Annotated in this window: 112 protein-coding genes and 2 tRNA genes (1 of these 114 running past the window's edge); 64 read left to right on the top strand and 50 right to left on the bottom strand. The window is 54.9% G+C overall.

What is annotated here, in order from left to right:
• Positions 1-507 carry the 5' end (the start) of a BaiN/RdsA family NAD(P)/FAD-dependent oxidoreductase gene (locus H1D41_RS02795; RefSeq protein WP_228847482.1) on the bottom strand. 675 nt of this gene lie to the left of the window's left edge, so only the first 507 of its 1,182 coding nucleotides appear in the window; its start codon is at positions 505-507; its stop codon lies off the left edge, out of view.
• Positions 508-713: 206 nt separating this feature from the next.
• Between H1D41_RS02795 and H1D41_RS02790 the strand changes: the two genes are divergently transcribed.
• The 15 genes from H1D41_RS02790 (at position 714) to recN (ending at position 17,346) form a co-directional block, all read left to right on the top strand.
• Positions 714-1,910 carry a peptidoglycan glycosyltransferase FtsW gene (locus H1D41_RS02790; protein WP_228847481.1) on the top strand — a complete coding sequence of 399 codons (1,197 nt, stop codon included), beginning with the start codon at positions 714-716 and terminating at the stop codon, positions 1,908-1,910.
• A gap of 4 nt (positions 1,911-1,914) precedes the next feature.
• Positions 1,915-3,021, top strand: a complete 1,107-nt coding sequence (locus H1D41_RS02785) for a UDP-N-acetylglucosamine--N-acetylmuramyl-(pentapeptide) pyrophosphoryl-undecaprenol N-acetylglucosamine transferase (RefSeq protein WP_228847480.1) — start codon at positions 1,915-1,917, stop codon at positions 3,019-3,021.
• Positions 3,022-3,033: 12 nt separating this feature from the next.
• Positions 3,034-4,440 carry a UDP-N-acetylmuramate--L-alanine ligase gene (gene murC, locus H1D41_RS02780; protein WP_228847479.1) on the top strand — a complete coding sequence of 469 codons (1,407 nt, stop codon included), beginning with the start codon at positions 3,034-3,036 and terminating at the stop codon, positions 4,438-4,440.
• A 21-nt stretch (positions 4,441-4,461) separates the two neighbouring features.
• The gene (locus tag H1D41_RS02775) at positions 4,462-4,752 is read left to right on the top strand and encodes a hypothetical protein (RefSeq protein ID WP_228847478.1); all 291 of its coding nucleotides are present in this window, start codon (positions 4,462-4,464) and stop codon (positions 4,750-4,752) included.
• Positions 4,749-5,021 (top strand): DUF2484 family protein, encoded by a 273-nt coding sequence (locus H1D41_RS02770; protein WP_228847477.1) that lies wholly within the window; start codon positions 4,749-4,751, stop codon positions 5,019-5,021. Before H1D41_RS02775 ends, H1D41_RS02770 begins: the two co-directional genes overlap by 4 nt.
• Positions 5,021-5,275: a DUF2484 family protein gene (locus H1D41_RS02765; protein ID WP_107495563.1), complete on the top strand. Its 255-nt coding sequence runs from the start codon at positions 5,021-5,023 to the stop codon at positions 5,273-5,275. The genes H1D41_RS02770 and H1D41_RS02765 overlap by 1 nt, the downstream gene beginning before the upstream one ends.
• A 298-nt stretch (positions 5,276-5,573) precedes the next feature.
• Positions 5,574-7,115, top strand: coding sequence for a hypothetical protein (locus H1D41_RS02760; RefSeq protein WP_228847476.1), 1,542 nt, complete (start codon positions 5,574-5,576; stop codon positions 7,113-7,115).
• Positions 7,116-7,122: 7 nt separating this feature from the next.
• The gene (murB, locus tag H1D41_RS02755; RefSeq protein ID WP_228847475.1) at positions 7,123-8,055 is read left to right on the top strand and encodes a UDP-N-acetylmuramate dehydrogenase; all 933 of its coding nucleotides are present in this window, start codon (positions 7,123-7,125) and stop codon (positions 8,053-8,055) included.
• A gap of 128 nt (positions 8,056-8,183) precedes the next feature.
• Positions 8,184-9,116 (top strand): D-alanine--D-alanine ligase, encoded by a 933-nt coding sequence (locus H1D41_RS02750; RefSeq protein ID WP_228847474.1) that lies wholly within the window; start codon positions 8,184-8,186, stop codon positions 9,114-9,116.
• On the top strand, positions 9,113-10,168 hold the full coding sequence (locus H1D41_RS02745; protein WP_228847473.1) for a cell division protein FtsQ/DivIB: 1,056 nt from the start codon (positions 9,113-9,115) through the stop codon (positions 10,166-10,168). The genes H1D41_RS02750 and H1D41_RS02745 overlap by 4 nt, the downstream gene beginning before the upstream one ends.
• Before the next feature lie 56 nt (positions 10,169-10,224).
• The gene (gene ftsA / locus H1D41_RS02740; protein ID WP_228847472.1) at positions 10,225-11,559 is read left to right on the top strand and encodes a cell division protein FtsA; all 1,335 of its coding nucleotides are present in this window, start codon (positions 10,225-10,227) and stop codon (positions 11,557-11,559) included.
• A gap of 211 nt (positions 11,560-11,770) precedes the next feature.
• Positions 11,771-13,414 (top strand): cell division protein FtsZ, encoded by a 1,644-nt coding sequence (gene ftsZ / locus H1D41_RS02735; protein ID WP_228847471.1) that lies wholly within the window; start codon positions 11,771-11,773, stop codon positions 13,412-13,414.
• Positions 13,415-13,643: 229 nt separating this feature from the next.
• The gene (gene lpxC, locus H1D41_RS02730; protein ID WP_228847470.1) at positions 13,644-14,579 is read left to right on the top strand and encodes a UDP-3-O-acyl-N-acetylglucosamine deacetylase; all 936 of its coding nucleotides are present in this window, start codon (positions 13,644-13,646) and stop codon (positions 14,577-14,579) included.
• Positions 14,580-14,775: 196 nt separating this feature from the next.
• Positions 14,776-15,657 (top strand): outer membrane protein assembly factor BamD, encoded by an 882-nt coding sequence (locus H1D41_RS02725; protein ID WP_228847469.1) that lies wholly within the window; start codon positions 14,776-14,778, stop codon positions 15,655-15,657.
• Between the two features lie 24 nt (positions 15,658-15,681).
• A complete protein-coding gene (recN, locus tag H1D41_RS02720; protein WP_228847468.1) occupies positions 15,682-17,346 on the top strand; it encodes a DNA repair protein RecN in 1,665 nt (554 codons plus the stop codon).
• Positions 17,347-17,348: 2 nt separating this feature from the next.
• Here the strand turns inward: recN and H1D41_RS02715 are convergent, their stop codons facing one another.
• On the bottom strand, positions 17,349-18,185 hold the full coding sequence (locus H1D41_RS02715) for a DUF817 domain-containing protein (RefSeq protein WP_228847467.1): 837 nt from the start codon (positions 18,183-18,185) through the stop codon (positions 17,349-17,351).
• 119 nt (positions 18,186-18,304) lie between these two features.
• Between H1D41_RS02715 and H1D41_RS02710 the strand changes: the two genes are divergently transcribed.
• From H1D41_RS02710 to H1D41_RS02700, 3 genes are all read left to right on the top strand, one after another.
• Complete coding sequence (locus tag H1D41_RS02710; protein WP_228847466.1) at positions 18,305-18,892, top strand: TetR/AcrR family transcriptional regulator; 588 nt, start codon at positions 18,305-18,307, stop codon at positions 18,890-18,892.
• A gap of 92 nt (positions 18,893-18,984) precedes the next feature.
• On the top strand, positions 18,985-19,659 hold the full coding sequence (locus H1D41_RS02705) for a PspA/IM30 family protein (protein WP_228847465.1): 675 nt from the start codon (positions 18,985-18,987) through the stop codon (positions 19,657-19,659).
• Between the two features lie 68 nt (positions 19,660-19,727).
• Entirely contained in the window at positions 19,728-20,015 is a 288-nt protein-coding gene (locus H1D41_RS02700) for a hypothetical protein (RefSeq protein WP_107495509.1), read from the top strand.
• A 117-nt stretch (positions 20,016-20,132) separates the two neighbouring features.
• On the opposite strand, the gene H1D41_RS02695 is transcribed toward H1D41_RS02700, so the two are convergent.
• Both H1D41_RS02695 and glyA read right to left on the bottom strand, forming a co-directional pair.
• A complete protein-coding gene (locus tag H1D41_RS02695) occupies positions 20,133-20,663 on the bottom strand; it encodes an RNA 2'-phosphotransferase (RefSeq protein ID WP_228847464.1) in 531 nt (176 codons plus the stop codon).
• Positions 20,664-20,767: 104 nt separating this feature from the next.
• Positions 20,768-22,063 (bottom strand): serine hydroxymethyltransferase, encoded by a 1,296-nt coding sequence (gene glyA, locus H1D41_RS02690; protein ID WP_228847463.1) that lies wholly within the window; start codon positions 22,061-22,063, stop codon positions 20,768-20,770.
• 383 nt (positions 22,064-22,446) lie between these two features.
• Between glyA and H1D41_RS02685 the strand changes: the two genes are divergently transcribed.
• Entirely contained in the window at positions 22,447-23,247 is an 801-nt protein-coding gene (locus tag H1D41_RS02685) for an NAD kinase (RefSeq protein ID WP_324250256.1), read from the top strand.
• Between the two features lie 25 nt (positions 23,248-23,272).
• Here the strand turns inward: H1D41_RS02685 and H1D41_RS02680 are convergent, their stop codons facing one another.
• The 3 genes from H1D41_RS02680 to H1D41_RS02670 all read right to left on the bottom strand — a co-directional run bounded on the left by H1D41_RS02680 (position 23,273) and on the right by H1D41_RS02670 (position 29,720).
• Entirely contained in the window at positions 23,273-24,706 is a 1,434-nt protein-coding gene (locus H1D41_RS02680; protein WP_228847461.1) for a sigma-54-dependent transcriptional regulator, read from the bottom strand.
• Positions 24,707-25,378: 672 nt separating this feature from the next.
• Entirely contained in the window at positions 25,379-27,271 is a 1,893-nt protein-coding gene (prpE, locus tag H1D41_RS02675) for a propionate-CoA ligase PrpE (RefSeq protein WP_228847460.1), read from the bottom strand.
• A 169-nt stretch (positions 27,272-27,440) separates the two neighbouring features.
• The gene (locus H1D41_RS02670) at positions 27,441-29,720 is read right to left on the bottom strand and encodes an NADP-dependent malic enzyme (RefSeq protein WP_228847459.1); all 2,280 of its coding nucleotides are present in this window, start codon (positions 29,718-29,720) and stop codon (positions 27,441-27,443) included.
• Positions 29,721-29,884: 164 nt separating this feature from the next.
• Here H1D41_RS02670 and H1D41_RS02665 point away from each other — a divergent pair, with 164 nt between their 5' ends.
• From H1D41_RS02665 to upp, 6 genes are read left to right on the top strand one after another with little or no spacing between them, the layout of a single operon-like run.
• Positions 29,885-30,994, top strand: a complete 1,110-nt coding sequence (locus tag H1D41_RS02665) for a cupin domain-containing protein (RefSeq protein WP_228847458.1) — start codon at positions 29,885-29,887, stop codon at positions 30,992-30,994.
• A gap of 57 nt (positions 30,995-31,051) precedes the next feature.
• A complete protein-coding gene (locus tag H1D41_RS02660; protein ID WP_394355378.1) occupies positions 31,052-31,456 on the top strand; it encodes a cytidine deaminase in 405 nt (134 codons plus the stop codon).
• Positions 31,457-31,458: 2 nt separating this feature from the next.
• A complete protein-coding gene (locus tag H1D41_RS02655; RefSeq protein WP_228847456.1) occupies positions 31,459-32,751 on the top strand; it encodes a thymidine phosphorylase in 1,293 nt (430 codons plus the stop codon).
• Positions 32,748-33,974 (top strand): phosphopentomutase, encoded by a 1,227-nt coding sequence (locus tag H1D41_RS02650; RefSeq protein ID WP_228847455.1) that lies wholly within the window; start codon positions 32,748-32,750, stop codon positions 33,972-33,974. The genes H1D41_RS02655 and H1D41_RS02650 overlap by 4 nt, the downstream gene beginning before the upstream one ends.
• Positions 33,975-33,980: 6 nt before the next feature.
• A complete protein-coding gene (locus H1D41_RS02645) occupies positions 33,981-34,958 on the top strand; it encodes an adenosine deaminase (RefSeq protein ID WP_228847454.1) in 978 nt (325 codons plus the stop codon).
• 14 nt (positions 34,959-34,972) lie between these two features.
• Complete coding sequence (upp, locus tag H1D41_RS02640) at positions 34,973-35,605, top strand: uracil phosphoribosyltransferase (RefSeq protein WP_228847453.1); 633 nt, start codon at positions 34,973-34,975, stop codon at positions 35,603-35,605.
• A gap of 142 nt (positions 35,606-35,747) precedes the next feature.
• Here the strand turns inward: upp and H1D41_RS02635 are convergent, their stop codons facing one another.
• Positions 35,748-36,356, bottom strand: coding sequence for a type VI secretion system-associated protein TagO (locus tag H1D41_RS02635; RefSeq protein ID WP_228847452.1), 609 nt, complete (start codon positions 36,354-36,356; stop codon positions 35,748-35,750).
• 240 nt (positions 36,357-36,596) lie between these two features.
• On the opposite strand from H1D41_RS02635, the gene H1D41_RS02630 reads away from it, so the two are divergent.
• Complete coding sequence (locus H1D41_RS02630; protein ID WP_228847451.1) at positions 36,597-37,094, top strand: hypothetical protein; 498 nt, start codon at positions 36,597-36,599, stop codon at positions 37,092-37,094.
• 69 nt (positions 37,095-37,163) lie between these two features.
• Here H1D41_RS02630 and H1D41_RS02625 read toward each other — a convergent pair whose 3' ends face one another.
• The 4 genes from H1D41_RS02625 to H1D41_RS02610 form a co-directional block, all read right to left on the bottom strand.
• Entirely contained in the window at positions 37,164-38,207 is a 1,044-nt protein-coding gene (locus tag H1D41_RS02625; protein WP_228847450.1) for a hypothetical protein, read from the bottom strand.
• 113 nt (positions 38,208-38,320) lie between these two features.
• Positions 38,321-40,558 carry a transporter gene (locus tag H1D41_RS02620; protein WP_228847449.1) on the bottom strand — a complete coding sequence of 746 codons (2,238 nt, stop codon included), beginning with the start codon at positions 40,556-40,558 and terminating at the stop codon, positions 38,321-38,323.
• Positions 40,559-40,735: 177 nt separating this feature from the next.
• Entirely contained in the window at positions 40,736-41,518 is a 783-nt protein-coding gene (locus H1D41_RS02615) for a hypothetical protein (RefSeq protein ID WP_228847448.1), read from the bottom strand.
• A 469-nt stretch (positions 41,519-41,987) separates the two neighbouring features.
• Positions 41,988-43,619 (bottom strand): AMP-binding protein, encoded by a 1,632-nt coding sequence (locus H1D41_RS02610; RefSeq protein WP_228847764.1) that lies wholly within the window; start codon positions 43,617-43,619, stop codon positions 41,988-41,990.
• A gap of 157 nt (positions 43,620-43,776) precedes the next feature.
• Here H1D41_RS02610 and H1D41_RS02605 point away from each other — a divergent pair, with 157 nt between their 5' ends.
• Together H1D41_RS02605 and H1D41_RS02600 are read left to right on the top strand one after the other, a co-directional pair.
• Entirely contained in the window at positions 43,777-44,754 is a 978-nt protein-coding gene (locus tag H1D41_RS02605) for a DMT family transporter (RefSeq protein ID WP_228847447.1), read from the top strand.
• Between the two features lie 284 nt (positions 44,755-45,038).
• Positions 45,039-45,671 (top strand): Hint domain-containing protein, encoded by a 633-nt coding sequence (locus tag H1D41_RS02600; protein WP_228847446.1) that lies wholly within the window; start codon positions 45,039-45,041, stop codon positions 45,669-45,671.
• A 60-nt stretch (positions 45,672-45,731) separates the two neighbouring features.
• Here the strand turns inward: H1D41_RS02600 and H1D41_RS02595 are convergent, their stop codons facing one another.
• From H1D41_RS02595 to H1D41_RS02565, 7 genes are all read right to left on the bottom strand, one after another.
• On the bottom strand, positions 45,732-47,921 hold the full coding sequence (locus H1D41_RS02595; protein ID WP_228847445.1) for a 3-hydroxyacyl-CoA dehydrogenase NAD-binding domain-containing protein: 2,190 nt from the start codon (positions 47,919-47,921) through the stop codon (positions 45,732-45,734).
• Complete coding sequence (locus H1D41_RS02590) at positions 47,914-48,450, bottom strand: NADAR family protein (RefSeq protein ID WP_228847444.1); 537 nt, start codon at positions 48,448-48,450, stop codon at positions 47,914-47,916. Before H1D41_RS02590 ends, H1D41_RS02595 begins: the two co-directional genes overlap by 8 nt.
• Positions 48,450-49,661, bottom strand: a complete 1,212-nt coding sequence (locus H1D41_RS02585) for an acetyl-CoA C-acetyltransferase (protein ID WP_228847443.1) — start codon at positions 49,659-49,661, stop codon at positions 48,450-48,452. Before H1D41_RS02585 ends, H1D41_RS02590 begins: the two co-directional genes overlap by 1 nt.
• Before the next feature lie 15 nt (positions 49,662-49,676).
• Positions 49,677-50,312 carry a glutathione S-transferase family protein gene (locus tag H1D41_RS02580; RefSeq protein ID WP_228847442.1) on the bottom strand — a complete coding sequence of 212 codons (636 nt, stop codon included), beginning with the start codon at positions 50,310-50,312 and terminating at the stop codon, positions 49,677-49,679.
• A gap of 300 nt (positions 50,313-50,612) precedes the next feature.
• Positions 50,613-52,391 (bottom strand): acyl-CoA dehydrogenase, encoded by a 1,779-nt coding sequence (locus H1D41_RS02575; RefSeq protein WP_228847441.1) that lies wholly within the window; start codon positions 52,389-52,391, stop codon positions 50,613-50,615.
• Between the two features lie 14 nt (positions 52,392-52,405).
• Entirely contained in the window at positions 52,406-52,768 is a 363-nt protein-coding gene (locus H1D41_RS02570) for a MerR family transcriptional regulator (RefSeq protein WP_107495568.1), read from the bottom strand.
• Between the two features lie 237 nt (positions 52,769-53,005).
• Positions 53,006-53,395: a MerR family transcriptional regulator gene (locus H1D41_RS02565; protein ID WP_228847440.1), complete on the bottom strand. Its 390-nt coding sequence runs from the start codon at positions 53,393-53,395 to the stop codon at positions 53,006-53,008.
• A gap of 190 nt (positions 53,396-53,585) precedes the next feature.
• On the opposite strand from H1D41_RS02565, the gene H1D41_RS02560 reads away from it, so the two are divergent.
• From H1D41_RS02560 to H1D41_RS02550, 3 genes are read left to right on the top strand one after another with little or no spacing between them, the layout of a single operon-like run.
• Positions 53,586-54,068, top strand: a complete 483-nt coding sequence (locus H1D41_RS02560) for a PaaI family thioesterase (protein WP_228847439.1) — start codon at positions 53,586-53,588, stop codon at positions 54,066-54,068.
• A complete protein-coding gene (locus tag H1D41_RS02555) occupies positions 54,065-54,553 on the top strand; it encodes a PaaI family thioesterase (RefSeq protein WP_107495532.1) in 489 nt (162 codons plus the stop codon). Before H1D41_RS02560 ends, H1D41_RS02555 begins: the two co-directional genes overlap by 4 nt.
• Positions 54,554-54,557: 4 nt before the next feature.
• The gene (locus H1D41_RS02550) at positions 54,558-55,898 is read left to right on the top strand and encodes an MATE family efflux transporter (protein WP_228847438.1); all 1,341 of its coding nucleotides are present in this window, start codon (positions 54,558-54,560) and stop codon (positions 55,896-55,898) included.
• Between the two features lie 15 nt (positions 55,899-55,913).
• Here H1D41_RS02550 and arsC read toward each other — a convergent pair whose 3' ends face one another.
• The 3 genes from arsC to H1D41_RS02535 are packed head-to-tail and all read right to left on the bottom strand — an operon-like array spanning position 55,914 to position 57,663.
• A complete protein-coding gene (arsC, locus tag H1D41_RS02545; protein WP_228847437.1) occupies positions 55,914-56,261 on the bottom strand; it encodes an arsenate reductase (glutaredoxin) in 348 nt (115 codons plus the stop codon).
• Positions 56,252-57,328, bottom strand: coding sequence for a quinone-dependent dihydroorotate dehydrogenase (locus H1D41_RS02540; protein WP_228847436.1), 1,077 nt, complete (start codon positions 57,326-57,328; stop codon positions 56,252-56,254). The genes arsC and H1D41_RS02540 overlap by 10 nt, the downstream gene beginning before the upstream one ends.
• Positions 57,325-57,663: a DUF952 domain-containing protein gene (locus H1D41_RS02535; RefSeq protein WP_228847763.1), complete on the bottom strand. Its 339-nt coding sequence runs from the start codon at positions 57,661-57,663 to the stop codon at positions 57,325-57,327. Before H1D41_RS02535 ends, H1D41_RS02540 begins: the two co-directional genes overlap by 4 nt.
• Before the next feature lie 192 nt (positions 57,664-57,855).
• Between H1D41_RS02535 and H1D41_RS02530 the strand changes: the two genes are divergently transcribed.
• From H1D41_RS02530 to H1D41_RS02520, 3 genes are all read left to right on the top strand, one after another.
• Positions 57,856-59,430 carry a bifunctional metallophosphatase/5'-nucleotidase gene (locus tag H1D41_RS02530; RefSeq protein ID WP_228847435.1) on the top strand — a complete coding sequence of 525 codons (1,575 nt, stop codon included), beginning with the start codon at positions 57,856-57,858 and terminating at the stop codon, positions 59,428-59,430.
• An 88-nt stretch (positions 59,431-59,518) separates the two neighbouring features.
• Positions 59,519-60,178: an SOS response-associated peptidase gene (locus H1D41_RS02525; RefSeq protein ID WP_228847762.1), complete on the top strand. Its 660-nt coding sequence runs from the start codon at positions 59,519-59,521 to the stop codon at positions 60,176-60,178.
• Between the two features lie 104 nt (positions 60,179-60,282).
• Positions 60,283-60,356, top strand: a tRNA-Gly gene (locus H1D41_RS02520).
• Positions 60,357-60,663: 307 nt separating this feature from the next.
• Here the strand turns inward: H1D41_RS02520 and H1D41_RS02515 are convergent.
• Positions 60,664-60,870: a cold-shock protein gene (locus tag H1D41_RS02515; protein ID WP_228847434.1), complete on the bottom strand. Its 207-nt coding sequence runs from the start codon at positions 60,868-60,870 to the stop codon at positions 60,664-60,666.
• A 614-nt stretch (positions 60,871-61,484) separates the two neighbouring features.
• Here H1D41_RS02515 and H1D41_RS02510 point away from each other — a divergent pair.
• Together H1D41_RS02510 and H1D41_RS02505 are read left to right on the top strand one after the other, a co-directional pair.
• Positions 61,485-61,571: transfer RNA gene (locus H1D41_RS02510), tRNA-Leu, on the top strand.
• A gap of 88 nt (positions 61,572-61,659) precedes the next feature.
• Positions 61,660-62,739 carry a dipeptidase gene (locus tag H1D41_RS02505; RefSeq protein ID WP_228847433.1) on the top strand — a complete coding sequence of 360 codons (1,080 nt, stop codon included), beginning with the start codon at positions 61,660-61,662 and terminating at the stop codon, positions 62,737-62,739.
• A 6-nt stretch (positions 62,740-62,745) separates the two neighbouring features.
• On the opposite strand, the gene H1D41_RS02500 is transcribed toward H1D41_RS02505, so the two are convergent.
• From H1D41_RS02500 to parE, 4 genes are all read right to left on the bottom strand, one after another.
• A complete protein-coding gene (locus tag H1D41_RS02500) occupies positions 62,746-63,588 on the bottom strand; it encodes a hypothetical protein (RefSeq protein ID WP_228847432.1) in 843 nt (280 codons plus the stop codon).
• Between the two features lie 77 nt (positions 63,589-63,665).
• Positions 63,666-64,115 carry a DMT family transporter gene (locus H1D41_RS02495; protein ID WP_228847431.1) on the bottom strand — a complete coding sequence of 150 codons (450 nt, stop codon included), beginning with the start codon at positions 64,113-64,115 and terminating at the stop codon, positions 63,666-63,668.
• Positions 64,116-64,507: 392 nt separating this feature from the next.
• Positions 64,508-65,356 (bottom strand): TIR domain-containing protein, encoded by an 849-nt coding sequence (locus tag H1D41_RS02490; RefSeq protein WP_228847430.1) that lies wholly within the window; start codon positions 65,354-65,356, stop codon positions 64,508-64,510.
• 25 nt (positions 65,357-65,381) lie between these two features.
• The gene (parE, locus tag H1D41_RS02485) at positions 65,382-67,343 is read right to left on the bottom strand and encodes a DNA topoisomerase IV subunit B (RefSeq protein WP_228847429.1); all 1,962 of its coding nucleotides are present in this window, start codon (positions 67,341-67,343) and stop codon (positions 65,382-65,384) included.
• 146 nt (positions 67,344-67,489) lie between these two features.
• Here parE and H1D41_RS02480 point away from each other — a divergent pair, with 146 nt between their 5' ends.
• From H1D41_RS02480 to H1D41_RS02465, 4 genes are all read left to right on the top strand, one after another.
• Positions 67,490-68,941, top strand: coding sequence for a pyridoxal phosphate-dependent decarboxylase family protein (locus H1D41_RS02480; protein WP_228847428.1), 1,452 nt, complete (start codon positions 67,490-67,492; stop codon positions 68,939-68,941).
• Positions 68,942-69,024: 83 nt separating this feature from the next.
• Positions 69,025-70,275: a threonine ammonia-lyase IlvA gene (gene ilvA, locus H1D41_RS02475; protein ID WP_228847427.1), complete on the top strand. Its 1,251-nt coding sequence runs from the start codon at positions 69,025-69,027 to the stop codon at positions 70,273-70,275.
• A gap of 67 nt (positions 70,276-70,342) precedes the next feature.
• Positions 70,343-70,951, top strand: a complete 609-nt coding sequence (locus tag H1D41_RS02470) for a carboxymuconolactone decarboxylase family protein (RefSeq protein ID WP_228847426.1) — start codon at positions 70,343-70,345, stop codon at positions 70,949-70,951.
• 352 nt (positions 70,952-71,303) lie between these two features.
• A complete protein-coding gene (locus H1D41_RS02465) occupies positions 71,304-71,627 on the top strand; it encodes a hypothetical protein (RefSeq protein WP_228847425.1) in 324 nt (107 codons plus the stop codon).
• A gap of 106 nt (positions 71,628-71,733) precedes the next feature.
• Here the strand turns inward: H1D41_RS02465 and H1D41_RS02460 are convergent, their stop codons facing one another.
• A complete protein-coding gene (locus tag H1D41_RS02460) occupies positions 71,734-72,915 on the bottom strand; it encodes a winged helix-turn-helix domain-containing protein (RefSeq protein ID WP_228847424.1) in 1,182 nt (393 codons plus the stop codon).
• 203 nt (positions 72,916-73,118) lie between these two features.
• On the opposite strand from H1D41_RS02460, the gene ppk2 reads away from it, so the two are divergent.
• The 3 genes from ppk2 to H1D41_RS02445 all read left to right on the top strand — a co-directional run bounded on the left by ppk2 (position 73,119) and on the right by H1D41_RS02445 (position 76,815).
• Positions 73,119-74,066, top strand: coding sequence for a polyphosphate kinase 2 (ppk2, locus tag H1D41_RS02455; protein ID WP_228847423.1), 948 nt, complete (start codon positions 73,119-73,121; stop codon positions 74,064-74,066).
• 132 nt (positions 74,067-74,198) lie between these two features.
• Positions 74,199-75,344 (top strand): amidohydrolase, encoded by a 1,146-nt coding sequence (locus tag H1D41_RS02450; RefSeq protein WP_228847422.1) that lies wholly within the window; start codon positions 74,199-74,201, stop codon positions 75,342-75,344.
• Positions 75,345-75,438: 94 nt separating this feature from the next.
• On the top strand, positions 75,439-76,815 hold the full coding sequence (locus tag H1D41_RS02445; protein ID WP_228847421.1) for an MATE family efflux transporter: 1,377 nt from the start codon (positions 75,439-75,441) through the stop codon (positions 76,813-76,815).
• Between the two features lie 53 nt (positions 76,816-76,868).
• Here H1D41_RS02445 and H1D41_RS02440 read toward each other — a convergent pair whose 3' ends face one another.
• Positions 76,869-77,279: a hypothetical protein gene (locus H1D41_RS02440; RefSeq protein WP_228847420.1), complete on the bottom strand. Its 411-nt coding sequence runs from the start codon at positions 77,277-77,279 to the stop codon at positions 76,869-76,871.
• Positions 77,280-77,304: 25 nt separating this feature from the next.
• Entirely contained in the window at positions 77,305-78,507 is a 1,203-nt protein-coding gene (locus tag H1D41_RS02435) for a pyridoxal phosphate-dependent aminotransferase (RefSeq protein ID WP_228847419.1), read from the bottom strand.
• 82 nt (positions 78,508-78,589) lie between these two features.
• Here H1D41_RS02435 and H1D41_RS02430 point away from each other — a divergent pair, with 82 nt between their 5' ends.
• The 5 genes from H1D41_RS02430 to H1D41_RS02410 all read left to right on the top strand — a co-directional run bounded on the left by H1D41_RS02430 (position 78,590) and on the right by H1D41_RS02410 (position 81,047).
• Positions 78,590-78,982: a helix-turn-helix domain-containing protein gene (locus H1D41_RS02430; RefSeq protein ID WP_107495676.1), complete on the top strand. Its 393-nt coding sequence runs from the start codon at positions 78,590-78,592 to the stop codon at positions 78,980-78,982.
• A gap of 1 nt (position 78,983) precedes the next feature.
• The gene (locus H1D41_RS02425; RefSeq protein WP_228847418.1) at positions 78,984-79,247 is read left to right on the top strand and encodes an FAD assembly factor SdhE; all 264 of its coding nucleotides are present in this window, start codon (positions 78,984-78,986) and stop codon (positions 79,245-79,247) included.
• A gap of 51 nt (positions 79,248-79,298) precedes the next feature.
• On the top strand, positions 79,299-79,652 hold the full coding sequence (locus tag H1D41_RS02420; RefSeq protein ID WP_228847417.1) for a copper resistance CopC family protein: 354 nt from the start codon (positions 79,299-79,301) through the stop codon (positions 79,650-79,652).
• A complete protein-coding gene (locus H1D41_RS02415) occupies positions 79,649-80,446 on the top strand; it encodes a CopD family protein (RefSeq protein WP_228847416.1) in 798 nt (265 codons plus the stop codon). The genes H1D41_RS02420 and H1D41_RS02415 overlap by 4 nt, the downstream gene beginning before the upstream one ends.
• A 148-nt stretch (positions 80,447-80,594) precedes the next feature.
• On the top strand, positions 80,595-81,047 hold the full coding sequence (locus tag H1D41_RS02410; RefSeq protein WP_228847415.1) for a MarR family winged helix-turn-helix transcriptional regulator: 453 nt from the start codon (positions 80,595-80,597) through the stop codon (positions 81,045-81,047).
• A gap of 37 nt (positions 81,048-81,084) precedes the next feature.
• Here H1D41_RS02410 and H1D41_RS02405 read toward each other — a convergent pair whose 3' ends face one another.
• On the bottom strand, positions 81,085-81,513 hold the full coding sequence (locus tag H1D41_RS02405) for a VOC family protein (protein WP_228847414.1): 429 nt from the start codon (positions 81,511-81,513) through the stop codon (positions 81,085-81,087).
• 114 nt (positions 81,514-81,627) lie between these two features.
• Here H1D41_RS02405 and H1D41_RS02400 point away from each other — a divergent pair, with 114 nt between their 5' ends.
• Together H1D41_RS02400 and H1D41_RS02395 are read left to right on the top strand one after the other, a co-directional pair.
• Positions 81,628-82,461, top strand: coding sequence for a thymidylate synthase (locus tag H1D41_RS02400; RefSeq protein WP_228847413.1), 834 nt, complete (start codon positions 81,628-81,630; stop codon positions 82,459-82,461).
• A complete protein-coding gene (locus H1D41_RS02395; RefSeq protein WP_228847412.1) occupies positions 82,462-82,944 on the top strand; it encodes a dihydrofolate reductase in 483 nt (160 codons plus the stop codon).
• Positions 82,945-83,003: 59 nt separating this feature from the next.
• Here H1D41_RS02395 and H1D41_RS02390 read toward each other — a convergent pair whose 3' ends face one another.
• Positions 83,004-83,213: a cold-shock protein gene (locus H1D41_RS02390; protein ID WP_107495684.1), complete on the bottom strand. Its 210-nt coding sequence runs from the start codon at positions 83,211-83,213 to the stop codon at positions 83,004-83,006.
• 222 nt (positions 83,214-83,435) lie between these two features.
• Between H1D41_RS02390 and H1D41_RS02385 the strand changes: the two genes are divergently transcribed.
• Positions 83,436-83,765 carry an arsenate reductase family protein gene (locus H1D41_RS02385; protein ID WP_267473576.1) on the top strand — a complete coding sequence of 110 codons (330 nt, stop codon included), beginning with the start codon at positions 83,436-83,438 and terminating at the stop codon, positions 83,763-83,765.
• A gap of 34 nt (positions 83,766-83,799) precedes the next feature.
• Here the strand turns inward: H1D41_RS02385 and H1D41_RS02380 are convergent, their stop codons facing one another.
• The 5 genes from H1D41_RS02380 to thrS all read right to left on the bottom strand — a co-directional run bounded on the left by H1D41_RS02380 (position 83,800) and on the right by thrS (position 88,614).
• Positions 83,800-84,360 (bottom strand): DoxX family membrane protein, encoded by a 561-nt coding sequence (locus H1D41_RS02380; protein ID WP_228847411.1) that lies wholly within the window; start codon positions 84,358-84,360, stop codon positions 83,800-83,802.
• Positions 84,361-84,364: 4 nt separating this feature from the next.
• Positions 84,365-85,120, bottom strand: coding sequence for an HvfC/BufC N-terminal domain-containing protein (locus H1D41_RS02375; RefSeq protein ID WP_228847410.1), 756 nt, complete (start codon positions 85,118-85,120; stop codon positions 84,365-84,367).
• Entirely contained in the window at positions 85,117-85,989 is an 873-nt protein-coding gene (bufB, locus tag H1D41_RS02370; RefSeq protein WP_228847409.1) for an MNIO family bufferin maturase, read from the bottom strand. Before bufB ends, H1D41_RS02375 begins: the two co-directional genes overlap by 4 nt.
• A 141-nt stretch (positions 85,990-86,130) precedes the next feature.
• Positions 86,131-86,439 (bottom strand): BufA1 family periplasmic bufferin-type metallophore, encoded by a 309-nt coding sequence (locus tag H1D41_RS02365; protein ID WP_228847408.1) that lies wholly within the window; start codon positions 86,437-86,439, stop codon positions 86,131-86,133.
• 225 nt (positions 86,440-86,664) lie between these two features.
• Positions 86,665-88,614 (bottom strand): threonine--tRNA ligase, encoded by a 1,950-nt coding sequence (gene thrS, locus H1D41_RS02360; RefSeq protein WP_228847407.1) that lies wholly within the window; start codon positions 88,612-88,614, stop codon positions 86,665-86,667.
• A gap of 253 nt (positions 88,615-88,867) precedes the next feature.
• Between thrS and H1D41_RS02355 the strand changes: the two genes are divergently transcribed.
• From H1D41_RS02355 to H1D41_RS02330, 7 genes are all read left to right on the top strand, one after another.
• Positions 88,868-90,442 carry a Hint domain-containing protein gene (locus H1D41_RS02355; protein WP_228847406.1) on the top strand — a complete coding sequence of 525 codons (1,575 nt, stop codon included), beginning with the start codon at positions 88,868-88,870 and terminating at the stop codon, positions 90,440-90,442.
• A gap of 59 nt (positions 90,443-90,501) precedes the next feature.
• Entirely contained in the window at positions 90,502-90,774 is a 273-nt protein-coding gene (locus H1D41_RS18385; RefSeq protein WP_324250253.1) for a hypothetical protein, read from the top strand.
• Positions 90,775-90,785: 11 nt separating this feature from the next.
• Positions 90,786-91,169, top strand: coding sequence for a hypothetical protein (locus H1D41_RS18380; RefSeq protein WP_324250252.1), 384 nt, complete (start codon positions 90,786-90,788; stop codon positions 91,167-91,169).
• 36 nt (positions 91,170-91,205) lie between these two features.
• Entirely contained in the window at positions 91,206-91,955 is a 750-nt protein-coding gene (locus H1D41_RS02345) for an alpha/beta fold hydrolase (RefSeq protein WP_228847405.1), read from the top strand.
• On the top strand, positions 91,948-92,940 hold the full coding sequence (locus H1D41_RS02340; protein WP_228847404.1) for an alpha/beta hydrolase: 993 nt from the start codon (positions 91,948-91,950) through the stop codon (positions 92,938-92,940). The genes H1D41_RS02345 and H1D41_RS02340 overlap by 8 nt, the downstream gene beginning before the upstream one ends.
• 37 nt (positions 92,941-92,977) lie before the next feature.
• The gene (locus H1D41_RS02335; RefSeq protein ID WP_228847403.1) at positions 92,978-93,409 is read left to right on the top strand and encodes a VOC family protein; all 432 of its coding nucleotides are present in this window, start codon (positions 92,978-92,980) and stop codon (positions 93,407-93,409) included.
• Positions 93,410-93,539: 130 nt separating this feature from the next.
• Positions 93,540-94,250 carry an alpha/beta fold hydrolase gene (locus H1D41_RS02330; protein ID WP_228847402.1) on the top strand — a complete coding sequence of 237 codons (711 nt, stop codon included), beginning with the start codon at positions 93,540-93,542 and terminating at the stop codon, positions 94,248-94,250.
• Here the strand turns inward: H1D41_RS02330 and phaZ are convergent, their stop codons facing one another.
• Complete coding sequence (gene phaZ, locus H1D41_RS02325) at positions 94,251-95,540, bottom strand: polyhydroxyalkanoate depolymerase (protein ID WP_228847401.1); 1,290 nt, start codon at positions 95,538-95,540, stop codon at positions 94,251-94,253. It lies immediately after the preceding gene.
• A gap of 135 nt (positions 95,541-95,675) precedes the next feature.
• On the opposite strand from phaZ, the gene H1D41_RS02320 reads away from it, so the two are divergent.
• The 4 genes from H1D41_RS02320 to H1D41_RS02305 all read left to right on the top strand — a co-directional run bounded on the left by H1D41_RS02320 (position 95,676) and on the right by H1D41_RS02305 (position 99,758).
• Positions 95,676-97,481 (top strand): PHA/PHB synthase family protein, encoded by a 1,806-nt coding sequence (locus tag H1D41_RS02320; protein WP_228847400.1) that lies wholly within the window; start codon positions 95,676-95,678, stop codon positions 97,479-97,481.
• 144 nt (positions 97,482-97,625) lie between these two features.
• Positions 97,626-98,066, top strand: coding sequence for a phasin, PhaP (locus H1D41_RS02315; RefSeq protein ID WP_228847399.1), 441 nt, complete (start codon positions 97,626-97,628; stop codon positions 98,064-98,066).
• A 156-nt stretch (positions 98,067-98,222) separates the two neighbouring features.
• The gene (phaR, locus tag H1D41_RS02310) at positions 98,223-98,765 is read left to right on the top strand and encodes a polyhydroxyalkanoate synthesis repressor PhaR (RefSeq protein WP_228847398.1); all 543 of its coding nucleotides are present in this window, start codon (positions 98,223-98,225) and stop codon (positions 98,763-98,765) included.
• A gap of 18 nt (positions 98,766-98,783) precedes the next feature.
• Entirely contained in the window at positions 98,784-99,758 is a 975-nt protein-coding gene (locus tag H1D41_RS02305; RefSeq protein ID WP_228847397.1) for a LysR family transcriptional regulator, read from the top strand.
• 140 nt (positions 99,759-99,898) lie between these two features.
• On the opposite strand, the gene H1D41_RS02300 is transcribed toward H1D41_RS02305, so the two are convergent.
• The 11 genes from H1D41_RS02300 to H1D41_RS02250 all read right to left on the bottom strand — a co-directional run bounded on the left by H1D41_RS02300 (position 99,899) and on the right by H1D41_RS02250 (position 108,852).
• Positions 99,899-101,101 (bottom strand): DegT/DnrJ/EryC1/StrS family aminotransferase, encoded by a 1,203-nt coding sequence (locus H1D41_RS02300; protein ID WP_228847396.1) that lies wholly within the window; start codon positions 101,099-101,101, stop codon positions 99,899-99,901.
• A 150-nt stretch (positions 101,102-101,251) separates the two neighbouring features.
• Entirely contained in the window at positions 101,252-102,091 is an 840-nt protein-coding gene (locus H1D41_RS02295) for an ABC transporter permease (RefSeq protein WP_228847395.1), read from the bottom strand.
• Entirely contained in the window at positions 102,088-102,969 is an 882-nt protein-coding gene (locus H1D41_RS02290; protein ID WP_228847394.1) for an ABC transporter permease, read from the bottom strand. The genes H1D41_RS02295 and H1D41_RS02290 overlap by 4 nt, the downstream gene beginning before the upstream one ends.
• Positions 102,970-103,048: 79 nt before the next feature.
• Positions 103,049-103,771, bottom strand: coding sequence for a transporter substrate-binding domain-containing protein (locus H1D41_RS02285; RefSeq protein ID WP_228847393.1), 723 nt, complete (start codon positions 103,769-103,771; stop codon positions 103,049-103,051).
• Positions 103,772-103,803: 32 nt separating this feature from the next.
• Positions 103,804-104,616, bottom strand: coding sequence for an ABC transporter ATP-binding protein (locus H1D41_RS02280; protein WP_324250251.1), 813 nt, complete (start codon positions 104,614-104,616; stop codon positions 103,804-103,806).
• A gap of 149 nt (positions 104,617-104,765) precedes the next feature.
• Positions 104,766-105,209 (bottom strand): tellurite resistance TerB family protein, encoded by a 444-nt coding sequence (locus H1D41_RS02275; protein ID WP_228847392.1) that lies wholly within the window; start codon positions 105,207-105,209, stop codon positions 104,766-104,768.
• Positions 105,210-105,265: 56 nt separating this feature from the next.
• Positions 105,266-105,583 carry an ArsR/SmtB family transcription factor gene (locus H1D41_RS02270; RefSeq protein WP_228847391.1) on the bottom strand — a complete coding sequence of 106 codons (318 nt, stop codon included), beginning with the start codon at positions 105,581-105,583 and terminating at the stop codon, positions 105,266-105,268.
• Positions 105,584-105,804: 221 nt separating this feature from the next.
• Entirely contained in the window at positions 105,805-106,098 is a 294-nt protein-coding gene (locus H1D41_RS02265) for a DUF1330 domain-containing protein (protein ID WP_228847390.1), read from the bottom strand.
• Between the two features lie 47 nt (positions 106,099-106,145).
• A complete protein-coding gene (locus H1D41_RS02260) occupies positions 106,146-107,789 on the bottom strand; it encodes a CTP synthase (RefSeq protein WP_228847389.1) in 1,644 nt (547 codons plus the stop codon).
• Between the two features lie 248 nt (positions 107,790-108,037).
• A complete protein-coding gene (secG, locus tag H1D41_RS02255; protein ID WP_107495186.1) occupies positions 108,038-108,439 on the bottom strand; it encodes a preprotein translocase subunit SecG in 402 nt (133 codons plus the stop codon).
• 116 nt (positions 108,440-108,555) lie between these two features.
• Positions 108,556-108,852, bottom strand: a complete 297-nt coding sequence (locus H1D41_RS02250; RefSeq protein ID WP_228847388.1) for a hypothetical protein — start codon at positions 108,850-108,852, stop codon at positions 108,556-108,558.
• A gap of 155 nt (positions 108,853-109,007) precedes the next feature.
• Here H1D41_RS02250 and H1D41_RS02245 point away from each other — a divergent pair, with 155 nt between their 5' ends.
• Together H1D41_RS02245 and H1D41_RS02240 are read left to right on the top strand one after the other, a co-directional pair.
• Entirely contained in the window at positions 109,008-110,303 is a 1,296-nt protein-coding gene (locus H1D41_RS02245) for an adenylosuccinate synthase (RefSeq protein WP_107495188.1), read from the top strand.
• Between the two features lie 11 nt (positions 110,304-110,314).
• Positions 110,315-110,557, top strand: coding sequence for a DUF2842 domain-containing protein (locus H1D41_RS02240; protein ID WP_107495189.1), 243 nt, complete (start codon positions 110,315-110,317; stop codon positions 110,555-110,557).
• Between the two features lie 71 nt (positions 110,558-110,628).
• Here H1D41_RS02240 and H1D41_RS02235 read toward each other — a convergent pair.
• A partial coding sequence (locus H1D41_RS02235) for a hypothetical protein (protein ID WP_228847387.1) occupies positions 110,629-112,697 on the bottom strand: 2,069 nt, incomplete at its 5' end.

Genomic DNA, 112,697 nt, shown 5'->3' with positions numbered 1-112,697 from the left:
GGTTGCACCCATCTTCGGAATGGATTTCCCACCACAGGCGACCACAAGCTTCGCACAGGTCAGAACCCGCCCGTTTGCCGTCACACGAAACCCGTCACGGGCCTTCTCAATCCGGCTGATTTCGGACTTCAGGGAAAGTTCAGCGCCACCGGTCTCCATCTCAGTCAACAACATCGCAATGATGTCTTTCGCGGAATTGTCACAGAACAGCTGCCCCAGGGTTTTCTCATGCCACTGAATTCCGTGACGATCGACCATCTCGACAAAATCCCAGGGGCCAAAGCGCGACAGGGCGGATTTGCAGAAATGCGGGTTTTGCGAGAGGAAATTTTCAGGCCCCGCATACATATTTGTAAAGTTGCAGCGCCCGCCGCCGGAAATGCGGATTTTGTCGCCCGCGGCCTTCGCATGATCCACGACCAACACCCGCGCGCCACGCTGTCCGGCCACCGCAGCAGCCATCATACCGGCGGCACCCGCGCCTATGATAATTACGTCATAATCCATGCCCTCTCTGATCATGGGCGGCGGAATTGTGCAAGGGGGCAGGCGCGGGCTGGTCAGAAGGACATAAACGCGCTAGAATAAAAGTCAGACCCGGAAAACCGGGCAGGACTGAGCAGTCATTCACAAGAAAAACACCGGTTTTCAATCGGTGAATAAGGTGTAAGGCCCTGATTTTGGGCGTGTTCTGAGGCAAAAAGGCAGTTTCCATGACAGAGATGGTGTATGGTTCCGTTCCCGTAACCCGAGGTGAGCCGGTCTTGCCGCGCTGGTGGCGCACGATTGATAAATGGACACTGGCAAGCGTTCTGATCCTGTTCGGGATCGGAATTTTCCTGGGTCTTGCGGCTTCTCCACCGCTTGCAGCGAAAAACGGATTTGCGGCTTTTCACTATGTCGAACGGCAGGCGATCTTTGGTGGTATGGCTCTGACAGTGATGTTGCTGACATCCATGATGTCGCCATCGCTTGTGCGCCGTCTGGGCGTTCTTGGCTTTATCTGCGCCTTTATTGCACTCGCACTGTTGCCGGTTCTGGGCACGGATTTCGGCAAAGGAGCGACCCGTTGGTATTCCCTTGGTTTTGCCTCTGTGCAGCCTTCTGAATTCCTGAAACCGGGCTTTGTAATTATCGCAGCCTGGCTGATGGCCGCCAGCCAGGAAATCAACGGACCGCCCGGCAAAACCATGTCATTTTTCCTGACGGTGGTGATCTGCATGTTCCTTGCGATGCAGCCGGACTTTGGCCAGGCCTGCCTTGTGCTGTTCGGCTGGGGCGTGATGTATTTTGTCGCCGGTGCGCCCTTCATGCTGCTGGCCGTTATGGCCGGGTTTGTGATTGTCGCTGGCGTTGTTGCCTACAACAGTTCCGAACACTTCGCCCGCCGGATTGATGGTTTCATGAGCGCGGATGTCGACCCCACAACACAGATGGGTTACGCAACCGATGCGATCCGCGAAGGCGGGCTGTTTGGCGTGGGTCTTGGCGAAGGTCAGGTCAAATGGTGGCTGCCGGATGCGCATACCGATTTCATTATCGCAGTTGCTGCGGAAGAATATGGCCTGGTGCTGGTTGTGATTATCATCGCGCTTTTTGCGCTGATCACTCTGCGGTCCCTCGTGCGTCTGGTGCGTGAACGTGATCTTTTCATCCGCCTCGCGGGCACTGGTCTGGCCTGTATGTTTGGCGTACAGGCCTTCGTGAATATGGGCGTTGCCGCGCGTATCCTGCCGGCCAAAGGCATGACCCTGCCATTCGTCAGCTATGGGGGTTCTTCCCTGATCGCAGGCGGCATTGCCCTTGGCATGCTTCTGGCCTTCACCCGCGAACGTCCGCAGGGCGCGCTGGGGGATCACTTCCGCCGTGCAGGCCATTTCAGCACCCATCCGGTGCACAACCGAGGCTGATAGAATGAACAAAGCACCCTTAATGATTATCGCTGCCGGTGGCACCGGCGGCCATATGTTCCCGGCCCAGGCCCTGGCAGAAGCGATGCTGCGCAAGGGCTGGCGGGTGAAGCTGTCCACGGATGCGCGTGGTGCGCGCTATACCGGTGGCTTTCCTCATGTGGTTGAGATTGAGGAAATCTCATCCGCCACTTTTGCACGCGGCGGTAAGCTCGCGAAACTGGCGGTGCCATTTAAGATTCTTGGTGGAATTCTGTCGATGACCCGGCGCATGATGCGCGATAAACCTGATGTAGTTGTCGGGTTTGGTGGCTATCCTGCGATCCCTGCGGTGTCCGCCGCCTGGCTTTTGCGCCGTCCGCGCATGATCCATGAACAGAACGGCGTGCTGGGCCGCGTGAATAAGATCTTTGCGAAACGCGTCGATCAGGTTGCCTGCGGCACCTGGCCCACCGATCTGCCTGCCGGTGTTGAAGGCGTGCATACGGGTAACCCTGTGCGGGGCGCTGTATTGGAAAAAGCCGGTGCGCCTTATATCCCGCCAGGTGACTACCCGATGGATATTCTGGTGATTGGCGGATCGCAAGGCGCACGCATTCTGTCGGATGTTGTGCCAGAGGCGATTGCCAGCCTGCCGGATCATATCCGTCAGCATGTGAATGTCTCACATCAGGCGAGGGGCGAAGATGAAGAACGTGTGCGCGCCTATTACGATCAGGCGGGTATCCGCGCCGACGTGCAGCCTTTCTTTGAAGATGTGCCGCGCCGCATGGGCGAAGCACAGCTGGTAATCAGCCGTTCCGGTGCGTCCAGCGTTGCAGATATCAGCGTGATTGGCCGCCCATCAATCCTCATCCCTTTTGCCGCGGCAACCGGCGATCATCAGGCCGCGAATGCCCGTGGCCTTGTGGATGCGGACGCCGCCGTGCTGATCCCGGAATCCCTGCTTGATTCCACGACCCTCAGCGGGCATATCACGGCAATTCTGGAAAACCCCGATGCCGCTATTCATATGGCACATTCCGCATTGGATCAGGGCCGCCCGGATGCCACAGAGGCGCTTGTCGCGCTTGTTGATCAGTTAATCGCCATGTCAGGCGCAGATAGTTAAGAAAGAAGTCATATGAACGCCGCAGCCACCAAGCTCCCCACTGAAATTGGCCCAATCCATTTTGCCGGTATCGGGGGCATTGGGATGTCGGGCATCGCCGAGGTGCTGCTGGAACATGGCTATACGGTGCAGGGGTCTGACCTGAAGGCGTCAAAGATCACCGCCCGTCTGGAACGTCTTGGCGCAACAGTCTTTGTTGGCCAGAAGGCGGAAAACCTGGATGGCGCTGCGGTTGTGGTGATCTCATCCGCGATCAAACCGGGCAACCCGGAACTGGACGAAGCCCGCCGCCGTGGCCTGCCTGTTGTGCGCCGGGCCGAAATGTTGGCGGAACTGATGCGCCTGCGGTCCAACATTGCAGTTGCAGGCACACATGGCAAAACCACGACCACCACAATGGTTGCGGAACTGCTGGTCAACGGCGGGATTGACCCGACCGTGATCAACGGCGGGATCATTCATGCCTACGGTTCAAATGCGCGTATGGGCAAGGGCGACTGGATGGTGGTTGAGGCCGATGAGAGTGATGGCACTTTCAACCGTCTGCCGGCGACCATCGCGATCATCACCAATATCGACCCGGAACATATGGAACATTGGGGCGACTTTGACACCCTGCGTCAGGGCTTCCGTGATTTTGTGGAAAACATCCCGTTTTATGGTATCGCGGTCTGCTGCACGGATCATCCCGAGGTTCAGTCCCTTGTCGGTAAGATCACAGATCGCCGCGTGGTCAGCTTTGGTTTCAACCCGCAGGCCGATGTGCGTGCAGTGAACCTTGTCTGGAAAGCCGGTGTTGCGCATTTTGATATTGAGCTGAACGCAGAGGGCACCGTGATCGAAGGTTGCACCCTTCCGATGCCCGGTGATCACAATGTGTCTAACGCACTGTCGGCTGTCGCGGTGTCCCGTCACCTTGGTATGAAACGCGATGAGATCCGTCAGGCGCTTGCGGAATTTGGCGGGGTGAACCGCCGCTTTACCCGTGTGGGTGACATTGATGGCGTGACCGTGATTGATGACTATGGCCACCATCCGGTTGAAATTAACGCGGTTCTGAAAGCGGCCCGCAATGCGGTGTCTGAAGGCGGGCGTGTTCTGGCTGTGCATCAGCCGCACCGCTATTCCCGTTTGCATGACCTGTTTGAAGATTTCTGCACCTGTTTCAACGATGCAGACATTGTGGGCATCACCAATATCTTTGCCGCGGGCGAGGAACCAATTGAAGGCGCGTCCCGCGAAGATCTGGTTGCTGGTCTGACGACCCATGGTCATAAAAATGCCCATGTGGTGGAAGATGAAGCAGGCCTGCTGGACTTCCTGCGCACCCATGGCAAACCGGGCGATATGCTGGTCTGCCTTGGCGCGGGCACGATTTCAACCTGGACCAACGCCCTGCCTGAGAAAGCGAAGGCATAAGACCACAGAGGAGCGCAGAACATGGGAATTGTGATCTATATGCTGGCAGGGATTGCCGGCATCGCAGTTTTCTATCTGCTTGCGCGGGGGTATTCCCTGCGCGTCGCTCTGATCACGTTTGCGATCACCAATCTGGCTGTGATCGCGTTTGCCGGAATGATGGCTGTCACGGAGGATACGGGTTACATCTCACCGGAAGGGCTGTTCATCGTTCTGATGATACTGTTTGGCGGGCCACTGTTTCTGTCCGGAGCGACAGGAATTTTACTGGCCTGGTGGGCCAATCGCAAAGAAGGGAAGTCCCGGACATGAGCCTCTCTCTGATGCTGGCCTGTTTCTGGGCGATTGCGGCAACGATCACGGCACTTTTGCCGATGCGCCTGCAGTTCCCGCCCGGGCTGACGCTTTTGGTGCTGGCACCATTTCTGATCGGCTTTATTGGGTATGAACATGGCGCGCTCCTTGCGCTTGTGGGATGTGCAGGCTTTGTTTCGATGTTCCGTCGTCCGCTGATTTTCTATTTCCGCAAGTGGACAGGGCGCGATGTACAGCGCAGCCTCGGGCCGGAGGATCGCGCATGATCAATCTGTCCCTCGCGCTGGCTTGTGTCTGGATGATTGCCGCCAATCTGCTGGCTATGCTGCCCTCAAAAGACAATTACTGGACCCGCGCCTATTGGCTGATGGGGGTCGGTGTGCCGCTGTTGGGGTTCATCTGCTGGCAAAACGGCCCCTGGCTGACGCTGCTTGTCATGGCGGCGGGCCTGTCGATGCTGCGTTGGCCGGTGGTATATCTGATGCGCTGGCTGCGCCGCAGTTTGCGCGGGCAGGGCTAAGACCGTAATTCTTTCTGGTGTCGCAATGCTGTGGGTGGTTTCTGCAACCGGCCCAGGCTGATCCGCAACCGGCGCAATGCCCGGTGCGATGGTCAGCAAAGCAACCACCCCCGCCCACTGATAGGCCCTGCCGTGGGATGCAGGCAGATACGCGGCACTCAGCAGGGCAGAGGCGGGAATGACAAACAGAAATACGGATAACATAGCCCTTTTGTGAGCCAAAAAGATTACGATTCCCTTAGCGGTTTTTACCTTCGCACGGGTTGCCCTGTCAGGCGTGTTTGTTCAGAGTGCGGATATGATTCAAGCAAAAGATATTAAAGACGCAGATGACCTGAAGGTCTGGCTGGATCAGTTCCCAACTGAGATACAGGAAGAACAAGATCACCTGCGCAGCATTTCCGTACAGATCGCCCACCGCGCCGCCGCGCGGGTGTTACCGCTAGAGATGAATTTTCACTCTACAGCCCGAAAATTTGACAGCATAGCGTTATCGATCTTGAGGTGCTCTTTGATTTCCGGAGCAGTTCGCAATGTGGTGGAGGGGGAAGTCACGTCTGCCGCGACTGCTGCCGTCGCTGTCGTTCGATCTGATATATTTTCGGATGTAGCTTCTTTTGCCGCACTGTCTGTTGTTCGTACAACCGGGGTTGGTGCCTCAGAGGCCGCGTTGGCCGCAGCACGTTTCTCGACCCGTAACTATGACAAGGCTAGCAATGAAGCCATGTTCGCAGATTTTCGTGACGTCGATATCGCTGCTCGCATTGCTTATATTGCCGACGCTGAAATTTTGGATGAAGGTGGCGACTTAACGCGTGTTCCGCTCTGGCATAATAAACGAAACCCTGTGTCGGAGGACTGGTTGACGTTTCGCAACTCTCTGCATAATCCCGCCCGCACAGATGAAACCGCCCGTGGTGTTGATCCAGAGGGCTGGGATTTCTGGATTGATTTTTACGAGGGTCAACTGTCTGGCCACCCTCTTCCCCTTGACCTGATCAAAGAGATCGCGATCAGCAAGGATGTTGACTGGGAAAGTGATGCTAAGATCATTAACCGGGCGATCTACAACATCCGTCAGCGATACGCGCAGGAACGTACGTTTAACGCGGAACATATTGCGCAGAACCCTGAGAGCGGGAAGCTAAACGTCATTCCCGATCACTTTCTACCTGACCTGCGTTTGTCGGATATTCAGGCAAAAATGTTGGAGGCTGCGGAAGCTTTTGATGGGGAGAGCGGGGCGAATGGGCCATATTGCGCTTTAACCGCTGAAGTGGATCTGATCCGCCGGGCAGCGGCCAGGAAAGACCCGCGCCCGATCGGCCTATATGATGCCTGTCGCCGGGCAGCTAAGCGCGCCATGGGGAAAGCTGCGCGCGGGGAATGTCCGCAGGATGATCTGGTTGAGGATTTCGCAGAACAGCTGACAGAAACGGCCTTTGATATTTCCGGCTTTGATGAAGATGTGCGCAGCGTCGTCGCCCATCGTGCAGCGCTGAAGCTGGAAGAGCGTGCGCAGGCGGATCCGGCACTGGCAGCAGAGGTTTTGCCCGGGGCCGCAGTTGAGGTTGAGGCGATTTCAGAAGGTGACCTGCAGGCGGAATTTGTAGAGGACGCGCAAATCGCTTCTGATCCACAGGCTGATGCACAGGCCCGGGGGAACGCGTTGTATCGTCTTGCCAGCCGGATTTTCCGTATCTCGAAATGGGTGGCTTTGGCCGGGGCAGGGGGCATTGCGATCTTATCACAAGTGCCTGGCGCTTTGCGGGCAATTGAGCTAATGGTCGCATCACCCGCGTTTAGGGCGGGGATGCGTTATCTTTTGTCCTTCTTCTGAGGCCCCCATGACCCTGATTTCTGATCTTCCTGATGTGCGCGGTGCGTTGACTGAGAGCCGTGATCTGGCCTCATTGACCTGGATGCGCGTGGGCGGGCCTGCGGATGTTTTGTTTCAGCCCGCGGATCAGGATGATCTTGCGCAGTTCCTGAAGGCCTTGCCTGGGGATGTTCCTGTGTTTCCTATGGGTGTCGGGTCAAACCTGATTGTGCGCGATGGGGGGATTGCCGGGGTTGTGATCCGTCTGGGGCGTGGTTTTAACGGCATTGCTTTTGACGGCGACACTGTGGTTGCCGGGGCGGCGGCGCTGGATGCCCATGTGGCGCGGAAGGCGGCGGATCAGGGGCTTGATCTGACGTTCCTGCGCACGATCCCCGGATCCATTGGTGGCGCAGTGCGAATGAATGCGGGCTGCTATGGGCAGTATCTTGCCGATGTGTTTGCAGGTGCGACTGTGGTGACGCGGGACGGTGAGGTGAAAACTGTCACCGCTGCGGATCTGCAATTCGCCTATCGTCAGACGGAACTGCCCGAGGGCTGGGTTCTGACGGAGGTGCGTCTGAAAGCTTCCGCCGGTGATGCGGGTGCGCTGCACCAGCGGATGGAAGAGCAACTGGCAAGGCGCGATGACACACAGCCGACAAAGGACCGCACGGCAGGGTCAACGTTCCGCAATCCGGCTGGCTTCAGTTCCACCGGCAAGGCCGATGATACCCATGAGCTGAAAGCCTGGAAGGTGATTGAAGACGCAGGCATGCGCGGCGCACGTCTGGGCGGGGCTGAAATGAATGAAAAGCACCCGAATTTCCTGACCAATCGCGATAGCGCCACGGCGGCCGAGCTGGAAGGTCTTGGGGAAGAGGTGCGGAAAAAGGTTTACGAAACCAGCGGTATCACGTTACAATGGGAAATCATGCGCGTAGGGCGGTCACAGGCATAACGGCCACCCTGCAGTGTCACCCGGAAAACCGGGGGCATGTGATCTGAAATATCGGATCAGAGGCGCGAAAATTATAAGCAGGTAAAAATCTGCGGCAGACCATTTGGTCAAAGTGGTAAGGGGCGTTTATGTCGGGCAAGACAGGTCTCCGGGTTGTTGTATTGATGGGTGGCCCTTCGGCTGAACGCGAAGTGTCCCTGTCCTCTGGTCGTGAATGCGCGGCTGCACTCCGGGGTGAAGGATTTGATGTTATTGAACTGGATCCGGGTGCGGAAACCGGGCAGGGGGCTGAACTTGTTGCCCGCCTGACGGAGGCTGCGCCGGATGTGGTCTTTAATGCGCTTCACGGACAATATGGTGAAGATGGTTTGATCCAGGGGCTTCTGGACTGGTTGGGGCTGAAATACACCCATTCCGGCGTGCTGGCCTCTGCGATTGCCATGGATAAAGAACGTTCCAAAGCTGTGTTCCGTGTTGCTGGTCTGCCGGTTGTCGACAGCATTGTTGCCGATGCGGATGACGTGCGTGCCCGCCATGTGATGCCCGCGCCCTATGTGGTGAAGCCTGTGAATGAAGGGTCTTCCGTTGGCATTTACATCGTCAGTGAAGGTGCAAATCAGCCGCCGCAGCTTTCCGAAGATATGCCTGCAAAAGTGATGGTTGAAACCTTCGCACCCGGGCGAGAGCTGACCTGCACGATATTGGGGTCTGAAAACCCGCGTGCGCTGGGAGTGACCGATATTATCACTGATGGCTGGTATGACTATGCGGCGAAATATGAAGTGGGCGGATCACGTCATGTGATCCCTGCGGATGTGCCCGCAGAGATTTATAAAGCCTGTCAGGATTATGCTTTGCGTGCGCATGCGGCGCTGGGGTGTACCGGGGTCAGCCGAACCGATTTTCGCTGGGACGAAACCCGTGGTCTTGATGGTCTGATCATTCTGGAAACCAACAATCAGCCGGGCATGACGCCAACGTCGCTGTCGCCTGAACAGGCGGCCCATGAGGGCATGGATTTCGGTGCCTTCTGTCGTTTCCTTGTGGAGGATGCGCTGTGACGGATTATCGCGTGGAGCCACCGGTTTTTGACCCTTCCCTGCACGGGAAGACGCAACCGCACCAGCCGGAGCGCCCGCTGACCCAGGAAGAAGTCGAAGCTGAAAGCCAGGCACGCATTCAGGCAAGGATTCAAGCCCGTATTCAGGCGCATATTGATACCCATGGCAGTTTGCAGCCCGCACCTGAACCCAGGCAATATGAACGCCGGGCAGATCCGGCACCAAGCCGTATGGCCTATCGCATGCAACGCCTGTCCCTGACGCCGCTTTTTCGCGGTTTTATGCGTTTTGGGGTGCCTGCACTGGCGGCACTTGGGGTTGTTGGCTTTCTGATGAACAACGCGGCTTCGCGTGAAATGATCACGACGCAGGTGAATACGCTGCGCAAAGCCTTTGAGGAACGCCCCGAATTCATGGTGAAGGCCATGGCGATTGACGGGGCGTCTGAAAAGGTTGCGGCTGACATCCGTGTGATCCTGCCAATCGAATTTCCGCTGACCAGCTTTGATCTGGATCTGGAAGAGATGCGCAGGCAGATCGGGGAACTTGATCCCGTTGCCACCGCAAGCCTGCGGGTGCGCGAAGGTGGTATTCTGCAGATTGATGTAACCGAACGTGTTCCGGCGGTCGTCTGGCGCGGGCCGGAAGGTGTGTTCCTGCTGGATGAAACCGGGCATCGCGTGCGCAGCCTTCTGGCGCGGGCTGAACGTCCGGATCTGCCGCTGATCACCGGGGCAGGGGCGGAACTGGCCGTGGAAGAAGCGCGCCGCCTGATGGCTGTGGCGCAACCGCTTGAAAACCGTCTGCGCGGGCTTGTGCGCGTTGGGTCGCGTCGCTGGGATCTGGTGTTTGACCGCAATCAGCGGGTGATGTTGCCAGCGGAAGATCCGGTTTCTGCAATGCGCCGTGTGTTGGCGCTGAACAATGCGCAGGATCTGATGGAACGGGATGTGACCGTGATTGATATGCGCCTGCCTGGCCGCCCGACTTTGCGTCTGGCGCAAGAGGCAAGTGAAGGATTGCAGCGTATTCGGGCGCTGGGAAATGAATAGAATATGATGCCGGGACGTGAGGGATATGTTTTGGCGACAGGAGCAGAGGATTGGCTATGAGCGATCTTTATGAGACCCAACGGGCAATGCGCAATGTGCGCAAAGCGGCGATGCAACGCGGTGTGATTGCTGTGCTTGATGTAGGTACCTCTAAGGTGGCCTGCCTTGTCCTGCGCTTTGATGGCAGTGTTCAGGGATACGATCCGGATGGGGTCGGCTCGCTGGCGGGGCAAAGCGGATTTCGTGTGATTGGCGCAGCCACAACCCGTTCACGCGGTGTGCGCTTTGGTGAAATTGATGCGATCCATGAAACAGAACGTGCCATTCGCACAGCGCTTCAGTCTGCCCAGAAGATGGCCGATGTGCGTGTTGACCATGTGATCGTCAGCTTTTCCGGAGCCAATCCGCGCAGCTATGGTCTGGCGGGGGAGGTTGAGCTTGAAAGCGGCCCGGTGAGTGAAGGCGATATTGCCCGCGTGATGTCCGGGGCTGATGTGCCGGATTACGGGGCGGGGCGTGAGGTGCTGCATGCGCAACCTGTGAATTTCGCGGTAGATCATCGTTCGGGTTACGCTGACCCGCGCGGCCAGATTGGCAATCGCCTGGCGGCGGATCTGCATATGCTGACGGTGGATGCCCATGTGATCCAGAATATTCTGTATTGCGTAAAACGCTGTGACCTTGAACTGGCTGGTGTGGCGTCTTCTGCTTATGTGTCTGGCGTGTCATCCCTTGTGGAAGATGAACAGGAACTGGGTGCAGCGACCGTGGATCTTGGCGGCGGCTCTACCGGGATTTCGGTCTTTATTAAGAAACATATGATCTACGCAGATGCGGTGCGTCTTGGTGGGGACCATGTGACAAGTGACATTTCCGTCGGGCTTCAGGTGCCCTGGCAGGCGGCGGAACGCATAAAGACCCTGCATGGCGGTGTTGTGGCGACCGGTATGGATGACCGGGATATGATTGAAACCGGTGGTGACACCGGTGACTGGGAGCATGACCGGCGTCAGGTGTCCCGGGCTGAACTGATTGGGATCATGCGGCCGCGGGTCGAAGAGATCCTGGAAGAAGTCCGTGCGCGGCTGGATGCGGCCGGGTTTGACAGCCTTCCGGGGCAGAAGATCGTGTTGACAGGTGCCGGCAGTCAGATCCCGGGGCTGGATGGTCTTGCAAGTCGGATTTTGGGGCAGCAGGTGCGAATGGGGCGGCCTATGCGCGTGCCTGGCCTGCCGCAATCGGCAACCGGCCCGGGTTTCTCTTCTGTTGTCGGACTGTCGCTGTTTGCGGCAAATCCGCAGGATGAATACTGGGATTTTGACATTCCGACAGCGACTTACCCTGCGCGATCTCTGCGTCGGGCTGTGCGCTGGTTCAAAGATAACTGGTAAAAACAGCGCGTTAAGGGCCAGGATTTGGTGATTCTGGCAAATTCCCGCGCATTGCGGCGAAAATTTTGCAATATTTTGTTGTTTGCCTGCTTTTTTTAGGTGACGTTGCGCGATCGTCACGGTAGAATCAGACAAACAAAGATTATTCGGTCGGGCAAATCAGTGGGACAACTGAGCCGGATCTGATGGTAACAAACAGGCGGACAGTATCATGGCATTAAACTTCACGAGTTCCGAGCAAGAGGATCTGACACCCCGTATCACCGTATTCGGTGTGGGTGGCGCAGGCGGCAATGCCGTCAACAACATGATTGAAAAAGAACTGGATGGCGTGGAGTTTGTTGTAGCAAACACCGACGCGCAGGCACTGCAGAGCTCCCGCTCGCAGGCGCGCATTCAGATGGGTGTGAAAGTGACCGAAGGTCTGGGTGCCGGTGCGCGCCCTTCCGTTGGTGCTGCAGCCGCTGAAGAAACCATCGAGAGCATCGTAGATCACCTGGCCGGCGCGCATATGTGCTTTATCACGGCTGGTATGGGCGGTGGCACCGGGACAGGTGCGGCCCCGATTATTGCACAGGCGGCCCGTGAACTGGGTGTTCTGACTGTTGGCGTTGTGACGAAACCTTTCCAGTTTGAGGGCGCAAAACGTATGCGTCAGGCGGAAGAGGGTGTCGAAGCGCTTCAGAAAGTTGTTGATACGCTGATCATCATTCCGAACCAGAACCTGTTCCGTCTGGCCAATGAAAAAACCACCTTCACCGAAGCTTTCTCTCTGGCAGATGATGTTCTGTATCAGGGTGTTAAAGGTGTGACTGACCTGATGGTTCGTCCTGGCCTGATCAACCTCGACTTTGCTGATGTTCGTGCCGTCATGGACGAAATGGGCAAAGCGATGATGGGCACCGGCGAAGCCGAAGGTGAAGATCGTGCGATCCAGGCGGCTGAAAAGGCCATTGCCAACCCGCTGCTGGATGAGATTTCCCTGCGCGGTGCGAACGGCGTTCTGATCAACATCACCGGTGGTTATGACCTGACCCTGTTTGAACTGGACGAAGCTGCAAACCGTATCCGTGAAGAAGTAGATCCGGATGCGAACATCATCGTTGGTTCTACCCTGGATACGTCTCTTGATGGCATGATGCGCGTGTCCGTTGTGGCAACTGGTATCGACGCCACTGAAAAAGCTGAATCTGATTTCCCAGTGCCACGTCGTCGCCTGTCAGAGCCGCTGACACAGGAAACTTCTGTTGAGGTGACTGTTTCTGAAAAGGTTCGGGAAGACGTTGTCGCAGAAGCAGCACCTGCTGCCCCGACAGCTTCCACGCCTGAACCATCCCTGTTTAGCGAAATCGACGCAACTGTTGCAGCTGTGCAGGCAACGAAAGAAGACGATGACGCTTTGCCACCGCCAGCTTATCAACCTGCTGCGCGTGTGGATGTGGCACCGATTGAACAGCCTGCCGCAGAATTTGTAGCACCGCGCGCGCCTGCGCCGGGCACGCCGTCTCCGGAAGCTCTGGCACGTCTGCAGGCCGCCGTTAAAAATGCACCTGCACCAGAGGCCGCACCTGCGCCTCGCCCTGTTGCTGTTGCAGCACCGCGCCCTGTGCCGGTTCAACCTGCGCCACAGCCAATGGCTGAGGAAAAACAGCGCTTCGGAATCGGATCTCTGATCAACCGTATGACCGGTGGTGGTGAAGAAGAAGCTGCGCCAAAACCAGTAATGCGTGCGCCAGCTGCCAGCCCACAGCCACGTCTTGCGGCCCAGGATTTCAATGCTGAGCCTGCGGAAGACAGCGATATGGAACAGGAACGCATCGAAATTCCGGCATTCCTGCGTCGCCAGGCGAATTAATTCCGGGCCTGTTATTGCAGGATGAAAGATTTGGAAAGGCTCGCTTTGGCGGGCCTTTTTGTTTTTATACAAAGGTTTAACTGGTGGGTGATGCACGGTGTGGCAAAGATCTGCCTATGCTGAAACCAGATGTTTCAGTTGGTTACAAAGATTGAATTGTCTCTTTTTCGCCTGGTCCTTAGGTGTCTTACTGCGGATAGATGACGTCCGCGTGACACCGAGGCCGACCTTGCAGACCACAGTTAAAAATACCGTTAGCTTTACAGGCCGGGGCCTGCATTCCGGGAAACCGGCGACACTGACTGTGCGCCCGGCCTCTGCTGAATATGGCATCTGGTTCACCCGAACGGATCTGAGCGGCAATACAATGGTTCCGGCGCGCTGGGATTCTGTGATTGAAGGCGCAGCGCTGTGTACCCGTCTGCGTAACGCTGCCGGTGTTGAAGTATCTACCGTAGAACATATTATGGCGGCGCTTGCCGGTTGTGGCATTCACAATGCGCTGGTCGAAGTCGATGGGCCGGAAGTGCCGATTCTTGATGGAAGTTCGCATCCGTTTGTCGAAGGTCTGATGCGTGTTGGCACCCGCGTGCTGGATGCGCCTGTACGGGCCTTTGAGGTTCTGAAAACCGTTGAAGTACGCGAAGGGGAGGCAGTGGCCCGCCTTGAACCTTCCGACAATCTTTACATCGATTTCCAGATTGATTTTGCGGATGAAGCCATTGGCCGTCAGAGCAAAACCCTGAATATGGCGAATGGCAATTTTGTGCGTGAGCTGTGTGACAGCCGCACCTTCTGCCGTCAGCGCGATGTTGATGTCATGCGGGCCCAGGGGCTGGCACTGGGGGGTACCATGGAAAATGCCGTGGTGGTTGAGGGCGATAAAGTTCTTTCTCCCGGAGGTTTGCGTCACGACGACGAAGCGGTGCGCCATAAAATGCTGGATGCTCTGGGTGATCTGGCGCTTGCTGCTGCGCCGGTTCTCGGGCGTTACACAGGCTATCGTTCCGGCCATGCTTTGACAAACAAACTGCTGCGCGCGCTGTTTGCCGATCCTGATGCGTTCCGTATGATCACCTGTAGTTCTGCAACTGCGGCCCGTCTGCCAGGTGCTGGCCTTCACAAAGGCGATTTGCCACAGCTTATGGCGTTTGAAGCGGCCTGATCCCTGAACAAGTACAAGCGGCAGAAATACGATTTTCCTGCCGCTTTTTTATGTGCATCCCGATATCCTGGCGAATGTCAGCCAGCGCGGAGGTAAATCTGCGCAAAAGCCGTTTTGCAGCAGATTTTTCTGTGCTAGACCAGACGGGAACAAACCGGAATATACCGGGTAGAGTCCAATTCAGGTAGGCCTGCAGATGAAACCATTGTTGAAAACCGTTAGCCTGATTGCAGTTGTCAGCGTGCTTTCTGCCTGTGGCGCCCGCGATGACGGCCAGCCGCGTCAGGGTTTTCTGGCCGGGTTCTTTAGCAATAAGAACCAGGAAGTTCCGCTGGAAAGCTATACGGCCGAAGAGATTTTCCAGCAGGCGGAGCATGCCCTGGAAAACCGGCGTAAGCCAGATGAAGCGATCCGCCTGTTTGGTGAGATCGAACGCCTTTACCCTTACTCTGAATTCGCCAAGCGTGCGCTGATCATGCAGGCGTTTGCCAATCATGGCGCCAAAGACTTTGAGAACAGCCGCGCAGCTGCCCAGCGGTATATTGATTTCTATCCTGCGGATGAAGATGCAGCTTATGCGCAATATCTGCTGGCCCTGTCTTATTACGATCAGATTGACGAAATCGGTCGTGACCAGGGGCTGACATTCCAGGCGCTTCAGGCGCTGCGGACCGTGATTGAACGCTATCCTGACAGCGAATATGCGCGTTCGGCAATTCTGAAATTTGATCTGGCCTTTGACCACCTTGGTGCAAAGGAAATGGAAATCGGGCGTTACTATCTGTCCCGTGGACATTATGCGGCGGCCATCAACCGGTTCCGCGTGGTGGTGGAACAGTTCCAGACCACAAGCCACACGGCTGAAGCTTTGCACCGTCTGGTTGAGGCCTATATGGCACTGGGTCTGACCGATGAAGCGCAGACTGCTGCGGCGATCCTGGGTCATAACTTCCAGTCGTCTGAATTCTATCAGGACAGTTTTCACCTGCTGACCGGGGAAGGCCTGGCGCCGAACCCACGTGGCAATGGCTGGCTTGCGCAGATCTATCGTCAGACCATCCGGGGCCAGTGGCTCTGATCTGGTAATCACGCGGGGGGTGTGATGCTTCGGACTGTTGAAATCCGGAATATGTTGATTATTGACCGGCTGGAACTTGCGTTTCAGCCCGGGTTGAACGTGCTGACCGGGGAAACCGGGGCGGGGAAATCTATTCTGCTGGACAGCCTTGGGTTTGTTCTGGGCTGGCGCGGACGGGCTGAACTGGTGCGCCAGGGTGCGGATCAGGGCGAAGTAACCGCTGTGTTTGACCTGACATCAGATCACCCGGCCCATGCGATTCTGGCGGAAGCGGGCCTGCCCGATGAAGGCGGCGAGCTGATCCTGCGGCGCATCAACACCCGCGATGGGCGAAAGACGGCCTGGGTCAATGACCGGCGTGCCTCTGGCGAAGTATTGCGTCAACTGTCTGAAACCTTGCTGGAACTGCACGGGCAGCATGATGATCGCGGGCTGCTGAACGCGCGTGGGCATCAGAAGCTTTTGGATCTTTACGGCGGTTTTGAAAACGGCCTGCTTGCGAAAACCCGTAAGACCTGGCGCAATCTGCGGGCGGCGGATCAGGCGCTTGAGGTGGCGAAAGCACGGCTGGCGGAACTGCGTGATGAGGAAGATTTCCTGCGTCATTCTGTGGCAGAACTGGATGCCCTGGCACCAGAGCCGGGCGAAGAAGGCCAGTTGGATGCTGCACGCCGCCGGATGCAGGCGGCAGAGAAAGTGCGCGCGGATGTGGCGCGGGCCTATGGTGCGATTTCCGGGGACGGGGCAGAGGGGCTTTTGTCTGATGCGCTGCGCTGGCTGGAAGAAGCGGACGGTCCGGCTGAGGGCCTGTTTGGAGACGCGATCACAGCCTTGTCGCGGGCGATGAACGAATTGGGTGAAGCAGAAAACCTTGTGTCGCGCGGTATGGACACGCTGGAATTTAATCCGGCGGAACTGGAAGACTGTGAAGAGCGTCTTTTTGCGATCCGGGGGCTTGCCCGCAAACATGCGGTTCTGCCGGATGAACTGGCAGGTTTTGCCGATGGTCTGCGCGACCGTCTGGCCGCTTTGACCGGGGGTGAGGCGGATCTGGCCGATCTTGAAGTCGCTGCGAAAGAGGCGCGTGAGATGTATGAGGCCGCAGCGCAGAAACTGCGTGATGCGCGTATCAAAGCCGCTGCAAAGCTGGACAAAGCCATGGCGGCGGAACTTGCGCCCCTTAAAATGGAACGTGCCGTGTTCCGTACAGAGGTTTCTGAGGCTGACGAAGGCCCGGACGGCATTGATCAGGTCAGCTTTACTGTGGCGACAAACCCGGGTGCACCTTCGGGGCCACTGAACAAGATCGCATCCGGTGGGGAATTGTCTCGTTTCCTGCTGGCGCTGAAAGTATGCCTGACGGGTGATGATGCGCAGCTGACAATGATCTTTGATGAAATTGACCGTGGTGTTGGCGGTGCGACAGCGGATGCTGTCGGGCGTCGCCTGAAGGCGCTTGCAGATGGTGGCCAGGTTCTGGTCGTAACCCATTCGCCGCAGGTCGCAGCACTTGGCGGGCATCACTGGCGGGTTGAGAAACATTCCGGCAACTCCGAAACCATCAGCCGGGTTGTGCCGTTGGATGACGTGGAACGCGTGGATGAAATCGGCCGGATGCTGTCTGGTGACACGATTTCAGATGCGGCCCGTGCAGCGGCGGCGGAGTTGCTGGAACTGGCTGCGCGCTGAGATTACCTTTGCGGCGGATGAAGTGCGCTACGGGTGACGAGGGTGACAGTGGCAAAGCTGACATACAGCAGCAGATACCAGGACCCCATTTTCGCAAAACTGACGGCCTGACCATCGGCTTGTCCGGCATAAATCCAGGTTTTTGTCAGGGTGCCGATGTTTTCCGCCAGCCAGAGAAAGAAGCTTGAGAAAAAAGCGGCCACGGGCAGCGGCATCCACCAGTAACGCGACTGCGTGCCCATGCGAAACCAGATGCGGGTGCGGCCATAGAGCAGGAGTGTTGCGGCAAACAGGGCCAGGCGAATGTCAGGCAGAAAGTGATGTGCGAAGAAGTTTACATAGATCAACACTGCCAGCAGGATATGCCAGTGAAAGGCCGGGAAGGGATCAAAGCGCATCTGAAACACCCGGATCACCCGCGCCATGTAGGACCCGACAGCGGCATACATGAAGCCTGAAAACAGAGGTACCTGCATGATTTTCAACACGCCATCGCCGGGATAGGCCCAGGACCCCGCGTATATTTTGAAAATCTCCATCGCGGTTCCCGTCAGGTGAAACAGCAGGATCACGCGGGCTTCTTCCCAGGTTTCCAGTTTGAAATACAGGAATGCGATTTGTGTGCTGACGGCGAAGATCACCAGGAAATCATAGCGGGCCAGGGGCCAGTCTGATTGCCAGATTGCGCGGGTTGCGATGATCGCCAGTAGGATCAGTATACCAAACAGCGCCGACCAGCCCTGTTTCAGCACAAACATCACAAATTCCGCCGTCAGGGGTGACAGGCGGCTGCGGATCATATCGCCAAGGCGGCGTTCTTGCTGACGGGTATTCTGCATGGGTGAACTCTCATTAACTATTTCTCTGATGTACCTGTGGTGTGGCGAGCTGTCGAGATACCCTTGCCCTGATCCCGGATTGCGCCTATTCGTGAACGCAGTTCAGAGATGGAGTTCCCATGAGTGGAAAAGTCGCCGCCCGTAAAGAAGCCCTGCGTGAAAAGCTTGTGGATCTGGCCGAAGCACAGATCGCTAAGGGCGGGCTGCGATCCGTGAAGGCACGCGATCTTGCGAAAGACGCCGGCTGCGCGCTTGGCGCGATCTACAACGCATTTGAGGACTTGCAGGCGCTGTATATGGCGGTGAATGGGCGAACTTTTCGGCGCCTGGGGATAATGGCGGCGCAATCGGTTGAAGATGTGCAGGCTGGCCCAAATGAGCGGTTGATCATTATGTCTGAGGCCTATCTGGGTTTCGCGGCAGAGAACACGAATCTCTGGCGGGCGATGTTTGATCTGGAAATGTCGACGGATGATGAGGTGCCAGACTGGTATCTGGTTGCGCTTGCCGGGTTGTTTGAGAATATTTCGGGCCCACTAAGCGAGATCTACCCCGATATGGATGCAGAATCACTGGACCTGATGACCAGATCTTTGTTCTCATCCGTGCATGGAATTGTGCTTTTGGGGTTGGAAAAGCGCATTTCAGGGGTGCCGCCTGAAAAGATAAAAATAATGATATCAATGCTCTTACGCCAAATCAGTTAATTTTTTGAACGGCGTTCAAAATAATCATTGAACATCGTTCATCGATTGGCTAAAACATTTCCATGAACGACGTTCAGAAAATGGAGAAGGCAATGTTTGGAACTTTCAAAACACTTATTATCGGGGCGAATGCCCGAGCAGAAGAAAACTTGCGGGACCAGTATTCAATTGAACTGATTGACCAGAAGATCCGCGAAGCGCAGGCCAGCCTGAAAGCGGCAAAACTTACCCTGGCCAGTCTGATGCAGCGTCAGCGGTCAGAGGATCGCCAGATTGAAACGCTGGAAGGGCGCATCACTGATCTGACGGGGCGGGCGAAAGAAGCTTTGACAGACGATCGTGAAGATCTGGTCCAGGAAGCGGCTCGCGCCATTGCAGAAATGGAAAACGAACTGACCGTGCGCCGTGAAACTGGAAATCGTCTGGAAGGTCGTGTGATGCAGCTTCGCCAGTCAGTTGAGGCCGCGAACCGTCGGATCGTTGATCTGAAACAGGGCGCAATTTCCGCCCGGGCGATTAAGCGCGAACAGGGCATTCAGAAACGCCTGAACAAGACCCTTGGCGGTGGCAACGCGATTGACGAAGCAGAAGAACTGATCGCCAATGTGATCAACAAAGATGACCCGTTTGAACAAAGCGAAATCCTTCGGGAGATCGATACAGGCCTTGGCCACTATAATGTGGCAGATCGCCTTGGTGATGCCGGCTTTGGCCATAAAACCCGATCCACTGCAGACGATGTTTTGAAACGCCTGCAAGCGAAGTAATCAACTGAAATACAACTGAATTAACTTAACTGGCCTTCGGGCCAAGCCAGAAGACATGGAGAAAACCAATGAACAACGAACGCAACGATACTCACCTGATTATGATGCTGAACATTGCTGGCGTGGTTGCCGCTTACGGGTTGCTGGCGCTGTCGCTGTACCACTCAACTGAGGTGCCGCTGTCGACCAAAGGCTACTGGGGCATGGGAATTGTTCTGCTGACCCTGAGCCTGGTGAATGTGGTGAAATATCGCTTTGACACACGTTCCAGCGAAGATCGCATTCGTCGCATTGAAGACGCCCGTAATGAAAAATTGCTGGAAGAAGCAATCCTGGATCCGGCCAAAGACATCTGATCTCCATAGGATGGCCCCGCGCATAAACGGGGATGGTCGGTGGGGGAGCAGAGCCAGAAAAGCGCGCGGCGCTGCTTCCCCCAACAGAAACGCCCGGGTTCCTTCCCCCGGGCGTTTTTATTTGAGGTAGCCTACGGGCACATGGTCCGTGAGCCAGACACCGTTGTCAGAGCAGATGAAGGTAAACCCGTCCCGGTGCATCTGGCCGCTGGAAACGTGAAAAACATGTGGTTTGCCATGACGACTGCCTACCGTGCGGGCTGTGTTTTCATCCGGTGACAGATGTACATGCTGGCGTGATCCCGGGATCAGACCTTTGGCCTGGATACTGTCAACAAACCGTGTGGCGGTGCCGTGAAACAGGGTTTCGGGTGGGGTCATGGGCATCAGGCCCAGATCCACCGGGAAGGAATGTCCCTGATTGGCACGGATGCGTTGGCCATCCTCTGAGAGGGCAAAGCGTTGTTTGTCACTTGTGGCGACCACCTCAGCGATCAATTCCTTTGTCATGGGAATGTCAGCTCCGGCGATCAGGGTGTCAACAGTCACCCAACCTCCTCTATCTGGGATGACATTTGCTGCTTCTGGATTGTGGCGCAGAACAAGCGAGAGAAATTTACTGGCGGTTTTAATGTCTTTTTCAGTCATGGGAACCGCATAAAAGAAAAGCCCCCGGCTTTGCAACCAGGGGCTTTGTGACTGGCCCGGAAACTTTCAAAGTTTCCGGGCCGTTTTCCTTCAAAGAAAACGGATCAGAGGTTTGGATACAGCGGGAAGCGGGCACAGAGGGCTGCGACTTTGCCGCGCACGGCATCTTCCACAGCTGCATTGCCGTCTTCGCCGTTTGCGGCCAGGCCATCCACAACTTCCACGATCAGATCAGCGATCTCGCGGAATTCAGCTTCACCAAAGCCACGGGTTGTGCCCGCAGGGGTACCAAGGCGAATGCCGGAGGTCACGGTTGGCTTTTCAGGGTCAAACGGGATGCCGTTTTTGTTGGTAGTGATATGGGCACGGCCAAGGGCCTTGTCGGTGATGTTGCCGGTTACGCCTTTTGGACGCAGATCCACCAGCATCACGTGGGTGTCAGTGCCGCCGGTGACGATATCCAGACCACCTTTGATCAACTGATCCGCAAGCGCCACAGCGTTTGCACGAACCTGCTTCTGGTACTCTTTGAATTCCGGCTTCAGTGCTTCGCCGAAAGCTGCCGCTTTACCCGCGATGACATGCATCAGAGGGCCACCCTGAATGCCTGGGAAGATCGCAGAGTTGATCTTTTTCGCAAGCGCTTCATCATTGGTGACGATCATGCCGCCGCGTGGGCCACGCAGAGTTTTGTGGGTGGTGGTTGTTGCAACATGGGCGTGTGGGAACGGGGAGGGGTGCTCGCCCGCTGCAATCAGACCCGCGATGTGGGCCATGTCGACCATGAAGAATGCGCCAACGGAATCAGCGATTTCACGGAATTTCGCGAAATCAATGACGCGCGGGATGGCGGAACCACCGGCGATGATCAGCTTTGGCTGGTGTTCTGTCGCCAGCGCCTGGATCTGATCGTAATCAATCAGGTTGTCGCTTTCACGTACACCGTAATGCACTGCGTTGAACCATTTGCCGGACTGGTTTGGTTTCGCACCATGGGTCAGGTGACCACCGGAAGAAAGATCCATACCCAGGATGGTGTCGCCTGGCTGGATCAGCGCCTGAAACACACCCTGGTTTGCTTGTGAGCCGGAGTTTGGCTGAACGTTGGCGAATTCACAGCCAAACAGTTGTTTCGCACGATCAATTGCCAGGTTCTCAGCAACGTCCACATACTGGCAACCGCCATAGTAACGACGGCCCGGGTAACCTTCGGCGTATTTGTTTGTCAGAACGGAACCCTGTGCTTCCATCACGGCGGCGGAAACGATGTTCTCGGATGCGATCAGTTCGATCTCGTCGCGCTGACGGCCGAGTTCGCTGGTGATGGAGGCATGAAGCTCCGGATCGCGTGTTGCGAGGGATTCGGTGAAGAAGGCTTTCGTAGTGCTTTCACTGGTCATGGCGCATTTTCCTGTCTGAACGCGATGGGATTTTGGAAGTTTATTAACGGCTCAGGCGGGAAAGCAGAAGCGGATAATGCGACGCAGCGCCCGCATTCTGCGCCACTGGAGCAGGAAAATGTCGAATTATGCGCCCGGAAGCCCTTATTTTACGGTACACAATTGTACGCAAATGTAGATTGCTCAACTTTCAGGCAGTAACGCAGGCTGTGGCCAGCCCTGGCGCTGAGGTCAGCAATTTCTAACAGGTCAGTCTGGTCAAATTGCGCAACGTCACAGGTGGCAGGCCGGACATAGTTGCAGAGTGCCAGGCCCAGGGGCGCAGAAAATGGATTGCCCCATGGCTCTTGCCTTCCGGCGTTTTGCAGGCAAATGTGGTGTTGATTTCTCTCACTGTCCCGCAACAGGTCCATATCATGAGTAAAGTTCTGAAAATTGCATTCACGGCCAGTGAAAGTGAAAAAGCCCGGGCTGGCCGATCCCGGCTGGTTGCACGTTATGGAGAATGTGATCTGGCTGATGCGGATGTGATTGTTGCCCTGGGCGGTGACGGTTTTATGCTGCAGACCCTGCATGAAACCCGTGATCTTGAAGTGCCGGTTTATGGTATGAACCGGGGCACGGTTGGTTTTCTTATGAATGAATACAATGAAAGCGGGCTTGTAGGGCGGTTAATGGCGGCTGAAGAGGCTGTGATCAATCCGTTGCAGATGCATGCACAATGCGTAGATGGCACACATCATTCAGCGCTTGCGATTAACGAAGTCTCGCTTTTGCGTGCAGGACCGCAGGCGGCAAAACTTCAGATCTCTGTCGATGATCGTGTGCGGATGGAAGAACTTGTCTGTGACGGTGCGCTATTGTCTACGCCTGCTGGTTCAACGGCCTATAACAATTCTGCCCATGGCCCGATTTTGCCGATCGGGGCCGAGGTTCTGGCCCTAACCGCAGTTGCGGCGTTCCGGCCACGACGTTGGCGGGGGGCATTGCTTCCGAAAAATGCGAAGGTGCGTTTTGACGTGCTGGAAGCTGCGAAGCGCCCCGTGATGGTGGATGCCGACAGCCGGTCTGTTTCCAATGTGGCTTTTGTTGAGATTGCCAGCCAGCCGGCGATAAATCACCGACTGCTGTTTGATCCGGGGCGTGGTCTTGAAGAGCGCCTTTTACAGGAACAATTCATCTGACTTCGGCAGGTTGCCGGCCTTCGGTTCAGCTTTTCTCGCGGTTGCGATTCTGTTTATCGGCCTGCTTCCAGCCAGAGATCTTACGGTACAGCGTAGAAGGTGACACCGCGAGAACCCGTGCAGCAACAGGAATGGAACCTGAATTCCTGGCAATGGTTTCTTCGACAATAATGCGTTCGATCTCATCAAGTGATTTGCCGATCAGATCGTCCAATGCTGGCCCGGCTTGTTCTGGTTCCGCCCGGGGCGTGGGGGGGGCTGAGGGCAGCTGAACGGGCTGCAGTGAACGCTGTCCCGCGCGCTGGAAATCATGTGGCAGCATATCCATCGTGACAGTGCTGTCGTTGTTGAGAACCACAATATTGCGCATGACATTCAGAAGTTGACGGACATTTCCTGGCCAATGATGTTCATTGAAGAAAGCATCTACCTCGTCAGAAAAATCTTCAAAAAGTCTGTTTTCTTCGGCCGAGAACCTTTGTAGCGCGTTTTTGGCGATTTCCATGATGTCATCTCCGCGTTCCCGCAGCGGGGGAAGATGCAGGGGCACAACATGAAGGCGATAGTACAGATCTTCACGGAATTTCCCCAGACGCATCTGTTCCAGAGGGTCAAGGTTTGTTGCACAGACAATACGTACATTCACCTTGACCGGGCGCACAGATCCGACCGGTTGGATCATTGATGTTTGCAGGAAGCGCAGCAATTTCGTTTGCAGCTCCATGCTCATTTCGCAGATTTCATCAAAAAACAACGTGCCACCGTCTGCCATTGCAGCTGCACCCGGTTTGTCTGAAATCGCGCCGGTAAATGCGCCGCGCAGGTGACCGAAGATTTCGCTTTCCAGCAAATCATTCGGAATTGCCCCACAATTCAGGGGAATGAACGGCCCTTCTGAACGATTTGAAAGATCATGCAGCGCCTGGGCACAAATTTCTTTTCCGGTACCGCTTTCACCAGTGATAAACACGGTTGCCATGGATCCTGCCACGGTGCGGATGTTGTCATAAACCTTTTCCATCACAGCCGATGACCCGATGAAACCCATCGTCTTTAAAGGGGGTATGGCGGCGAGTGACTGTATGGGTGTATTGCTTTCGCTGCGGCTGGCATTGCGTATCGCAGCGAGAAAACGCTGTTCATTGAAAGGTTTGAGAAGAAATTCATGCGCGCCAGCACGCATTGCATCTACGGCACGATCAATTGAACCGGTGGCTGTGATAACGATGACGCGGGTGTCAGGGGAAATGGTCAGAATTTCCTGCAACACTTCAAGATCGTCACGATCAGGCAGCACAAGATCAAGTAAAACAACCTGAGGGCGAAGTTCCTGAAAGGCGATCAGCCCTTCCGCACCGCTGCGGCAAATGCGTATGCGATATCCAGCCTCATTCAGTGAGCTCTGGTAAGTGGGTGGAAGTGAGGATGTGCCGTCAATCAGAAGCAATTGCGTGGTCATTGGTAGCTAACCTTTGTCTGATTATACGCCGGACCACGGAGCAGAATCAGAGCTGTAAGTTGTTTCATATTTACCCTGGTACCGATAACCTGGTGAAAGGCTGGCTTGGCAGTTTCTGACAATGAGGGGTTATTTCCCCTTCCCGACAAGGGGGAAAAAGTCAGAAGATATCTCAGGTTAAACTGAAATATCATCCCCTGGCGGGGCGGGCTGACGGTTTGCCGCGATAAAACTGAGGGATGGTACCTGAGAGTAGAGAAAACGACTTGCAGCGGGCCGTAAAGGATTTCACCTGGTGAGTGACAGTTCTGATGATGCCTGACACCAACACGACAGGCGCAATAATACAAAAAACCGTTCAGAATAAGTGACAGCTGTAGAATGAGGGACATGAGATAAGAACGAAATATTCGTTTCAGATTGTCCCAATGGAACAGAAGCATGGATAGCGCAACGCTTCCATCAGCCAGGGATTCAGGCAAAAATTGCATCGCTTTTTCACCCTTTCGAAATGGCGAAAAAGCCACTCTGATAAATATCAGAGGGTATAAAATACACCATACCAGTTAACTCACTCTAACACACAGTCACCTCACCAGGAGGAACCCCCTAAATCTGACGTGTTTTCACTTCAAATTCAAGGGGGATAGGACGTAATGGTTAACTGAGTGGTCAGCTTTTCGGATAGCCCAGCGTTTGCAGGGCTTCTTTGATTTCGTCCAGGATCATCGGATCATCAATGGTGGCCGGCATTTTGAACTCTTCACCATCAGCGATCTTCACCATGGTTGCGCGCAGTATTTTCCCTGAACGTGTTTTGGGCAGGCGATCCACGACGCAGGCCAGCTTAAAGGCGGCCACGGGGCCGATCTTTTCGCGTACCATTTTCACGACTTCTTTCGCGATGTCGGCGTGATCCCGATCCGTACCCGCGTTGAGGCAAAGGAAGCCCATAGGTGCCTGGCCTTTCAATGGATCCGCGACACCAATCACCGCGCATTCGGCAACATCGGGGTGAGCTGCCAGAACCTCTTCCATCGCGCCCGTTGACAGGCGGTGGCCCGCGACGTTGATCACGTCATCGGTGCGCGCCATGATGTAAAGATAGCCATCCTCATCAATCATGCCCGCATCACCGGTTTCATAATATCCCGGAAAGGTATTGAGATAGCTGGATTTATAGCGATCTTCGGCGTTCCACAGGGTTGGGAATGTGCCGGGCGGCAGGGGCAGAGGCGTGACAATTGCACCCAGTTCGCCGGGGGGCAGTTCATTACCCTCATCATCGAGGATCTTCATCTCATAGCCGGGCAGTGGTACGGAAGGCGATCCCAGTTTGACGTCCAGCAGTTCAATCCCCACAGGGTTACAGACGCCGGGATAGCCCAGCTCTGTCTGCCACCAGTGGTCGATGATCGGTTTTTGCAGTTGATCCTGCGCCCAGACGATGGTGTCAGGGTCAGCGCGTTCACCGGCCAGGAAAACCTGTTCCAGGCAGCTGAGATCGTATTTTTTCACATATTCACCGGTGGGGTCTTCGCGTTTGACAGCACGGAAGGCCGTGGGGGCGGTGAAGAACGTCTTAACCTTATGTTCCTCAATCACGCGCCAGAAGGTGCCCGCATCCGGGGTGCCAACGGGTTTGCCCTCAAAGACAATCGTGGTGTTGCCGTGGATCAGCGGACCGTAACAGATGTAGGAATGCCCCACGACCCAGCCGACGTCTGATGCGGCCCAGAAGACATCACCGGGGTTGACGTTATAGATGTTCTTCATGGTCCAGTTCAGGGCCACCAGATGGCCTGCGGTATGACGCACAACGCCTTTTGGCTGGCCGGTGGTGCCAGACGTATACAGGATATAAGCGGGATGGTTGCCCTCAACAGGCAGGCAATCGGCAGGCTCAACGCCATATTGGAAGCCGTGCCAGTTCACATCGCGGCCTTCAATCAGTTCAGCCACTTCCTGTTCACGCTGGAAGATCACGCAGAAATCGGGCTTGTGGGTCGCCAGTTCAATCGCGCCGTCCAGTAGCGGCTTGTAATGTACGGTGCGGTTTGGTTCCAGACCACAAGAGGCCGCGATGATGGCCTTGGGCGTACAGTCATCAATGCGCACGGCCAGCTCATTCGCCGCAAAACCACCAAAAACAACAGAATGCACGGCACCAATACGGGCACAGGCCAGCATGGCTTCAAGCGCCTCGGGGATCATCGGCATATATATGATAACGCGGTCGCCCTTTTCCACGCCTTTTGCACGCAAAGCACCGGCAAGGGATGCTACGCGGTTGCGCAGTTCCACATAGGAAATTTCGCGTTTCGTATGGGTGATCGGGCTGTCATAGATGATCGCGGTCTGCTCGCCCCGGCCGTTTTCAACGTGGCGATCCACGGCGTTCCAGCAGGTGTTTACCTTGGCATCTGCATACCATTCGTAAAGCGGCGCATTTTCGTCGGACAAAGCTTTGGACGGTTTCTGGTCCCATTCGATCGCCTCGGCAGCTTCCATCCAGAATGCCTCCGGATCTGCTTTCCAGGCGTCATATGTTTCACGATATGTCATGCGTCGTCCTCCCTGACTGCGTTATCCCTCTATGTTTCTTAAGCCTCGGGCAGAGCGGCAGGCAAGCGACATGAATTGTGACGCCTGCGCCCGAATGTCGCGATTTAGCGCTAACGGGTTCGGGAGAGGGATGGCTTCAGCCATGGAGGCTGAAGCCTTAAGGGGTGTGTTACCCGTAAACCGAAACCGGTGTGCCCGCGATGGCAGACATGTTCAGCAGACCCCGCGCGGTGATTGAAGGGGTCACAATATGGGCGCGGTTGCCCATGCCCATCAGGATTGGTCCAACTTCCAGGCCATTGCCTTTCATCTTCAGAATGTTGCGCACACCAGATGCCGCATCCGTATTCGCAAACACCAGCACATTCGCCGCCCCTTTTAGGCGGGAACAGGGCAGGGAGCGGGCGCGCAGTTCTTCATCCAGGGCGGCATCAATATGCATCTCACCTTCATAGATGAAATCACGTGGGGACGAGTCGAGGATTTCCATCGCAGCCCGTGTGCGTCGTCCCGTGTCACAATTCAGATTGCCAAATTGTGAATAGGAACACAAAGCAATCTGCGGCGTTACACCAAAACGCGCCACATGGCGGGCGGCGGAAATTGCGGTTTCTGCAATTTGTTCTGGTGTGGGTTCCGGGTGAACATGGGTGTCGGCGATAAACAGGGGCCCATCTTCCAGGATCATCAGGCTGAGTGCGCCAACAGGTTGCAGTTCCTGCGTGCCCAGAATTTGGGTCACATAGTTCATATGCCACTGGAACTGTCCGAAGGTGCCACAGATCAGACTGTCAGCTTCTTCGCGCTGGACCATGATCGCGCCAATTGCGGTGGTGTTTGTGCGCATGATCGCTTTCGCCAGATCCGGGGTCACACCCTGACGCGACATCAGGTTGTGATAGGTGTTCCAGTAATCGCGATAACGCGGGTCATTTTCCGGGTTCACCAGATCAAAATCATGCCCGGGTTTGATGGACAGGCCCGCGCGATCCAGGCGACGTTCAATCACTTCGGGACGGCCAATCAGAATCGGCTTGTCGGTGGTTTCTTCCAGCATCGCGTTGGCCGCGCGCAACACGCGTTCATCTTCGCCCTCGGCAAAGACGATGCGTCGTTCTGCGGTTGATGCGGCGGCAAACACCGGACGCATGATCATCGCGGATTTAAAGACAGAGGCATCCAGATTGTCTTTGTATTTTTCAAGGCAGTCCACCGGACGTTTCGCAACACCGGTTTCCATCGCCGCGCGGGCAACTGCGGTGGCCACAACGCCCATCAGGCGCGGATCAAACGGCTTCGGGATCAGATAATCCGCCCCAAAAGTCAGCTGTTCACCTTTATATGCAGCAGCGGCTTCGGCCGATGTTGTGGCGCGTGCCAGTTCTGCGATGCCTTCGACACAGGCCACTTTCATAGCTTCGTTGATCTCGCTTGCGCCGACATCCAGTGCGCCGCGAAAGATGAAGGGGAAGCACAATACATTGTTGACCTGATTGGGGAAATCAGACCGGCCCGTGGCAATGATCGCATCCGGGGCAACGGAACGCACCTCATCCGGCATGATTTCAGGCGTTGGGTTGGCCAGGGCAAAGACAACAGGTTTCGTGGCCATTTTCGCCACATGTTCAGGTTTCAGAACGCCAGGACCAGACAGGCCAAGGAACAGATCCGCCCCGTCAATCACATCATCCAGCGTTGCTGGCGATGTCCCTTGCGCAAAGGCCGCCTTTTGCGGGGTCATTTCGCTTTCGCGCCCCTCATAAACCAGCCCGTCAATATCACAGAGCCAGACGTTCTCGCGCTTTACCCCAAGGGACAAAAGCATGTTCAGGCACGCAATGCCCGCAGCCCCGCCACCGGTTGATACCACTTTGATTTCGCTGAATTTCTTGTCAACCACATGTAGCGCGTTATAGGCCGCAGCGCCCACAACAATCGCGGTGCCGTGCTGGTCATCATGGAAGACCGGGATGTTCATGCGCTGCCTGCAAAGTTCTTCGACAATGAAGCAATCCGGGGCTTTGATGTCTTCCAGATTGATCGCACCAAAGGTCGGTTCCAGCGCACAGACGATATCCGCCACACGTTCGGGATCTGCTTCGTCCAACTCAATATCAAAGCAGTCGATATTGGCGAATTTCTTAAACAGAACTGCTTTGCCTTCCATCACTGGTTTTGAGGCAAGGCCACCAATATTGCCCAGGCCCAGAACAGCTGTGCCATTAGACACAACAGCTACCAGATTACCCCGCGCTGTATAGCGTTCAGCGGTGGACGGATCCGCCTTAATTTCAAGGCAGGCCTCAGCCACACCAGGGGAATAGGCGCGTGCCAGATCGCGCCCGTTTGCCATGGGTTTGGTTGCGCGAATTTCCAGTTTACCAGGGCGTGGGAATTCATGATAATCAAGCGCGCGCTGGCGCCGTTTCTTTTCCTGACCGTCTGCCATCTGTCTGTCTCCCTGGGGTGGTGGCGTAGTATCGTTTAACGCTAAACCAATTTATTTTGTCGCATATTGCATGTCTGACGTCGGTAATTCAACTGTATTGCATTTGCGCTGTGTATCGCCCATGGTCTGGCAAAAGCTTTAAGTTTGAAGCAACGGGGGAAGAGATGGCGAAAAGTAATGTAGACAGCGCTGAGGAAATCCGCGCAGAGATCCGTATTCCAACGGATAACCTGCCGAAAGATATTCCGTTTTTCACCAGAACTCTGAAGATGCGGATGGATATGATTTATCCGGCAGATAATCCACAGGTGGCTGTATTTTCAGGACATGGCATTCGTCTGCGCGTTGAACGCGGCGCGGCAGAGGCCCCGGCCACCCTGCGTATTCTGACGGACAATCCGGATGAGTTCGCAGATGGCGCACGGGTGTTGACCGCGCCCAATGGTACAAAGGTTGAGATTGATGAGCTGAACCCGCCGCTGGTGATGCCGGAAACCGAACATGCCTTTGTTGTGCGTCGTCTGAAAGATCAGGCCCCCTGGGTGATTGGACGTGCGGGCATGCATTACCGCGATTTGATACCAACCCGCCTGGGCGGGTCTATCATTGCAAGCCACATTCGCATTCCTGACGGTGGCCCTGTGCCCGACATGGTGCATTACCATAAGGTTGGGTTTCAGCTGATCTTCTGCCTCGCGGGCTGGGTGGATGTTGTTTATGAAGATCAGGGCGACACGATCCGTCTGCATGCCGGAGATTGTTTCATTCAGCCGCCGGAAATCCGCCACCGGGTGCTGTATGCCAGTGAAGCGATTGAGGTGCTGGAAATTGGTGTGCCGGCCGAACATGTCACCGAGATTGACCATGATATGGAACTGCCGACCCCACATTTCCGTCCGGAACGTGAATGGCAGGGGCAGCGTTTTGTGCATAATGTTGGCAAAGACAGCCCGTTTGAACCGTTCCGCATTCCTGGTTTTGATGCCCGCGACACGACGATTTGTGAGAACACCAAAGAAGTCGCAGGCGTTCAGGTTATCCGCCCCGCAACTGGGGATACGCGCTGGGCAAGACACCATGCTGACATCCATTTCACCTTTGTGAAAACCGGATCCATGGTGCTGGAAGGCGAAGGCAAAGACCCTTACACACTTGAAGCCGGTGATGCATTCGTGATCCCGCCTGGTATGGAAACCCGTTATTCCCAGGCCTCTGATGATCTGGAGTTGATCGAGGTTTCTTTGCCCGGCGCTTTCAGGACTGAAACCCGCTAAGAGACTTGCATCTCGCGGGGGCGGGTATAGTCTGGGGCATCTGATTTACTTCAAAGGATGCCCCGGATGTCTGACCTTTTGGCCGCCGCAAAAACCGCCCGTGAAAACGCCCATGCGCCTTATTCGCGCTTCCTGGTGGGGGCTGCTGTGCGCACCGCAGACGGGCAGGTGTTTCAGGGCTGTAACGTTGAAAACGTCGCCTATCCCGAAGGCACCTGTGCCGAAGCAGGCGCCATTGCTGCGATGTGTGTCGCAGGGCAACGGAAGATCGCTGAAATCACTGTGGTTGCCGACAGTCCGGCGCCTGTGCCGCCTTGTGGTGGTTGCCGTCAGAAAATCGCAGAATTTGCCGGGGATGATGTGGTTGTGACCATGGCGACGATGGAAGGCAAGACCCTGCAAATGACCGTGGGTGAATTGCTGCCCGGTCGTTTTTCGGAAGACCATATGGAGAATGCGTAACCATGGACGCACGATCTATCATCCTGCGCCTGCGCGAAAAAGAAACGCTGACATCTGAGGAAATCCGTTGGTTCGCTTCATGCCTTGCGGATGGCACTGTGACGGACGCCCAGGCGGGGGCCTTTGCCATGGCGACTTGTTTGAACGGGTTGGGTGAGGCGGGCCGTGTGGCCCTGACCCAGGCGATGCGCGACAGTGGTGATGTCATGGCCTGGGATCTGCCCGGGCCCGTGGTCGATAAACATTCTACCGGTGGCGTGGGCGATTGTGTGTCTCTGATCCTTGCCCCGGCGCTTGCGGCTTGCGGGGCCTATGTGCCGATGATTTCCGGGCGCGGGCTGGGCCATACGGGCGGGACACTGGATAAACTCGAGGCGATCCCCGGCGTGAACACCGAAGTTTCCGAGGAAAAATTTCGCCAGATTGTTGGCGCGCTGGGCTGTGCGATTGTTTCGGCCACGGGCGACATGGCCCCGGCGGATAAGCGGCTTTATGCGATCCGCGATGTGACCTCGACCGTGGAAAGCATTGATTTGATCACAGCGTCAATTCTGTCGAAGAAACTGGCGGCGGGGCTTGAAACCCTAGTACTGGATGTGAAATGCGGATCAGGCGCGTTTATGGATAATCCGGAGGATGCCGCAGCCCTTGCGCGCGCCCTGGTCGACACGGCAAAAGGTGCGGGATGTCCGACGCTGGCGCTGGTGACCGATATGAATTCGCCGCTTGCGCCTGCGGCAGGCAATGCGCTGGAAGTGCGCGAATGTTTGCGGGTGCTGGAAGGGCGTAGCGAGGGTGTGCTGCTGCAACTGACCGCGGCGCTGGGCGGGGCATTGCTGCTGGCGGCGGGGCTTGCGACAGATGAAGCCAAGGGACGCAGCATGATCCGCGCGGCTATCACATCGGGCCAGGCGCGAGAGATCTTTGCGAAGATGATTGCAGCCCTTGGAGGACCTGAAGACGTACGGGAAACCTGTCTGCCGGAAGCGCCCGTCGTGCTGGAAGTCTGTGCGCGGGAAGCTGGCGTGATCACGAAAATGGATGCCCGTGCGCTTGGCGAAGTCGTGGTGCATCTGGGCGGTGGGCGTCTTTACGGCGGGCAGAAGCTTGATATGGCGGTTGGGCTATCGGATCTGGGCCGGGTAGGCGACACCGTGGCGAAAGGCGCGCCTCTGGCGATGGTGCATGCGGCAGATGAGGCAGCGGCAGAGCGCGCAGCGGAGGCCGTGCAGGCCGCGATCATTCTGGGGGCAACAGTGGAAGCCGACCCGCTGGTGTTGGAGACACTGCAATGACGCAAAAGCGGGCCTTTCTGGTGGTGATGGATTCTGTGGGCTGTGGCGGTGCGCCCGATGCGGATCAGTTTTTTAACGGTGATCTGCCGGATACAGGGGCCAATACGCTAGCCCATATTGCGCAGGCCTGTGCCAATGGCCAGGCGGAAGAGGGGCGCAGGGGGGCGCTTCACATGCCACATCTGGCAGCGTCCGGTATCGGGGCGGCGGTGCGCCTCGCTTCAGGGGCGGATGCCCCTGCACTCAGCGCACCCTCTGGCGAGCCAAAGGCGCTTTGGGGCGCGGCCAGTGAAATTTCGAAAGGTAAAGACACACCGTCAGGGCATTGGGAAATTGCCGGGGTGCCTGTGCCCTGGGACTGGCATTACTTCCCCGATCAGGACGTGAGTTTCAGCGCAGACCTGATGGCTGAAGTTGCGCGCCTTTGTGGGGCTGAGGGGACGCTTTGCAACCGGCATGGATCGGGCACTGCGGTGATTGATACATTCGCTGAGGACCACATCAAAAGCGGCTGGCCCATCTGTTACACATCGGCGGATAGCGTCTTTCAGATCGCAGCGCATGAAGATCACTTTGGGCTGGATCGGCTGCAGAATCTTTGTGCGGATATCGCGCCGACCCTGCATGCAATGAGAGTTGGTCGTGTGATTGCCCGACCATTCACTGGTGATGCAGAAAGCGGTTACCAGCGCACGGGTAATCGCCATGATTACGCGATTGCGCCGCCGTCCGACACATTGTGTGATGTGGCGCAGAAGGCCGGGCGGCATGTCTATGCGATTGGCAAAATTGGTGATATTTTCTCGATGCGTGGCATTGATGAGAACCGAAAGGGCCGTGACCGTGCCCTGATGGGGCATTTGCTTAACGTGATGGAGGAAGCCGCCCCGGGCAGCTTTACCTTCGCGAATTTTGTCGAATTTGACAGCCTGTTTGGCCATCGCCGCGATGTGTCTGGCTACGCAAGCGCGCTTGAATGGTTTGACAGCTGCCTGCCGGATATCAAAGCCCGTATGCGCGACGGTGATCTTGTGATTTTCACCGCCGACCACGGCAATGACCCGACCTGGAGCGGCACAGACCACACCCGGGAACGTGTGCCGGTGATTGCTCTGGGTATGGGCGCAGGGGAAATTGGCCTGATTGGCTTCTCTGACATCGCGGCCTCTGTCGCGGCACATCTGGATTTGCCTGCATTCGGGCCTGGTACAAGTTTTCTGTGAGGAATGATGGAATTTCAAAACACCCCGAAAGTCGAACTTCATCTGCATATTGAAGGCGCGATGCCATCGGAATTCGCCCGCCGTCTGGCGGATGAAAAGAATATCAGCCTTGAGGGAGTCTTTGACGAAAGTGGTGGCTACGCCTATCGCGATTTCTGGCATTTCCTTGAAGTTTATGAAGCTGCGACACAGGTTCTGACCGGGCCGGAAGAATTCGCACGTCTGACAAAAGCGGTGTTGGAACAATCCGCAGAGCAGGGTGTGATCTACACCGAAGCTTTCATCAGCCCGGATTTCTGCGGTGGCGGGGATGTGGGTGCCTGGAAGGAATATCTGGCGGCGATCACCCAGGCGGCCAGCGAGGCCGAGCGGGATCATGGCATAAAATCGCGCGGCATTGCGACACCGATCCGCCACTTTGGGCCGGAGAAGGCGAAGGCAGCGGCACTTTGCGCGGCAGAGACTGTCGGTGATTTCATCACAGGTTTGGGGATCGGCGGGGACGAGAAAGCCGGGAAGCTGGCGGATTTTGCCTGGAGCTTTGACTGCGCCCGCGAAGCAGGGCTGCAACTGACAGCCCATGCCGGGGAATGGGGCGGGCCGGAAAGCGTGCGTGACGCACTGACCTTGAATGTGGAACGCATCGGACATGGTGTGCGGGCGATTGAAGATCCGGCACTGGTGAAAGAACTGGTGGCGCGTCAGGTGACGCTTGAGGTTTGCCCGGGGTCTAACGTTTTCCTCGGTGTTTACCCGCGTCTGGAAGATCACCCCATCACGCGCCTGATGGATGCCGGGGTGAATTGCACGGTGTCCACCGATGATCCGCCCTTCTTCCACACGACGATGACAAAGGAATATCAGGATCTCGCCCGGGTTTTCCGCTTTGACGAACAGGTGTTTTCCGAATTAAACAGGGCAGCAGCAAAGGCCGCCTTCTGTGATGAAGACACGCGCGCCGATATTCTGAAACAGCTTAGCTAACCCGGGAGCCCGCCATGACCGAGCATCTGACCATCGTTGATCACCCTCTGGTGCAACATAAACTGACCCTGATGCGCCAGGAAAGCACCGCAACGGCCGGCTTTCGCCAGCTTCTGCGTGAGATTTCCCAGCTGCTGGCGTATGAAGTCACACGTGAGCTGGAAATGACCACAAAGACCATCACCACGCCGATGCAGGAAATGGACGCCCCGGTTCTGGCCGGTAAGAAACTGGCGCTGATTTCCATTCTGCGTGCGGGCAATGGCCTGCTGGATGGTGTTCTGGAACTGATCCCATCCGCACGCGTTGGTTTTGTTGGTCTGTACCGTGATGAAGAAACTCTGCAGCCGGTGGAATATTATTTCAAAGTGCCGGAAGCCATGGAAGACCGTCTGGTGATCGCCGTAGATCCGATGCTCGCCACCGGGAATTCTTCCGTTGCGGCGATTGATATGCTGAAAAAATCCGGTGCGAAAAACATCCGCTTCCTGTGTCTGCTGGCCTCGCCTGAAGGGGTTGCCCGCATGAAAGAAGCCCACCCGGACGTGCCAATTGTGACGGCCTCTCTGGATGAGAAGCTGAACGATCAGGGCTACATCATCCCAGGTCTTGGCGACGCTGGTGACCGAATGTTCGGTACAAAATAAGAAATGCAGAAAATTTCTGCGCAACGTGAATGGGTCCTGCAGAAAACAGCAGGGCCCGTTTTGTTTTAGGTGCTGCGTTAAAGCGCGACATTATCAGACACGGGAATATTTGGGGTTTTGAAATTTCAGATGTGCAATGAGCCTACCAGCGACAGGCTTCTCTCAGAGGGGCAATGGCTGCATCTAAGCCGCTTATATTGAATTCGGCAGTGACCGGACTGTGGTTGAAAGGAGTAAAGCGAACCAGCAACTTTTCGTTTTCGAGAAGCCCTTTGATAAAGGGGATGGCTGTGCGGCCCGACCAAAGACCCAGTGAACGGCTGTTCGTGCTTTCTGTAAATTCACGGCTGCGCGCAGATGCACTGTCAACACGATACTCGACGTTACCATAATCTCCGTGCCCTGAGGTGAGGTGGCAGCTTTGGGTTTGCAGGAGGAGTGCTGTTGTGTTCTCCATACATCTCAGAATAAGCCGGATGTTCTCTGGAGCGCGATAGCTATCGCAGCGCACGGGGTCTTCGGAATACACGCTCATGAAGACAGAGGTTGTATCGTCGAAGTCTGATACATCAGTTCTTACTGTCCAATTACTCTCGAGTGAAGAAGTAACCTCGATTTGTGTGTCTCGCCCGGCCTCGCGGTCATAGCATGCCAGACGATCCAACTCGTTTTCGATGGGCAGGCAAACTGCAACCTCAGCCGCAAGTGGTTGTGCGAGAGCGAGTGTGAAGGCAAGGATGAGGTTTCTCATAATCGATATCCTGAAAATTGAATGCTTTGAATAATGCGCTGTGATCGGAGTTAGTCAACCTAAAGTGGATGCGATCACTCGTCATGTGTCTTCACTATTCCCGAGGGCCTTCCATTTTCAGCACCTGAAACATCCGTCACAAGCGGGTGAGAAATGCTGTAACATCTGATGGTTGTGCTTTCCGTAGGGGAAATGACTATTTATATCGCCTGTAACGAAACATTAATGATTGAGAAGACAATGAGCACCCAGACCTCTTCCCGCCTTGGCGCGGTTCCCGCCCTGAATGCCCAGACCCTGGGTTTTATGTTTGTTGCCGGCTTCTTTGCCAGCAATGCGTTTGACCTCTGGGGGCAGATGATTTCCCCGGCGCTGGGTTGGGCCAATCTTTCCCCCCATGGTCTGGCACGCAGCCTGCTGGGCACGCTTGGCCTGCCAAATGGTGATTTTGCCGGGTATTTCGTGCATTTCTATCTGGTGGGTCTGATCGGCTATCCTGTGGGCTGGCTGTTCATCTTTGCACCGATCTGGGCGCGGGTCATCGGCCGGACGCATTGGTTTATTCCGTCTGCGATTTACGGTTTTGGTCTCTGGGTTTTTGCCATTGGCGGGATCACGGCGATTGCTGGTCTGCCCTTCTTCCTAGGCTTTACGGGTATCACCTGGGTCGCGCTGGCTGGTCACGTGCTATATGGCATCGTGATGGTGGCCGTGATGAATTACATCAAAAAAGACTGATCCGGATCTGATCCGATTGAAAGCCCCGCCTTGTGTGGGGCCTTTTTTGTTGCAGGATTGGTGCCGGTCTTATGTATCGGTGCAGATTGTCTGCAGGCGAACCCAATCATCATCGCTCAGAACCAGACGCGTATCCTGTCCGGGCCAGGGATCTGCTTCGATCAGTCCCAGGGTGGCTTCGCCCGTCGGGTCAATGGCCCAGGCATAAGGGGAGGCCGGAACAGCGCTTTCTGAGAACGCCGTCAGAAGTGTTGCATCAGCCACAGCCGGGCGGGGTTGAGTTACGATATGTTCAGCCCACTCGCGCAGATCCTCTTTGCTGATCATGCCAGTGGTGAGAAGACGCAGGCTTGCGCTGAGATCCAGATAAGACAGCATATCCCGGATAGGGTCATGCCCGGATCGGCGCAGATCCTCAGCAATGACAAAACCTGCACTGACGGCCGGATCTTCATGATCTTCCACAACAGAACGGTTCAGAAGGATGATCCCGCCAGGCAGGCTGAGACTGTCCTGAACGCCTGAGCGCAGAACAACGATACGACGAAGCGCCGGATCTGGGTGATCAGGTGGCGGCAGATCAAGACGCATGCGCAGCGTGTGCAGGCTGCGTGTGCCGCCAGGGCTTTCGCAGAGGTTGCCTGCAAGATGGCGTATTTCAGAAAGAAGTTCGTCCCCGATCTGGGCGCGAGAGATTGCAGGCAGCAGGCGGGTGGCCTGTTGGCGTACCGCATCAGGCAGCCAGAATACAGTTCCGGCCAGCAGGGCGACCAGTCCGCAGCCAACGACCGCGCGGCGCAAACGTCCCGGGCGGGGGCTGCGTCGTTCAATTGCTGCCAAAACTTTGTCAATTGCGGCCACCATGTCCTCATCAGAGACCTCCAGCGTTTCACTGGCGTCCTCATCAGGGGCATAGATTGCGGGCATTTTGCCCTTGTTGGTCCGGCGAATTGCCGCCAGAGACCAATGGGTCAGGGCCATCTCTGCCTGGTTGGACAGAGACAGGGAAGCATTTCCAAAAGAAATAATGACCTCACGAAGCTGTGCTTCCGGGGTTTCTCGCCAGAGGCCGGTGGCCTCCAGGCGGTCATACTCTTTAAGTGCGGTCCTCACGGGTGGTTCCGGCCTGTAAACTGCTTATGATTTTCAACAGAATACACGGAAACCCTGCACCGGACAATATCAGCTGCGAAGGTAACTTATCTGTCTGTGTGCCAGTGCCGCTTTTAGCGGAATATGCGCAAAATGCTAAGTGGATTGGCATAGTCATCCGTCCAGACCCGCCCGCCGTCACTGTCGATCTGATGCCAGTTTTCATCTCCCAGGATGTCATCCACCTGTGCGCCGGGGCGTGCGACCATGACAACTGTGCTTCGGAATGCGTTGTCGTCAGCCTGACGTTCTGTCAGCGTTTCGTCATGCATCCAGATGTTCAGTCCAAGGGCTTCGGCGGATCGCGCAAGTGGCAGGTGAATATCATAGAAACGGTTTGAGATATGATAGAGAACCACACCGTTGTCTTCGACCCGGTCAAAGTACAGCTGCATTGCTTCTGTTGTGGTCAGATGCACAGGCACAGCGTCGGAACTATAGGCATCAATCACCAGAACGGACATTTTCAGGTCTGCCTGCCCTTCGAGGACAACGCGCGCATCCCCAAGATAGGTTGGCTGATCGGCAGCACAGGTTGACATATAGGTGAAAAGCGCCGGATCGCGGGCGATCTGATCTACCAGACTGTCGATCTCGTAAAAATGATAGATCTGTCCAGGGGTGCGATAACAGGCAAGGGATCCGATCCCAAGGCCAACAATCCCAATATCAGAGGCAGATAGTGCAAGCGTGCTGTTAAGAACCCGGGCCATTGGCAGTTCAGGGTGGTAATACCCGAGGGGCACAGGCCGGTCACTGTCGAGATCCTCAAGGCGCTGTAACCCATGGACGGTTGTGCCGTTGAAATAATATCTCATACTGTATGGGGCAGGAAGATCACGTACCAGATGCGTTCCAAAGAAGCTGCGATCGGAAAAGACGACCTCGCGGTATTCCAGAAAAGCACCTGAGACAGTGACTGTGATCAGGGCAATCACAAAAGTGATCATCCGGCTTGCGATCAGAAGTGCCACGACCAGGGCCATGCCCGCCACGACCATCAGGTATACGAGGTTCCCGGTGAAGGCTGTCAAAGCCAATGTGATTGCAGCAAGGATGACCGCTATGGCTATTACTACCCGGGTCGTCGTCTTGTTTAACTGGTTCTGTGCAAGGAAAACCGGGATGATTACAGCCATTGCAACGGTGGTCGGGCCTTCCCGCAATGCATCAAAGACCGCGGGGGCGACGATTGAATTGTACAGCCCTCCCAATGCGCCACCAACAGACATGATCAGATAGAATATCGTGAGCTGGCTGCCATCGGGGCGTGCAAGGTAAAGCTGCCGGTGCGCAAAAAGTGCGACCGAAAAGAAAGCCAGAAGAAGGGCCGTCGCCATGAGGACGCTTCCATGGGCGAGCGCGCTTGTTGAAAATACGTAAATAAGGAAGAGCACGCTGATACTGAACAGGGTCTTCAGCCAGCTGTCCGGCATGAAAGCGCGCTGACGGAAGGTCAGCGGGAAAGTGGCCAGGAAAAGCGCCAGCGGCAGGATCCAGACCATGGGGATCGTCCCCATGTCCGTTGAAATCTTGGTCGTGACAGCCAGCATCAGTGAGGATGGGACAAAGGCCAGCATCAGCCAGGTTGCAACCTGATCGGCCGTGATCCGTGTTGTAGGGGTGCCAGAGGTAGGGGCAATGTTGGCTGACTGTGTGGGTGTCGCCGGACGCGTGAAAAACACAGCGGCAATACCGGCAAGACAAGCGCCAAATACCATAAATCCTACGGCCCAGCCCCAGCCAATAGCGCTGGCCCCGAAGATGGGTTCTGCAAGCAGAGGAAAGGCGAGAAGGGCTGTCATCGATCCAAGGTTGGATGCCCCATAGAGAAAATAGGGGTCATCTCCGGATGGTGCCCCGGAATTCCGGTACCAGGCCTGAATCAGGGGGGCATTTGCGGAAAGCACAGCAAATGGAATGCCGATCCCTAAGGCAAACAGCCAGAGCGTCTGAAGCGTGACGGGGCCTTGTGGATCAAACGTCCAGTTCTCAGGAATTGCGAGAGGCAGGAAGAACAGCGCGAGGCCCCAGAAGGCCAGATGAATGCCAAGCTGCCAGCGGGTTGAGCAGAACCGCACAAGCAAATGCGCATAGAGATAGCCACCAATCAGAACTGTCTGAAAAAACAACATGGCCGTTGTCCAGACGGCTGGTGCGCCACCGATGACTGGCAGGGTCAGCTTTGCGAAAAGCGGCTGAACGAAGAACAGCAGCGATGCAGACAGAAAAATGGTCAGCGTGAAAAGGGCTGCAAGGCCTTTGCCATTCCGGATCTTGCCGGATGTCGCCGCTGGTGTGGAAACTGACATGTTTTGGTAGCTCTGCTCTATATGAATTCATTGTGCAGAAACATGCACAGATGCACCACGTACAATTGTCACGATATATCTGCTACAACTATGACGAAGATAAGTCCAATTCCCATCTGCGGTGGCCTGTGTCGTATTGCGCCCGCAGTATTGCGTTCTTAATTTTCTCTGTGAATTTCAGTTTTGCCATGGGTAATGTTGGTCTGCATACGCAGTTGCAAGGTTTCTGATCCGTTCGCCGGCGTTCATTTGATGAAAACTCTCAAACAACGCATCGATCGGTTCGGCGGAGTCCCGGTAAGGATGGCCCGCCATTCGGGAAACCTGGGATTGTGCAATGCGCCTCAAAATTGATGCTATATCCCCGGCTCCGCTGTTTTCCAGAGTGCGGCAAGTATTGGTCAGCATGACAGTGTCGAGGGCATTACTATGAAATTCACATAAGAGCCCGTCCATTTCATCTGCGTCTGCTTCAGATATATAGACCAATTGGTCCAGGCGAAGAATATTGAGTTCCGCAGGGTGCAGCTCGCTGTGTAGTAAAAACCTCTCGTGCCGCCTGATGGCTTGTAGCGCGTCTTCGAACAATTCATGAGGCTTCCCGCGTTTTGCATATTCCGGTGTCGGAGTATCAACGAATGGGGCAGGAGGAATCCGCTTCTTCAGACCTGCGAGAACAGCTGTTCTGTTTGCAGGGGCATTGTGCCAGTCGCCATGCTTTGCGAGATACAGGTTTAGTGCTGCGTTTAGGCGCGCTTCCGCATCAAGGCGGGAAAAGAGATTTGTAAGATAGTATTCGGTAGGGAAATCTGTGCGTTCGCTAAGGCGCTTTGTGCGCATGGTGTCCAGGCAATCATTCTCCAGCTGTTCATTATCGCTGTTGTACGCAAATATCAAACGCGCCTGTTGAACGGGCTCTGCCAGATCATCCAGGCTGATCTGGTAAAGGCCAGCGGACATTGCTGCAAACGTTTTAGGACTGTGAGTGGACAGAACTTGCCCGAGATGTTCGCAGCCGGATCCGATTGCGGCATAGAGCAGTATAAGCGCACGCGCGTTTTCTTGTTCTGGAGTGCGTGCACATGTTTTGTTTCCAATGGTTGTTGCCTAGTGCCTTCCACATTGGACTAAGGAAGTCGGAATTGTCGGCAGGCCAGACTGGGCAGATTCCTTTTTCCCAAGGGGATATAGGTTCAGGTGCTCGACGTCTTACAGGTGCCTTCTTGCGTGGTGTGTCGGTTGTCCACAACTCAATTAGTGCAAATATGATACCGGCGGCGATGACCAAAGCAAACACTGAAGTGATTTCAAACCCGGGCATAAAATATCCTTTTATTTAAAATCTTGGTATGGACTGTGGTTGTCCAAGATAAATTGAAGCTGATGTTCTTAATAAGCAATCATCAGCTTCAATTGTCTACTTTCGAAGTCAAACCCCCTTAAACCGTTTGCGCAGTTCAAACTTCTGGATCTTGCCGGTGGATGTCTTTGGCAGTTCTCCGAATTCAAACGCTTTCGGGCATTTGAAACCGGCCAGGCGGTCACGGGCGAAGCTGCGCAGTTCCTCTGCCGTCACAGATGCGCCCTCTTTCAGCTCGATGAATGCGCAGGGGACTTCGCCCCAGGTTTCATCGGGTTTTGCGACCACAGCGCATAGCAGCACAGCAGGGTGGTGCATCAGTGCGCCTTCGATTTCCACGGAGGAAATATTCTCGCCGCCGGAAATGATGATGTCTTTCGCGCGGTCCGTGATGCGGATGTAGCCGTCATCATGCTGATAAGCCACATCTTCGGAATGGAAATATCCCCCTGCGAAGGCTTTTTCCGATGCTTCGGGGTTTTTCAGATAGCCTTTCATCACGGAATTGCCGCGGATCATGATTTCACCAGCGGTTTCGCCGTCCCATGGCACTTGTTCCATGGTGTCTGGATCCAGCACGGTGATGTCTTCCATATGCGGCATCAGGATGCCTGTGCGGGCTTTGATGTCGGCGCGGTCCGTTCCTTCCAGATCAGACCAGCGTGTTTCGTCCCACAGACATTCGGTGACGTGACCATAGGTTTCCGTCAGCCCGTAAACCTGAGTGACGTTGAAGCCCATGGGTTCAATCGCTTCAAGCACCGCAGCGGGGGGCGGGGCACCGGCGGTGAAGACTTCGACGACATGATCGAAGTCGCGATGATCACCTTCGGGAGCGTGGATCATCATGTTCAGCACAATCGGTGCGCCGCCGAAATGGGTGACGCCTTCGTCCGCAATCGCGTTAAAGATATTTGCCGCCGAAATGTCGCGACAACAGATCAGCGTGCCCCCCAATGCGGGCATCATCCAGGTGTGGTTCCAGCCGTTGCAGTGGAACAGGGGCACAATCGTCAGATAGCGCGGGTACATGGTCATGCCCCAGGAAATCGGTGTGCCCATGGTTTTCAGATATGCCCCGCGATGATGGCAAACGACGCCTTTGGGGCGGCCCGTGGTGCCGGAGGTGTAATTCAGGGAAATGCTTTCCCATTCGTCCTGCGGCATGATCCAGCGGAAATCTGCGTCGCCCCCTGCGATGAAATCCTCATATTCCAGATGATCGCCACTGGCAGCAATTCCGGCCTGGTTGTCTGCAACTTCGATGATCAGTGGCTTTGGACCAGACATCTCAGCGACAGCGGTTTTCGTGAGGGTCAGCAGAGCGCTGTCCACAAGAACGGCTTTCGCCTCACCATGATCAAGGATGTAGGATACCGTATCGGTTTCAAGCCGTGTGTTGATGGTGTTCAGAACAGCGCCACAAGCGGGCACGCCAAAATGCGCTTCGGCCTGGGCAGGGACATTGGGCAGCAAGGAAGCGACCACGTCGCCGGACTGAATGCCGGCTTTGACAAGGGCAGAGGCAAGTTGCGAACAACGTGCATGATATTCGCCGTAGGTCAGGCGGGTGTCGCCATAGACCACCGCTTCGCGATGGGGAAAGATCATTTTTGCGCGTTGAAGATGTGACAGCGGTGTCAGTGGCACAAAATTCGCGGCATTCTTTTCCAGCCCTGTTTCGTCGTTCATCCAACCCATGATGTCCCCCGGATTACTCATTCTCCCTGGCTGCCCTCCCGGCTGGCCCTGGATATTGTGTTAACTGGAAGTATTGACGAGGACGTGCAGATTTGGGAAGCCTGTTTACGACTGGTTAAGCATTATTCCAGACAGCCCCATTCCGACAGGTGAACAAATGACAACGACTGCCCCGGCCTCGCGCCCTCTTCTTGCTGCGGGATGTATCACTCTTGGTATGGCTTCGGTCGCACTGGTGGATCAGTTTATTGCCATCCTGAAAACTGAATCCAGTGTCTGGCAGTTCCTGTTTATCCGGGGAATGATCATGCTGGCACTGTTGTTTCTGTATGCTTGGCTGCGTGGCCTGTCTTGTCGCCCACAAAACGCCTGGGCGGTTTTGTTTCGCTCAACCACCATGTCGTTGGGGCTTGTTGTCTATTTTGGTGCCCTGGGTTTTGTCAGTGTCGCCACCGCTGCCGCAGGTCTGTTTACCTCTCCGATTTTCGTGCTGCTGATTTCAGCGCTGTTTCTGGGCCAGAAAGTAGGCATCTGGCGTATCAGTGCTGTTGCTCTGGGGTTCCTTGGGGTGACGTTTGCCTTGACGCCCGGCAGCGAACAGTTCCTGAGCAATCCCGTCGCAGCCTGGCAGAGTTTTTCCACGTCAACTGACGAAGGGGCAGGTTGGGTGCGGTATGTACCAGCATTGGGGGGCTTGTTTTACGGGACAGCGGTTGTTGCAACGCGGCAGTGGTGCGCGAAAGAAAGTACCATGGCGCTATTGTATGGCTATTTCGGAACACTGACGGTGATGGGCGGGGTGGTGACCGGCGTGCTGACCGTTTTTCCGGATATCCTGGCGCTGGATCCCTATCTGGCAGGTGGTTGGCGCGCGCCTTCAGTGACATTCTGGAGCTGGACGTTGGTGCAGGCGGTTGGATCGGCTCTGGGCATCGTGTTTCTGACGATTGGCTATCAGCAGGGGGAAGCATCTTACGTTGCTGTTTTCGAATACACCGCGCTAATTTTTTCAGCCCTTTTCACCTGGCTGATCTTTAGCGAGGTACCGACTGCTGGTGTTTTGATCGGGCTTGTGTTGATTACCCTGGGAGGTGTCGTGATCGCATTGCGATCCAAAGGGGGCCAGGCGGGTTAATCTGAAACGAATCGCGGTTTCCGGGTTGTTAATGTTTTAAACACCTGTCGAAATTAAAGTTAAATATCATTAACTTAGTTACCTTGTGGTTTCGGGTTTGTTAACATTTATTAATGGCCCTGAACAGTGACAGGGCAACTGCGCGGATTGTCCCTGATCGCGCATCACTGACGCTTTTTTACCAAAATTCAGACGTGATTTTGCCGCGAATGACTGTCCAGAATTCCTCATCGCCGCATTTCTGCCGCGAAGAGAATTGGGACAGACAGCAAGGGAAAATCATCATGTTTACACGTAACAAGACCGCATTCGCAGAATATGAACGTGTCATTCTGTCGGAAGAAGTAAATTCGCCCGGCGCATTTACCAGAACGGGCATGGTCGCGGGCACATTGCTTGAGACCCAACACGGCTGGTATCCGGTGGAACAGCTGAATGTCGGGGACAGGGTCGCGACGGTAGATGGCGGCATGGCCCGCATTGTTGCCACACGCCATGACTTTGCGGAACCCGTGTCGCTGGGAAATCCGTCAGTAGGGTTTTTGCATGTGCCAGGTGGGGCGCTAGAAAACTGTGCTGCGTTGATGTTGCCGGTCGATCAATATGTTGGGATTGAAAGTGCAGAGGCCGAAAAATTGTTGGGCGAACCAGCAGTTCTGGTCCCGGCCACAGCGCTGGAAGGATACCGTGGGATTTCGCGTCGTTTTCCGGAAGAGCGTGTGGAAGTGATCAATCTGCAGTTTGAAGACGAGGAAATTGTTTTCGCCAATACCGGTGTGCAGATCTATTGCGGATCCGGCATGGACAGTGATTATTTCACCCGCCTTGATCTGAAACGCGCCCGTTCCCTGCTGCAGCTGATGGATAGTGAACTTGGCTTTCTGTCGCCAATTGCAGAGGCCCGCTTCGCTGCGTGATCTGAGAACGGAAAAGGCCGGGGAAATATCCCCGGCCCCGATTGTCAAAGTGAGTTCAGATCAGGCCGCTTTGCCGAAACGATCATAAAACCCTTCGCCCTTTGCTGCGAGATCACGCAGCAGGGCAGGGGCTTTGAAACGCACACCATGGCTGGCCTCAAGTGCGTCACAGATTTCCACCGCCTTATCAGCACCAATGATGTCGATCCAGGACAGCGGACCACCGGACCAGGGGGCAAATCCCCAGCCAAGGATCGCCGCAACATCGCCTTCGCGGATGTCCATCAGAACGCCTTCTTCCAGCGCACGCACCGCTTCCAGAGCCTGGGCCATCATCAGACGGTTTTGCGCATCATCCAGGTCACGTTTGGATGTATCGACCGGATATTCATCCGCAAGACCTTTCCAATACCCCTGACGTTTGCCTTTCTCGTCATAGGAATAGAAACCTGCCTTGGCTTTGCGCCCGAGACGCCCCAGTTCTTCCATGCGGAAGATCACGGTGTCCACCGCGCCATCCGGGTAATCATCGCCCATGGCCGCACGTGTCGCACGGGCGATTTTGGCCCCCAGATCGATCGAGGTTTCATCCACCAGCTGCAGCGGCCCCACAGGGAAACCCAGCATCTGCGCGGCATTGTCGACAAGCGCCGGTGCAACGCCTTCGGCAACCATGCGGATGCCTTCGTTGATATAGGGAATGATGCAGCGGTTCGCGTAGAAGAACCGCGCGTCATTGACCACGATCGGGGTCTTTTTGATCTGACGGGCGAAATCCAGTGCCTTGGCCACCGCACGATCACCGGTTTGCGCCCCTTTGATGATCTCAACCAGCATCATTTTCTCAACGGGTGAGAAGAAATGGATGCCGATGAACTGTTCCGGGCGGCTGGATGCCTTGGCCAGATCAGAGATCGGCAGGGTGGAAGTGTTTGAGGCAAAGATGCAATCTTCGCCCACCACGGCTTCAACCCGTTTGGTGATCTCTGCCTTGACGGACATGTCTTCAAACACCGCCTCAACGATCAAATCACAGCCTTTCAGCGCGTTCACATCATCCGTGGCCGTGATGAGGTTCAGCAGGGCTTCCTTGGTTTCAGGCGTGGCCTTTTTGCGGGCGATGCCCTTGTCCATGTAGGCTTCGGAATAGGCTTTGCCTTTGTCCGCCGCGTCCTGATTTTGATCGAGCAACACCACTTCAATTCCTGCTCGTGCTGACACAAGCGCAATGCCTGCGCCCATCATGCCCGCGCCCAAAACGCCAACTTTGGTGACTTTCTGGTCGGCCACGTCTTTCGGACGCACAGCGCCTTTTTCTAAGGCTTCTTTGTTGATGAACAGGCTGCGGATCATGGCAGAACTTGATGGGTTCATCAGAACCTTGGTGAACCAGCGGGCCTCAATGCGAATGGCGGTGTCAAAGTCGACCTGCGCGCCTTCATAGACCGCACTGAGCAAGGCTTTTGCCGCTGGGAAGGCCCCCTTTGTCTTGCCGTTGATCATGGCATTTGCGCCCACAAAGGTCATGAAGCCAGCGGGGTGATATGGCGCGCCGCCGGGCATTTTATAGCCTTTCTCATCCCATGGTTTGACGAATTTTGGCTCTGACAGGATCCAGGCCTTGGCCGCATCCAGAAGCTCATCCGCAGGCACAACTTCATCAACCACACCAGCCATTTTGGCCTTTTTCGGATCGTTCAACTTGCCTTCCAGCAGCAAAGGTGCCGCCGCCATTGCGCCCATCTTGCGCACCAGCCGTGTGGTGCCGCCAGCACCCGGGAAAATGCCAACCATGATTTCCGGCAGGCCGATCTTGGCCTTTGGGTTGTCAGCCGCAAAAATCCGGTGACAGGCCAGCGGAATTTCAAGACCAATGCCAAGCGCTGTGCCTGGCAGGGCAGCTGCAATAGGTTTACCGCCTTTGTTCTTGTCGTCCATGCCGCCGCGCTCAATATGGCGCAGCATACGGTGCATATCCATGACGCCGTCAAACAGGCCTTGCGCCGGGTTGTCGCCCGCGCTTTCTTTCATCTTCGCGATGATGTTCAGATCCATACCGCCCGCGAAAGAACCCGGTTTACCAGAGGTGATAACGATGCCTTTGACAGCATCATCCTTCAGCCCCGCGTCCACCAGATTATGCAGATCAACAAAACCCTGCTGGTTCATCACATTCATAGATTTCCCCTGGGTGTCCCAGGTGATGACAGCAACGCCCTGAGCGTCGGTTTCCATTGTGAAATCAGTCATTTTCAGTCTCCTGATTTTCTCCGGCGCAGGCTTTTGCCTCGTCCGGATAAGTCTCGGCCAGTTTGGCCCGTGTTTCGTTAAGAATGCGTCCGAGCAGGTTTTGCCCGGGCCAGTCAGCCACCGGCGTGCGCAAAGCGTGATCCGTGTCCAGCCCAATGCCCCAGATGGTATCAAGCGGACTGGCTTCGACCATTTCTTTCGGTATGGTCTGGAACAGCTTGCGACGCAGGCCTTTGTTCTGGTCGAATTTTGCAAGGTTCACATGTTTGACAATATCGTAGCGTTCAGCCGCCCAGGTTTCCTCGTGAAAACCTTTGACACACCGACCCAGTGCCTTCTGGCGACCGGGTTCACCTTCCGCGAGGATTTGATCTGCAATCTCCTGATCGCTGAACAATGTGGCTTTGAAATACATCATCGCTTGTTCCGCAGAGGAGAAATCCAGTCCGTCCATCTCAAAGCGACACGCCTGCCATTGGCTGAATGGGCCGCTCCAGAAGAAGTGATATGTGTCGGTGTGATCTGACATTATACGCGTTCAATGATGGTTGCGGCGCCCATGCCGGATGCGATGCAGAGGGTGGCAAGGCCAACTTCCTGATCACGGCGCTCTAACTCATCGAGCAGCGTGCCGATGATGATCGCCCCGGTTGCGCCCAGCGGGTGACCCATGGCGATGGAGCCACCGTTGACGTTCACTTTTGCCGGATCCACGTCAAAGGCCTGCTGGAAGCGCAGAACGACGGATGCAAAGGCCTCGTTCACTTCAAACAGATCAATGTCACCAATCGCCATGCCATGATCCGCAAGGATCTTTTCAGTGACGGGCACGGGGCCGGTCAGCATGATGGTCGGATCGGTGCCGATTTTCGCGGTTGCACGGATGCGTGCGCGGGGTTTCAACCCGTGGGCTTCGCCGAATTCCTTGTTGCCGATCAGAACGGCGGCGGAGCCATCAACGATGCCGGATGAGTTGCCCGCGTGGTGGATGTGGTTGATCGCCTCAAGATGCGGGTATTTCAGTTTTGCGATATTGTCGAAACCTGGCATGGTCTCGCCCATATCCTTAAACGATGCCTTCAGCGCGCCAAGGCTTTGCATGTCAGTCGCTGGGCGCATGAATTCGTCGTGATCCAGGATCAGAAGGCCATTCTGGTCGCGTACAGCAACGATTGAATTGGCGAAACGGTTGTCGTCCCATGCGGCTTTGGCGCGACGCTGACTTTCCACCGCGAGCGCATCCGCATCTTCGCGGGAGAAGCCGTATTCGGTTGCGATAAGGTCGGCGGAAATGCCTTGCGGCACGAAATACGTGCCCATGGCGAGGGTCGGGTCAACAGCAATCGCTGCGCCGTCCGACCCCATGGGAACGCGGCCCATCATTTCCACGCCACCTGCGATATAGGCCTGGCCCGCGCCGCCTTTGACCTGGTTTGCAGCCAGGTTCACGGCTTCCATGCCTGAGGCACAGAACCGATTGATGGCAAGGCCGGGGATGGATTGATCAAGGTTTGACGCCAGCACAGCGGAACGCGCGAGACAGCCGCCCTGTTCTTTAACCTGGGTGACATTGCCCCAGATCACGTCTTCCACGGCATGCCCTTCCAGGCCATTGCGGTCTTTCACGGCGTTGAGCATTTGTGCCGACAGGCTGACAGCGGTGACTTCCTGCAGTGCGCCATCCTTGCGTCCTTTGCCACGCGGAGAGCGTAGCGCGTCATAAATGTAGGCTTCGGTCATTGGGTTGTCCTTTCTTTATGCGCGATCGGCGGGAGAGCCGGGCATGAGATCATAGGGATGTTTGTAGCCGGGCAGGGCCTCGATACGCGAAAGCCAGGCATCAATATGGGGCCAGGCTGTGCGGTCGAAACCGAAGGGTTCCGGGTAAAAGAGATAGCCGCAGCAGGAGAAATCTGCATTGGTCGGGCTGTTGCCGACAAGCCAGTCGCGACCTTCCAGAGCGGCGTTCAGGGTCTTATATGCGTTTCTCAGGCGGCCTTGGCTGAAGGCGATGACCTCTTGCGGGCGTTTGTTTTCGGGCAGGAAATTCATGAGGAACCGGGTCATGCCAGCTTGCGACGATAGTTTATGATTGTCCCAAAGCACCCAGCGCAGTACCTCGCGCTCTTCTTCGGGCGTTTCGCCTGCAAATTTGCCGGACTTCTCTGAAATATAAGCCTGGATCGCGCCGGATTGTGTCAGCGTCAGATCTCCGTCGACCAAGGCGGGCACTTCGCCCATGACGTTGATTTCCAGGAATTCTTCTGTGCGCGAAGCACCGTTGAAGAAATCTACGTAAGCAGCCTCCCAGGCAAGGCCTGAAAGCTCAAGCGGCAGTGCCGCCTTATAGGCGTTACCGCTTTCGCCGAAGCAATAGAGTTTAATGGTCATGCGCAACCTCCCCGTTGGCATATGTGGTGAGTTCGGGATTTGAGTATTTTGAGCAAGATGAAAGGGGCGCGTCACGTTTCGTTAACCAGAATCGCGCTAGATTGAACGCACGGTATAGGCTGGAGAGCCGATGGCCGTGCAAGGTGAAGCCCCATTGTCGGGCCCGGTCTGAAGTCATTTCAGGCGTCTGCGTCCGGTGGTGGGGTGATGGTGTTTCATCTTGCGACAAATACTCTCGCCGGAGGCATACTGCACTCATATCGCGCGGGAATATTTGCGTTTTTTGTATCATCGGTTTCCTCAGAATGCGCCCGGAGCCAGATCCATTACCGGATCTGCGCCGCTTTCAATGCGTGCAAGATGCATCTTGGTGGCAGGTAGTTGGCGGGCCATATAGTAGCGGCCGGTTTTGATCTTATTGGTATAGAAATCAGCATCCGCTGCGCCCTTTTCAAGCGCACCCATGGCGGCCTTACCCATTTGTGACCAGATGAGACCCAGGCAGACATGACCAAAGAGATGCATGAAGTCAGTGGACCCGGCCAGCGCGTGGTTTGGGTTTTTCATGCCGTTTTGCATGAAATACATGGCAGCCGCCTGCAGATCTTTAGAGGCGGCTTTCAGGGGCTCGAGAAAGCCATCATTCAGCGCTTCGTTATCGCTGTTTTCCTTGATGAAACTCTTCACGAGATCAAAGAAGGCCATCACATGTTTGCCGCCGTCCTGAGCCAGTTTGCGGCCGACAAGATCCAGCGCCTGAACGCCGTTTGCGCCCTCATAGATCTGGGTGATGCGAGCGTCGCGGGTGAACTGGCTCATGCCGTGTTCTTCGATATAGCCGTGACCGCCGTAAACCTGTTGGGCTGCGACACACATGTTAAAGCCCTGATCCGTCAGGAAGCCTTTCACAACCGGCGTCAGCAGGGAGATCAGACCATCTGCGTCTTTATCTTCGCTGCGGTGGGCGCGGTCGATCATGGAAGCGCCCCACATTGTGAAGGCACGCGCGCCCTCTGCAAAGCTGCGCTGATCCATCAGGGTGCGGCGGATGTCCGGATGCACGATCAGCGGATCTGCGGGACCATCGGGGTTTTTCACACCGGTCACGTCACGTCCCTGCAGACGATCATGGGCGTAAGACACCGCGTTCTGATAGGCGATTTCCGCCTGGGCATAGCCCTGCAGGCCAACGCCCATGCGCGCTTCGTTCATCATGGTGAACATGGCGCGCATGCCTTTGTGTTCTTCGCCCAGCAGCCAACCAGTGGCTTCGTCGTAGTTCATGACACAGGTGGCGTTGCCGTGGATGCCCATTTTCTTTTCGATATTGCCAACGGACACGCCATTGCGTTCGCCCGGGGTGCCGTTCTCGTTCACGATGAACTTTGGCACGATGAACAGGGAAACGCCCTTGATGCCGTCCGGGCCGCCCGGGATCTTTGCCAGTACCAGGTGAATGATGTTGTCAGACAGGTCGTTTTCACCGGCAGAGATAAAGATCTTCTGACCGGAAACCTTATAGCTGCCGTCGCCCTGTGGTTCCGCCTTGGTACGCATCAGGCCCAGATCGGTGCCGCAATGCGGTTCGGTCAGGTTCATGGTGCCGGTCCATTCGCAGGACACCATTTTGGGCAGATATTTCGCCTTCTGTTCATCCGAACCATGGGCGTGAATGGCGGAATATGCACCGTGGGTCAGGCCCGCGTACATGTTGAAGGCCATGTTAGAGGATGAGAACATTTCGTTCACTGCGGTGTTCAGCACATAGGGCATGCCCTGGCCGCCATATTCCGGATCGCAATCCAACGCGGTCCAGCCGCCTTCGCGCACCTGATCAAACGCTGCTTTGAACCCGGTTGGGGTGCGCACAACGCCGTTTTCCAGGGTGCAGCCTTCCTGGTCGCCTGTCGCGTTCAGCGGATGCATGACTTCGGATGCGATTTTGCCGGCTTCTTCCAGCACGGCAGAGGTGAAATCCGCCTCAAGTTCGTCGTAGCCGGGAATGCCGGAGGTGGAGACATCCAGCATCTCGTGCAGGATGAATTGCATGTCTTTCACGGGGGCAGTGTAGGTGGTCATGGCGGGGTCTCCTGTCAGGAATTCTTATTTTTCATTGCGGTAAGGTGGTTCTCCACCCACTTCAGCTGGTCTTCCAGGTCGGCAATCGCCTGGGTCAGTTCTTCACGCTGGGCAATCATTGCGGCGTGACGTTCGTAGGCGACGTCAAGGGTGCGGGTCAGCTGTGTTTCCTGCTGATCGCCGATGTCATAAAGATCCAGAAGCTGACGGATTTCTTCCAGCGAAAAGCCAAAGCGTTTGCCGCGCAGGATCAGTTTCAGGCGCGCTGCATCCCGGCGGGTAAACAGGCGGCGCTGTCCGTCGCGGATTGGGAACAACAGTTCCTTGGCCTCATAAAACCGCAGCGTGCGCGGCGTGACGTCAAAGGCATCACACATCTCGCGGATGGAGCGGCAGTTTTCGGCGGTGTCAGGTTCGATAGCCTCTGTCACTGGGTTCTCCTCATCTTCGGGCCGCGGGGAATGCGGGCAGTTGAGAATATGATAAGCACAAGTTGACGTTTACGTAAACGAAACGTCACGTCAAAATTGAGTGAAACCCTGGTGAACAGAACGAAAAACCCCTGATGCGGGCAAAGCACCAGGGGCGTATCATTTTGTTTTTTAAGAAGAAGGTCATTCTTCAGGGATTGGTTCACCCAAAGTTTCGCGGTGCAGTTCTTCCAGTTCAGAAATGGTCGCATCCAGATCAATACGCTGCTGACGCAGGACTTTCAGCTGTCGATCTGCCATGGCCCGCCATTCTTCGCGCTGTGCATCTGTGCCTTCTGTTTCATAAAGTTCCAGCCACTGGCGCATTTCTTCCAGCGAAAAGCCGAATCGTCTTCCCCGCAGGATCAGCACCATGCGGGCGACTTCTGTCGGACCATAGAAACGGCTGCGACCTTCCTTCTCGGGCGTCAGAAGTTCGATATATTCATAGTAACGCAGGGTGCGCGGCGTGACGTCAAAACGGGCGCACATTTCTTTGAAGTTCAGGCGGATGGGCGTGTCGTCTTCGGGCATAAATCTGGCGTATTCCGTGGTTCGTGGTCGGCGCCAGACTAGGGTTTCTGACCATGAAGTCAATTACCCCATGATTTATCAATTGTTGAGTGAAATGCATAAGGATGACGCCGGGATGTTTTGGAAAAGCCTTGCGCCTGACCAAATGGCACCGATAGATGAAAGAAAGCCCGTAGCGCAGGATCATGTCATGAATGAACAGAAAACCAAGCTGACCCGCCAGTTTATGGAGGCGCTGCCCCATGGGAAGGCGCTGGATATGCAGGTGGCGGGTGTCGGGGACGGCTGGGCCGAACTGACCATGGATTATGATGAACGTTTCATTGGGGACCCGGAAACCGGCGTGATCCATGGTGGGGCGATTTCAGCATTGATGGATACCTGTTGCGGGGCGGCGGTGATGAGCCATCCACAACTGGCAACAATCACAGCGACCATTGATCTGCGGATTGACTATATGCGTTCCGCAACACCGCATCAGCGCATCCTGTGCCGGGCCGAATGTTATCATGTAACACGTTCTGTCGCATTTGTGCGAGCGACCGCTTATGATGAGGATATGGAAAATCCGGTGGCGACTGCGACGGCAGCCTTCACGGCATCCGCCAATGATCCACGCGATCCGGAGCGCCTGAAAAACGTGGGCGATACTGTAAAGGGAACCGTGCTATGAGCCGCAAACCCGAACCCGTGCAGGTGATTAAACAACGTCGCGATGGCGCGTTAAAAGCGCTTGTTGGTCGTATTCCTTATGCACAATTCCTGGGCATTCATTTTGATCGCCGGGGTGATGAACTGACCGGGATCATGCCGTTTAAAGAAGATCTGATCGGCAACCCCGTGTTGCCCGCACTGCATGGTGGTGCGATTGCGGCTTTCCTTGAGATGACAGCGATCACGGAACTCAGCTGGTCCATGCTATGGGCGGATATCGAGCATGGTGAAATCAGCCCCGAGGATTTTCCGCGCCTGCCGAAAACCATCGATTTCACCGTGGATTACCTGCGCTCTGGCCTGCCGCGCGATGCCTATGCACGGGCGCGGGTGAACCGGTCTGGCCGTCGCTATGCCAGTGTGCATGTGGAGGCCTGGCAGGACAATCGCACGAAACTCTTTGCCCAGGCCACCGGGCATTTTCTGATGCCGTCAAAGGATTAACTCTGTGTCTGATGCCAGTCACGCGCCAGCCGACATCACCCATAAACGCATTCTTGCGATAGCTGCGCCGATTGTTTTGTCAAACGCCACGGTGCCGATCCTTGGGTTGGTGGATACCGGTGTGGTCGGCCAACTGGGGGAAGCCGCGCCGATTGGTGCCGTTGGTATCGGGGCCGTGATCCTCTCGGCGATTTACTGGATCTTTGGTTTTCTGCGTATGGGTACAACGGGCCTTGCGGCCCAGGCGCGCGGGGCAGGGGATCTGAAAGAAGGTGGTGCGCTACTGATGCGCGGCTTGATGATCGGCGGCGCTGCGGGTCTGATCTTTATTCTGACGCAATGGGCGTTGTTTGCAGGCGCCTTTGCGCTCTCGCCTGCGTCTGCCGAAGTCGAAACCCTGGCAAAGCAATATATGAGCATCCGCATCTGGGGAGCACCGGCGACGATTGCCCTGTTTGCAATCACCGGCTGGTTGATTGCCATGGAAAAGACCCGGGGTGTTCTGATCCTGCAGCTCTGGATGAATGGTGTGAATATTCTGCTGGATCTGCTGTTCGTGTTGCAGCTGGGCTGGGGCGTGGAAGGTGTGGCGATTGCGACGCTGATTGCGGAATGGAGTGGCCTTCTTCTTGGCCTGTACCTGTGCCGCAGTGCTTTTACAGGCAAACAATGGTGTGACTGGTCGCGGATTTTTGACAAGGCGCGTCTGAAAAAGATGATGCTGGTGAACGCAGACATTATGATTCGTTCCGTGGTGTTGACCGGGTCTTTCACAGCTTTTCTGTTTCTGGGATCAGATTTCGGCGATGTCACACTGGCGGCCAATCAGGTGCTTTTGCAATTCGTTGAGATCACGGCTTATGCGCTGGATGGATTTGCCTTTTCTGCTGAAGCACTTGTGGGCGCCGCATCCGGTGCGGGCAACCGGCGAGAGCTGCGCCGGGCCTCCTGGATGTCCTCGCAATGGGGTATGGGCGGGGCGCTGTTGCTGGGGCTGGTTTTCTGGGTGGCCGGGCCCGGGATCATTGATCTGATGGCAAAATCGGAAGAGGTCCGGATAGCCGGGCGGGAATTCCTGCTTTGGGCCGCGATCCTGCCGCCGATCAGCCTGGCATCTTATATGTTCGACGGGATCTTTGTTGGGGCGATCTGGACGCGCGAGATGCGCAACGCGATGCTGGTTTCTGTGGCGATTTATATCGTGGCACTGTTGGTGTTATTGCCCCTGATGGGCAATCATGGCCTCTGGGCGGCACTGGTGGTTCTGAATGTCGCGCGGGGCGCAACGCTTGGCTGGTATTACCCGCGCCTTGAGGCACGGGTCGGGGCAGTGCATCCCGGCTGACAGCCGGATCAGGGCTCAGATAATCTCAAGCACATCTTCCGGCGGGCGACCCATGCGGGCTTTACCGCCCTGGCGCACAATCGGGCGTTCAATCAGCGCAGGGTTTGCCACCATAGCCCGGATAAGATCATCGGGCGCTGTGTCTTTGTTCAGACCCAGATCTTTGAACAGGGCATCTTTTACCCGCATGATTTCAGCCGGGGTCTTATCCAGTTCTGTCAGAACCGCACGCAGCGTGGCTTCATCCGGACCATCCTGCAGGTAAAGACGGATTTGCGGGGCGATGCCGCGTTCTTCTAAAATCGCCAGTGTCTGGCGGGATTTGGAACAGCGTGGATTGTGCCAGATTTCAGTTACAGCCATTTTTTGGTCTCCGTCCCGACGGCTTCTGAGATATTTTTATAGCCGTGGTAAGCCAAAAGCTGATCCAGACCAAATCGGATGTCGGTGACCAGAGACATGCCCTTATACACAAGCGCGGAATAGAGCTGCACAGCACTGGCACCTGCACGAATTTTTGCAAAGGCATCTTCAGCAGATGAAATGCCGCCCACGCCCATCAGGGGAATAGCACCACCGGTTTCATAGGCAACACGGGCCAGGACACGGGTGGATTTGTTAAACAGAGGCGCCCCAGAAAGACCACCTGCCTGGCCCTTATGGCGGCTTTGCAACCCGTCCCGGTCCAGTGTGGTGTTGGTTGTGATAATGCCGTCGATTCCGGTGTCAAAAGCCACTGCGACGATTTCAACGATCTCTGCATCGGTCAGATCCGGGGCGATCTTCAGGAAGACCGGGATTGGTGCGTTCAGGGTATCACGAGTTTCGAGAACGCCGTTGAGCAAAGCAGTCAAAGCATCTGCGCCCTGAAGGTCACGCAGCTTTTCTGTATTGGGGGAAGAGACATTCACCGTTGCAAAGTCAATATCCGCACCGCAATGGGCCAGAACGCGGGCAAAATCACCGGCGCGATCTTCGCTGTCTTTGTTTGCACCAAGGTTTAGCCCGACAATGCCTTTGCGTTTGCCATCTGCCTGTTCGCGGTCTGCAAGACGGGCACCGATTACGGACATGCCCTGATTGTTAAAACCGAAACGATTGATCACGCCCTGATCCTGGGGCAGGCGGAAAAGGCGGGGCTTTGGGTTGCCATCCTGGGGGCGCGGTGTGGCTGCGCCGACCTCGATAAAGCCAAAGCCCATCTTCAGAAGCGGATCGATGACTTCGGCGTTTTTGTCGAAACCTGCGGCCAGTCCAACAGGGTTGCTGAGTTTCAGCCCCGCGAATTCGCATTTCAGCCGGGGCATATCGGGCAGGGCCGCGGGTGCAGGGGCAAGCCCGGATTTCAGGGCTTTGATTGCAAGACCATGGGCGCGTTCGGGATCAAGCTGGCGCAGGGCGCTCAGGCCGGCACGTTCGACAAATTTCATTCCATATCCTCAGGAAAAATATGTGTTCCGTTTTCAAGGGGCAGATCCCGGACCCAGGCTAACCCCATAAGTGTCAGTTTTCGGTAAAGATGCGGGAAAAGTGCATCACCACGGGACACCTCCCATTTCAGGTCAGTGCCGTAAACTTTGGGGTCAAAGGCCAGCAGTTTCAGCCCTTCAACATCGGAAAAATGCTTTGCGGCGGTTTCCTGAGCCTGTTCAGCGGTTGAAAAATGGATATAGCCATCTTCCAAGTCAATCGGGGCACCAAGGCTTTCGCCGTTCTGTTCAAGGTCTGCCCATTCCGGGGCACGCAGGATCTTATAGATATACATATGGTTCATGTGCCCGCCTGACAGGCGCAGGTCAAGAGCAGCTTTGTCGCAAATGCGTTGAATATAAAGGGCCTACACGCCCGGTGGTTGTGGAGAAAACCCGCTTTGCCAGCCAAATGCCTTAAGGTCGGGTTTTGACTTAGGGACAGATTGGCGTAAGTCTGTAAAGGATTCCAACCAGGGGGATTCCCAATGATCAAAAAATTGATGACAACCGCCGGTGCGCTGGCCTTGTCAGCCGGTGCCGCAAGTGCCGATTACACGCTGACAGTGCTGCACACCAACGACTTTCACGCACGCTTTCAGCCGATCAGCAAATATGATTCCGGCTGCTCTGCTGAGAAAAACGCAGAAGGCGAATGTTTCGGTGGTTCTGCCCGTCTTGTAACCGCTGTTGCAGATGCGCGTACGCGTTCCAACAACTCTATCCTTGTGGATGGCGGTGACCAGTTCCAGGGCACGCTGTATTACACCTATTACAAAGGTGCTGTGGCTGCTGAAATGATGAACAACCTTGGCTATGACGCGATGACCGTGGGCAACCACGAATTCGACGATGGCCCGGAAGTGCTGCGCGGCTTTGCTGAAACCGTAAACTTCCCGATCCTCATGTCCAATGCGGATTTCTCAAACGAGCCTCTGATTTCTGACGTGATTGAAAAATCTGTCGTGATCGAACGTGGTGGTGAGAAAATCGGCCTGATCGGTCTGACACCACAGGACACGGATGAGCTGGCAAGCCCTGGCCCGAATGTGACCTTCTCTGACCCTGTGCCTGCGGTTCAGGCTGAGGTTGACCGTTTGACTGCTGAAGGCGTGAACAAGATCGTTGTTCTGTCGCACTCTGGCTATGACGTGGATCAGCGCGTTGCTGCGGAAACCACCGGTGTTGATATCATCGTTGGTGGGCATTCTAACACGCTGCTGTCCAACACCAATGAACGCGCGGTTGGCCCTTACCCGACCATGGTTGGCGACACTGCCGTTGTGCAGGCCTATGCTTACGGTAAATTCCTGGGCGAACTGAATGTAACCTTTGATGATGAAGGCAAGATCACCGAAGCGGTGGGCGAGCCTCTGATCATGGATGCGTCTGTTACGGAAGATGATGCAACAGTTGCACGTATCACCGAACTGGGTGAACCGCTGGAAGAAATCCGTCAACGTGTTGTGGCTTCTTCAACTGACGTGATTGAAGGTGACCGTTCCGTTTGCCGTGTGCAGGAATGTCCGATGGGCAACCTGGTGGCCGACGCGATGCTGGCCCGTGTTGCGGATCAGGGCGTTAGCATTGCGATCGCGAACTCTGGTGGTATCCGCGCGTCTATTGATGCGGGTGATGTGACCATGGGCGAAGTTCTGACTGTACTGCCGTTCCAGAACACGCTGTCTACCTTCCAGGTGTCCGGTCAGACTGTGATCGATGCGCTTGAAAACGGCGTAAGCCAGATTGAAGAAGTCAAAGGGCGCTTCCCACAGGTTGCTGGTCTGCGTTTCACATTTGATGCCTCTGTTGCACCGAATGAAGGCCGCGTGAAAGAGGTTCTCGTGTCTGAAGGTGACGCCTGGGTCGCGATTGATCCGGCAAAAACCTATACGCTTGTGTCCAACAACTATGTGCGTGGCGGTGGCGACGGTTACAAAATGTTCCGTGATGCTGAAAACGTCTACGATTATGGCCCGGATGTTGCAGATGTTCTGGCTGAATATATGGCAGCCAATGGCGACAACGCGCCTTACACAGATGGCCGTATTGAACAGCAATAAATCTGCGTGACAGAATTGAAGAGGGCGTGGCCGGTTGGCTGCGCCCTTTTTGTTTGCTGAGCTGCCAGTGGACTGGCAGAATATGCCCATGTGTGGACGCCTTGTAGTAACCCTTCCAAATGACGCCATGGCGCAGATGTTTGCTGCTTTGCCTGCGAACAATCTGCCGACAGATCCCAATTACAACCTGTGCCCGACAGATCAGATCGCGGTGGTGACCGGTGGTGCTGACGCCCGGCGCTTTGTATCCATGCGCTGGGGCTTCCTGCCACATTGGTATAAAACTGAAACAGACGGGCCGCTTTTGATTAACGCGAGGGCAGAAACACTCGCCGAAAAACCTGCCTTCCGGGAGGCCTGCCGCCAGAGGCGCTGTCTGATCCCGGTATCGGGTTGGTATGAATGGCAGAAAGGTACAGATGGAAATCGTCTGCCCTGGTATTTCTGGCCAACGGATAAAACACCCGCTGTGCTGGCTGGCATCTGGCAGAGCTGGGGCGATGGGACAAACAGCTGTGCGATTGTGACGACGGCGGCGAATGAAACCCTGTCAAAGGTGCATCACCGGATGCCTGTGACGCTGACACCGGAGGAATGGGGTTTGTGGCTGGGGGAAGAAGGCCACGGCGCCGCGCGACTGATGACGCCCTCACCAGAAGGGCGGTTCACCTGCCACCGCGTGAGAAAAGACGTGAACTCAAACCAGGCTGCCGGGGCGCAGCTGATCCTTCCCCTGACAGACGCTTAACATCCCGGGTACGTCTCTGAATACCTTTGTATGGAAGTGGGCGCAGGAAAAGCCAGAGAAGGTCTTGACCTTCCCAGGAGGGTGTCATACTCAATCCCACGAGCGCGGGTATGGTGAAATGGTATCATAAGAGCCTTCCAAGCTTAAGGCGCGGGTTCGATTCCCGCTACCCGCTCCATACAATCCCATTTTTTCTACATCTATCAGGCAATTTTTGCGTTTCGTGTTCCACGAATAAACGAGTGTGAGGCACGTTGACTACCAATCCAGCCCTTCAGGGCACTGCATTGATATGATCTGATACTTGGCGTCCTTCTGCCTTGATTGCTCAGTGGGCAGGGCATTCGGATTGCAGGGGGGGAGTTGCGATGATCAAAAACTGTCTGCAACGTGATCAAAATCGCAACAGATGAATCGGCGACCTGAAATGCAAAACGCGACACCAGATCTGGTGTCGCGTTTCAGAATTCTCAACTCGGAATGGTTTATACCAGTTCGAGGTTCACAGCGCTTTCACGACCGTCGCGGCTGGCTTCGGTGTCGAAAGTTACTTTCTGGTTGTCCGCAAGGTCAGACAGACCAGAGCGTTCGACTGCAGAAATGTGTACAAAAACGTCACTTCCGCCGCCTTCAGGTGCGATGAAGCCGAAGCCTTTTGTAGTATTAAACCATTTTACGGTGCCTGTGGCCATGTCCGTAATCTCCTATTATTGCAGCCCGCATTAGTGCGGCTGCCTGGCGTGGTCGGTCTGGATCGAAAGACTGAGCGCCAGATAGCAGGGGACAGTTGGTCGAAAAAGAAGAACGTTAGCAAGGTGCTGATGGATGAAATCAACCTAAATTGCAAGGGGCGATTGAAAATCTGTCAAGTTTGGTCGTGCGAGTGTTGTGGCTGTCGGAGTTGGGAACAATGTAGATTCTATCGGATGGTGGATTGCCCAGGCTATGAAACGCACCACCTGTAAGTCCCCATACTTGTGCGGCGGAATAGACATACTGGGACACATTGATTGTAACCCTTTGAAAATATTGTGCCGGCCATACAAAGTGCAGGATGCCCATTTGTTGAAAGTAAAGCGATTTTCTGGAATTTGGAATCACGCTGACTGCTCCGGTTGCTTCCATTCTATTCCGTTGAGGGGGACGATTTTTATTGTCGATCCTGTGCCTCATTTTTGCAGGTCGGATACCGAATGTTTTCAGTTAAAGACCGGGTTGCACCCGGCAGCATGAAACTTTATCACATGGGATAAGACAGAGGCGAAAAGATACCTGTTCAGGCAGATCCGTCGTTTTGGTCTATGATGCGGGCGTGGTGGAATCGGTAGACACAAGGGACTTAAAATCCCTCGCTTTTATTAGCTTACGGGTTCAAGTCCCGTCGCCCGTACCATATTTCTCTGAAACATCTGTGATTTGTACTTTCTTACAGGCAGCAACTGTAGTTCATTCTTTTCTGTCGAAACAGGGAGACAGATCAGATGGTACAGCAAGATCCGCAGTTGATTTTCGATGGTCACAACGACGTTTTGCTGAAGCTCAACGGGATGGTTCCTGCGAAGGGTGATGTCAGAGATGCCGTGGCCCGTTTTGTTCAGGGGTGCAGTGGGCATATTGACATACCCCGCAGTGAGACAGGGGGATTTGCAGGCGGATTCTTTGCGATTTATGTCCCGTCAGAAGATCCTGGCGGTGATCTCTTTTCTGAAATGCTGAAACCAGCATATAACCTTCCGCTTCCTCAAGCGCTGGAATATCGGAATGCACTGCCCGTTGCTTTGACACAGATGGGTATCCTGATCGAAATGGAGCGACAGGGCGCTGTAAAGATCTGCCGTTCCGTCAAAGACATCCGTGAAACCGTTTCTTCAGGAAGGATTGCTGCCATCATGCATATGGAAGGTGCCGAGGCGATTGACGCTGATCTTGTTGCCCTGGATGTGTTCTATGCGGCTGGTTTGCGTTCACTTGGGCCCGTGTGGTCCCGTCCGACAATTTTTGCGGAAGGCGTTCCGTTTGCCTATCCGTCTGACGGCGATATCGGCGAAGGCCTTACCCCGGCTGGCAAAGCACTTATCCGGAAATGCAATGCCCTGGGTGTGATGGTGGATCTGAGCCACCTGAACGAAAAAGGGTTTTGGGATGTGGCTGAACTTTCCGATGCGCCACTTGTTGCGACCCATTCCAATGCGCATGCGATCTGTCCACATGCCCGGAATCTGACGGATCGGCAATTGCAGGCGATCGGTGAAAGCAAAGGCATGATCGGGCTGAATTTTGCAACGGCTTTTCTGCGCCCGGACGGCAAGATGTTACCCGAAACGCCTGTGACAGATATGCTGATGCATCTTGATCATATGATCAGGATCTGTGGTGAGGATCACGTCGGGTTGGGTTCAGATTTTGACGGTGCGACCGTTCCCGTTTCAATTCACGATGTGGCGGGGCTGCCTGTGTTGGTCAAAGCTATGCGAGACCATGGGTATAGCGATGCCCTGATCCACAAGCTGTGTTTTGAAAACTGGATGCAGGTTCTGGAGCGCACCTGGAAAGGGGATTGAATCAGGTCAGAATGCGCTGTCGCCCAGATCAGGGGGATTGCCCAGATCAACCAGGGATTTCCCGATGCGGAAAGGGGCCGCAAAGGCCACAAGGCAAAGTGCGAAGATTTGCAACAGCAGAAGCAACACGTTTTCCTGCAGAAAATCCCATTCCTGTTTCAGCCCGGATACCTGGGCCAGCAATTCGTCATAAGCCTGGGCGATCACAATGAACCCTGCGCGTGCGGAATAGGCCGCGTTGGCGTCAGAGGCACTGGCAGTCTTTGCGAAGGTGATCAGGGATTGCAGCGCTTCTTCGGTGCCCATATCGCGGGCCTCAAACACCAGCAGCTCCATAGGGTCAAATCCCTGGCCTGTTGGGGTCATCCCGGCCTCTTCCATATCATCATGTGGGCGACCGCCCCAGACGCTCAGCAAGATACCAAGTTCTTCCAGCGGTGTCGGAGTGCGTGCAACTTCATAGAACAGGGGCAGCTGGCGGTTTCCGGAAACAGAGGCCGAGAGGAATTCAACCTTGTCACAGAGCATAGCCACATCGTCTTCTGTTCCCTGCGCAAGTGGCGCATCATCACAAAAGGTCAGGCGGAAACGCGCGGCGTCATGTTCAAACTGCCGGGTCACGGCAAAGGCCACCGCGATCTGGCGATCAAGGCGCGAGCTGTCTTCCTGCCAGACGCCAGCCAGCAGGGCTGTCACCGCCCCAAAGCCCCCAAGGCCGACCCACATCAGATCCGCAATATACCAGCCTTTGCGCGTACAGTTGCACCGCAGCATAAACCAGGTGCCAAGTACGCCAATGAAAAAACATCCGGCGATGAAAATTATCTGATTGTCGATCACTAAATCCACGGGCCCGTCCGGTTACTTACGCTTCATTGATAGCGCATTTTGCCCGGCAGCTGCAATCTTTGGTCGCGCGGAGTTGATCAACGGCCAAGCTGTGTGATCCAGACGCCAAGCGCCATTGTGCCAACGCCAAGGGCGCGGGTGAAGGTGAGGGGCGACGTCTGCGCACCGAACAATCCCCAGTGGTCAATTGCCGCAGCCGAGATCATCTGACCCAGAAGCACAAAGAACACAGCATTGCCCACGCCGAATTTCGGGGCGATCCAGGTGATGGAGAGCAGGTAAAAGGTGACCAGGAAACCGGCCATGAACAGATGTTTCGGGGCTGTCGGGGCAAGCTTCAATACAGAAGGACCAGAGGTCAGCATCATTACACAAGCGGTCGAGGTCAGAGCGACGATGAACAGGATGAACCCTGCGGCGGCCGGGGAACCCAGATGTTGCCCCAGACGTGCGTTCAGCGCCGCCAGCACAGGAATGCCGATCCCGGCAGCAAGCATGATCGAAGCATAGAAAGTGGTCGGGTTCATGGCGGCATCCTTCACATGTTGCGGGCAGGTTTGCCTGACGGTGGTCAGGGTGCAAGCGGAAAGCGCGCTACGTTACGGAACTGTGATGGGGCAATGAAGAGAAGCGGTTGCGGGGGGAGTCTGAACTGATGCGCGACATTTGCGGAGGGCAGGCCCGGACCGCGGGTGGAGGTGAAGCCCCCTCCCGTGGGGATGAAGAGGGACCGTCGTGCCAGTGGCACGGCGTAAGCCCGATGAACAGGCGCGTGTTGGACGTTACTTCTTCCGAACCTCGGCTTGAAGTCGTGTTGAAATGTTGCGGAACATTTGCGGAGGGCAGAGCATGACCCTGGGTGGGTGCGAAGCGCCCTCCCGTGGGGAGGGTCAGGCGCTGCCCATGCGGGGCATGGGCGTTAGAAAGGTATTTCTTCGTCGAGTTCTTTTTGTCTTTTTATGTCAGAACGAGCGCTCGAACTTTCGTGATTTAGTCGCGACAGAAGGTCTTTTGTTTCATGATTATCTTGAGGGAATTCATTTGCAATCATTGCAATACTGTCTGCAATCGAAGCGGAGACTTCCAATAAATCAAGATCCTTATAAAACTTGGAAGCTTGGACAATCATGGTAGCATTTGAACAAAGTTGATTGGCTATACCGGGGAAAAGGCTATGTTTCTCTGCGTATCGGGCGCGATTTCGAGCCGAAATTCTGGTGAGAGCAAGAATTTCTTCTAGAATGTCACGATCGGCTCTGAGCTCTTTGCTATCCTTTTTAGTTTTCGCATTTAAGATCTTCTCCACAGAGGCTTGTAACTGTGGCCACCACATCTCGAAGACGCGGTCAAAGGTTTCCTGATTTAACTTCTGGTCGCCTCCCGTTTCATTGATAGTCGAGAGCAATTTTTTAAAATCACGTTTCTCAAACTGAGTTGTTTGAAATGTTGTCAACGGACCTGACAGGTCCGAAGGCTCCATTCCAAATAGAATTGAGCAAACTTTTGAAGCGTCTATATCTTTGGATAACGCTCCTGCTTCAAACAGGATCCAAGGTCGCTCGAAATTCTCTCGTGTTAAACATACAATACCAATGTGGGTTTCAGAGAGCTTTTGGGAGATTTCTGAGCCCCATTTTGTACCTTTTTCAATGTCATTCGGAGTAAAGTAAGGCTTTGCAAATTGTAGCACTGACGGAATCCAGCGACTTAGTTCTTCCGCGAGTTTCTTGCTAAGATCGCCACTCCAGCTAATAAATACGTTCGTCATATAATCTCCATAGTTTTACAAAGTTCTAAACATCCAGCTCCTCAACGAACCTTGCGTTTTCCTGGATATACTGGAAGCGCATCTCGGGTTTTTTGCCCATCAGACGTTCCACAAGATCGCTGGTTTCGCCGGGCTCGTCTTCGTCAATGGTGACGCGGATCAGCTTGCGGGTTTTTGGGTCCATTGTGGTTTCTTTCAGGTCTTTGGCGTCCATTTCACCAAGGCCCTTAAACCGCTGCAGGTCAATTTTCCCTTTACCACCAAGGCCCTTTTCCAGGATCCGGTCTTTCTCGGCATCTGTGGCCACATAGATGCGTTTTGCGCCCTGGGTCAGACGATAGAGCGGCGGACAGGCCAGATAGAGGTGGCCCTGATCAATCAGCGGGCGCATCTGTGTGTAGAAAAACGTCATCAACAAAGCTGCAATATGCGCCCCGTCGACATCCGCATCGGTCATGATGATGATCTTGTCATAGCGCAGGTCATCGACGTTGAATTTTGTGCCCATGCCTACGCCAAGCGCTTCACACAGGTCATTGATTTCCGCGTTGGTGTTCAGCTTGGAACTGGCCGCGCCCAACACGTTGAGGATCTTACCTTTCAGGGGCAGAAGGGCCTGGTTCACACGATTACGCGCGCCTTTGCCAGACCCACCCGCAGAGTCACCCTCGACGATGAACAGTTCGGTGCCGGCACGGTCTTTGCTGGAACAATCGGTCAGCTTACCCGGCAGGCGCAGCTTTTTCGTCGCGGATTTACGGGCGGTTTCTTTTTCTTTGCGGCGGCGCAGACGTTCTTCCGCGCGCAGAATAAGGAAATCCAGGATAGCCCCGGCAGATTTCGTATCTGCCGCCAGCCAGTTGTCAAAATGGTCGCGGACAGAGTTTTCAACCAGACGCTGGGCCTCAGAGGTTGCCAGACGGTCTTTCGTCTGACCCACAAATTCCGGTTCACGAATGAAACAAGAGACCAGCGCACAGCCGCCGGTGACCAGATCATCGCGGGTGATCTGCGTGGCTTTTTTGTTGCTGACCAACTCGCCGTAAGCGCGGATGCCCTTCAGGATCGCAGCCCAGAAACCGGATTCATGGGTGCCGCCTTCGGGCGTGGGCACGGTGTTACAGAAAGACTGAATGAAACCATCGCGTGAGGGTGTCCAGTTGATCGCCCATTCGACTTTGCCGGGAGTGCCGAACTTTTCTTTGAAATCAACGGTGCCCGAGAAAGGTTGTTCCGCATAGGCGGTAGAGCTGCCCAGCGTTTCAGTCAGATAATCAGACAGGCCGCCAGGGAAGTGGAAGGTAGCTTCCGTCGGGGTTTCCTGATCGTCGATTTCCGATTTCCAGCGGATTTCAACGCCCGCAAACAGGTATGCCTTTGAACGCACCATCTTCAGCAGACGTGCTGGCTTGAACTTGTGAGATTTGAAAATCTCTGGATCCGGGTGGAAGGTTACGGTGGTGCCACGGCGGTTCGGGGCTGCGCCGATTTTTTCCAGACCTGTCAGGGGTTCGCCTTTGGAAAAGCGGATCTCATGCAGTTCTTTGTTCTTGGCCACTTGCACAACAAGACTGTCGGTCAGGGCGTTCACCACGGTCGCGCCTACACCATGCAGACCACCGGATGTTTCATAAGCATCGCCGTTAAACTTGCCGCCTGCGTGCAATTCGGTGAAGATCATCTCAAGCGCGGATTTGCTGGGATCATCGGGGTGGGGATCAATCGGAATGCCGCGCCCGTTGTCGCGTACGGTCAGGGAATAATCCGAATGCAATTCCACTTCGATCCGGGTGGCGTGGCCCGCAACCGCTTCATCCATCGAGTTGTCGAGAATCTCTGCCGCCATATGGTGCAGGGCGCGTTCATCGGTGCCGCCGATATACATACCGGGGCGCAGGCGCACGGCTTCCATGCCTTTGAGCACCTTGATTGAAGATGCGTCATAGGTTTTTTCAGGTTCAGGGGCGCCAAGAAGATCGTCGGCCATATGGGATTCTGCTCATCTCTTAGTGAATTTGTTTCATTATGGCAGGTCACAGGGGGCTGGGGAAGGGGGAAGGCCAGGCAGATTTCCCATATCTTGTGGATTGATTAGATACGCGGCTACATACTGGCAGTAAGGGAGAGGTCGATATGTCGAAAGAATTTAAAGGTGGCGGGCTTGAACCTGCTGATGGGGTTGATTTCCGGGCGCAGGCGCACCGTCTGCTGGATGCTTGTCTGAATCAGTTGGAAAACGCTTCGGAACGTCCCTGGCAGGAACCACCTGAGGGTCTTGACACACGCTATGTGATCGCGGGCGAGGGACGTGAAGTGGGTAAGCTTGTCGATCAGATCACCCGAGATGTGCTGCCCTATCATGGTGGTAATACCCATGGGCGGTTTTGGGGCTGGGTGCAGGGCAGCGGGCTGGCCTCTGATCTGATTGCGAATATGGCCTCGAGCGTGGTGAATGCGAACCTTGGCGGGCGCAATCACGGGGCCAATGAGATGGAGCGCGCTGTTGTCGACTGGACGCGCCGCAAGATGGGCTATCCGGAAGGTGCAAGCGGATTGCTGGTCGCGGGCACATCGCAGGCGACGGTAATTTCTTTTCAGGCGGCGCGGTTGCGGGTGCTGAAGGATGTGCGTTTGAAAGGCCAGGGGGATCAACGCCTGACGGCTTATGCGGCGGCAGGTGTGCACAATGCCACGCGCAAGGCGCTGGAACTGTTGGGGATTGGTGCCGAAAACCTGCGACTGGTGCCTTTGCGGGGCCATCGCATGGATGCGGATGTTCTGGCGCAGATGGTCCGGGAAGATCGCGCCAGCGGCGCCCTGCCATTTCTTGTAGTGGGCACGGCGGGGTCAGTCGATATCGGGGCCTTCGATGATCTCAACGCGCTTGCAGATGTGGCGGCACAGGAAAAGCTCTGGCTACATGTAGACGGGGCTTTCGGGGCCTGGACACGGATTGCGGACCAGCCCTGGCGCGGCCTGACGGATGGAATTGAACGGGCGGGCAGCATTGCGCTGGATTTCCATAAATGGATGTATGTGGGCTATGATTGTGGCATGGCCCTGATCCGTGATGAGGCAGAACACCGCGCCGCATTTGCCGCCCGTCCAGCCTATCTGAAAGGGGCTGACAGTGGCCTTGCCGGGGGCGAGCCCTGGTTCACGGATTACGGTATTGATCTGTCACGTGGTAACCGTGCCCTGAAGGTCTGGTGCGCGCTTGAGATGTTTGGTGAGGTGGCTTTTTCTGACGCGATCACCAGCAACTGTCAGCTTGCACAATTGATGGCGCAGGAAGTTGCGAGGCAACCGCGGATGCGGTTGGGCTGTGCGGTGATCAGTAATATCTGTGTTTTTACTGCGCGCGATGACCTGTCGCCAGCCGAACAATCCGATCTGAATGCTGCGATCGCACGACAGCTTCAGGATAGTGGTGACGCGGTGTTCTCGACGACAGATATCGACGGGATCACGATGCTGCGCGCGGCGATCACCAACCATCGCAGCCAACCAGAAGACATCATTGATGCTGTCGCATGTGTCGCGCGCGAAGCCGCAGGTGTGAATGACCGAGGGGAAATCGGTTGATACCGGTTTTGTAACCCCCTACAGCTTCCGGGGCCAGGACCGCATTCCCAGCGCCTCTTTTTGATCACTAGAACGGACCTGCCATGAGTTTCCAGAATGACGCCCGGACCGCCTGCGAGAATATGCGGGAACTGTTTAAGCGTACGCCACTGCACCGCAATGACCACCTTTCCGAGAAATTCGGGGCGGATATCTGGCTGAAGCGTGAAGATACGTCGCCAGTGCGTTCCTATAAAATTCGGGGTGCTTTTAATGCGATCAGCAAGGCGCTTGCAGCGCGACCTGATCAGCGAGTCTTTGTCTGTGCAAGTGCGGGTAATCATGCCCAGGGCGTGGCGCGGGTTTGCGCGCATGCCGGGGTTAAAGGTGTCATTTACATGCCGGTGACCACGCCAAAGCAGAAGGTCGAGAAAACCCGGATCTTTGGTGGGGATGCGATCGAGATCGTGCTGGAAGGGGATTTTTTTGATGAAACTCTGGCGGCTTCGCAGGCCTATTGCGCGCAGCAGGGGGCCCATTTTCTGTCACCCTTTGATGATGATGATGTGATTGAAGGTCAGGCCTCTGTCGCGGTGGAAATTGAAACACAGATGCAGGCACAGCTTGGCTGTTTGCCAGATATGATTGTGCTGCCTGTTGGCGGCGGGGGATTATCTGCCGGAGTGACGCGCTATTTCGGTGCGACTGGTCCCGCTTTCACCTTTGCAGAACCCGAAGGCGGAGCAAGCCTCGCAGCGGCTGTGCAGGCAGGGGAACCCGTGATGTTGCCACAGATTGACAGTTTTGTGGATGGGGCGGCGGTTGCAAAGATCGGGACGCAGACGTTTGAACATCTCAGACATTTCCACCCGGATCAGATCCGTGCGGTTCCGGAAGACCGGATCTGCACGACAATGATCGAGATTTTGAATATCGAGGGCATTGTTCTTGAACCGGCCGGGGCATTGTCTGTGGATGTACTGAAGGACATTCAGGATCAGATCAAAGGCAAAACTGTGGTTTGTGTGACGTCAGGCGGGAACTTTGATTTTGAACGCCTGCCGGAAGTCAAAGAACGTGCGCAGCAATTCCTGGGGCTGAAAAAGTATTTTGTGCTGCGTCTTCCACAGCGCCCGGGTGCTTTGAAGGATTTCCTGGGGCTTCTGGGGCCGGATGATGACATCGCTCGCTTTGAATATATGAAGAAATCTGCACGCAACTTCGGAACGGTTCTAATCGGGATCGAAACCACGCAGGAAGATAACTTCGCAAAACTCAAGGAACGTATGACCCTTGGTGGATTTACCCTGCAGGACATCACCGGCGATCCGGCGATTTCAGATCTTGTGATTTAAACCTGCGCAAGGTCTTCTCATTTGCAACGATCCGGGCCACTCTGTCGTCAGACAGAGGAGAGAGATTATGGCCTGGATTAAAACTGTTCCTTATGAAGAAGCTAAAGGCAAACTGAAGATGTTGTATGATCGGGTAAAAGGCCCGGACAATAACGTCGACAACATTATGATGATGCACAGCCTGCGCCCGCATTCCATGGAAGGGCATATGGCGATCTACAAATATGTTCTGCATCATTCCGGCAATACGATCCCAAAGTGGTTTCTGGAATGCCTGGGCGTCTGGGTGTCGTCGCTGAATGAATGCAACTATTGTGTTGAACATCACTTTGCGGGAATGAAACGTCTTATTCAGGATGATGCAAAATCTGCCGCGTTGCGTGCGGCGATTGAGACCGGAAATATTGATGCCGCCCCTCTGGATGAGGCGCAACGTCAGGCAATGCGATATATTCGGACACTTACCCGGGATCCGGCTGCTCTGCAGGACGTCGATGTGGAAGAACTGCGTGCTGTGGGCTGGGATGACGGCGAGATCCTGGAGATCAACCAGGTTTCCGCGTACTTTGGTTACGCGAACCGCACGGTTTTGGGGCTTGGTTGTTCAACAAAAGGGGATATCATCGGGCTTTCTCCGAACAACAATGCTGATCCCGATGATTGGAACCACAGCTGACAAAAAAGGGTCACCACGAATCGCGCGTTGTGCAATCCGTGGTACTGTTGAAGGTTTCTTCTTTATCCCTGCTCACAGGTAGAATTGTGTCGATTTCTACGCGAATGGCCTGGCGGGGAAAAACCGCAAACTTTGGTTAATCGAAGCGTTTGGGGGGAATTAGGGAAACGGTACTGTAGTAATTTCAACATGTTGGGGTTGGCTTGCTGTGGTTAACAGATGCTGAAAACACAATGGGGTGTTTTCAGCACTATTGCTTCATATTGTCATCATATTCTTGCCACGTCTGAGTGGCATACCTGAATTGTAACCAGTGTGACCGACGTTGTCGGTGTAAGAGTAAGGAAACAGGATGTCAGATCATGAAGAACGTGCCCGTGAGGGACGCATCGCAGCCCTGGAAATTTCTGCCGTAACCCGAAATCAGAATGAGAACACTCCGGACGGAGTCGTTTATTCGTTTTTCGATCTTTCACGAAAGCTGGGCCGGGACGAAACCAGAAGCAAGCTATTCCGTGAAAAAGCAGGCCAGGGCGCGCGTCGTAACAAAGTTTTACGTGAACTTTCAGAAGCGCGGCGTAAGAAGGCTTTGGCAAAACGCCCTGCGGAAGATCATGGCCAACGCGGTGTTGCTGAACTGACGCAGATCAGAGGCACACGTCGTTTCGCAGAATAACCGCGTCTTCTGTGGTCCCCATTCCCCTTTCCGGCTTTCCTGTTGAACTGCGTGCGAGAAGATCTGCAGGATGGTGCAGGATGGTGCAGGTTGGAAAGGGGAACCTTTATTCTGGCGAAGGGGTGGGCGTTTTGGGCTGATGCCAGATGATATTCTGACATTCACAAAGGCGGATGATCCGGGATAATTCAGCATCAAGTCGCTTTGTGCGCCCGTGCCCCCATTGGATACCGGGTTCTGCCCAGAGGTTCAGAACATTCAAAGTGCCTGTTTTGCGATCCGCCCTAACTTCGATCCGGCCAATAAAGCGGTCCCCGTCCAACAAGGGATATACATAGTACCCCCACAGACGTTTTGCCTGAGGTACGAATATTTCAATCCGATAATCAAATCCGAAGAGCTTTTGCAGCCGGTTACGGTCCCGCACCAGCGGATCGAACGGACTGAGGATGCGGATGCGGTTTGATGGATCTGGCAGTGCATCTATCTGTTCTTCCAGATCCGGGCGGGCAAGGCTTTCATGCAACGTACCATCTGCGCCCCGCCATTTCACCATTTCCGGTCGGTTTGATTGCACCCAGGCTTTCACCTCGGCTGCACTCATGGCTTCCCAAAAGCGCTGAACTTCGCCGTTGCTGGCAAACTGCAAACGCGCCAGAGCTTCCTGACAGAGCCAGTCCATACGTGTTTTATCCGGCAGATCCCGTTCGCGTAGCTTTTCCGGATACACCCGTTCCGCCAGGTCATACATCTTGGTAAATCCGCGCCTGTGGCAGGTCGCCAGTTCTCCGGAATACCACATATAATCCAGCGCCATTTTGTGCGGAGGACGGGACCAGGCCTGATCTTTACGGGTGTTTTCGCTATCAAAATCATGGGTCGACAGGGCGCCTTCCTGACGGATGCGCGCTTTGATTTCTTCGCGCCCTGCAACGTCCGACATATTGGAGAACCAGGAAGATTTTCCAAGGCTTTCGGCCTTGCGTTCAAACTGACGTTTCCAGACCGGCAGGAATTCCATCGGCAGAACACAGGCATCATGGCAGAAATGTTCAAACAACTCACGTCGTGGGTTCAGGGCAGGGTTCAGGTGTTTTTCGCGGTAATTCTGATTGCGGGACCAGAAGATATGATGATGGGCGCGGCTGATAATATTGATCGTATCCAGCTGCACATAGCCTAGTTTGTGCGTGATCCCGGCCACATCCAGCGGACCAGTGGGGGCAGATAACAGGCCGAGGGAGTGGAGCCAGAGGCGGCGCGCTGTTTTATTGCTGATCTCCATCATTGGGGTCCTGCGATGCTGAATAAATTGTTAATGCGAAATTGGAACAATTGTGGAACATTTGCAAGGTTGAGAATTCATTCCTGAAATTCTCAAAAAATCCGGAAGGGTTTGATTTTCATCATATGGATATTTGATCTGCGTCAAGGCGTCACATGACTGGACGGGCTAGAAGCCCGCATGTGAGTGAACAGGAGGACGATTATATGACCACAGCCACCCAGAAGGCGACTGCTGCAAATGCTGCCGTCAAACCTGCCGCGAAGGCGGAAGTGCCGGCAAAAAAAGAAGATTTCCCGAAGGTGTCGCCTGATGCGATCCGACAGACCTTTGAAGGTGGTGTATACCCTTACACCGACAAAATGCCGAAGAAAGCCTATGAAGCTGAAAAAGCGCTTTTGCAGGCTGAGCTGCTGAAAGTGCAGAAATGGGTGGATGAAACCGGTCAGAAATTTGTTCTGCTGTTTGAAGGCCGTGATGCGGCCGGTAAGGGCGGCACCATTAAACGCTTTATGGAACACCTGAACCCACGTGAAGCCCGTGTCGTTGCACTGAATAAGCCCACGGATCGCGAGAAGGGCCAGTGGTATTATCAGCGTTACATCGAGAACCTGCCAACACAGGGCGAAATGGTTTTCTATGACCGTTCCTGGTATAACCGTGCCGGGGTTGAACGTGTGATGGGGTTCTGTTCGCCCAATGAATATCTGGAATTCATGCGCCAGACCCCGGAATTTGAACGCATGATCACGCGTTCCGGCATTCGTCTTTATAAATACTGGTTCTCTGTGACCCAGGACGAACAGAAACGCCGTTTCGATTCACGTCAGGGCGATCCGCTGAAGCAGTGGAAATTGTCTCCAATTGATAAGGCGTCGCTTGCGAAATGGGATGATTACACCGAAGCAAAAGAGGCAATGTTCTTCTACACAGACACCGCCGATGCGCCATGGACGATCATCAAGTCAAATGACAAGAAACGTGCGCGTCTGAACTGCATGAAGCACTTCCTCTCGACCATTGATTATCCGGATAAGAACCACGCTGTGGTGACCGCGCCGGATCCGTTGATTGTCGGACATGCCGGGCAGGTTGTGCATGGGTCTGAACATATCCTTGGTACGTCGCTGCATCCAGACCAACGTCGCGGTTGAAGTTGTTAAGATTGAATGTGCAGGCGTCCCGGTGGGGCGCCTGTTTTGCTTTGAGACAGACAAAAGCGGGTTGAAGATTGTCAGGATCTCTGGCCTTGTAGCGCGCAAATGTGAATTGGTCCGGGGGACACCATGCTGAGTAACAGTGACATCGTTGAATTGACGCAATTTCGGTGTCATCTGCATGAAAAACCAGAACTGTCCGGCGAAGAATATGAGACCGCGAAGATGGTCACCGAGTTCATGCAAAACACGGTGCCAGACGAGGTTCTGACTGACCTCGGCGAAACCGGTGTTGCGCTGGTTTATAATGGTGCTGAACCAGGGCCAACCGTGATGGTGCGGGCGGAACTGGATGCACTGCCGATTGAGGAACTGACAGAGGTTGCACACAAAAGCCAGATCGCCGGTAAAGGTCACCTTTGCGGCCATGACGGGCATATGGTGATGGTCTGCGCTGTCGGTCGCATGATGGCAAAACAGCGCCCCGCGAAAGGGCGCGTGGTACTGCTGTTTCAGCCCGCCGAGGAAACCGGGCAAGGGGCCCGTGCGGTGCGGGATGATGCACGTTTTGCACAGATTAAGCCGGATGTTGCTTTGTCGCTGCACAACCTGCCAGGCCTGCCACTTGGCCATGTCGCGATTGCGGAAGGGCCTGCAAACTGCGCATCACGCGGGATTCGTATTGAGCTGACCGGCAAAACCGCCCATGCGTCGATGCCGGAAACTGGTGTGTCACCCATGCAGGCCGTGGCAGCACTGATGCCCGGGCTGACGGAATTGGGCAGCGGTGGCAAGCTTGTGCCGGGGTATCGTCTGGTCACGGTGACACATGCGGAAATGGGTGAAGCCGTGTTTGGCGTGACGCCAGGCCATGCCGTGGTTCTGGGCACTCTGCGTTGCCTTCAGGATGCTGATATGGCGACGCTGTGTGAAGAGGCAGAGGCACTGATATCTGAAGTTGCTAAGCGCGACGGATTGCAGGTGAAGCTGAGTTACCATGATGTTTTCCACGCCTGCACCAACGCAGCAGATCCCACTGCGGTTCTGAAACGCGCGGTTGAACAGCGAAATGTGCCGTTGATTGAAGACGCAGGCCCCATGCGCTGGTCTGAGGATTTTGGCTTGTTCGGATACGGGGCGCAATCAGCGATGTTCCTGTTGGGTTCCGGCACGGATCAGCCGCAGCTGCACAACCCGGATTATGACTTTCCGGATGATCTGATCCCCGTCGGGGCGGGGATTTTTGAAGCTGCAATCCGGGAAATCCTGGGCTGAACATCAGATCACGCAGAATATTTTTCCACCGCCCCTTGCCGGGGCGGTTTTTTTCTGTTTCGCTTAAGTCTGGCGGCACTACCCGCCCAGGGGAATGGCTCCTCCCTTTTTTAAGCTGACCACCGGACATAAGAAAATGACCTATGCATCGCATATTAAAGCGGTAACGCTGCTTGGCCTGCCATTGGTGGGCAGTCATCTGGCGCAGATGGCGATTGGTGTGACAGACACAGTGATGGTCGGTTGGTATGATGTGACATCATTGGCGGCGCTGACCCTGGCCAGTACGTTTTTCTTTGTCATCTTTGTTTTTGGTGCAGGCTTTGGCAATGCCGTGATGCCAATGGTGGCAGAGGCTTCGGCGTCGGGCGATGACACGCGCGTACGCCGTGTGACGCGTATGGGGCTCTGGGCTTCTCTGGGGTACACGGTGCTGATGCAGCCGGTGTTTCTTTGGTCCGAGGACATTCTGCTGCTGCTTGGTCAGACGGAAGAGGTTGCAGCGCTGGGTGAGGAATATCTGCGTATTGCCGGTATTGGTCTGATCCCTGCGCTTCTGGTGGTGACGCTGAAAAGCTACCTCTCGGCGCTGGAGCGGACTGGGGTTGTGTTGCTGTCTACCATTGGCGCTGCGATCCTGAACGCAATTATGAACTACGCCCTGATCTTCGGGAACTGGGGTTTTCCGGAGCTGGGTATTCGTGGGGCGGCGATTGCTTCGGTGGTGAACCAGTTCCTGCCGCTGATCATCCTGTGCATCTATGCGCGGATAAAGCAGCCTGAACACGACTTGTTTGCGCGGTTCTGGAAAATTGACGGCGAAGCCCTGTGGGAGGTTTTACGCCTTGGTGTTCCTATCGGGATCACAATCCTCGCAGAAGTCGGTCTGTTTGCTGCCGCATCTGTTATGGTTGGCTGGTTTGGCACGATTGAGCTGGCGGCCCATGGCGTTGCGCTGCAACTGGCCTCTGTCACCTTTATGGTGCATTTGGGGTTGTCAGGCGTTGCAACCATTCGAGCCGGGCGGGCATTGGGTGAGAAGGATGAAACCCGTTTGCGAATGGGCGGGCAGGTCGTATTGGCGATGTCTTTTATTTTCTCACTTCTGACGATTGCTGTGTTTGTCATATTCCCGGACCCGCTGGTCAGTCTGTTTCTGGCAGAGGATGAACCCGCGCGGGAAGAGATTTTCGAAATCGCACGCGTCTTCATGGTGCTGGCAGCACTGTTTCAGCTGGCAGATGGAATGCAGGCGATTGGCATTGGCCTGCTTCGCGGTGTTCAGGATACGCGTATTCCGATGCTTCTGGCAGCGTTCGGATACTGGATCGTTGGGGTGCCGTCCGGTTACTATATCAGCCAGAACATGGGCTATGGATCGCCCGGCGTCTGGGGCGGCCTGGTGATCGGCCTGTCCGTTGTCGCGGTGCTTCTGAATCTGCGTTTCTGGCGTCGCACCTGGGTGCAGTGATTTTCTTCGAAAGAAAATCCCCCGGAGTTTTTGAAAAACTCCGGGGTGGATGATCAGGCTTTGTCACCGCTCATAAGGCGATCCGCTTTTTTACGAACGAGCACCGAACGCAGATCATGCATGGCCAGAAGCAGGCTGTCAGTGACGGCTTCAAGTTCCTCATCAGTGCCTTTGGACTGTGCCCATTGTGCAGTCTGGTTCAGATGGTCAACTGTGCGCAGAATGTCATCGATGTTGCGCTGTGCGAGAACGTCCTGACGTTCTTCAAGCCACTGTGTCAGAGCTTCCATATCTTCGTTGGACAGTTCACGTCCGCCCTGGGGCTTGATCTCGCCGTTACGTACATTGACCATTGCGATTTGGTCCATATCGATACGACGATGGCGGTTTTCCGTGTCAACGCGGAAAGCCAGGGCACCGTTTTCACGTGTGCGGAAGTAATATTTTGGCAGTTCTGTGGACATATTAAGAAACTCACTCAGAAAATGTTCAGTTCAGTGCGTTACAGAAGCGTTTAATGCGCAGACAGGCTTCCCGCAATACATCATCCGCTTCAGCGTAACTGACCCGGAAATTCGGAGAGAGCCCAAAAGCCGCACCAAAGACCACCGCAACACCGGTTTCTTCCAGAAGGGCGGTGGCGAAAACCTCGTCATCTGTAATTTTGGTGCCCGCTGCTGAGGTCTTCTCAATACAGCCCTGAATGGATGGATACACATAAAAGGCACCATCCGGTGTCGGGCAGGTTATGCCCGGGCAATCGTTCAGCATTTCAACCACCATATCCCGGCGGCGCTGGAAGACTTCCAGGCTGTTGTGAATATAATCCTGCGGGCCGTTCAGGGCTTCGATCGCGGCCCATTGACTGACTGAACAGGGGCAGGAGGTTGACTGTGACTGTACCTTACGCATGGCAGAGATCAATGTTTCGGGTCCTGCCGCGTAACCAATGCGCCAACCGGTCATAGCATAGGCTTTGGACACACCGTTACAGGTGAGTGTACGATCGTAAAGTCCGGGTTCAACCTCGGCCGGGGTGCAGAAGGTGAAACCCTCATAAGACAGATGTTCATACATATCATCGGTCATGATGTGAACTTGCGGGTGGCGCATCAACACATCCGTCAGTCCTTTCAGCTCCTGGCGAGTATAGCCAGCACCTGTGGGATTGGAGGGAGAGTTAAAGATCAGCCATTTGGTTTTAGGCGTGATCGCAGCTTCCAGGGCTTCTGGTGTCAGTTTGAAACCGCTTTCCATCGGGCATTCGACAATCACCGGGGTGCCGCCGGCCAGCAATACCATATCCGGATAGCTCACCCAATAAGGCGCGGGGATCACAACCTCATCACCCGCGTCAAGTGTCGCCATGAACGCGTTGTAAAGCACCTGTTTCCCACCTGTGGAAACGGTGACCTGTGCCGGAATATAGCTCAGCCCGTTTTCACGTTGAAATTTGTCGCAGATCGCCTGCTTCAGTTCCGGGATGCCATCTGGTGCGGTGTAGCGTGTCTTGCCCGCATCAACCGCTGCCTTTGCGGCATTACGGATATTTTCCGGCGTGTCAAAATCGGGCTCTCCGGCAGATAGGGCGATAATGTCACGCCCTGCTGCGGCCAGTTCTTTGGCTTTGCTGCTGATAGCAATGGTTGGTGACGGTTTGACACGGGCCAGCGAGGCAGAGATCAGAGACATAGAGAAACGCCATATTTGTATGTTTGCTTCCTTTGCTTTAGATTGCGCGCAAAGCCCAGGCAAGAAGAGTTGAAAAATCATTATGGATGACGCTGAAAACGATTGGTTTAGTGCGGAATATACCACTTTTGGCGACCGTGTCGCCGGCGCGCGGGAGGCGCTGGGCATGACCCAGCAGGAGCTTTCACGACGCCTTGGCGTGAAATTGAAGACGATCCGGGCCTGGGAGAATGATATTTCAGAACCCCGATCGAACAAGATTATGCGCCTGTCGGGCCTGCTGAATGTGTCGATCATGTTCCTGTTGAACGGCGAAGGCGATGGCCTGGAAGCACCGGAAGAGCAGACCGCTCTGGCACCAGGGGTTGAGGAAATTCTGACAGAAATTCGTGACCTCAAGACGCAGATCAATCAATCTGCGGATCGATTGGGGCGGCTTGAGAAAAACCTGCGCACGATCCTGAAGGCGGGCTGATATGACCACCGAAACACATGAACACCGTCTGAAACGTCTGCATATGCGTTCGATCCGGCGCGGGATCAAAGAGATGGATATCATCCTCTCTGGTTTTTCGGATGCGGCTCTTGCGGATCTTTCTGCAGAAGAACTGGATCTGTACGAAGCTTTGCTGGATGAAAATGATCATGATCTGTACGGTTGGGTATCTGGTCAGTTGGCGACGCCTGGGCAATACCTGGATCTGATCACAAAAATATCAACGGTGCATAAGGCCGCTTGACCTTCCAGCAGAGGGAAGGTGCAAACTGCTGTGAAAACAGTCGGAGGTGTCATGTCTGTTCGTTCACTTATTCTGGCCGCTGTGCTGGCCTTTACGCCATTGGCGGTATTTGCGCATTCCGTACTGACAGCGTCAGAACCAGGGCAGGGTGCAGCCGTTTCTGCCCCGCAGGAATTGTCCCTGCACTTTAACAAACCATTGCGATTGGTGTTCGTGACACTGACTGATATCGACGGTCAGGTTGTGACGTTGGATATATCCTCATTTATTTCCGAACCGTCAGCGGATTTTATCCTGCCATTGCCTGTGTTGGCACCAGGCGGATGGACGATCACCTGGAGCGGTCTTGGAACGGATGGCCATGCAATGCGGGAAGACTTCACCTTCGCCATTGTGCCTGAATGATGGACAGTCTTCCGATCATCGCGAGGTTGATGATCCTGCTTTCGGCAACCCTGACAGCTGGCGGCGGACTGGCTACGGTGATCTTTGGTCTTCCTGCGCTCAAAAAGGTGCAAAGGTTTGGTGCATTGTTGGGGATGGTTTCCTGTGCCTTCTATTTTTCGTCCCAGGCTGCGCTGCTGACCGGGCGCTGGGACGGTGTTTTTGGTCCGGGAATTGCGCATTTGTTATGGCAGCTGGGCGGCGGGGCGACATTACTGTTTGTACTTTTCGCCTTTTCGCTCTTCCTGTTTCATCATGAAAACCGGCTTTTGTTGTTGGGGAAGTCCTGTTTGCTGTTGCTCGGGATTGCGTGGCTCAGTCATCTGACGCTGCTTCAGAAACCCTTTTTGTTCCTCCATCTTCTGCTGGCATTGATCTGGGCTGGTGTGATCCTGCCGTTTCTCAAGCCGATGACACCTGTGACACTGGCGCAGAGGGCGCAGAGGTTCGGGCGCGTTGCAGTTGTAATTCTTCCTGTTCTTTTTGTAGCGGGTGGCACGTTGGTCTGGATCCGGACTGACGGTAACCTTCAGGCGCTTTGGGGGAATTGGGGGCTGGCTATGACTGGAAAGTTGGCTTTTGTAATGCTGGCCGGTGCGATTGGTTTGCGAAATAAACTTAAAATTGTACCGGAAATATCTGACGCCTACGACGCGCCGGTTAGGACGTTTCGATCTGCGATGGTGGTGGATGCCTTGATTTTTCTGACAATTTTGGGCTTTTCCGCCTGGCTTTCCAACAATACCCCTTTGTGAACTGAATATAGAAAAATCATTGGGGCATTGTTCTACTTAACTGTTTTTTCGCCTTTTTCCCTCAGCCTGGTTTCAAATTCTTTTCAGGTCATCGGAGAAAGAGATGAGTTTTCAGTCGAAGGTGAATACCGTAGGACACTATGATTTTATGACGAGCTACCTTGAGGCGCTCGCATTGGTCGAACGCCTGCATCGCCTGTTGCTTGATGTAATTAAGGATGAATTCGAACGGGTCGGGGTGTTGGAAATTAATGCGGTCCAGGCGCTGCTTTTATTTAATATCGGTGACAATGAAGTCACTGCAGGTGAACTGAAATCCCGTGGTTATTACCAGGGGTCAAACGTGTCTTACAATCTGAAGAAACTGGTGGATCTTGGTTTTATGCACCATCAGCGTTGTGAAATTGACCGTCGGTCGGTGCGCGTGCGTCTGACGCAAAAAGGGCGGGAAATCCATCAGACCGTCAGTGATCTTTTTGCGCGCCATGCCGAAGGTCTTCAGTCGAAAGGCGTGCTTGGGGAGGATGGTATCGAGGTGATTAATGTCAGCCTGCGTCGTGTGGAAAGATACTGGACGGATCAGATCCGGTACATTTACTGAGGCTGATGCCTGAAACGGCATCAGCCCCGGAATAGGTTTACCAGTGGCCGGTATTGCCCATGCTGATCCAGGGTTCAGCCGGGTCCAGCGCGTCACCGTTTTGCAGAATTTCCACGCTGATATTATCCGGGGAACGTACAAAGGCCATGCGTCCGTCATGGGGCGGGCGATTGATCAACACACCGTTGTCCTGCAGGTGCTGGCAGGTCTCATAGATATTATCAACACCGTAACACAGGTGGCCAAAATGGCGGCTGTCTGCCGGCAAATCTGTATCACCATCCCAGTTGTAAGTCAGTTCGAGCTCGGCTTCTTCCTGCCCCGGAGGGGCGAGATAGAGCAAAGTAAAGCGCCCTTTTTCACTTTCGTACCGGCGGGTCTCTTTCAGTCCCAGCAGCTCATAAAAAGCTTTGCTCTTTTCCAGATCCGCAACCCGGACCATAACGTGCAGATATTTTAGTGGCATGTTCGGCGCTCCTCTCTTTTTCGCTACTCTGACCGGGTTGATAGCTGGTAGCAAGTTAATAGCTTGCCCGGCAGCAGGGCTGCGGTATGTTAGTGAAAAATCGCGGAGGGACACGTGCAGACATATCTGAAAGCCTTACAGGAAATTCTGGACCGGGGAGAAAGTTCCTCTGATCGCACGGGCACGGGCACGGTTTCTGTCTTTGGCATGCAGTGCCGCTATGATCTGTCAGAGGGCTTCCCTCTGCTGACCACCAAAAAGCTGCATATTCGTTCCATTTTGCATGAACTTCTCTGGTTTCTGGCCGGCGATACAAACATTAAATACCTGAAAGAAAATGGTGTTTCGATCTGGGACGAATGGGCGGATGAAAAGGGCGATCTTGGTCCCGTCTACGGCCATCAATGGCGACGGTTCCCGGCGTTACAACCCAGCGGTACGGAAAAAGACGGGCATCCGCTTTATTTTGCGGGTGCAGTGGATCAGATTTCTGAGCTTGTTGAGAACATCAAAAAATCACCTGACAGCCGCCGCCTGATTGTTTCCGCCTGGAATCCGGCGGATGTACCCGACATGGCGCTGCCGCCCTGTCATACGCTCTGGCAGGTGCGCATCCTGAACAACCGTTTACATCTTCAGCTTTATCAGCGTTCCGCCGATATGTTCCTTGGTGTGCCATTTAACATCGCCTCCTACGCTTTGCTTCAACATATGCTGGCCCATGTCGCTGGTTATGAGATGGGTGATTTTGTGCATACACTGGGTGATGCGCATATCTATTCCAATCATATGGATCAGGTGCAAACCCAACTTGCCCGTACGCCGAAACCGTTGCCGCAGTTGAAGATCACTCGCAAGGTCGACAGTATATTTGACTTCCGGTATGAGGATTTCGAAATCACCGGCTATGACGCCGATCCCAACATCAAAGCACCTGTGGCCGTATAAATGATTACACTTATCGTCGGGCGCGACCGGAATGGCGCCATTGGTAAAAACAATGATATTCCCTGGTATGCGCCGGAGGATCTGCAATTCTTCAAACGCGAAACCCTTGGTGGCGCTGTGATTATGGGGCGCAATACCTGGGATAGTCTTCCGTTCAAGCCTCTGAAAAATCGCCTGAATATTGTGGTGACGTCGCAGGGTGTGGAAGGATGTGAACATGTTGTCTCTAACGTACAGGACGCTGTTGCCCTGGCAGAGGCGCAAGGTTATCGCCGGATTTACGGCATGGGTGGGCGCGGGATTTATGCGGAAATGCTGAATATTGCAGATCGCCTGCTGATCACTGAAGTGGCCGTATCGGTTGATGATGCAGATGTGTTCTTTCCAGAATTTAGTGCGGATGACTGGGCTAAAACCGGCACGAGCCCTCTGCGAAGTGAAGATCCGGCTTGTGCTGTGGATGAATATCTGCGCCTGCGTTGAACATAAAAAAGCCCCGCAACTGAAACCAGCGCGGGGCAATCAATTCATGTGACTGAAAATCAGTCGATCAGCTGAATTTCGCCAGCAGATTCGCGGCCGTCACGGCCTGCGACCATTTCGAACTCAACCTTTTGGTTGTCCGCAAGGCCTTGCAGCCCCGCGCGTTCTACAGCTGAAATATGTACAAATACATCTTTGCCGCCTTCATCAGGTTCAATGAAGCCGAAACCTTTAGTTGCGTTAAACCATTTTACGGTGCCAGTAGCCATCCGTAGTCTCCTTATTGAAACCCGCCCACGGTATTGCGACGGGGTGGTGCAGCCAGGTCTTCTGTCTTCAGGCCGCGCCCAAATCGGGAGCGTGCGTCATTAAAAGCCTTTGTCACGAGAGGAGCATGCGCATGAGTTTTTCAAAATTGCAAGGAATTTACCGTCGGCAAACCAGTCGGATATGGGTAAAACAGGAACGAACTGGGATCAGGAGATGTCGAAATGATCAGTATATACGGGCTAAAGAACTGTGACACCTGCCGTAAGGCTTTGAAAGAAATAACAGCATCCGGGCGCGATGCCGAACTTATTGATGTTAGAGCATCGCCACTAGATACGGCTAAATTGGAGGATTTTCTTGCAACCTTTGGTGGAGAGCTGATCAACCAACGCTCCAAGACATGGCGTGATATGACGGAATCAGAACGTTCTGTGCCGCAGATGGATCTTTTAGAGGCACATCCTGCGGTGATGAAGCGACCGGTTGTTCAGGGGGATGGGAAGCTGACCCTGGGTTGGACAGCAAAGGCAAAGGCCGACTGGGGGCTGTAATGAAAAGGGGCAGTATGATCTGCCCCTTTGTTTGTTATGCTGCTGCGGTGGATTTTCCGGCCAGCACCCGGTCAAGCGACAGCGGCCCTGCGCCTTTCACCACCAGCGTGATCAGAATGGCCATCCAGAACAGGCGCTGGTCCATGATCTGGCTGTCGTGGATACGGTCAAACCAGCCGCCGATTGTTGTCGCATCAGCATGGTGACCAACGATATCTGTCAGAGATTGCATGATCACAAAGCCGATCATGCCAATGGCCGCCAGGCGGGTGAACAGACCCAGAAGGATCAGCAGGGGCAGGACGAATTCGGCCGCAGTGCCGGCGACAACAACCAGCCACTGAAACCAGGACATGGCGGACAGATCATAACCTGCGGCTTCGATCGCACGGGGCCAGATCTGGGTGTAGCCGCCGAAAGATGGGGACAGAATGCCAAAGATGCCATCGCCTAGTTTGGTGACTGCGGAATTCCAGAAATACATCAACAGCACGGCCACAAAAGTGAATCGTGCCAGTGTCGGAAGAAGCCATTCCCCGGCAAGTTTTTCAACCAGGCTAAAAACGGAGTTGTGTAGATTTATCAGGGGAGTCATGGTCTTATCCTTCTGTGATACGAGAAATTGCATTGCCTGCCAGCAACGCAGCCAGGCTTTGAGAAAGGTCAAACTCGGGGTTGTGCGTGCTGGCCGCGCTCAGGGCTTCGCCAAATGTTCGGCCACTCAGCAAAGCTTGAACAAACAAGCCGCCACAGCAGGGCAGGGCTACAGGTTGCGGATCAAACGCGGGACGGGTGATCAGCACGTCTTCTGCTCGCATTTCCGGTTTTGGCCCGCCAGTCATGTTAAACTGCCAGAGTTGAAACAGTGGCCATTGCGACGAAATCAGGCGCACAGAGGGGGCCAGTTCCAGTTTTGCGGCCATCAGGGCCTCGGGGGGCAAAGCCTGAAGTGCCTCGGGTGAGATCGGGTCCGTGTCTGCCGCGTGATAGCTTTCGCGGATTGCAAGTTCCAGGCGGGCAACATCCGGCAGGTAACCATATTGTTGTGTAGGTTCGAACGTCTGCAGAAAGTCGGGCAGGGCGTCACCATAATGCATCATCAAGGGTGATGTCGGGGGATGGGCGCGCAGGAATTGCCCGGCGAGAATGCGGAAGTTGTCCTCACCCAGCAGTTTCACAACCACCGGGAATGCGGTGATCAGTGCTTCTGTCAGTGAGACCGCAACGTTGTTACGATAAACTGAAAAGCGTTTACCCGCCGGATCACCTTTTGCGTCACGCAGGCCTGCGGGTACATCCATTGTTGGGGACAATATTGCCTGGGTGAACTGTGGTTGTGTGACCGTGTCGTTCATTCTGCCGCCGCCTGTGATTTACGGTTCAGAATGGCATCTGCGCGTCGGGCTTCATCGGCCAGAACCGGCCAGTCCGGGACATCTGTATCCCATTCAATCAGGGTGGGCAGAGGGCCGGTTTTGGCGATTGTATAATCATAAAGGGCCCAGACAGGATCAACAACTTCGCGCCCGTGGCTGTCAATCAACAGGGGTGCACCATCACTGTCTTCATCTTCGTCATGGCCACCAAGGTGGATTTCACCGACCTTATCAAGGGGGAAGGCGTCGATATAAGCGCGCGGATCGTAGTTCAGGTTTGTGGCCGAAACAAAAACATTGTTCACATCGAGCAACAGGCCGCAGCCGGTACGTTTGCTGATTTCTGCCATAAAGTCGAATTCTTCCCAGGTGCTTTCGGCAAAAGCCAGGTAACTGGACGGATTTTCAAGAAGCATCCGGCGACCGACGTGGTTTTGTACCTGATTCACGTGATCTGCAACGCGCGTCAGCGTTTCGTTGGTGTAGGGCAGAGGCAGAAGGTCGTTCAGGAAATGGCTGTCATGGGTAGACCAGGCCAGGTGTTCGGAAAATTGTGCGGGCTTCAGCCAGTCACATAATATCTTCAGGCGATCAAGGTGGTCATGATCTAGGCCGCTTTCGCTGCCGATCGACAGACCAACGCCATGGACGGAAAAGGCAAAGCGTTCGGCAAGGGCGCGCAACTGGGCCAGCGGACGACCGCCCTGACCCATGTAGTTTTCGGCATGAACCTCCAGCCATTCAACCGGTGCCGGGTTGTCCATAATAGCCTGAAAATGCTGGGGCTTGTACCCAACACCGGTTCCGGCGGGCAGGTGATCAAACGAATGTGTAAGCGGTTGTTGCATGATCTGCCTGTACTGTTGATTTTTTACAGGTTCGCCGGAAACGGCGAAAATTCAAAAGCCTCCCGCAAACAAATGAGCACCAAAAGTCTGCGAGAGGCCGAGATGCCCCCTGCACGGGCAGGGGACTGAGGGACGCGGTTATCAGCCCTGTGGCAGGTCGCGGTCCAGTTCCTCAAGAGAACCAACGCGTGCTGTGCCATCTGCCAGAGCAGGAAGTTCGATGGTGTCGCAAGTGCCTGCATCTACGATTTTCCAGGCGTTGCCCTGATAATCAACAGTAGAAGTACCTGCACATGTGGTGCCTGGGCCCGCTGCGCAATCGTTTGCGCCAGCAAGGGAAACGCCGTAGCATTTTTCGCCACCGGCAGCGGCAGCAGGTGTGGTTGCATGTGCAGTCAGAGCAGCGGCTACAGCGCCGGCTACGGCAAGAGTTTTTACAGTGTTGGACATGGTGTGTTCCTCTGAATTGATCTTTGTCTTCGCCACTCTCTGCGGCATGACCTCAATCTAAGCGCCAGAGGTTAACACATGCTACTCACAAGCCTGTCATTCACGCGTGCGTGAGGTTCTGGCGTATTTTGTGAACAGTATTTGGGTCTATACCCATAAAAACAAAGGGCCCGATCGGTGAGTGTTACCGATCGGGCCCCTGGAAAGTTTCAAATCCTACAGATTTTAGCCGCGTTGATCAGGCGGGCAGGCCTCTTTTGTGAGTTCTGTTACAATCTCATCCAGTGAAACAAGCTGGCTTTGCTTGCTGCCAAGGCGACGGGCAGACACGGTGCGGTCTTCGACCTCTTTCATGCCAACCGCCAGAATCACCGGAACTTTGCCAAGGCTGTGTTCGCGGACCTTGTAGTTGATCTTTTCATTGCGCACGTCGGCTTCGGCACGCACACCAGCGGCGCGCAGGGCTGCAACCACCTCCTGCGCATAATCATTCGCATCGGTGACGATGGACGCGACAACAACCTGACGCGGGGCCAGCCAGAACGGTAGTTTACCAGCATGGCTTTCGATCAGGATACCGATGAAACGTTCAAAGGACCCAAGGGTCGCGCGGTGCAACATAACCGGACGGTGTTTCGCACCATCTTCGCCGATGTAAGTTGCGTCCAGACGTTCCGGCATAAAGAAGTCAACCTGATGGGTGCCACATTGCCAGTCACGGCCAATTGCATCGGTCAGAACGAATTCAAGCTTTGGCCCGTAGAACGCACCTTCGCCTTCATTGATCTCATATTCAAAACCAGCGGCTTTGGTGGCGTTGGCCAGAGCTTCTTCCGCCTGATCCCAGATTTCATCTGATCCCACACGTTTTTCAGGTCGGGTTGAGAATTTCACACGGAATTCCTCAAAGCCCAGGTCTTTATACACAGAAGACAGGAAACCAATGTATTCGACGGTTTCAGATTCGATCTGTTCGCGGGTACAGAAGATGTGACCATCATCCTGAGTAAAGCCACGTACGCGCATGATGCCGTGCAGCGCGCCAGATGGTTCATAGCGGTTACAAGACCCGAATTCCGCCATACGCAGGGGCAGGTCGCGGTAAGATTTCAGGCCCTGGTTATAGACCTGCACGTGACAGGGGCAGTTCATGGGTTTCAGTGCATTCACGGTCTTTTCGCGCGCGTGATCTTCGTCCACCTCAACGATGAACATGTTTTCCTGGTATTTTTCCCAGTGGCCGGATTTTTCCCACAGTTTGCGGTTCACAACCTGGGGTGTGTTGACCTCAACATATCCGCCTTTGTCCTGACGACGACGCATATAATCTTGCAGCAGGGTATAGATGCGCCAGCCGTTCGGATGCCAAAACACCTGACCAGGGGCTTCTTCTTGCATGTGGAACAGATCCATTTCGCGGCCCAGCTTGCGGTGGTCGCGCTTGGCGGCTTCTTCCAGCATGTTCAGGTGCTTTTTCAGACCTTCTTTGTTGGTAAAAGCAACGCCGTAGATCCGTTGCAGCATCGCGCGATCACTGTCGCCGCGCCAATAGGCACCCGCTACAGACATCAGCTTAAACCCATCGCCCGGCACCTGACCGGTATGCTGCAGGTGTGGACCACGGCAAAGATCCTGCCAGTCGCCATGCCAGTACATGCGCAGGGGCTCATCCCCTGGAATGCTTTCGATCAGTTCAACTTTGTAAGGCTCATTGTTGTCCTGATAGAATTTCACCGCGCGGTCGCGTTCCCAGATCTCGGTGGTCACGGTATCACGCTTGTTGATGATCTCTTTCATCTTCTTTTCGATCAGGGCGAGATCTTCTGGCGAAAATGGCTCTTCCCGGTCAAAGTCATAATACCAGCCGTCTTTGATCACAGGACCAATGGTCACTTTCACATCAGGCCAAAGTTCCTGCACAGCGCGCGCCATGATGTGGGCGCAGTCGTGACGGACCAGCTCTTCTGCCTGTTCCAGATCTTTCATGGTGTGAATTGCGATTTGTGCGTCGCCACTGATCGGCCACTGCAGATCGAAGTGTTCACCATTCACAGTGGCGGAAATTGCTTTCTTCGCCAGAGAATTGGAAATGGATGCAGCAACATCTGCGGCTGTGACGCCGGCGTCATAGTCGCGTGAATTACCATCGGGGAATGTAAGGGATATCTGTGCCATCCAGGGCAAGCTCCTCGTCGTTCTGGCGCCCACGGAACGCCCGGTTGCGGGTTATGTTTCAAAACGTGTTTTGCGCCCGGAGGGCAGGATTGTCAATCTGCGAAAAGGGGGGAGTCAATTTCTGCGATTCACGTTATAATTGCGATTTATGTTGTTTAATTAAAACTATTCGAATAAATTAATATGAATTGAATTGATCTGTGGGCGCCGGATCGTCGGAAAACGACGGCAAGAGTGCCCTGGGTGAGGCAAAATGGCGGTTACAGGTACACCGGGTTCCGGTGACGATATCCTGACGGGTGATGGTGCGGATGATACCGTTGCCGGTCAGCAGGGGAATGATACAATTTCCGGGGGCGGTGGCAATGACACCATCCACGGTGATGTGTTGTTTGCTGCGAACGGACCGCTTGATTCAAATCAGAATGACAACAGCTGGAGTCCGGGCACAGTTACGGGCTGGTATAACACCGGATCCGGCGGCACGATTGAGCGCTGGGGGGACGGATTTCTGGGGCTTTCAACGGCTGACGGATCCGCGTTTATTGAACTCGACGGCAATACAGTTGGGGTGGATCATGTCCAGACGGATGTTGAACTGGCCGATGGTGTTACATATGTCCTGAGTTTTGATCACGCAGCCCGTGCCGGCGGATCTGTGAATGATGATTTTGAGGTCACCCATAACGGCACAGTCATCGCAACCATCAGCCCATCTTCCACCGGGTTCTTTACCACCACAACACTGACACTGACGGGCCTTTCTGGCACAGATACAATTGGCTTCAGAGAATTCGCAAGTCAGGACAATGGGCTTGGACCGCTGCTGGATAATATCCAGTTTTCCCTGACCCCGGCATCTGTTGCAGCAAGTGGGCATAGCTTTAACGACATCCTTGATGGTGGGGCCGGTGACGATAAAATCTACGGTCAGGAAGGTGATGACACGATCACCGGCGGGGCGGATGACGACTACCTGGAAGGGGGCAGTGGCAGCGACACATTTGTCTATGCCGACGGATCCGGAAGTGATGTCATCAAGGACTTCACCATTGGGGAAGATCTGCTTGATGTCTCTGCGCTGAACAACGGATCTGGTCAGACTGTTGGCAACAGCGATGTGGTCGTCATGTCTGATGGCGAAGACGGATCGATACTGACCTTTCCAAACGGCGAGACGATCCGTCTGGTCGGGGTTGACCCGTCAAGCCTTGATACCCCGGAAGAACTTGCCGCGATCGGGATACATTGTTTCCTGCAGGGGACGGGTATTCTGACGCCGAGTGGCGAACGGCGCATCGAAGACCTTAGGGTCGGTGAGGAAGTGCTGACGCGGGACGCCGGGGCACAGGAAATCCGTTGGATTGGGCGCAGGCTTATGAAACCTGCACATCTGAACCGAAACCCGCATCTGCGTCCGATCTGTATCGGGAAAGACGCGCTGGGGCCGGGATCACCTGTGCGCGACCTTTGGGTTTCTCCGCAGCATCGCTGTGTTGTCACCGGGGCGAAGGCAGAAATGCTATTTGCCGCAGAAGAGGTCTTTGTGCCCGCGAAATCTATGACTGACCTGCCCGGGTGCTATGTAAGCGGGCGAGAAGATGTCGTGTATTTCCATATTCTTTTTGACAGTCACCAGCTGGTAATGTCGGAGGGGCTTTTGACCGAAAGTTTTTATCCTGGCGCAGCACACCAGCGGGCCGGTGATCAGAAGGTCCGCGATGAAATTCGTGAAATCTTTCCCGAAATGGCAGATCGGCCTGATGTTTGCGGGCCGACCTGTTTGCCAAGCCTGACCGTCAGAGAAGGCCGCCTGCTTCTGAGTTGACCCGTGTTCAGGGCTTGAACTTTGCGCATCACCAGCCAAAATAGAGACAGAGGTGTGCGATGAGTAAGTTTGACGATATCCTGATGATGGCTGTGGAACGAAAGGGCGGGTTTGATGCCGTGCTTGGGGACATTCCGCCGCCAAAATCTGCGGCAGAAATAGCCGCTGTTGCAGATCGTGACTGGCTTGCACAAATGGCGCGCAGCATTTTTCAGGCAGGTATTTCCTGGAAAGTGGTGGAAAACAAATGGCCTGGCATTCATGAGGCTTTTGATGGCTTTGACGCGGGCCGCCTCGCGATGATAGCGAAGAGTGGTTTGACGCGCTTCTAAAAGACACACGCGTGATCCGCAGTGCGCCCAAGATCCGTGCAATCAGCAACAATGCAATATTCATCCGGCAGGTTGCTGCTGAACAGGGAAGTTTCGGAAAACGCATTACTGACTGGCCGGATGATGATTTCTTCGGTTTGCTGGACTGGTTGCAGAAAGAAGGTGCGCGGTTGGGCGGCAAAACCGGTGCTTATGCGTTGCGGATGATGGGGCGTGACGGATTTATGGTGTCAAAAGATGTGGTCGCACGGCTGGTGGTCGAAGGCATTATCGACAAAGCGCCGACTTCAAAAACTGCGAAAAAGGCAGTGCAAAAGGCCTTTAATCAGTGGCGGGAAGAAAACGGGCGCAGCCTGACCGAAATTTCCCGTGTGCTGGCGCGCAGCATCGGGTAATTCTGAACAAAAGATAAATGCGGCAGAGGGGCAGACATGACCAATTTTCTTGAAACCGATCAGGGGCGCAAAATCGCCTATCACAAAACCGGTGGTGAAGGGCCGACCGTTGTGTTCCTGGGCGGGCTGAAATCCGACATGGAAGGCACGAAAGCCATACACCTTGAAGCCTTCTGCAAGGCACGCGGACAAAGCTTTCTGCGCTTTGACTATTCCGGCCATGGTGAAAGTTCTGAAAAATTCACAGATGGCTGCATTGGGGACTGGCATGAAGATACTGTCGCCGCGGTCACAGCCCTGACCGCCGGCCCGCTGATCGTTGTTGGTTCTTCTATGGGCGGCTGGCAGGCCCTGCTTCTGGCCCGCGCCATGCCTGAACGTCTGATGGGTCTGGTGGGTATCGCTGCCGCGCCTGATTTTACGGAAGATGGCTATTGGGCCGGCTTCACGGATATGCAGAAAGAACAGATGGAAACGCAGGGTTATGTCGAACTGCCTTCTGACTATATGGAACCCTATATCATCACCAAACGCATGATTGAGGACGGGCGCACACGCCTTGTTCTGCGTGAGGATCTGAACCTGCCATTCCCCGTGCGCCTGTTGCAGGGCACTGCGGACACCGCTGTCAGCACCGAAACGGCTGTACGTCTGCTGGACCATGCCCAAAGCCCCGATATGCGCCTGCAACTGGTGAAAGATGCGGATCACCGTTTTTCGGATGACACTTGCCTTGGGCTGATCGAAGCCGCGGTTGCGGAGATTACGGATCTCGCCAATGCGTAATTTCGGCAAATGGCTGGGCCGCATTCTGCTGGTGTTGATCCTGGGAATTGCTGCGCTGTTCACCTTTGGGCCACGCGAACCGGCGGATGTGGTGGCGCGCTTTGATCCTGCGGTGATTGGCGATGATCCCGTTGCCTATTTTGCGGCGGCGGAAGCTGCATTTGACGACATTACGCCCGGCACGGAAAAGCGCATCATCTGGGCGGGTGATGTGGGCGCGAAGACACCACAGTCTGTTGTTTTCGTTCACGGATACTCCGCCACATCTGAAGAAATTCGCCCTGTACCTGACATGGTTGCGGATCACCTGGGGGCAAACCTGGTCTACACACGCCTGCGGGGGCACGGGCGCGTGGATGAGGCCATGGCAGACGCCACCGCGCAGGATTGGTATGATGATCTTGCCGAAGCAATGGCCGTTGCGCGTATGGTTGGGGATGAGGTCATCGTTATTTCCAATTCCACCGGCGGGACGCTTGTGGCCCTGGCTGAAACCGGCGATCCGGAACTGATGGCGCAGGTGAAGGCGACGGTTTGGTTGTCGCCGAACTTTGGAATTAACTCTTTCGCCGCGCCATTGCTTTCTCAGGGGGGCGCACGTTGGTATTTGCCGTATCTGATTGGCGAGACCCGCAGCTTTGATGTGCAAAGCGAAGATCACGCAACCTATTGGACAAACAGCTATCCTTCCGTTGCGCTTCTGCCCATGGCCGCAGCGGTGAAGGAGGCTGCCGGGCGCGACTACAGCAATGCCGGTACGCCAGCGCTCTGGATCTTTTCCGACGGGGATCAGGTGATTGACCACAGCATCACCCGCCGTGTTGCGGGCGAATGGGGCGGCATTTCCACAATTGCGCAACAGGATGTCCCTGACGGCAATGATCCCTATGAACATGTGATCGCCGGGCGCGTTATGTCACCGGGTATGACAGACACGGTGGTGCAGCAGATCACAGCCTGGCTTGACGGGTTGGAACGAATGTGAACAGAGTGTGAACATTAACGCAGTGGGAGCATTCATCATGGAACAACGCATCAGTCTGATCACCCTGGCTGTGTCTGACCTTGAAAAATCAGCTGCTTTTTATGAGGCCTTGGGCTGGCAGCGCGAGGACAGCGAAGATGGTGTCATCGCGTTTAACTTGATCGGCCAGACGCTGGGGCTTTATCCAAAGGCTTCACTTGCAGATGAACTGGGCATGGAGGTCAGTGACATTGGCGGATTTTCCGGTGTGACTTTTGCTCACAACTTGCGCACCAAAGAAGCAGTGGCACCTTTCCTTGAACGCGTCCGTGTCGCTGGCGGGAAAATCCTGAAAGAAGCACAGGATGTATTCTGGGGCGGGCATCATGGATATTTCGCAGATCCCGACGGCCATGTCTGGGAAGTCACCCATAATCCATTTTCTCCCCTTGGCCCAAAGGGTGAGTTTCAATGGAGCGGCGCAGCGTAGCTCTGCTGCCACAGGTTGTGTCAAAACGAGAATACCTGCTTATGAACTGTGGGCAGGTTGGGCCAGATCGCCTAGCCTGCGCACAACAATAAGCTGCATAAAGCAGACTTCAGAGCAGACGGAGATCCCCATGTCCGAACCCTTGGTTCTGGTTCCTGGCATGATGAGTGACGCGCGGGTGTTTATGCCGCAAATAGTAGAATTAACGAAAACCCATTCGGTTCAGGTTGCTCCGGTGTCCCAGGCAGACAGCATCCGCGAGATGGCGCATGATGTGTTGCGTGGTGCCCCGGAACAGTTTGCGCTTGCCGGACATTCCATGGGCGGGGTTGTCGCTATGGAAGTCCTGCGGCAGGCCCCGGACCGGGTGAGTAAGCTTGCGCTGATTTCAACCTCTGCAACCACCGAAAGTCCGGCACAGGCCGCGGAACGTGAACCATTGATGGTGCGTGCAAGGGCGGGGCGGCTGGCTGAGGTCATGGAAGAAACTCTGCGTGCGGATGTGTTTTTTGATGGTCCCGCCCGTTCCCAGATTCTGAACCTCATTCAGGAAATGGCAACGCGTCTGGGGGCAGATGTCTTTGTGCGGCAAAGTCGCGCCCTGCAAAGCCGCCCGGATCAGCAAAGAACACTGCGCACAACGCGCATTCCGGTGCTGGTGCTTGGTGGGGAAAATGACAGGCTCACGCCGCCCGCCCGGCACGAATTTATTGCGGGGCTTGTGGAAAGGGCCGATCTGAGGATCCTGCCCAACGCTGGTCATTTGCCAATGGTGGAGGCCGCAGACGCGGTGACAGAGGCCCTGCGCAACTGGTTGAGCGGCCCCTTGATCCTTCGGTGATTATGCTTTTTTCTGCGGAGCTTTGCGTTTTTTCTTGCCTGTGCCGCGTGTTGGCACCAGGCCAGAGTTCGCATCAATGAAATCCATCACCAGCGGGCGAATGTTGTTGCGCCAGCTTTTACCTGCGAAAATGCCGTAATGCCCGGCACCTTCTTCTACGTGAGAAGCTTTCTTTTCTTCTGGGAGGCCAGTGAGAAGATCCAGGGCGGCGATACACTGACCAGGCGCTGAGATATCATCTTTGCTGCCTTCAACTGTCTTTACCGCAACGGAAGTGATTGCGCCGATATCAACCGGCTTGCCTTCGATTGTGAAGATGTTCTGCGCGATTTCGCGCCCCTTAAAGATGCGTTCCACGGTGGAAAGATAGAACTCTGCCGTCATGTCCATCACGGCCAGATATTCGTCATAGAAACGATTGTGCTTGTCGTGTTCCTGGGCTTCGCCACGGGCCACGCGCATCATTTGCTCGTAAAAGGCTTTGCCATGCTTTTCAGCGTTCATGGACATAAAGCTCTGCAGTTGCAGAAGGCCCGGATAAACCATCCGCCCACAGCCGGCATATTTTGCGCCAACCTGTTGAATTACGGTTTCTTCTAACTGCCCCATGGTCACACGGCGACCGAAATCGGTTACCTCTGTTGGTGCTGCGTCGGGATCAACAGGACCGCCTACAAGGGTCAGGGATTTTGGCTGGGATTTTGGATCTTCCCCGGCCAGATATGCGGTTGCTGCAAGGGTCAGTGGGACAGGCTGGCAAACCGCGATCACGTGTAAATCAGATCCCAGATGTTTCATGAAATCTGCCAGGTAAAGCGTGTAATCTTCAACGTCAAACTTGCCGGTAGACACAGGGATATCCCGTGCATTGTGCCAATCAGTGACCCAGACCTCGCAATCTTCCAGCAGGCTTTGCACGGTGGATCGCAGCAAGGTGGCATAGTGACCGGACATCGGCGCGACCAGCAGAACGCGGCGTTTCATTTCTTCACGTCCCAGCACATGGAAACGGATCAGATCACCAAAGGGGCGTTCAACTTCGGTTTCGACCTCTACCAGATGATCCTGCCCGTCTGCCCCGACAACCGAATGCAGATTCCAGTCTGGTTTCGCCACCATACGCGCAAAGCTGCGTTCTGTGACTTCCCCCCAGGCGGCCATCAGGTTAAACATGGGGTGCGGGACCATCCCGAATGCAGGATATGAAGCCATCGCCAGCGCAGAAGCCCCCAACCACTGGTTGGTATTGCGCATGGTTTCCATCAGGTCGTAGGTTGCCATATACCGCATTCTTGTCGCTCCCGCATCTGACCTTCTGCAGTGCAGAAAGGTACTTTGTAATACTGCTGCAACATTTCCCTGTATATTTGCAAGCAGGTCAGGAGAAATGCTGCGTAGCAGCGAAGGTAGTGTGGAAAATCGCGTATGACAACCGAAGATCACAAAAATGATCATAATGATACCGAAGTGACCGATGTGCTGGCCGAAAACATGGCCCGTGTCGAAAACCTGTCTCAGCGGCTTGTCAGCTCTGCTTCCTACAAAACTCCGATCAATCCGGCGCTCGAAGGGCCGGGGCAGGACATGTATATGAAAGCCATGTCCGGCTATATGGCCGAAATGATGTCGAATCCGGCAAAGATCTTTGAACACCAGGCCAGCTATTGGTCACAATCCGTGGGCCATTTTGTGGAGGCACAGAAAGCGGCGTCGGAAGGGCATGCACCAAAAGACGGGCAAAAGAATGATCGCCGTTTTACGGGTGACGTCTGGTCCGCCAACCCCTGGTTCAACTTTGTGAAACAGCAGTATCAGATGAATTCGGATATGCTGCGTCAGATGGTGACGGATACCGAAGGCTTGAGCGAACTGGATAAAAAACGCCTGCAGTTCTTTACCAATCAGGTGATTGATATGCTGGCGCCGACGAATTTCCTGGGCACGAACCCTGAAGCGATGCAAAAGGCCATTGAAACCCAGGGGCAAAGCCTTGTGGACGGGATGGAAAATCTCGTCAGGGATATGGAAGATCATGGGGGCGATCTTCTGGTATCGCTTGCGGATCGTAACGCATTTGAAGTGGGCAAGAACATCGCAACGGCCGGCGGGCAGGTGGTGTTCCGCAATCGGATGCTGGAACTGATCCAGTTCGCTCCAACCACTAAAACCGTGCATAAAATCCCACTGCTGATTTTCCCGCCATGGATCAACAAATACTACATTCTTGATTTGAAAAAGAAAAACTCTCTCATTCAGTGGGCAGTGGATCAAGGGTATACGGTGTTTGTTGTCTCCTGGGTCAACCCGACAGAAGACTTCGCAGATGTTGGTCTCGATACCTATATCGAGGAAGGTTATTTTGAGGCGATGAACGCGGTGAAAGAGATCACTGGCGAGAAACAATTGAATGCTGTCGGTTATTGCGTCGCTGGCACTGTCCTGACACTGACCCTGGCGCTGATGCAAAAACGGGGTGATAAGACTGTAAAATCCGCGACCTTTTTCACCACCATGACCGATTTTTCGGATCAGGGGGAATTCTCGGTCTTTCTGGGCGATGATTTTGTTGATGGGATCGAAGCGCAGATCTGCAGTGATGGCATCCTGAAATCCTATTTCATGTCGCGGACCTTCTCATATTTGCGGGCCAATGATCTGGTTTATGGGCCAATGATCCGCAATTACATGATGGGTGAAGCCCCGCCTGCCTTTGATCTGCTGTACTGGAACGGCGACAGCACCAATCTGCCGGGCCGTATGACGATGGAATATCTGCGCGGGCTGTGTCAGCGCAATGAGCTTGCGGAGGACGGGTTTGAGATCTGTGGCGAAACGGTTTCGCTGAAAGATGTGAAAATCCCGATCTGCTTTGTTGCCTGCGAGACAGATCATATTGCGGCCTGGAAAAGCTGTTTCAATGGGTTCCGGCAGTATGGATCAAAAGACAAAACCTTTATCCTCTCTGAATCAGGCCATATCGCCGGGATTGTGAACCCGCCGAGCAAGAAGAAATATGGCCATTATCTGAATGAGACACTGGAAACTGATGCAGACGACTGGCTGAAAGGTGCCGCGTTTAACGAGGGCAGCTGGTGGCCACACTGGTCTGGCTGGCTGGATGCGAAATCTGGGAAAAACCTTGCAAAACAAATCCCTGCGCGAGACCCGGGCAGTCAGAAATTCCCGCCGCTTTGCCCGGCGCCAGGAACCTATGTGAAGGTGCATTCCTGAGCTTCGTGAAGTTTTTGCTGCAGTGCAGAAAAATGCTTGAAATGCTGCGATGCAGCACGTATATATCTACCTGTAAGACACATTCATGCGGGCCGGTTTCTTCCTCCTTTCTCTCCCTGACCCGCAACATCAGGAGCTGATAAGATGGCTAAAACACAAGATTTCACCAAGACCATGCAGGATTTCATGGGCAAATTTCAGATGGACACCTCTGCATTTGACGCTGCATTCAAAAGCAATGCCGCATTCGCAGAAAAAATGTCCAAAGTTGCACTGACAGCTGCGGAAAAATCTGCTGAGATTTCCAGCAAATGGACCACTGAAGCGCTGACAAAAGCGGGCGATGTTTCCACTGCTAAATCCGACCCTGCGGCTTATGGTCAGTCTGTGACCGATTTCGCATCTGCTTCTGCTGAACTGGCTGCTGAAAACATGGCGGCATTTGCTGAAGTTGCGAAAAAAGTTCAGATGGAAACTGTTGAGCTGATGCTGGCGGCGGGCAAAGAAGCTGGCGAAGAAGCAACTGCGGCTGTGAAAAAAGCAACTGACGATGTTGCCAAAGCTGCCAAAGCGGCTGCGAAGTAAAATCAAAGACATACGCGCCGATCTCCTCCTCCCTCAGGCGCGGAACAAAAGGCGGTCTCTTGCAGGCTGCCTTTTTCTTTTCTTGCAATTCTACATTGCTTCCCTAATCTCTCTGCACTGCAGAAGCGCAGCATTTGCGCAGAAAAGGGGACAACCGTGGGCGACAAATCCGGGACATTGCTGATCAAGCGCTATGCAAGCCGCAGGCTTTACAACACTGAAACCAGTGACTATGTGACGCTTGACGATATCTCCGGCTTTATTCAATCTGGCCGTGAGGTGCAGATCGTTGATCTCAAAAGTGGCGATGACCTGACCCGGCAATATCTGCTGCAGATTATCGCAGATCACGAAAGCCGTGGCGAAAATGTGTTGCCGATCAACGTGTTGACGGATCTTGTGCGCAGTTACACCACCCATGCTCATAGTGTTGTGCCGGATTTCCTGGCCCAGAGTTTTGAGATGCTGCGCGACGGTCAGTCCCAGGTGATGGAAAACCTGGGCAGCATGAACCCACTGGCCAATATGCCTGGCTTTGAAATGATGAAAGCCCAGCAGGAAGCCTTCATGAAGGCGATGACAGGTGGTGCTGTGCCGGGGGCCCAACCGTCCCAGGAGGCGAAGGAAGAAGGCGAGCTGTCGGCGATTAAGGAACAGCTGGCGGAACTTCAGGCCATGATGAGTAAACTGGGTAAATAGGCCCATGTGAGACGCGTGATGCCCGATAGCCCTGGTAAGATAACCCTTTGGGGAATAGAGATTTTCATCGCGACAGCGGATGAGGGTTCAATCTCTGCGGCTGCACGTCGGGTGGGGGCCAGTGCCTCTGCTGTTTCGCAGCAACTGACCAGCCTTGAGGCGGCGGTTGGGGCGACGCTTTTGAACCGGTCCACGCGGCCTGTCAGCCTGACACCGGCCGGGGCGATGTTCCGGCGGCGGGCGCAGGTTATTCAGAATGAAGCAGAACAGGCCCGCGCAGAACTTGCGACGTCAGATCTATCAACCCTGACCAGCTTTCGCCTTGGAATGATTGAAGATTTCGATGCTGATGTAACGCCTGCGCTGTTGTCTGATATGGCGACGGATCTGTCTCATTGTCAGTTCTTGTTGGAAACAGGCGCCAGTCATAAACTGTTTGGGTTGCTTGATTCCCGGGCGTTGGATGTGATCGTAGCGGCGGATATGGGCGCTGCTGCAAGCTGGATGGAAGTCCATCCGCTGATGGAAGAACCCTTTATCGCAGCGGTGCCAAAAGGGCTGGTGTCAGAAAGGTTCCAAGGTGCTGATTTTATTGATACTTTGGGGGAATTGCCCCTGATCCAATATACCGCGCGTCACGTGATGGGGCGGGTCATTGCAGCGCATCTGGCACGCCAGAACCTGCGGCTTTCACATCGGTTTGAACTGGATAGCTATCACGCGATTATGGCGATGGTTGCGCAGGGGGCAGGCTGGACCATTCTGACGCCACTGGGGTTCCTCAGGGCGCAGCGATTTCATGATGGGCTGGATCTGTTTCCTTTGCCTTTTGCACCGCTGTCACGGACGATTTCACTGCATGCAAGACAGGATGTTCTTGGCGATATGCCGGGGCAGGTGGCGGAACGGTTGCGTGGATTGCTGCGGCAACTAACCATTGAACAGGCACGTCTGCACATGCCCTGGCTTGGGGATTCACTGCGGCTTTTGTAGGGTAAATACGCCATGCACAAAGCATGCACATTATATTATATGCACATGTTATGCATATCGGGCGTACGGTGCTTTCAAGACATTCTTAAGTGCTTCTGCGGCGCAGCAATGCTGCGCTACGCCGCAGTGCAGCATTGGGGTCAGGCGACTTTTTGTGCGCCGGATTTTACGGCTTCTGCTGCGCGTGTCAGTGCGGAGGTGATATAGTCCAGCTCTTCCCGCTTCAGGCGGGCGGGCAGGCGTACGTCACAGGCGCTCATCAACATATTACGGGTCATGGGCAGTTCGCCCTGATCGTCGATGAATTGCCAGTTCCAGAATGCACGTGCGTTGTTCTTTGTGGTGCCAAAGACCTGCACAGCGATGCCTTCTGATGAGGCCGCATCGACATAGGCCTGCGTTTCTTCAGCGGTGAAATCGACCAGGTTAAACTGAATCGAATCCGGTGCGCGCAGTTCAGGTGCCAGCGGTGGGGGCACATCGAGCCATGCGGACTGGTTCAGGCCATCTGCTACATAATCGTGGTTCTCGCGCCCGTCTTTTACGCGGCGCGGTACTTCAGCAATCTGTGGGCGGATCACAGCGGCAGACAGGTTCTGCATGCGCAGGTTATACAGCGGCAGTTTGTTCTGCCATCTTTCAAAGGCGTCATGCAGGACCGGGTGTTTTTTCCAGTTGTGTTCATAAGCGCCGGACATGATCACAGCCTGGGCCACAAGATCTGCATCGTCAGTGACAAGAATGCCGCCTTCGCCCGCGTTGATCAGCTTGTAGGACTGGAAAGAGAAACAACCGATCTTGCCGATGGTGCCGATCTTGGTGTCGTTCCAGAGGGTGCCAAGGGAGTGCGCCGCGTCTTCAATGACCGGGATGCCGGCAGCGTCGCAGAGTTCCATAATCGCATCCATATCGGATGTATGGCCGCGCATGTGGCTGATGATCACGGCTTTGGTGTCGGGCGTCAGCTTGGCTTTGAAATCGTCGATATTCACACGGTAGTTTGCGCCGACTTCCACCAGAACCGGTTTGCATTCGGCGTGCACGACGGCAGAGGGCACAGCGGCGAATGTGAAGGCCGGGATCAGCACGCGGGCGTCACGGGGCAGTTGCAGCGCCTTCAGCGACAGGAACAGCGCGGCAGAGCAGGAAGACACCGCCAGAGCGTATTTCGTGCCCATGAATTCGGCGAATTCTTTTTCCAGCAGGGCAACAGGTGCGTTTTCTGGTGCTGTGTAACGGAAGAGATCGCCGGACTGCAGCATGCGGTCAATTTCAGCGCGGGCGGCTTCTGGGATGGGCTCTGCGTCGTAGACGTTCGGGGCCTGAACAGCAGTGTCTTTCATCATCCTCATCCTTATTTTGGAAATTCTGAATTCTATCTTAAGTAAATCTGTAAGTGTGATCCGGAACAAAATCCATCAAAAAAGCCGCAGGGGAGGTTAATCTCCTGCGGTTTTGTGTCATTTGAGCGATATATCGCCCGATCACGGATGTCAGCGGATCAGCTTTGGCCGGTATTTGATCTTTTGGCGGCTGTTTGATGGCAGATGCCGGTTCAGCCGTTTGTTGATCGCACCATAGACCCCAATGACCACAAGGGTCAGCAGAATGAAATAGAAGGCCAGGATCGGGTAGGGGACGAAAGGGTTGAACGTCTTATCCGCGAAGTAGCTGGCGTAATACAGCGCATCCCCCTGTTGCCGCCAGGCCGGGAAGCTTGAGAAGAACACAAGCGTGGTGGCGTGGAACATGAAGATCGCTTCATTGGTATAGCCAGGCCATCCCAGACGCAGCATGGTCGGGAAGATAATACGACGGAAGCGTTTCCAGCCGGACAGACCATAGGCATCTGCGGCCTCGATATCGCCCTTAGGGATGGATTTCAGCGCACCATAGAAGATTTCACCAGCATAGGCGGATGTGTTCAGGAACAGCACAATCAACGCCCCCAGCCAGGCTTTGGTCAGCCAGCGGGTTTCCACGGTAATTTCTGTGAAACCAAGGTTCAGATCCATGCCAAGTTTTGGCAGAAGAACGAAGGTTTCATAGGCCAGGAAGAACTGGATAAACAGCGGTGAGCCGCGGAAGACGAAAACAAAGATTTCGGCCGGTTTGCGGAACCATGGGTTTGTGCTGAACTTGCCCAGGGCCACGGCGGTTGACAGAAAAAACCCGAAGAACAGGGCGAGAATGCCGAAGTAGATGTTCCAGATCATGCCGGAGCCGATCAGGGTGAACTGATCGCACAGGGTGAAATCAGAGCGCGGCAGCAGGCGTTCGCCATAACCAAGCGAGCGGAAAGCATAGCTTTGAACGGTTTCCCAGCAGCTCATGATGCGGCCTTTCTTGCGGATTCGCCCCCGGCGGTGGCCTGCCCGTGGGTCAGACGCGCCATGACGCGATCAAGGATAATTTCGCTGACCTTGGTCAGAGTCAGATAGAAGACCAGCAGGCCCAGGAAATACCACAGACGCCAATCGGGGTGGGGATAGGCGAAAGCATCGGTTTTCAGACCACCCAGTTCTTTGGCCCAGTAAACAACGTCACGCACGCCCAGAAGGAACAGCAGGGGGGTGGCTTTGATCAGGATCATCCAGAGGTTCGAGAGGCCAGGCAGGGCGTAAACCCACATCTGCGGCACCATAATGCGCCAGAAGGTCTGACGCTGTGACATGCCATAGGCCTCAGCCGTTTCAAGCTGCGCACGTGGCACGGCGCGCATGGCACCATAAATCACATTTGCGGCGAACGCCCCGAAAACAATGGCAAATGTAAGAACAGCAATGCTGAAACCATAGCTTTGATGCACAAAGGCGGAGGCTTCGGACAGGGGCATTTTCGCCGCGTCGCAGACCACAAAATCATTGCCCTGACGAATGGCGTCGGGCCAGTCCGGGCATTTTACCTGATGCCGCAGCCATTCAATGCCCTGATCAAGGGCGATGACAAAGAACAGGAAGAAAGCCACATCCGGCACACCCCGTACAATCGCAGTATAGCCTTTCCCGATCCAGCGCAGAGGCGCGATATGGGAACGGGCCGCCGTGGCACCGGCGAAACCAAAGAGCAACGCGGTGGGCGCGGTGATCGCCAGCAGCAGAAGCACGGTAAAGACCGAGGAAAACGCGGTGAGATGCTTTGGCGTGGTCAGATAACAACTGATCCAGGCCCAGCCTTCGATCGCAGAGGGGTCAGAGCAATATGAGAACATAGTCAGCCGGAAGATAGCGGGACAACAGCCCCATAAAGAAAGGGGAGGCCAGAAGGGCCTCCCCGAAGATCAGGCAGGATCAGAAGGTTTGTGCTTCGTCACCAAAGTACTGAGTGATCAGTGCATTCAGTGTGCCATCGTCTTTCATAGTCTGGATCGCAGCGTTGAATTTTTCACGCAGCTCGCCGTCAGATTCACGCAGGCCCATGCCAATGCCGCCACCGAGTGGGACGAGATCGCCAACAAGCATCAGTTCGCCACCAGATTGTTCAGCGATTGGCTTCACATAGTCTTCATCCGCAAATACTGCGTCGACTTCGCCGTTTTTCACCGCAGCAACGGTTTCGTCAGGGGTTGCGAATTCAACCAGCGTCGCGCCGGATTCAGCAACGTGACCGGCCTGAATGGTTGCGGATTGTGCAGAAATCACAGCGGAGGACAGATCTACATCAGCTGACATCGCCATATATGCAGAAGCAGATGGAGGTGTATAGTTCTGTGTGAAATCAATCACTTCGTCACGCTCATCGGTGATGGACATGCCGGCGATGATTACATCGTAGTTGCCGGACACGAGGTTCGGAATGATGGAATCCCAGTCATTGGTGACCCATTCGCAGGTCAGTTCAGCGCGTTTGCACAGCTCATCGCCCAGCTCACGTTCAAAACCAGCGATTTCGCCGTTGTCGTCGATGAAGTTATACGGAGGGTAAGCGCCCTCGGTGCCCAGCCGAACTGTGTCAGCAACGCCCATGCCGGCCATCAGAGCCAGGGTCGCGGTGGACAGGATCAGTTTTTTCATGTGTTCTCTCCCAAATTTGAAGCGCGTTATTGTTAATCTGCGGTTGTTGCGCTCAGGAACTGTTGCAGACGTTCGGTTTTCGGATTGCTGAAAAGTTCGCCAGGGGCGCCTTCTTCTTCAATCCGACCCTGATGCAGGAAGACCACGTGGTCAGATACATCATGGGCCATTTTCATGTCGTGGGTCACGATCAGCATGGTGCGGCCTTCTTCGGCCAGGGCCTTGATAACTTTGACAACTTCCTGTTCCAACTCCGGATCAAGCGCGGAAGTTGGTTCATCAAACAGAAGGGCCTTGGGTTCCATGCAAAGGGCGCGGGCAATCGCGGCACGCTGCTGCTGACCGCCGGAAAGCTGGGCAGGCCAGGCATCGCATTTATCGCCGATGCCAACCTTTTCCAGGTATTTGCGTGCGGATGCTTCGGCTTCGTCTTTGTCACGGCCCAGAACGGTAACCGGGGCTTCCATGACATTTTGCAGGATGGTCATGTGAGACCAGAGGTTAAACTGCTGAAAAACCATGGACAGATTGGTGCGCATTTCCCGCACCTGGTCTTTGTCGGATGGGCGGCGGGTATGGCCTTCGCCTGCCCATTTGACCGGATCACCACAGAAGAGGATTTCACCCTGCTGGCTGTCTTCCAGCAGATTGCAGCAGCGCAAAAGTGTGGATTTACCAGAACCGGACGATCCGATCAGAGACACCACATCACCCCGGTTTGCATGAATATCAACGCCTTTCAGCACCTCAAGCTGGCCATAGGCTTTGTGCAGATTGCGGATTTCAATGACGGGTTCAGCGGCAGCAGTGGATTGCGCGGCTTCGGCGGTATCGGTTTGATTCACGTTTTGGTTCTCTGTTGGCAGCAGGCTTTTTGATTATCGGGAATTAGTCCCGAAATTTGTTCTGATTGCAACGGGGAATCCGCCGCTTGGACCTGTGAAACGCGGCAGAAGGCAAATAATCGGGTTTTATGAGCAGAAAACCGGAGGTGTCAGGCCCGTTTCCCGGCAGCTTTCTGGCGGGCTTTTGCAGATTCCACGTCCGTCAGGCCAAGCAGATCGGTTATGAGACGCAGCTGGCTGTCCTCTTCCTGATCGCGGGCACCGTCGGCCAGGGCCACACTCCAGAGGCTTTCGAGGATGGCAAGACGATGTTCATGCGCCACGGCGTCTTTGATGGAACGGGTGAAACGCACGGTGTCGGGGGCTTCGCTTTCCAGTTGCTCAGCATCCTGACGCAATTGGTCTGCGTCTGTCTGCGTCATGCCGTAACGATCTGCAAGAACGGATGAAATAGTTTTGATTTCGCTGGCGGCATAATCGCCGTCGCTGCGGGCGATACGTACAAGCAAAGCGGCAAGGGACAATCGTGCATCCGGATCGGACAGCGGGGCAGGGGCGGGGGCCGTCAGGCGGCGCAGAAGATCAGCAAACATAAACGTGATATAGGCATGGATCCGGCGGGCTGCCAATCACGTTTTACGCGGAAAGGTCAGGCCGCCTGCGATGAGTGGAAACGCGCGTTCATGATCTCGTGGATCAGATCCATGGAGTGAAGAAGTGAATCCGCTGAAAGTTTGTAATATGTTTCGGGGCCTTTGCGCTGACGGGTAAGCAGCCAGCCCCGTTCCATTTCACGTAGGTGATGAAGCAATGTGTTGTTCTTAAGGCCGGTTGCCAGCTGTAGTTGCCTGAAAGCGAGTTCGCTGCCTTTTGTTTCGGACAGCAAGCGCATAATTATAATACGGCGTGGATGGCACAGAGATTTGAGCGCGCGTGCGATATTTTCGTCATTTTCGTGTTTGGGCATATTGACCACCTTCCTGAGAAGACGATCAGCGATTCTAGTTAAAGTAGGGTAAATCTGTTAAGATGTTGACCGGAAGATGGTGGATCGTATTTTTCACCGGAAAACCGGAAAACCGGAAAACCGGAAAACCGGAAAACCGGAAAACCGGAAAACCGGAAAACCGGAAAACCGGAAAACCGGAAAACCGGAAAACCGGAAAACGGTTCGGGAGGAGGAGGGGATCAGACCTCATATCCCTCCACAATCACCAGGTCCCCTTCAGAAACAGGATCGCGCAGCGCTTTGGCCGTTTGATATTCGGGACTGTTATAGCAGGCCATGGCGGTTTCATAATCGACGAATTCAATCACGACATGTCTGGATTTCGCTGTGCCTTCAACAACTTCCCCCACGCCCCCACGGATCAGAAATTTTGCGCCATATTTCGCGAAAGGCGCGGCATTGGCCGCACGGTAAGCTTCATAAGCGTCCGGATCATGGACATCTACATGTGCGACCCAATAGGCTTTTGGCATCTTCATTCTCCCAAAGAACAGCCCCGCCGGATGGGCGGGGCGGTATGTTATACAAGGCGGGAAGTATCCATCGCGGCGCGTACGAAATCAGCAAAGAGCGGATGGGGCTCAAACGGTTTGGACTTCAGTTCCGGGTGGAACTGTACGCCGATGAACCATGGATGATCCTGCCATTCCACGATCTCAGGCAGACGCCCATCCGGTGACATGCCGGAAAACTTCAGACCACAGGCCTCAAGCTGTTCGCGGTATTTCACATCTACCTCATAGCGATGACGGTGACGTTCCTCAATCGCGGTGGAACCATAGGCCTGCGCCACACGGGAGCCTTCAACAAGACTTGCATCATATGCGCCCAGACGCATGGTGCCGCCTTTTTCGTCATCGGCTTTGCGCTGCACTTTCTCGTTGCCCTGAACCCATTCTTTCAGGTGATACACCACAGGTTCAAAACGCTTTCCACCGGCTTCGTGATCAAATTCCTCGGATCCGGCGTCTGTCAGGCCTGCTTTGTTACGTGCGGCTTCAATCACCGCCATCTGCATGCCAAGGCAAATGCCCAGATAAGGCACTTTGTTTTCTCGGGCATATTGCGCGGCTTTGATTTTTCCTTCAGTGCCACGTTCGCCAAAGCCGCCAGGCACCAGAATGCCATGGAAGCCCTGAAGATATGGTGCGGCATCGTCCTGATCGAACAGTTCGGCATCGACCCATTCGATTTTCACCTTGGTCCGGTTCGCCATGCCACCATGTGTCAGAGCTTCGGCGATGGATTTATAGGCATCTTCCAGCTGGGTGTATTTGCCGACGATGGCGATCTTTACCTGACCTTCGGCGTTTACAATGCGTTCATGCACATCGTTCCAGCGATCCAGCTTTGGCGCCGGGGCGTGGGACATGTCGAACGCATCCAGAACCGCACGATCCAGGCCTTCGCGGTGATAGGCCAGCGGGGCCTCATAAATGGATTTCAGATCCTGGGCGGCAATCACGGAATCAGGGCGCACGTTACAGAACAGAGCCAGCTTCTCGCGTTCTTTCGCAGGAATCGGGCCTTCGGACCGGCAGACCAGAACATCCGGCGCAATCCCGATGGAACGCAGTTCTTTCACGGAATGCTGTGTTGGTTTTGTCTTCAGCTCGCCGGATGCCGCAATATAGGGCAGCAGGGTCAGGTGCATGAAGATACAATCGCCACGTGGCTTGTCATTGGCAAACTGACGGATCGCTTCAAAGAAGGGCAGGCCTTCGATATCGCCAACAGTGCCGCCAATTTCGCAGAGCATGAAATCTACTTCATCTTCGCCAATATCGATGAAGTCTTTGATCTCATTGGTCACATGCGGAATCACCTGAATGGTTTTCCCCAGGTAATCGCCGCGGCGTTCTTTCGCCAGCACGTTGGAATAGACCCGGCCGGAGGAAATGGAATCAGTGTTGCGTGCAGCAACTCCTGTGAAACGCTCATAATGGCCAAGATCCAGATCGGTTTCAGCGCCATCGTCGGTCACAAAGACTTCGCCGTGCTCAAACGGGGACATCGTGCCGGGATCAACATTCAGGTAAGGATCAAGCTTGCGCAGGCGAACAGTGTAACCGCGAGCCTGAAGCAAGGCACCCAAAGCAGCGGATGCAAGACCCTTGCCGAGGCTTGAAACAACTCCACCGGTGATAAAGACAAATTTGGCCATTGGCGCAGGCGCTCCCGTGATGATAGATTTCCGATCCGCACCCTGAAAAGGCCGCAGTATCACGGGGTTTGACCTATAGCGGATTCGAGGCAATCTGGCAATGGTGCAGAGCCACGAAAATCAGAGATCCACGATCGGTAAAACGCAAAATACTGCGGGGCCGGCGGGCCCCGAATCAAGTTGTAGTGGTTTCAGATGTAAAAACCGGGGACAGATGCCCCCGGAAGAATTAGGATATAACCAGCGATTTATTCGCTTGCAGCCGGGGCTTCTTCTGCAGGTGCAACATAGCCCGGGACCAGTTCTGCATCACCGGTTGTTGGTGGCAGCAGGGAACCTTCGCCCAGCGGGTTGTCCGGAATTTCAACCGCGGCAGGTGCTGTGCCGCCGATCTGATCAATAACGGAACCACCATTGGAGTTTTTCGCAGAGAAAATAGTCAGTGCAATAGAAGCCGCGAAGAAAGCGACGCCAAAAATCCAGGTCAGTTTACCAAGCGCCGTTGCCGCTGCACGAGAAGACATAACGCCGCCACCGGCCGCGCCACCACCGCCCATACCAAGGCCACCGCCTTCGGAACGCTGCAGCAGAACAACAACGATCAGACAGATTGCGACAATCAGAAGAATGACAAGAAGTACGTTTTCCATAGAGCAGGCCTTGCGAATGTGAGTTGCGCTTATCTAAGCCCTCATGACACGCCCCGCAACCCCTCCGTTTGTCCGGCGTGTTCTGAAATTCTGGCCATGGCTCCGAATCTGATTGCTTACTTTTGTATTGTCACCCGAAAGGGAAGGGGGGAAATGCCAAGGTTGCGCAGGGGATTAAGTGTGAACCAGGCTTTGAAGGTAATAGTGGCGCCGTGATCAAGCGCTCTCAGCGAGACCTGTTCGGTTTTGCCCCAATCCATTATGCCTTGCAGGTGAATGGCGTCATCGTCCACTTCCAGCAGCACATCTTCATATTGTTTCAGTCGTGCAACCTTTGTTCCGTCAATAAGAATCGTCAGTTTGCGCATGGCCCCGTAAAACCCCGGGTCACGTCGGATAGTGATCAGTTTCATCGTTTATCCCCCCAATACATAAAATATCAGATGATTTTGACGAAAATCAGACGGGGGACAAGAGGGTTGCGGCATATTTACGGTAGCCGTGCCGCACCACAGCCTGTATAGGGGCTGCGGTTTACTCACATATCTGCAGAACAGGTGGAAATATCATGGCCAATGTTGTTGTCGTCGGCGCCCAGTGGGGTGACGAAGGAAAAGGCAAGATCGTGGACTGGCTCTCTGAGCGTGCTGACGTGATCGCACGTTTTCAGGGCGGTCATAACGCAGGCCATACGCTTGTTGTCGGAGAGAAAGTTTACAAACTGCACGCACTGCCATCCGGCGTTGTGCGCGGTGGCAAGCTTTCGGTTATCGGCAATGGCGTGGTTCTGGACCCGTGGCATCTGGTGAAAGAGATTGCGACCATCCGTGGTCAGGGCGTTGATATTTCCCCCGAAAACCTGATGATTGCGGAAAACACCCCGCTGATCCTGCCAATCCACGGTGAACTTGACCGGGCCCGTGAAGAAGCGGCGTCAAAAGGCACCAAGATCGGTACAACGGGCCGTGGCATTGGCCCGGCTTACGAAGATAAAGTGGGCCGCCGTTCTGTGCGTGTTGCTGATCTGGCCGATGACGCAACCCTTGAAGCCCGTGTTGATCGCGCGCTGCAGCACCATGATCCACTGCGCAAAGGTCTGGGTATTGAAGCAATTGATCGTGATGCTCTGGTTGCGCAGCTGAAAGAGATCGCGTCTGAAATCCTGCCTTACGCTGCGCCGGTCTGGAAAGTGCTGAATGAAAAGCGCAAAGCCGGTAAACGGATCCTGTTTGAAGGTGCGCAGGGCGCACTTCTGGACATCGATTTTGGCACATACCCGTTTGTGACCTCATCCAACGTGATCGCTGGCCAGGCCGCGACGGGTGTTGGTGTTGGTCCGGGTTCTATTGAATATGTGCTGGGCATTGTGAAAGCCTACACCACCCGCGTGGGCGAAGGCCCGTTCCCGACTGAACTGGATGACGCAGATGGTCAGCGTCTGGGCGAACGGGGCCATGAATTTGGCACCACCACCGGCCGGAAACGTCGTTGTGGCTGGTTTGATGCGGCTCTGGTGCGTCAGACCTGTGCAACCTCTGGTGTGACCGGGATTTCCCTGACCAAGCTGGACGTTCTGGACGGGTTTGAAACCCTGAAGATCTGTGTGGGCTATGATCTGGACGGTGAACGTCTGGACTATCTGCCGACCGCCGCAGATCAACAGGCGCGCTGCACCCCGATCTATGAAGAAATGCCGGGCTGGTCTGAGAGCACCGAAGGCGCACGGTCCTGGAATGATCTGCCCGCCAATGCGATTAAATATGTAAAACGCGTCGAAGAATTGATCGAGTGCCCGGTCGCTCTTTTGTCGACATCGCCTGAACGTGACGATACCATCCTTGTAACTGACCCCTTCGCTGATTGAGGAAACCCGCGATGTCATTGAGTTACAAAGCCCGCCGTCGTCTGGCGTTGTTTCTGCTATTGGTCTGGCTGCCACTTTATGTGGTGGCCGCGGTGACCATAATGGGGATGATTGATCGCCTGCCACTGTTGCTGGAACTGGCGGTTTATATTCTTCTGGGGGTTCTGTGGGCTGTGCCGTTTAAACCCGTTTTTATGGGGGTTGGCAAAGCAGACCCTGATGCTGAAGAACAGCCTTCTGAAACGGCAGAGTGATTCAGAATTTGAAATGAGATAGAAAAAGGTGCCCCACGGGGGGCCTTTTTTTTGTCTGACGTTCATCTGTTTCAGGGGTGGAAACGTGTCTCAGGTGAGATACTGAACTGTCCACGCTGTTCCTTAATCAGAACCTGTTCCCGGATCAGATTGCCAAAGCTATGCAGGCCCGTGTCGCGGTTAAACTGCTGTTCACCCAGCGTTTCTGTCACAAGATTGATGACTTTCAGGCGGGTGAAATGGGGTTGTTCTTCGATCCAGGTCAGCCAGGCTGCTGCGGCTTCGATATAATCGGCCTGACTGCGGGCACCTTTGTCTTTGGCGAATGCCGAAAAATCCTGCCAGCTGGCAGGAAAGGCTGACTTCCTGTCCTCTTCAAGAGGCTCACCGATGGCGAGGGCTGCTGTGTCACGCTGAATGCGGCGCGGCAGAATGTGTTTGATCACGGTCTGAGGTTGATTGCGCCTTCTGACCGGAGGTTCCGGATCAATGCGCTGTTCTGACACCAGAACCAGAGGAGGCGGGCTATCAGTGTCGCGTTTTTCAGGTGGATTGGATCGGGTTTTACGAAGGCTGCTGCCAGGCTTTACGGCAGATGCAAGATCTGCGCGATAGGCTTCCAGATCTTCTGTGTCCTGCTGGTCCCCGCGTATCCGTTTATCTGCGACGGTTGCGGCAACCGCGGCGCGCAGATGCGAAATCGCAGATCGCCGGTTCTGACTGTCGGGGCTGTCGAGATGTGTGTTCGTTTCTTCCAGAAGCCGGCTGACAGACCGATCATTCCGGCGCCCGTGGCGGGGGGCATCCGTGTTTTCTTCGGGAAAAATCTGGATGTTTTCCTGTGTCTCTTCGGGAACATCATCGGTTTCCGGTTCAGATGCGTGATGTTCCGCTGACCCGGTGAAGATGGCGGACAGACTGCTTTCCAGATCTGCATCCACATCCGGCATCTCCGACAGATCTGTTTCTTCTTCAGTGGAAGCGATGTCTTCGGCAGGCGTCTGTGATTCCCGGTGCAGTGGATCCTGAGAAACACTTTCCGCTTCAGCAGCCAGGGCTGTATCTTCCGGCATCTGTTGTGCCGCACGCTGCAGTTTCAGGATATGCGGGCTGGTGCTGTCCATCTGAATGTAGGGGTCCGCATCGCCGGACTGATTGGGATCGCTGGCGGCTTCTTCCGGGGAAGTTCCCGCTGGTTCGACGGTATCGTCCTGATCTGCCTCGGTATCATTGTTTATTTCTGCGACCAGAGATTTAAGGGTGTCAGCCGTTGCCTGATCGGTGGTTGCAGGCGTGGAAACTGACGCAGACATGGCGTCGTCTTCCATTTCTGCGTCCGGAAGATCTTCAGGCGCGGGCAGATCGGCCGTGGGCAGCAGGACCAGCGCAGATGTTTCCGGATCTGACGGTTCCCTGGCTGTATCCGCGTCCTGGACCATACCACTTTCTGATTCAGAATCCGGGCGGGCGGACCCTTCCAGCATATCGGTCAGGGAAGGGCTGTCGCCTGCTTCAAAGTCAGCTTGTGCATCCAGATTATCGTCGCTCACCTGTGGGGCCGGCTGGAACTGGCTGCCTTCCCCGGTCGGCAGTTCATGGGCGTTCCGTGCGACAACGGCGCGAATGCGACGCAGTTTGTCTGAAACCGATGTTTCTTCGGGAAGCGGTTCTGTATCTGCGAGATCTTCCGAAAACAGCGTATTCGCGGTCTCTGGGAAAACGTCGGCCTGATTGCCATCCGTCGTGTCGGTCTGTTCACCGTCGGCTTCGTTGACGGTTTCAACTGTCAGATCAGGGGTAATCTCTTCGGGGATGATTGGGTTTTCCAGAACCGGATCATCCGGGAGGGTATTGTCAGGATCAGAGGTTTCGTCTTCGAACTGCACATCTGGCGCATCGGATACCGGATCCACATCTGAAGGCGTCTCTTCAGCTTCCGGGGCGTCAGAAATATTGGCCACGGCGTCAGAAATTTCTTGCACGGGCAGCTCAGGGATGGATTGTGCCTCAGCAGCCTCAGCAGCCTCAGCAGCCTCAGCAGCCTCAGCAGCCTCAGCAGCCTCAGCAGCCTCAGCAGCCTCAGCAGCCTCAGCAGCCTCAGCAGCCTCAGCAGCCTCAGCAGCCTCAGCAGCCTCAGCAG

Origin of the sequence: Halocynthiibacter styelae (assembly GCF_016123485.1) — a bacterium.
In the GTDB taxonomy this organism is placed as follows: domain Bacteria; phylum Pseudomonadota; class Alphaproteobacteria; order Rhodobacterales; family Rhodobacteraceae; genus Halocynthiibacter; species Halocynthiibacter styelae.
Note: the sequence above shows the minus strand (reverse complement) of the source record. Positions and strands in the feature narration are given on the sequence as shown.

What these genes read in the sequence shown, in the direction of transcription:
- upp (WP_228847453.1), top strand. Translation starts at nt 34,973, where the DNA reads ATGACCGAGCATCTGACCATCGTTGATCACCCTCTGGTGCAACATAAA.
- H1D41_RS02670 (WP_228847459.1), bottom strand. Translation starts at nt 29,720, where the DNA reads ATGGCAGACGGTCAGGAAAAGAAACGGCGCCAGCGCGCGCTTGATTAT.
- H1D41_RS02260 (WP_228847389.1), bottom strand. Translation starts at nt 107,789, where the DNA reads ATGGCCAAATTTGTCTTTATCACCGGTGGAGTTGTTTCAAGCCTCGGC.
- prpE (WP_228847460.1), bottom strand. Translation starts at nt 27,271, where the DNA reads ATGACATATCGTGAAACATATGACGCCTGGAAAGCAGATCCGGAGGCA.
- H1D41_RS02355 (WP_228847406.1), top strand. Translation starts at nt 88,868, where the DNA reads ATGGCGGTTACAGGTACACCGGGTTCCGGTGACGATATCCTGACGGGT.
- H1D41_RS02470 (WP_228847426.1), top strand. Translation starts at nt 70,343, where the DNA reads ATGGCCTGGATTAAAACTGTTCCTTATGAAGAAGCTAAAGGCAAACTG.
- H1D41_RS02770 (WP_228847477.1), top strand. Translation starts at nt 4,749, where the DNA reads ATGAGCCTCTCTCTGATGCTGGCCTGTTTCTGGGCGATTGCGGCAACG.
- H1D41_RS02555 (WP_107495532.1), top strand. Translation starts at nt 54,065, where the DNA reads ATGAGCCGCAAACCCGAACCCGTGCAGGTGATTAAACAACGTCGCGAT.
- H1D41_RS02600 (WP_228847446.1), top strand. Translation starts at nt 45,039, where the DNA reads ATGTTTACACGTAACAAGACCGCATTCGCAGAATATGAACGTGTCATT.
- H1D41_RS02330 (WP_228847402.1), top strand. Translation starts at nt 93,540, where the DNA reads ATGTCCGAACCCTTGGTTCTGGTTCCTGGCATGATGAGTGACGCGCGG.
- H1D41_RS02575 (WP_228847441.1), bottom strand. Translation starts at nt 52,391, where the DNA reads ATGACCACCTACACTGCCCCCGTGAAAGACATGCAATTCATCCTGCAC.
- H1D41_RS02340 (WP_228847404.1), top strand. Translation starts at nt 91,948, where the DNA reads ATGCGTAATTTCGGCAAATGGCTGGGCCGCATTCTGCTGGTGTTGATC.
- H1D41_RS02410 (WP_228847415.1), top strand. Translation starts at nt 80,595, where the DNA reads ATGACGAGCTACCTTGAGGCGCTCGCATTGGTCGAACGCCTGCATCGC.
- H1D41_RS02460 (WP_228847424.1), bottom strand. Translation starts at nt 72,915, where the DNA reads ATGATGGAGATCAGCAATAAAACAGCGCGCCGCCTCTGGCTCCACTCC.
- H1D41_RS02725 (WP_228847469.1), top strand. Translation starts at nt 14,776, where the DNA reads ATGAAACCATTGTTGAAAACCGTTAGCCTGATTGCAGTTGTCAGCGTG.
- H1D41_RS02590 (WP_228847444.1), bottom strand. Translation starts at nt 48,450, where the DNA reads ATGTCAGATCACACCGACACATATCACTTCTTCTGGAGCGGCCCATTC.
- H1D41_RS02415 (WP_228847416.1), top strand. Translation starts at nt 79,649, where the DNA reads ATGATGGACAGTCTTCCGATCATCGCGAGGTTGATGATCCTGCTTTCG.
- H1D41_RS02705 (WP_228847465.1), top strand. Translation starts at nt 18,985, where the DNA reads ATGTTTGGAACTTTCAAAACACTTATTATCGGGGCGAATGCCCGAGCA.
- H1D41_RS02440 (WP_228847420.1), bottom strand. Translation starts at nt 77,279, where the DNA reads ATGTCCACAGAACTGCCAAAATATTACTTCCGCACACGTGAAAACGGT.
- recN (WP_228847468.1), top strand. Translation starts at nt 15,682, where the DNA reads ATGCTTCGGACTGTTGAAATCCGGAATATGTTGATTATTGACCGGCTG.
- thrS (WP_228847407.1), bottom strand. Translation starts at nt 88,614, where the DNA reads ATGGCACAGATATCCCTTACATTCCCCGATGGTAATTCACGCGACTAT.
- H1D41_RS02320 (WP_228847400.1), top strand. Translation starts at nt 95,676, where the DNA reads ATGACAACCGAAGATCACAAAAATGATCATAATGATACCGAAGTGACC.
- H1D41_RS02570 (WP_107495568.1), bottom strand. Translation starts at nt 52,768, where the DNA reads ATGTGTGATGCCTTTGACGTCACGCCGCGCACGCTGCGGTTTTATGAG.
- H1D41_RS02465 (WP_228847425.1), top strand. Translation starts at nt 71,304, where the DNA reads ATGTCAGATCATGAAGAACGTGCCCGTGAGGGACGCATCGCAGCCCTG.
- phaZ (WP_228847401.1), bottom strand. Translation starts at nt 95,540, where the DNA reads ATGCGGTATATGGCAACCTACGACCTGATGGAAACCATGCGCAATACC.
- H1D41_RS02585 (WP_228847443.1), bottom strand. Translation starts at nt 49,661, where the DNA reads ATGACCGAAGCCTACATTTATGACGCGCTACGCTCTCCGCGTGGCAAA.
- H1D41_RS02365 (WP_228847408.1), bottom strand. Translation starts at nt 86,439, where the DNA reads ATGTCCAACACTGTAAAAACTCTTGCCGTAGCCGGCGCTGTAGCCGCT.
- H1D41_RS02565 (WP_228847440.1), bottom strand. Translation starts at nt 53,395, where the DNA reads ATGCCCGAAGACGACACGCCCATCCGCCTGAACTTCAAAGAAATGTGC.
- H1D41_RS02445 (WP_228847421.1), top strand. Translation starts at nt 75,439, where the DNA reads ATGGCTCCTCCCTTTTTTAAGCTGACCACCGGACATAAGAAAATGACC.
- H1D41_RS02650 (WP_228847455.1), top strand. Translation starts at nt 32,748, where the DNA reads ATGACGCAAAAGCGGGCCTTTCTGGTGGTGATGGATTCTGTGGGCTGT.
- H1D41_RS02535 (WP_228847763.1), bottom strand. Translation starts at nt 57,663, where the DNA reads ATGTATATCTATAAGATCCTGCGTGCCCCGGAATGGGCAGACCTTGAA.
- H1D41_RS02305 (WP_228847397.1), top strand. Translation starts at nt 98,784, where the DNA reads ATGCCCGATAGCCCTGGTAAGATAACCCTTTGGGGAATAGAGATTTTC.
- H1D41_RS02490 (WP_228847430.1), bottom strand. Translation starts at nt 65,356, where the DNA reads ATGACGAACGTATTTATTAGCTGGAGTGGCGATCTTAGCAAGAAACTC.
- H1D41_RS02420 (WP_228847417.1), top strand. Translation starts at nt 79,299, where the DNA reads ATGTCTGTTCGTTCACTTATTCTGGCCGCTGTGCTGGCCTTTACGCCA.
- H1D41_RS02695 (WP_228847464.1), bottom strand. Translation starts at nt 20,663, where the DNA reads ATGACTGAAAAAGACATTAAAACCGCCAGTAAATTTCTCTCGCTTGTT.
- H1D41_RS02710 (WP_228847466.1), top strand. Translation starts at nt 18,305, where the DNA reads ATGAGTGGAAAAGTCGCCGCCCGTAAAGAAGCCCTGCGTGAAAAGCTT.
- H1D41_RS02390 (WP_107495684.1), bottom strand. Translation starts at nt 83,213, where the DNA reads ATGGCTACTGGCACCGTAAAATGGTTTAACGCAACTAAAGGTTTCGGC.
- H1D41_RS02240 (WP_107495189.1), top strand. Translation starts at nt 110,315, where the DNA reads ATGTCATTGAGTTACAAAGCCCGCCGTCGTCTGGCGTTGTTTCTGCTA.
- H1D41_RS02760 (WP_228847476.1), top strand. Translation starts at nt 5,574, where the DNA reads ATGATTCAAGCAAAAGATATTAAAGACGCAGATGACCTGAAGGTCTGG.
- H1D41_RS18385 (WP_324250253.1), top strand. Translation starts at nt 90,502, where the DNA reads ATGAGTAAGTTTGACGATATCCTGATGATGGCTGTGGAACGAAAGGGC.
- H1D41_RS02405 (WP_228847414.1), bottom strand. Translation starts at nt 81,513, where the DNA reads ATGCCACTAAAATATCTGCACGTTATGGTCCGGGTTGCGGATCTGGAA.
- parE (WP_228847429.1), bottom strand. Translation starts at nt 67,343, where the DNA reads ATGGCCGACGATCTTCTTGGCGCCCCTGAACCTGAAAAAACCTATGAC.
- ilvA (WP_228847427.1), top strand. Translation starts at nt 69,025, where the DNA reads ATGAGTTTCCAGAATGACGCCCGGACCGCCTGCGAGAATATGCGGGAA.
- H1D41_RS02435 (WP_228847419.1), bottom strand. Translation starts at nt 78,507, where the DNA reads ATGTCTCTGATCTCTGCCTCGCTGGCCCGTGTCAAACCGTCACCAACC.
- H1D41_RS02605 (WP_228847447.1), top strand. Translation starts at nt 43,777, where the DNA reads ATGACAACGACTGCCCCGGCCTCGCGCCCTCTTCTTGCTGCGGGATGT.
- H1D41_RS02315 (WP_228847399.1), top strand. Translation starts at nt 97,626, where the DNA reads ATGGCTAAAACACAAGATTTCACCAAGACCATGCAGGATTTCATGGGC.
- H1D41_RS02285 (WP_228847393.1), bottom strand. Translation starts at nt 103,771, where the DNA reads ATGAAAAAACTGATCCTGTCCACCGCGACCCTGGCTCTGATGGCCGGC.
- H1D41_RS02715 (WP_228847467.1), bottom strand. Translation starts at nt 18,185, where the DNA reads ATGCAGAATACCCGTCAGCAAGAACGCCGCCTTGGCGATATGATCCGC.
- H1D41_RS02785 (WP_228847480.1), top strand. Translation starts at nt 1,915, where the DNA reads ATGAACAAAGCACCCTTAATGATTATCGCTGCCGGTGGCACCGGCGGC.
- H1D41_RS02525 (WP_228847762.1), top strand. Translation starts at nt 59,519, where the DNA reads ATGTGTGGACGCCTTGTAGTAACCCTTCCAAATGACGCCATGGCGCAG.
- H1D41_RS02375 (WP_228847410.1), bottom strand. Translation starts at nt 85,120, where the DNA reads ATGAACGACACGGTCACACAACCACAGTTCACCCAGGCAATATTGTCC.
- H1D41_RS02495 (WP_228847431.1), bottom strand. Translation starts at nt 64,115, where the DNA reads ATGAACCCGACCACTTTCTATGCTTCGATCATGCTTGCTGCCGGGATC.
- H1D41_RS02425 (WP_228847418.1), top strand. Translation starts at nt 78,984, where the DNA reads ATGACCACCGAAACACATGAACACCGTCTGAAACGTCTGCATATGCGT.
- H1D41_RS02635 (WP_228847452.1), bottom strand. Translation starts at nt 36,356, where the DNA reads ATGAGAAACCTCATCCTTGCCTTCACACTCGCTCTCGCACAACCACTT.
- H1D41_RS02385 (WP_267473576.1), top strand. Translation starts at nt 83,436, where the DNA reads ATGATCAGTATATACGGGCTAAAGAACTGTGACACCTGCCGTAAGGCT.
- H1D41_RS02530 (WP_228847435.1), top strand. Translation starts at nt 57,856, where the DNA reads ATGATCAAAAAATTGATGACAACCGCCGGTGCGCTGGCCTTGTCAGCC.
- ftsA (WP_228847472.1), top strand. Translation starts at nt 10,225, where the DNA reads ATGAGCGATCTTTATGAGACCCAACGGGCAATGCGCAATGTGCGCAAA.
- H1D41_RS02680 (WP_228847461.1), bottom strand. Translation starts at nt 24,706, where the DNA reads ATGACCACGCAATTGCTTCTGATTGACGGCACATCCTCACTTCCACCC.
- H1D41_RS02295 (WP_228847395.1), bottom strand. Translation starts at nt 102,091, where the DNA reads ATGAGCTGCTGGGAAACCGTTCAAAGCTATGCTTTCCGCTCGCTTGGT.
- H1D41_RS02345 (WP_228847405.1), top strand. Translation starts at nt 91,206, where the DNA reads ATGACCAATTTTCTTGAAACCGATCAGGGGCGCAAAATCGCCTATCAC.
- H1D41_RS02645 (WP_228847454.1), top strand. Translation starts at nt 33,981, where the DNA reads ATGGAATTTCAAAACACCCCGAAAGTCGAACTTCATCTGCATATTGAA.
- H1D41_RS02395 (WP_228847412.1), top strand. Translation starts at nt 82,462, where the DNA reads ATGATTACACTTATCGTCGGGCGCGACCGGAATGGCGCCATTGGTAAA.
- murC (WP_228847479.1), top strand. Translation starts at nt 3,034, where the DNA reads ATGAACGCCGCAGCCACCAAGCTCCCCACTGAAATTGGCCCAATCCAT.
- H1D41_RS02620 (WP_228847449.1), bottom strand. Translation starts at nt 40,558, where the DNA reads ATGTCAGTTTCCACACCAGCGGCGACATCCGGCAAGATCCGGAATGGC.
- H1D41_RS02250 (WP_228847388.1), bottom strand. Translation starts at nt 108,852, where the DNA reads ATGAAACTGATCACTATCCGACGTGACCCGGGGTTTTACGGGGCCATG.
- ftsZ (WP_228847471.1), top strand. Translation starts at nt 11,771, where the DNA reads ATGGCATTAAACTTCACGAGTTCCGAGCAAGAGGATCTGACACCCCGT.
- secG (WP_107495186.1), bottom strand. Translation starts at nt 108,439, where the DNA reads ATGGAAAACGTACTTCTTGTCATTCTTCTGATTGTCGCAATCTGTCTG.
- H1D41_RS02270 (WP_228847391.1), bottom strand. Translation starts at nt 105,583, where the DNA reads ATGCCCAAACACGAAAATGACGAAAATATCGCACGCGCGCTCAAATCT.
- H1D41_RS02660 (WP_394355378.1), top strand. Translation starts at nt 31,052, where the DNA reads ATGCCCCGGATGTCTGACCTTTTGGCCGCCGCAAAAACCGCCCGTGAA.
- H1D41_RS02655 (WP_228847456.1), top strand. Translation starts at nt 31,459, where the DNA reads ATGGACGCACGATCTATCATCCTGCGCCTGCGCGAAAAAGAAACGCTG.
- H1D41_RS02290 (WP_228847394.1), bottom strand. Translation starts at nt 102,969, where the DNA reads ATGTTCTCATATTGCTCTGACCCCTCTGCGATCGAAGGCTGGGCCTGG.
- H1D41_RS02275 (WP_228847392.1), bottom strand. Translation starts at nt 105,209, where the DNA reads ATGTTTGCTGATCTTCTGCGCCGCCTGACGGCCCCCGCCCCTGCCCCG.
- H1D41_RS02515 (WP_228847434.1), bottom strand. Translation starts at nt 60,870, where the DNA reads ATGGCCACAGGCACCGTAAAATGGTTTAATACTACAAAAGGCTTCGGC.
- H1D41_RS02245 (WP_107495188.1), top strand. Translation starts at nt 109,008, where the DNA reads ATGGCCAATGTTGTTGTCGTCGGCGCCCAGTGGGGTGACGAAGGAAAA.
- H1D41_RS02335 (WP_228847403.1), top strand. Translation starts at nt 92,978, where the DNA reads ATGGAACAACGCATCAGTCTGATCACCCTGGCTGTGTCTGACCTTGAA.
- H1D41_RS02630 (WP_228847451.1), top strand. Translation starts at nt 36,597, where the DNA reads ATGAGCACCCAGACCTCTTCCCGCCTTGGCGCGGTTCCCGCCCTGAAT.
- H1D41_RS02560 (WP_228847439.1), top strand. Translation starts at nt 53,586, where the DNA reads ATGAATGAACAGAAAACCAAGCTGACCCGCCAGTTTATGGAGGCGCTG.
- H1D41_RS02580 (WP_228847442.1), bottom strand. Translation starts at nt 50,312, where the DNA reads ATGACCATTAAACTCTATTGCTTCGGCGAAAGCGGTAACGCCTATAAG.
- H1D41_RS02665 (WP_228847458.1), top strand. Translation starts at nt 29,885, where the DNA reads ATGGCGAAAAGTAATGTAGACAGCGCTGAGGAAATCCGCGCAGAGATC.
- H1D41_RS02595 (WP_228847445.1), bottom strand. Translation starts at nt 47,921, where the DNA reads ATGACTGATTTCACAATGGAAACCGACGCTCAGGGCGTTGCTGTCATC.
- H1D41_RS02300 (WP_228847396.1), bottom strand. Translation starts at nt 101,101, where the DNA reads ATGAAAGACACTGCTGTTCAGGCCCCGAACGTCTACGACGCAGAGCCC.
- H1D41_RS02700 (WP_107495509.1), top strand. Translation starts at nt 19,728, where the DNA reads ATGAACAACGAACGCAACGATACTCACCTGATTATGATGCTGAACATT.
- ppk2 (WP_228847423.1), top strand. Translation starts at nt 73,119, where the DNA reads ATGACCACAGCCACCCAGAAGGCGACTGCTGCAAATGCTGCCGTCAAA.
- H1D41_RS02610 (WP_228847764.1), bottom strand. Translation starts at nt 43,619, where the DNA reads ATGGGTTGGATGAACGACGAAACAGGGCTGGAAAAGAATGCCGCGAAT.
- H1D41_RS02615 (WP_228847448.1), bottom strand. Translation starts at nt 41,518, where the DNA reads ATGTCCGCTGGCCTTTACCAGATCAGCCTGGATGATCTGGCAGAGCCC.
- H1D41_RS02380 (WP_228847411.1), bottom strand. Translation starts at nt 84,360, where the DNA reads ATGACTCCCCTGATAAATCTACACAACTCCGTTTTTAGCCTGGTTGAA.
- glyA (WP_228847463.1), bottom strand. Translation starts at nt 22,063, where the DNA reads ATGACCAGTGAAAGCACTACGAAAGCCTTCTTCACCGAATCCCTCGCA.
- murB (WP_228847475.1), top strand. Translation starts at nt 7,123, where the DNA reads ATGACCCTGATTTCTGATCTTCCTGATGTGCGCGGTGCGTTGACTGAG.
- arsC (WP_228847437.1), bottom strand. Translation starts at nt 56,261, where the DNA reads ATGGCTGTAACTGAAATCTGGCACAATCCACGCTGTTCCAAATCCCGC.
- bufB (WP_228847409.1), bottom strand. Translation starts at nt 85,989, where the DNA reads ATGCAACAACCGCTTACACATTCGTTTGATCACCTGCCCGCCGGAACC.
- H1D41_RS02480 (WP_228847428.1), top strand. Translation starts at nt 67,490, where the DNA reads ATGTCGAAAGAATTTAAAGGTGGCGGGCTTGAACCTGCTGATGGGGTT.
- H1D41_RS02505 (WP_228847433.1), top strand. Translation starts at nt 61,660, where the DNA reads ATGGTACAGCAAGATCCGCAGTTGATTTTCGATGGTCACAACGACGTT.
- H1D41_RS02790 (WP_228847481.1), top strand. Translation starts at nt 714, where the DNA reads ATGACAGAGATGGTGTATGGTTCCGTTCCCGTAACCCGAGGTGAGCCG.
- H1D41_RS02450 (WP_228847422.1), top strand. Translation starts at nt 74,199, where the DNA reads ATGCTGAGTAACAGTGACATCGTTGAATTGACGCAATTTCGGTGTCAT.
- H1D41_RS02750 (WP_228847474.1), top strand. Translation starts at nt 8,184, where the DNA reads ATGTCGGGCAAGACAGGTCTCCGGGTTGTTGTATTGATGGGTGGCCCT.
- H1D41_RS02265 (WP_228847390.1), bottom strand. Translation starts at nt 106,098, where the DNA reads ATGCCAAAAGCCTATTGGGTCGCACATGTAGATGTCCATGATCCGGAC.
- H1D41_RS02540 (WP_228847436.1), bottom strand. Translation starts at nt 57,328, where the DNA reads ATGAAATTTGTCGAACGTGCCGGCCTGAGCGCCCTGCGCCAGCTTGAT.
- H1D41_RS02430 (WP_107495676.1), top strand. Translation starts at nt 78,590, where the DNA reads ATGGATGACGCTGAAAACGATTGGTTTAGTGCGGAATATACCACTTTT.
- H1D41_RS02775 (WP_228847478.1), top strand. Translation starts at nt 4,462, where the DNA reads ATGGGAATTGTGATCTATATGCTGGCAGGGATTGCCGGCATCGCAGTT.